The sequence below is a fragment of the Streptomyces sp. SudanB52_2052 genome, assembly GCF_964272415.1.
GTDB lineage: Bacteria > Actinomycetota > Actinomycetes > Streptomycetales > Streptomycetaceae > Streptomyces > Streptomyces olindensis.
The window spans coordinates 393441-505003 of the sequence record NZ_OZ186796.1; the positions used below are offsets into that span (position 1 = coordinate 393441).

General features: G+C 73.0%; 101 protein-coding genes and 5 pseudogenes (2 of these 106 cut by a window edge). 52 read left to right on the top strand and 54 right to left on the bottom strand.

Annotated features, from left to right (window positions below; genetic code table 11):
- On the top strand, positions 1 to 247 hold the end of the coding sequence (locus ACSUPV_RS01850; RefSeq protein ID WP_436946780.1) for a glycosyltransferase family 2 protein. 1697 nt of this gene lie to the left of the window's left edge; only the last 247 of its 1944 coding nucleotides appear in the window; the start codon falls outside the window, past its left edge; it ends in the stop codon at positions 245 to 247.
- Between the two features lie 3 nt (positions 248 to 250).
- A complete protein-coding gene (gene rfbC, locus ACSUPV_RS01855; RefSeq protein ID WP_436946781.1) occupies positions 251 to 856 on the top strand; it encodes a dTDP-4-dehydrorhamnose 3,5-epimerase in 606 nt (201 codons plus the stop codon).
- A 90-nt stretch (positions 857 to 946) separates the two neighbouring features.
- Here rfbC and ACSUPV_RS01860 read toward each other — a convergent pair whose 3' ends face one another.
- The 7 genes from ACSUPV_RS01860 to ACSUPV_RS01890 all read right to left on the bottom strand — a co-directional run bounded on the left by ACSUPV_RS01860 (position 947) and on the right by ACSUPV_RS01890 (position 8103).
- Positions 947 to 1750: a methyltransferase type 11 gene (locus tag ACSUPV_RS01860; protein ID WP_031117826.1), complete on the bottom strand. Its 804-nt coding sequence runs from the start codon at positions 1748 to 1750 to the stop codon at positions 947 to 949.
- Positions 1747 to 2625, bottom strand: coding sequence for a dTDP-4-dehydrorhamnose reductase (rfbD, locus tag ACSUPV_RS01865; RefSeq protein WP_436946782.1), 879 nt, complete (start codon positions 2623 to 2625; stop codon positions 1747 to 1749). The genes ACSUPV_RS01860 and rfbD overlap by 4 nt, the downstream gene beginning before the upstream one ends.
- On the bottom strand, positions 2622 to 3602 hold the full coding sequence (gene rfbB / locus ACSUPV_RS01870) for a dTDP-glucose 4,6-dehydratase (protein WP_031117824.1): 981 nt from the start codon (positions 3600 to 3602) through the stop codon (positions 2622 to 2624). Before rfbB ends, rfbD begins: the two co-directional genes overlap by 4 nt.
- Complete coding sequence (locus ACSUPV_RS01875; protein ID WP_359792412.1) at positions 3599 to 4666, bottom strand: glucose-1-phosphate thymidylyltransferase; 1068 nt, start codon at positions 4664 to 4666, stop codon at positions 3599 to 3601. The genes rfbB and ACSUPV_RS01875 overlap by 4 nt, the downstream gene beginning before the upstream one ends.
- Before the next feature lie 104 nt (positions 4667 to 4770).
- Positions 4771 to 4956, bottom strand: a complete 186-nt coding sequence (locus ACSUPV_RS01880) for a hypothetical protein (protein WP_037764143.1) — start codon at positions 4954 to 4956, stop codon at positions 4771 to 4773.
- A 180-nt stretch (positions 4957 to 5136) separates the two neighbouring features.
- Positions 5137 to 5556: a CBS domain-containing protein gene (locus ACSUPV_RS01885; RefSeq protein WP_031117822.1), complete on the bottom strand. Its 420-nt coding sequence runs from the start codon at positions 5554 to 5556 to the stop codon at positions 5137 to 5139.
- 93 nt (positions 5557 to 5649) lie between these two features.
- Positions 5650 to 8103 (bottom strand): SpoIIE family protein phosphatase, encoded by a 2454-nt coding sequence (locus tag ACSUPV_RS01890; protein ID WP_037764144.1) that lies wholly within the window; start codon positions 8101 to 8103, stop codon positions 5650 to 5652.
- A 186-nt stretch (positions 8104 to 8289) separates the two neighbouring features.
- Here ACSUPV_RS01890 and lanKC point away from each other — a divergent pair, with 186 nt between their 5' ends.
- From lanKC to ACSUPV_RS01910, 4 genes are all read left to right on the top strand, one after another.
- Positions 8290 to 10884 (top strand): class III lanthionine synthetase LanKC, encoded by a 2595-nt coding sequence (lanKC, locus tag ACSUPV_RS01895; RefSeq protein ID WP_436946783.1) that lies wholly within the window; start codon positions 8290 to 8292, stop codon positions 10882 to 10884.
- Between the two features lie 84 nt (positions 10885 to 10968).
- Positions 10969 to 11085, top strand: a complete 117-nt coding sequence (locus ACSUPV_RS01900; protein WP_010040504.1) for a SapB/AmfS family lanthipeptide — start codon at positions 10969 to 10971, stop codon at positions 11083 to 11085.
- Between the two features lie 82 nt (positions 11086 to 11167).
- A complete protein-coding gene (locus tag ACSUPV_RS01905; RefSeq protein WP_037764146.1) occupies positions 11168 to 12919 on the top strand; it encodes an ABC transporter ATP-binding protein in 1752 nt (583 codons plus the stop codon).
- Entirely contained in the window at positions 12916 to 14931 is a 2016-nt protein-coding gene (locus ACSUPV_RS01910; RefSeq protein WP_436946784.1) for an ATP-binding cassette domain-containing protein, read from the top strand. The genes ACSUPV_RS01905 and ACSUPV_RS01910 overlap by 4 nt, the downstream gene beginning before the upstream one ends.
- Here the strand turns inward: ACSUPV_RS01910 and ACSUPV_RS01915 are convergent.
- Positions 14854 to 15540 (bottom strand): annotated as a pseudogene (locus ACSUPV_RS01915) (response regulator transcription factor); the annotation flags it as partial. The gene ACSUPV_RS01910 and the pseudogene ACSUPV_RS01915 sit on opposite strands and share 78 nt — an antisense overlap.
- Before the next feature lie 164 nt (positions 15541 to 15704).
- On the opposite strand from ACSUPV_RS01915, the gene ACSUPV_RS01920 reads away from it, so the two are divergent.
- Positions 15705 to 17852, top strand: coding sequence for a SpoIIE family protein phosphatase (locus ACSUPV_RS01920; protein WP_359790510.1), 2148 nt, complete (start codon positions 15705 to 15707; stop codon positions 17850 to 17852).
- Positions 17853 to 18442: 590 nt separating this feature from the next.
- Here ACSUPV_RS01920 and ACSUPV_RS01925 read toward each other — a convergent pair.
- Positions 18443 to 19789, bottom strand: coding sequence for a S1 family peptidase (locus ACSUPV_RS01925; RefSeq protein ID WP_382608585.1), 1347 nt, complete (start codon positions 19787 to 19789; stop codon positions 18443 to 18445).
- 745 nt (positions 19790 to 20534) lie between these two features.
- Between ACSUPV_RS01925 and ACSUPV_RS01930 the strand changes: the two genes are divergently transcribed.
- The 10 genes from ACSUPV_RS01930 (at position 20535) to ACSUPV_RS01975 (ending at position 30466) form a co-directional block, all read left to right on the top strand.
- Positions 20535 to 20750 (top strand): hypothetical protein, encoded by a 216-nt coding sequence (locus ACSUPV_RS01930; RefSeq protein ID WP_031117810.1) that lies wholly within the window; start codon positions 20535 to 20537, stop codon positions 20748 to 20750.
- Positions 20751 to 20866: 116 nt separating this feature from the next.
- Positions 20867 to 21673, top strand: coding sequence for an HlyD family efflux transporter periplasmic adaptor subunit (locus ACSUPV_RS01935; protein WP_031117809.1), 807 nt, complete (start codon positions 20867 to 20869; stop codon positions 21671 to 21673).
- Positions 21670 to 23895, top strand: coding sequence for an NHLP family bacteriocin export ABC transporter peptidase/permease/ATPase subunit (locus ACSUPV_RS01940; protein ID WP_037764148.1), 2226 nt, complete (start codon positions 21670 to 21672; stop codon positions 23893 to 23895). Before ACSUPV_RS01935 ends, ACSUPV_RS01940 begins: the two co-directional genes overlap by 4 nt.
- Before the next feature lies 1 nt (position 23896).
- Positions 23897 to 26722 carry an NHLP bacteriocin export ABC transporter permease/ATPase subunit gene (locus tag ACSUPV_RS01945; RefSeq protein WP_031117806.1) on the top strand — a complete coding sequence of 942 codons (2826 nt, stop codon included), beginning with the start codon at positions 23897 to 23899 and terminating at the stop codon, positions 26720 to 26722.
- 164 nt (positions 26723 to 26886) lie between these two features.
- Entirely contained in the window at positions 26887 to 27021 is a 135-nt protein-coding gene (locus ACSUPV_RS01950) for a hypothetical protein (protein WP_436946785.1), read from the top strand.
- A 202-nt stretch (positions 27022 to 27223) separates the two neighbouring features.
- On the top strand, positions 27224 to 28231 hold the full coding sequence (locus ACSUPV_RS01955) for a Ppx/GppA phosphatase family protein (RefSeq protein ID WP_031117805.1): 1008 nt from the start codon (positions 27224 to 27226) through the stop codon (positions 28229 to 28231).
- A gap of 32 nt (positions 28232 to 28263) precedes the next feature.
- A complete protein-coding gene (locus ACSUPV_RS01960) occupies positions 28264 to 28452 on the top strand; it encodes a hypothetical protein (RefSeq protein WP_031117804.1) in 189 nt (62 codons plus the stop codon).
- A gap of 135 nt (positions 28453 to 28587) precedes the next feature.
- Entirely contained in the window at positions 28588 to 29601 is a 1014-nt protein-coding gene (locus ACSUPV_RS01965) for an iron-containing redox enzyme family protein (RefSeq protein ID WP_436946786.1), read from the top strand.
- A 21-nt stretch (positions 29602 to 29622) separates the two neighbouring features.
- A complete protein-coding gene (locus tag ACSUPV_RS01970) occupies positions 29623 to 30276 on the top strand; it encodes a HemK2/MTQ2 family protein methyltransferase (protein ID WP_031117802.1) in 654 nt (217 codons plus the stop codon).
- Positions 30257 to 30466, top strand: a complete 210-nt coding sequence (locus ACSUPV_RS01975; RefSeq protein WP_031117801.1) for a CDGSH iron-sulfur domain-containing protein — start codon at positions 30257 to 30259, stop codon at positions 30464 to 30466. The genes ACSUPV_RS01970 and ACSUPV_RS01975 overlap by 20 nt, the downstream gene beginning before the upstream one ends.
- A 154-nt stretch (positions 30467 to 30620) precedes the next feature.
- Here ACSUPV_RS01975 and ACSUPV_RS01980 read toward each other — a convergent pair whose 3' ends face one another.
- Positions 30621 to 31055 (bottom strand): protease inhibitor, encoded by a 435-nt coding sequence (locus tag ACSUPV_RS01980; protein ID WP_031117800.1) that lies wholly within the window; start codon positions 31053 to 31055, stop codon positions 30621 to 30623.
- Between the two features lie 325 nt (positions 31056 to 31380).
- On the opposite strand from ACSUPV_RS01980, the gene ACSUPV_RS01985 reads away from it, so the two are divergent.
- From ACSUPV_RS01985 to ACSUPV_RS02000, 4 genes are all read left to right on the top strand, one after another.
- Complete coding sequence (locus tag ACSUPV_RS01985; protein WP_031117799.1) at positions 31381 to 31938, top strand: hypothetical protein; 558 nt, start codon at positions 31381 to 31383, stop codon at positions 31936 to 31938.
- A 207-nt stretch (positions 31939 to 32145) separates the two neighbouring features.
- Entirely contained in the window at positions 32146 to 33729 is a 1584-nt protein-coding gene (locus ACSUPV_RS01990) for a purine-cytosine permease family protein (protein WP_436946787.1), read from the top strand.
- Positions 33726 to 34421 carry an alpha/beta fold hydrolase gene (locus ACSUPV_RS01995; RefSeq protein ID WP_037764154.1) on the top strand — a complete coding sequence of 232 codons (696 nt, stop codon included), beginning with the start codon at positions 33726 to 33728 and terminating at the stop codon, positions 34419 to 34421. The genes ACSUPV_RS01990 and ACSUPV_RS01995 overlap by 4 nt, the downstream gene beginning before the upstream one ends.
- 88 nt (positions 34422 to 34509) lie before the next feature.
- Entirely contained in the window at positions 34510 to 35706 is a 1197-nt protein-coding gene (locus tag ACSUPV_RS02000) for a lactate 2-monooxygenase (protein ID WP_436946788.1), read from the top strand.
- 34 nt (positions 35707 to 35740) lie between these two features.
- Here the strand turns inward: ACSUPV_RS02000 and ACSUPV_RS02005 are convergent, their stop codons facing one another.
- From ACSUPV_RS02005 to ACSUPV_RS02015, 3 genes are all read right to left on the bottom strand, one after another.
- Positions 35741 to 37378, bottom strand: a complete 1638-nt coding sequence (locus ACSUPV_RS02005; protein ID WP_031117796.1) for an RICIN domain-containing protein — start codon at positions 37376 to 37378, stop codon at positions 35741 to 35743.
- 468 nt (positions 37379 to 37846) lie between these two features.
- Positions 37847 to 38224, bottom strand: a complete 378-nt coding sequence (locus ACSUPV_RS02010) for a hypothetical protein (protein ID WP_031117795.1) — start codon at positions 38222 to 38224, stop codon at positions 37847 to 37849.
- Positions 38225 to 38227: 3 nt separating this feature from the next.
- Positions 38228 to 38473 carry a hypothetical protein gene (locus tag ACSUPV_RS02015; RefSeq protein WP_031117794.1) on the bottom strand — a complete coding sequence of 82 codons (246 nt, stop codon included), beginning with the start codon at positions 38471 to 38473 and terminating at the stop codon, positions 38228 to 38230.
- Between the two features lie 186 nt (positions 38474 to 38659).
- Here ACSUPV_RS02015 and ACSUPV_RS02020 point away from each other — a divergent pair, with 186 nt between their 5' ends.
- Both ACSUPV_RS02020 and qcrB read left to right on the top strand, forming a co-directional pair.
- Positions 38660 to 39592 carry a sigma-70 family RNA polymerase sigma factor gene (locus tag ACSUPV_RS02020; RefSeq protein ID WP_436946789.1) on the top strand — a complete coding sequence of 311 codons (933 nt, stop codon included), beginning with the start codon at positions 38660 to 38662 and terminating at the stop codon, positions 39590 to 39592.
- On the top strand, positions 39589 to 41106 hold the full coding sequence (gene qcrB, locus ACSUPV_RS02025) for a cytochrome bc1 complex cytochrome b subunit (RefSeq protein WP_436946790.1): 1518 nt from the start codon (positions 39589 to 39591) through the stop codon (positions 41104 to 41106). Before ACSUPV_RS02020 ends, qcrB begins: the two co-directional genes overlap by 4 nt.
- Here qcrB and ACSUPV_RS02030 read toward each other — a convergent pair.
- From ACSUPV_RS02030 to ACSUPV_RS02040, 3 genes are all read right to left on the bottom strand, one after another.
- Entirely contained in the window at positions 41066 to 41857 is a 792-nt protein-coding gene (locus ACSUPV_RS02030) for an alpha/beta fold hydrolase (RefSeq protein ID WP_031117790.1), read from the bottom strand. The genes qcrB and ACSUPV_RS02030 overlap by 41 nt on opposite strands.
- Positions 41858 to 41948: 91 nt before the next feature.
- A complete protein-coding gene (locus tag ACSUPV_RS02035; protein ID WP_436946791.1) occupies positions 41949 to 44192 on the bottom strand; it encodes a glycoside hydrolase family 9 protein in 2244 nt (747 codons plus the stop codon).
- A 155-nt stretch (positions 44193 to 44347) separates the two neighbouring features.
- Entirely contained in the window at positions 44348 to 47443 is a 3096-nt protein-coding gene (locus tag ACSUPV_RS02040) for a glycoside hydrolase family 2 TIM barrel-domain containing protein (RefSeq protein ID WP_436946792.1), read from the bottom strand.
- Positions 47444 to 47698: 255 nt separating this feature from the next.
- On the opposite strand from ACSUPV_RS02040, the gene ACSUPV_RS02045 reads away from it, so the two are divergent.
- The 3 genes and pseudogenes from ACSUPV_RS02045 (at position 47699) to ACSUPV_RS02055 (ending at position 52039) form a co-directional block, all read left to right on the top strand.
- On the top strand, positions 47699 to 50083 hold the full coding sequence (locus ACSUPV_RS02045; protein WP_359790532.1) for a SpoIIE family protein phosphatase: 2385 nt from the start codon (positions 47699 to 47701) through the stop codon (positions 50081 to 50083).
- 44 nt (positions 50084 to 50127) lie between these two features.
- Positions 50128 to 50680: pseudogene (locus ACSUPV_RS02050) on the top strand (DUF4232 domain-containing protein).
- 102 nt (positions 50681 to 50782) lie between these two features.
- Entirely contained in the window at positions 50783 to 52039 is a 1257-nt protein-coding gene (locus ACSUPV_RS02055; protein ID WP_382609266.1) for an SLC13 family permease, read from the top strand.
- Between the two features lie 15 nt (positions 52040 to 52054).
- On the opposite strand, the gene ACSUPV_RS02060 is transcribed toward ACSUPV_RS02055, so the two are convergent.
- Together ACSUPV_RS02060 and ACSUPV_RS02065 are read right to left on the bottom strand one after the other, a co-directional pair.
- On the bottom strand, positions 52055 to 54169 hold the full coding sequence (locus tag ACSUPV_RS02060) for a ricin-type beta-trefoil lectin domain protein (RefSeq protein WP_436946793.1): 2115 nt from the start codon (positions 54167 to 54169) through the stop codon (positions 52055 to 52057).
- A gap of 237 nt (positions 54170 to 54406) precedes the next feature.
- The gene (locus ACSUPV_RS02065) at positions 54407 to 55321 is read right to left on the bottom strand and encodes a helix-turn-helix domain-containing protein (protein WP_359790536.1); all 915 of its coding nucleotides are present in this window, start codon (positions 55319 to 55321) and stop codon (positions 54407 to 54409) included.
- Positions 55322 to 55384: 63 nt separating this feature from the next.
- Here ACSUPV_RS02065 and ACSUPV_RS02070 point away from each other — a divergent pair, with 63 nt between their 5' ends.
- Positions 55385 to 56227 (top strand): phytanoyl-CoA dioxygenase family protein, encoded by an 843-nt coding sequence (locus ACSUPV_RS02070; protein ID WP_037764172.1) that lies wholly within the window; start codon positions 55385 to 55387, stop codon positions 56225 to 56227.
- A 33-nt stretch (positions 56228 to 56260) separates the two neighbouring features.
- Here ACSUPV_RS02070 and ACSUPV_RS02075 read toward each other — a convergent pair whose 3' ends face one another.
- Positions 56261 to 57229, bottom strand: a complete 969-nt coding sequence (locus ACSUPV_RS02075; RefSeq protein WP_037764173.1) for an aldo/keto reductase — start codon at positions 57227 to 57229, stop codon at positions 56261 to 56263.
- Positions 57230 to 57444: 215 nt separating this feature from the next.
- Between ACSUPV_RS02075 and ACSUPV_RS02080 the strand changes: the two genes are divergently transcribed.
- Complete coding sequence (locus ACSUPV_RS02080; protein ID WP_436946794.1) at positions 57445 to 57726, top strand: hypothetical protein; 282 nt, start codon at positions 57445 to 57447, stop codon at positions 57724 to 57726.
- A 482-nt stretch (positions 57727 to 58208) separates the two neighbouring features.
- Here ACSUPV_RS02080 and ACSUPV_RS02085 read toward each other — a convergent pair whose 3' ends face one another.
- Together ACSUPV_RS02085 and ACSUPV_RS02090 are read right to left on the bottom strand one after the other, a co-directional pair.
- Entirely contained in the window at positions 58209 to 58748 is a 540-nt protein-coding gene (locus ACSUPV_RS02085; protein ID WP_037764176.1) for a flavoprotein, read from the bottom strand.
- A gap of 28 nt (positions 58749 to 58776) precedes the next feature.
- Positions 58777 to 59235, bottom strand: a complete 459-nt coding sequence (locus ACSUPV_RS02090) for a nuclear transport factor 2 family protein (protein WP_031117779.1) — start codon at positions 59233 to 59235, stop codon at positions 58777 to 58779.
- A gap of 94 nt (positions 59236 to 59329) precedes the next feature.
- Here ACSUPV_RS02090 and ACSUPV_RS02095 point away from each other — a divergent pair.
- Positions 59330 to 59880, top strand: a pseudogene (locus tag ACSUPV_RS02095) (TetR/AcrR family transcriptional regulator).
- Between the two features lie 9 nt (positions 59881 to 59889).
- Here ACSUPV_RS02095 and ACSUPV_RS02100 read toward each other — a convergent pair.
- Entirely contained in the window at positions 59890 to 60090 is a 201-nt protein-coding gene (locus tag ACSUPV_RS02100; RefSeq protein ID WP_037764182.1) for a ferredoxin, read from the bottom strand.
- A gap of 12 nt (positions 60091 to 60102) precedes the next feature.
- On the bottom strand, positions 60103 to 61308 hold the full coding sequence (locus tag ACSUPV_RS02105; protein ID WP_436946795.1) for a cytochrome P450: 1206 nt from the start codon (positions 61306 to 61308) through the stop codon (positions 60103 to 60105).
- Positions 61309 to 61595: 287 nt separating this feature from the next.
- Here ACSUPV_RS02105 and ACSUPV_RS02110 point away from each other — a divergent pair, with 287 nt between their 5' ends.
- The 3 genes and pseudogenes from ACSUPV_RS02110 (at position 61596) to ACSUPV_RS02120 (ending at position 63852) form a co-directional block, all read left to right on the top strand.
- A complete protein-coding gene (locus ACSUPV_RS02110) occupies positions 61596 to 62228 on the top strand; it encodes a LysE family transporter (protein ID WP_037764187.1) in 633 nt (210 codons plus the stop codon).
- Positions 62229 to 62351: 123 nt separating this feature from the next.
- Complete coding sequence (locus tag ACSUPV_RS02115) at positions 62352 to 62801, top strand: nitroreductase family deazaflavin-dependent oxidoreductase (RefSeq protein WP_031117774.1); 450 nt, start codon at positions 62352 to 62354, stop codon at positions 62799 to 62801.
- Positions 62802 to 62950: 149 nt separating this feature from the next.
- A pseudogene (locus ACSUPV_RS02120) lies at positions 62951 to 63852 on the top strand (helix-turn-helix domain-containing protein).
- Between the two features lie 120 nt (positions 63853 to 63972).
- On the opposite strand, the gene ACSUPV_RS02125 reads toward ACSUPV_RS02120, so the two are convergent.
- Positions 63973 to 64893 carry a cation diffusion facilitator family transporter gene (locus ACSUPV_RS02125; protein WP_031117772.1) on the bottom strand — a complete coding sequence of 307 codons (921 nt, stop codon included), beginning with the start codon at positions 64891 to 64893 and terminating at the stop codon, positions 63973 to 63975.
- Positions 64894 to 65052: 159 nt separating this feature from the next.
- On the opposite strand from ACSUPV_RS02125, the gene ACSUPV_RS02130 reads away from it, so the two are divergent.
- A complete protein-coding gene (locus tag ACSUPV_RS02130; RefSeq protein ID WP_037764193.1) occupies positions 65053 to 66078 on the top strand; it encodes a glutathione S-transferase family protein in 1026 nt (341 codons plus the stop codon).
- Positions 66079 to 66117: 39 nt separating this feature from the next.
- Positions 66118 to 66414: a DUF4235 domain-containing protein gene (locus tag ACSUPV_RS02135; protein WP_436946796.1), complete on the top strand. Its 297-nt coding sequence runs from the start codon at positions 66118 to 66120 to the stop codon at positions 66412 to 66414.
- A 50-nt stretch (positions 66415 to 66464) separates the two neighbouring features.
- On the opposite strand, the gene ACSUPV_RS02140 is transcribed toward ACSUPV_RS02135, so the two are convergent.
- Complete coding sequence (locus ACSUPV_RS02140; protein ID WP_359790544.1) at positions 66465 to 66923, bottom strand: Lrp/AsnC family transcriptional regulator; 459 nt, start codon at positions 66921 to 66923, stop codon at positions 66465 to 66467.
- 76 nt (positions 66924 to 66999) lie between these two features.
- Here ACSUPV_RS02140 and ACSUPV_RS02145 point away from each other — a divergent pair, with 76 nt between their 5' ends.
- Entirely contained in the window at positions 67000 to 67125 is a 126-nt protein-coding gene (locus ACSUPV_RS02145) for an AzlD domain-containing protein (protein ID WP_435850548.1), read from the top strand.
- 10 nt (positions 67126 to 67135) lie between these two features.
- Here the strand turns inward: ACSUPV_RS02145 and ACSUPV_RS02150 are convergent, their stop codons facing one another.
- On the bottom strand, positions 67136 to 67528 hold the full coding sequence (locus tag ACSUPV_RS02150; RefSeq protein WP_031117767.1) for a VOC family protein: 393 nt from the start codon (positions 67526 to 67528) through the stop codon (positions 67136 to 67138).
- 79 nt (positions 67529 to 67607) lie between these two features.
- Positions 67608 to 68072: a pyridoxamine 5'-phosphate oxidase family protein gene (locus ACSUPV_RS02155; RefSeq protein WP_436946797.1), complete on the bottom strand. Its 465-nt coding sequence runs from the start codon at positions 68070 to 68072 to the stop codon at positions 67608 to 67610.
- Positions 68073 to 68559: 487 nt separating this feature from the next.
- Between ACSUPV_RS02155 and ACSUPV_RS02160 the strand changes: the two genes are divergently transcribed.
- Entirely contained in the window at positions 68560 to 70290 is a 1731-nt protein-coding gene (locus ACSUPV_RS02160; protein ID WP_436946798.1) for a hypothetical protein, read from the top strand.
- A 70-nt stretch (positions 70291 to 70360) separates the two neighbouring features.
- On the opposite strand, the gene ACSUPV_RS02165 is transcribed toward ACSUPV_RS02160, so the two are convergent.
- The 6 genes from ACSUPV_RS02165 to ACSUPV_RS02190 all read right to left on the bottom strand — a co-directional run bounded on the left by ACSUPV_RS02165 (position 70361) and on the right by ACSUPV_RS02190 (position 75907).
- Positions 70361 to 71611, bottom strand: a complete 1251-nt coding sequence (locus tag ACSUPV_RS02165; protein WP_031117763.1) for a cytochrome P450 — start codon at positions 71609 to 71611, stop codon at positions 70361 to 70363.
- Positions 71608 to 72210 carry a GTP-binding protein gene (locus tag ACSUPV_RS02170; protein ID WP_031117762.1) on the bottom strand — a complete coding sequence of 201 codons (603 nt, stop codon included), beginning with the start codon at positions 72208 to 72210 and terminating at the stop codon, positions 71608 to 71610. The genes ACSUPV_RS02165 and ACSUPV_RS02170 overlap by 4 nt, the downstream gene beginning before the upstream one ends.
- On the bottom strand, positions 72191 to 72562 hold the full coding sequence (locus ACSUPV_RS02175) for a DUF742 domain-containing protein (protein ID WP_078650896.1): 372 nt from the start codon (positions 72560 to 72562) through the stop codon (positions 72191 to 72193). The genes ACSUPV_RS02170 and ACSUPV_RS02175 overlap by 20 nt, the downstream gene beginning before the upstream one ends.
- Positions 72559 to 72969: a roadblock/LC7 domain-containing protein gene (locus tag ACSUPV_RS02180; RefSeq protein WP_003994857.1), complete on the bottom strand. Its 411-nt coding sequence runs from the start codon at positions 72967 to 72969 to the stop codon at positions 72559 to 72561. The genes ACSUPV_RS02175 and ACSUPV_RS02180 overlap by 4 nt, the downstream gene beginning before the upstream one ends.
- Positions 72970 to 72974: 5 nt before the next feature.
- Positions 72975 to 74711 (bottom strand): ATP-binding protein, encoded by a 1737-nt coding sequence (locus ACSUPV_RS02185; RefSeq protein WP_359790547.1) that lies wholly within the window; start codon positions 74709 to 74711, stop codon positions 72975 to 72977.
- A 251-nt stretch (positions 74712 to 74962) separates the two neighbouring features.
- Positions 74963 to 75907, bottom strand: a complete 945-nt coding sequence (locus ACSUPV_RS02190) for a GlxA family transcriptional regulator (RefSeq protein ID WP_359790549.1) — start codon at positions 75905 to 75907, stop codon at positions 74963 to 74965.
- Positions 75908 to 75978: 71 nt separating this feature from the next.
- Here ACSUPV_RS02190 and ACSUPV_RS02195 point away from each other — a divergent pair, with 71 nt between their 5' ends.
- On the top strand, positions 75979 to 76929 hold the full coding sequence (locus ACSUPV_RS02195) for an NADP-dependent oxidoreductase (protein ID WP_436946799.1): 951 nt from the start codon (positions 75979 to 75981) through the stop codon (positions 76927 to 76929).
- 122 nt (positions 76930 to 77051) lie between these two features.
- Here ACSUPV_RS02195 and ACSUPV_RS02200 read toward each other — a convergent pair whose 3' ends face one another.
- Both ACSUPV_RS02200 and ACSUPV_RS02205 read right to left on the bottom strand, forming a co-directional pair.
- Positions 77052 to 78158, bottom strand: a complete 1107-nt coding sequence (locus ACSUPV_RS02200; RefSeq protein WP_436946800.1) for an NAD(P)-dependent alcohol dehydrogenase — start codon at positions 78156 to 78158, stop codon at positions 77052 to 77054.
- A 22-nt stretch (positions 78159 to 78180) separates the two neighbouring features.
- Positions 78181 to 79635: an aldehyde dehydrogenase family protein gene (locus ACSUPV_RS02205; protein ID WP_031117756.1), complete on the bottom strand. Its 1455-nt coding sequence runs from the start codon at positions 79633 to 79635 to the stop codon at positions 78181 to 78183.
- Between the two features lie 103 nt (positions 79636 to 79738).
- On the opposite strand from ACSUPV_RS02205, the gene ACSUPV_RS02210 reads away from it, so the two are divergent.
- Together ACSUPV_RS02210 and ACSUPV_RS02215 are read left to right on the top strand one after the other, a co-directional pair.
- Positions 79739 to 80176 (top strand): MarR family winged helix-turn-helix transcriptional regulator, encoded by a 438-nt coding sequence (locus ACSUPV_RS02210; protein WP_031117755.1) that lies wholly within the window; start codon positions 79739 to 79741, stop codon positions 80174 to 80176.
- Between the two features lie 206 nt (positions 80177 to 80382).
- Positions 80383 to 80760, top strand: coding sequence for an anti-sigma factor antagonist (locus ACSUPV_RS02215; RefSeq protein WP_037764217.1), 378 nt, complete (start codon positions 80383 to 80385; stop codon positions 80758 to 80760).
- A gap of 55 nt (positions 80761 to 80815) precedes the next feature.
- Here ACSUPV_RS02215 and ACSUPV_RS02220 read toward each other — a convergent pair whose 3' ends face one another.
- Positions 80816 to 81943 carry an alpha/beta hydrolase gene (locus ACSUPV_RS02220; RefSeq protein WP_436946801.1) on the bottom strand — a complete coding sequence of 376 codons (1128 nt, stop codon included), beginning with the start codon at positions 81941 to 81943 and terminating at the stop codon, positions 80816 to 80818.
- A 272-nt stretch (positions 81944 to 82215) separates the two neighbouring features.
- Between ACSUPV_RS02220 and ACSUPV_RS02225 the strand changes: the two genes are divergently transcribed.
- Positions 82216 to 82878, top strand: coding sequence for a DUF4230 domain-containing protein (locus ACSUPV_RS02225; RefSeq protein ID WP_037764220.1), 663 nt, complete (start codon positions 82216 to 82218; stop codon positions 82876 to 82878).
- 173 nt (positions 82879 to 83051) lie between these two features.
- Complete coding sequence (locus tag ACSUPV_RS02230; protein ID WP_051648948.1) at positions 83052 to 83591, top strand: VanZ family protein; 540 nt, start codon at positions 83052 to 83054, stop codon at positions 83589 to 83591.
- On the opposite strand, the gene ACSUPV_RS02235 is transcribed toward ACSUPV_RS02230, so the two are convergent.
- The 4 genes from ACSUPV_RS02235 to ACSUPV_RS02250 are packed head-to-tail and all read right to left on the bottom strand — an operon-like array spanning position 83501 to position 85960.
- Positions 83501 to 83812, bottom strand: coding sequence for a hypothetical protein (locus tag ACSUPV_RS02235; RefSeq protein WP_436946802.1), 312 nt, complete (start codon positions 83810 to 83812; stop codon positions 83501 to 83503). The genes ACSUPV_RS02230 and ACSUPV_RS02235 overlap by 91 nt on opposite strands.
- A 31-nt stretch (positions 83813 to 83843) precedes the next feature.
- Positions 83844 to 84080 (bottom strand): hypothetical protein, encoded by a 237-nt coding sequence (locus ACSUPV_RS02240; protein WP_031117749.1) that lies wholly within the window; start codon positions 84078 to 84080, stop codon positions 83844 to 83846.
- 43 nt (positions 84081 to 84123) lie between these two features.
- Entirely contained in the window at positions 84124 to 85140 is a 1017-nt protein-coding gene (locus ACSUPV_RS02245) for a DNA topoisomerase IB (protein WP_436946803.1), read from the bottom strand.
- A gap of 10 nt (positions 85141 to 85150) precedes the next feature.
- A complete protein-coding gene (locus tag ACSUPV_RS02250) occupies positions 85151 to 85960 on the bottom strand; it encodes an SDR family oxidoreductase (protein WP_436946804.1) in 810 nt (269 codons plus the stop codon).
- A 123-nt stretch (positions 85961 to 86083) separates the two neighbouring features.
- On the opposite strand from ACSUPV_RS02250, the gene ACSUPV_RS02255 reads away from it, so the two are divergent.
- From ACSUPV_RS02255 to ACSUPV_RS02270, 4 genes are all read left to right on the top strand, one after another.
- Entirely contained in the window at positions 86084 to 87112 is a 1029-nt protein-coding gene (locus tag ACSUPV_RS02255) for a PHP domain-containing protein (protein WP_037764917.1), read from the top strand.
- A gap of 39 nt (positions 87113 to 87151) precedes the next feature.
- Complete coding sequence (locus ACSUPV_RS02260; protein WP_037764229.1) at positions 87152 to 87817, top strand: HAD family hydrolase; 666 nt, start codon at positions 87152 to 87154, stop codon at positions 87815 to 87817.
- 253 nt (positions 87818 to 88070) lie between these two features.
- Positions 88071 to 89174, top strand: a complete 1104-nt coding sequence (locus ACSUPV_RS02265; RefSeq protein ID WP_436949865.1) for an FUSC family protein — start codon at positions 88071 to 88073, stop codon at positions 89172 to 89174.
- A 299-nt stretch (positions 89175 to 89473) separates the two neighbouring features.
- Positions 89474 to 90502 (top strand): SDR family oxidoreductase, encoded by a 1029-nt coding sequence (locus ACSUPV_RS02270; RefSeq protein ID WP_436946805.1) that lies wholly within the window; start codon positions 89474 to 89476, stop codon positions 90500 to 90502.
- A 136-nt stretch (positions 90503 to 90638) separates the two neighbouring features.
- Here ACSUPV_RS02270 and ACSUPV_RS02275 read toward each other — a convergent pair whose 3' ends face one another.
- Positions 90639 to 90911, bottom strand: a complete 273-nt coding sequence (locus ACSUPV_RS02275; protein WP_037764231.1) for a hypothetical protein — start codon at positions 90909 to 90911, stop codon at positions 90639 to 90641.
- A 169-nt stretch (positions 90912 to 91080) separates the two neighbouring features.
- Between ACSUPV_RS02275 and ACSUPV_RS02280 the strand changes: the two are divergent.
- Positions 91081 to 91338: pseudogene (locus ACSUPV_RS02280) on the top strand (sugar kinase); the annotation flags it as partial.
- Here ACSUPV_RS02280 and ACSUPV_RS02285 read toward each other — a convergent pair.
- Together ACSUPV_RS02285 and ACSUPV_RS02290 are read right to left on the bottom strand one after the other, a co-directional pair.
- Positions 91333 to 92316 carry a phosphotransferase family protein gene (locus ACSUPV_RS02285; RefSeq protein ID WP_037764233.1) on the bottom strand — a complete coding sequence of 328 codons (984 nt, stop codon included), beginning with the start codon at positions 92314 to 92316 and terminating at the stop codon, positions 91333 to 91335. The pseudogene ACSUPV_RS02280 and the gene ACSUPV_RS02285 overlap by 6 nt on opposite strands.
- A gap of 29 nt (positions 92317 to 92345) precedes the next feature.
- On the bottom strand, positions 92346 to 95540 hold the full coding sequence (locus ACSUPV_RS02290; protein WP_436946806.1) for a cytochrome P450: 3195 nt from the start codon (positions 95538 to 95540) through the stop codon (positions 92346 to 92348).
- A gap of 141 nt (positions 95541 to 95681) precedes the next feature.
- Between ACSUPV_RS02290 and ACSUPV_RS02295 the strand changes: the two genes are divergently transcribed.
- Entirely contained in the window at positions 95682 to 96329 is a 648-nt protein-coding gene (locus tag ACSUPV_RS02295) for a PAS domain S-box protein (RefSeq protein ID WP_037764239.1), read from the top strand.
- On the opposite strand, the gene ACSUPV_RS02300 is transcribed toward ACSUPV_RS02295, so the two are convergent.
- Entirely contained in the window at positions 96269 to 97183 is a 915-nt protein-coding gene (locus ACSUPV_RS02300; protein WP_382608682.1) for a DUF3626 domain-containing protein, read from the bottom strand. The genes ACSUPV_RS02295 and ACSUPV_RS02300 overlap by 61 nt on opposite strands.
- Before the next feature lie 90 nt (positions 97184 to 97273).
- On the opposite strand from ACSUPV_RS02300, the gene ACSUPV_RS02305 reads away from it, so the two are divergent.
- From ACSUPV_RS02305 to ACSUPV_RS02315, 3 genes are all read left to right on the top strand, one after another.
- The gene (locus ACSUPV_RS02305) at positions 97274 to 97768 is read left to right on the top strand and encodes an FBP domain-containing protein (protein ID WP_037764244.1); all 495 of its coding nucleotides are present in this window, start codon (positions 97274 to 97276) and stop codon (positions 97766 to 97768) included.
- 102 nt (positions 97769 to 97870) lie between these two features.
- Positions 97871 to 99127 carry an FUSC family protein gene (locus ACSUPV_RS02310; protein WP_382608685.1) on the top strand — a complete coding sequence of 419 codons (1257 nt, stop codon included), beginning with the start codon at positions 97871 to 97873 and terminating at the stop codon, positions 99125 to 99127.
- Between the two features lie 100 nt (positions 99128 to 99227).
- Positions 99228 to 100415 carry a lactonase family protein gene (locus ACSUPV_RS02315; protein ID WP_436946807.1) on the top strand — a complete coding sequence of 396 codons (1188 nt, stop codon included), beginning with the start codon at positions 99228 to 99230 and terminating at the stop codon, positions 100413 to 100415.
- Here the strand turns inward: ACSUPV_RS02315 and ACSUPV_RS02320 are convergent.
- Together ACSUPV_RS02320 and ACSUPV_RS02325 are read right to left on the bottom strand one after the other, a co-directional pair.
- Positions 100383 to 101111, bottom strand: coding sequence for a DUF2470 domain-containing protein (locus tag ACSUPV_RS02320; RefSeq protein WP_037764250.1), 729 nt, complete (start codon positions 101109 to 101111; stop codon positions 100383 to 100385). The genes ACSUPV_RS02315 and ACSUPV_RS02320 overlap by 33 nt on opposite strands.
- Positions 101112 to 101196: 85 nt before the next feature.
- The gene (locus ACSUPV_RS02325) at positions 101197 to 101805 is read right to left on the bottom strand and encodes a TetR/AcrR family transcriptional regulator (RefSeq protein WP_382608692.1); all 609 of its coding nucleotides are present in this window, start codon (positions 101803 to 101805) and stop codon (positions 101197 to 101199) included.
- A 109-nt stretch (positions 101806 to 101914) separates the two neighbouring features.
- Here ACSUPV_RS02325 and ACSUPV_RS02330 point away from each other — a divergent pair, with 109 nt between their 5' ends.
- The gene (locus tag ACSUPV_RS02330; protein ID WP_436946808.1) at positions 101915 to 103411 is read left to right on the top strand and encodes a cytochrome P450; all 1497 of its coding nucleotides are present in this window, start codon (positions 101915 to 101917) and stop codon (positions 103409 to 103411) included.
- Positions 103412 to 103569: 158 nt separating this feature from the next.
- Here the strand turns inward: ACSUPV_RS02330 and ACSUPV_RS02335 are convergent, their stop codons facing one another.
- Positions 103570 to 104412: a pentapeptide repeat-containing protein gene (locus tag ACSUPV_RS02335; RefSeq protein ID WP_382608698.1), complete on the bottom strand. Its 843-nt coding sequence runs from the start codon at positions 104410 to 104412 to the stop codon at positions 103570 to 103572.
- Between the two features lie 128 nt (positions 104413 to 104540).
- Between ACSUPV_RS02335 and ACSUPV_RS02340 the strand changes: the two genes are divergently transcribed.
- Positions 104541 to 104741: a DUF5999 family protein gene (locus ACSUPV_RS02340; protein WP_031117729.1), complete on the top strand. Its 201-nt coding sequence runs from the start codon at positions 104541 to 104543 to the stop codon at positions 104739 to 104741.
- A 1-nt stretch (position 104742) separates the two neighbouring features.
- On the opposite strand, the gene sigJ is transcribed toward ACSUPV_RS02340, so the two are convergent.
- The 7 genes from sigJ to rhaS form a co-directional block, all read right to left on the bottom strand.
- A complete protein-coding gene (gene sigJ / locus ACSUPV_RS02345) occupies positions 104743 to 105645 on the bottom strand; it encodes an RNA polymerase sigma factor SigJ (protein ID WP_436946809.1) in 903 nt (300 codons plus the stop codon).
- 10 nt (positions 105646 to 105655) lie between these two features.
- Positions 105656 to 106399 carry a PIG-L deacetylase family protein gene (locus tag ACSUPV_RS02350; RefSeq protein WP_436946810.1) on the bottom strand — a complete coding sequence of 248 codons (744 nt, stop codon included), beginning with the start codon at positions 106397 to 106399 and terminating at the stop codon, positions 105656 to 105658.
- Between the two features lie 50 nt (positions 106400 to 106449).
- A complete protein-coding gene (locus tag ACSUPV_RS02355; protein WP_359792151.1) occupies positions 106450 to 107751 on the bottom strand; it encodes an alpha/beta fold hydrolase in 1302 nt (433 codons plus the stop codon).
- A gap of 109 nt (positions 107752 to 107860) precedes the next feature.
- Complete coding sequence (locus ACSUPV_RS02360; RefSeq protein ID WP_037764268.1) at positions 107861 to 108886, bottom strand: LacI family DNA-binding transcriptional regulator; 1026 nt, start codon at positions 108884 to 108886, stop codon at positions 107861 to 107863.
- A gap of 86 nt (positions 108887 to 108972) precedes the next feature.
- Complete coding sequence (locus ACSUPV_RS02365) at positions 108973 to 110397, bottom strand: BNR repeat-containing protein (protein WP_031117723.1); 1425 nt, start codon at positions 110395 to 110397, stop codon at positions 108973 to 108975.
- 16 nt (positions 110398 to 110413) lie between these two features.
- Complete coding sequence (locus tag ACSUPV_RS02370; RefSeq protein WP_031117722.1) at positions 110414 to 110734, bottom strand: L-rhamnose mutarotase; 321 nt, start codon at positions 110732 to 110734, stop codon at positions 110414 to 110416.
- A gap of 40 nt (positions 110735 to 110774) precedes the next feature.
- Positions 110775 to 111563: the 3' portion of a rhamnose ABC transporter substrate-binding protein gene (gene rhaS / locus ACSUPV_RS02375; RefSeq protein ID WP_031117721.1), read on the bottom strand. Its footprint extends 297 nt past the window's final position; only the last 789 of its 1086 coding nucleotides appear in the window; its start codon lies off the right edge, out of view — the gene reads right to left on this strand; its stop codon occupies positions 110775 to 110777.

A 111563-nucleotide genomic window follows, 5' to 3' on the forward strand; every position in this document is an offset into this window, starting at 1 on the left:
GGCGGCCGCCCTGCCCGCCGAGGACCTGTCCGGCGGCATCTGGCGGGTGGCGCTGTGCCTGACGCCGGGCGCCGACGGGGCCCGCTTCACCGGACTGCCGTTCGCCCTGCGCGCCGGGGGCGGGAGTGTGCTCGTGGCGCCGGTGCCCGGGCCGGGTGCCGCGCTGCGCCTGGCGCGGCGTGCGCGGCGGGTGCTCGGGGCCGCGCGCCGGAAGGTGGTTTCCCGTATCAGGACCGGAGGGCAGTGACACATGCGACCACTGGGCATCAAGGGCGCCTGGGTTCTGGAGCCCAAGATCTTCCCGGACGACCGGGGCAGCTTCCACGAGTGGTTCCGGGGCGAGGAGTTCCGCGCGGCCACGGGCCGTGACCTGTCCCTGGCGCAGGCCAACTGCTCGGTCTCCCGGCGGGGCGTGCTGCGCGGTGTGCACTTCGCCGACGTGCCGCCCAGCCAGGCCAAGTACGTCACCTGCGTGCGCGGTGCCGTCCTGGACGTGGTGATCGACTTCCGGGTGGGCTCCCCCACGTACGGCACGTGGGAGGCGGCCCGGCTCGACGACGACACCCGGCACGCGGTGTTCCTCTCGGAGGGCCTGGGCCACGCCTTCATGGCCCTGACCGACGACGCGACGGTGGTGTACCTGTGCTCGGAGGGCTACGCCCCGGAGCGCGAGCACGGCATCCACCCGCTCGACCCGGCCCTGGGCATCGAGTGGCCCGAGGGAATCACCCCGCTCCTCTCCCCCAAGGACGAGCAGGCCCCGACCCTGGCGGAGGCGGAACGGCAGGGCCTGCTGCCGTCGTACGAGGCGTGCCTGGCCTACGACGAGCAACTGCGGGGCGGGAAGGGCGCCTGAGTCCCCGCGGGCGGCCGACAAGGCAGCTCGCCGCACACGCCGAAGGCCCGGACGCGCACAGCGTCCGGGCCTTCGGCGTGCCGGGTCGGGTCAGCGGCTGACGCCCACCTGCTCCAGGGCCTTGCGCAAGGGCTCCCAGCCCATCGAGCGGGGCAGGCCCCGGTTGCGGGCCTGGGCGAGGGGACGCCAGAAGCCCGCCTCCAGCAGCGCCTCGGGGCGCACGGCGCCGGCCCGTTCCAGGATCGCCTCGGGGACCTTCTGCGGGTCGGGCACCTTGTACTCGGCCATGATCTCGTCGTACTTCTCGTGCAGGACCCGGTTGTTCGGGTCGGCGCCGAAGACGACCAGCTGGCCGGTGGGGGCGGTGTCCACCTGGATGGTGACCAGGTCGGGGCGGTAGCGGGCCAGCACCTCGGTGATCTTGAAGACGTCACCGGTCCAGGCGTTGGTGTGCCGGTCCCGGGCCGCCTCGTCGACGCTGCGCGGCAGCATGTCGTCGAGGACGATCACGCTGGACCAGTCCGAGTACTTCTCGACGTTCATGAAGTCGCGCAGCGCGAACTCGAACAGGTGCATGCCGTCGATGAAGGACAGGTCGAGCGTGGTGCGGCGCCAGTAGCCGATCGGGCTGCGGCCGCGGCGCAGGTTGCGCAGCGGGTGCCGGCCTCCCTTGAGGTGCTGCAGGGGGTTGTCGCGGGCGAAGAAGTCGTCACTGGTGGCCTTCACCAGGTGGACGTCGCACTTCAGCTCCGAGACCACCTTGAAGGCGGGGTCGATCGCGATGCTGGGGACGCGGGACAGCGTCAGGCTGCGCCCGTCGTTGACGCCGATCTCCAGGTAGTTGCGATTGGCGCTGACCTTGTGCAGTTCCCGGAGGAACTCATGGCGTTTCACGAGGGGAGACCTTCCTTGCGGATCCGGGGCAGGGCTTCGTGCAGGGCGGAGCGCCAGTCGCGCGGCAGCGGCAGGCCGATCTCCTGCCACCGGCGGTGTGCGAGGGCGCTGTACGCCGGGCGGGGCGCGGGCCGGGGGAAGGCCGCGCTGCTGGTGGGGCGCACCCGGTCCGGGTCGGCGCCGAGCAGGGAGAACACCTCTCGGGCCAGTTCGTACCAGGTGGCCTCACCGGAGCTGGTGGCGTGGAAGACGCCGTGCGCGTCGGGACCGAGCCGGGGGCCGAGGTCGGCGATCCGCTCGGCGACGTCCGCGCTCCACGTGGGCTGCCCGCGTTGGTCGTCGACGACGTCGACGGTGTCGCGGCGGGCTTCGAGACCGATCATGGTCCGCACGAAGTTAGCGCCGTGGACCCCGTAGAGCCAAGCCGTGCGCACGACCGCGCTCGCCCCGGGCAGTTCTTCGAGCACGGCCCGCTCGCCGGCCAGCTTGGTGCGGCCGTAGGCGGTGCGCGGGTCCGTCGGGTGGTCCTCCTGGTAGGGGGCGGTGCGGGCCTCGCCGTCGAAGACGTAGTCCGTGGAGACGTGGACCAGGCGGGCGCCGTGTGCGGCGCAGGCCCGCGCGAGGAGGCGCGGCCCGTCGCCGTTGATCTCCAGGGCGCGGGCCTCGTCGGTCTCGGCGTCGTCGACGGCCGTGTACGCGGCGCAGTTGACGACGAGGTCGGGGCGGTGTTCCCGGACGGCCGCGTCGACGGCCTCGGGGCGGGTGATGTCGAGGGCGGCGCGGTCGAGGCCCGTGACGGTCTCGCCCCGCCGGGTGAGTTCGTCGACGACGTCCCGGCCGAGCATCCCGCCGGCGCCGGTGATGAGCCACCTCATGCGCGCTCCTGTGCGACGCGCCGCTTCAGGGGCTCCCACCAGGCGCGGTTGTCGCGGTACCAGGCGACGGTCTCGGCGAGGCCGGTGGTGAAGTCGTGGCGGGGGCGGTAGCCGAGTTCGTCGCGGGCCTTGGACCAGTCGACGGAGTAGCGCAGGTCGTGTCCCTTGCGGTCCTCGACGTACTCGACGCGGTCCCAGTCCGCTCCGCAGGCCTGAAGGAGCAGGCCGGTGAGTTCCTTGTTGGTCAGCTCCGTGCCGCCGCCGATGTTGTAGACCTCGCCGGGCCGTCCCTTGGTGCGGACGAGGTCGACGCCCTGGCAGTGGTCGTCGACGTGCAGCCAGTCGCGGACGTTGCGGCCCTCGCCGTACAGCGGCACCTTGTGCCCGTCGAGGAGGTTGGTCACGAACAGCGGGATGACCTTCTCGGGGAACTGGTGCGGGCCGTAGTTGTTGGAGCAGCGCGTGACGCGCACGTCCAGGCCGTGGGTGCGGTGGTAGGCGAGGGCGAGCAGGTCGGAGGAGGCCTTGGAGGCGGAGTACGGGGAGTTCGGCTGGAGGGGGTGGGTCTCCGGCCAGGAGCCGGTCTCGATGGAGCCGTAGACCTCGTCCGTGGAGACGTGCACGAAGGGGCCCACGCCGTGGCGCAGGGCGGCGTCCAGCAGGGTCTGGGTGCCCAGCACGTTGGTGCGGACGAAGTCGGCCGCGCCGGTGATGGAGCGGTCGACGTGGGACTCGGCGGCGAAGTGCACGACCTGGTCCGCGTCGGCCATGAGCTTGTCGACCAACTCGGCGTCGCAGATGTCGCCCTGCACGAACTCCAGCCGGGGGTGGGTCAGTTCGAGGTTGTCGAGGGTGCCGGCGTAGGTGAGCTTGTCCAGCACGGTGATGCGCGGCGCGTCGGGTCTGTCCGTGGCGAGGGCGGCGCGGACGTAGCGGGAGCCGATGAACCCGGCGGCGCCGGTGACGAGGAGGTTCATGAAGTGATCTGCACCTTGCTGTGGTCTCCGAGGACGAGGCGGTGGGCGCTGGGGACGCTGGGGGCCGGGGTCACCTCGACGTGCCGGCCGATCAGCGAGGACTCGATCCGGCCGACGCCCCGGATCGAGGAGTCCCGCAGCACGATGGAGAACTCCAGTTCACTGTCCGTGATCCGGCAGTTCTCCGCGACGGAGGTGAAGGGACCGACGTAGGAGTTGCTGACGAGGGTTCCCGAGCCGATGACGGCGGGCCCGACGATACGGGAGTTGACGATACGCGCGCCCTCTTCCACGACCACCCGCCCGATGGTCTGCGAGGCGTCGTCCACGTCGCCGTCGATGCGGCGCTCCATGCCTTCGAGGACCGTGCGGTTCACCTCGAGCATGTCGCCGACGTTGCCGGTGTCCTTCCAGTAGCCCTTGATGACCGTGGAGCGCACGTCGGCGCGGGAGTCGATCAGGTGCTGGATGGCGTGCGTGATCTCGAGTTCGCCGCGCCAGGACGGCTCGATGGCGCGGACCGCGTCGTGGATCAGGGGCGTGAACATGTAGACGCCGACCAGCGCGAGGTCGCTCTTCGGCTGGTCGGGTTTCTCCTCCAGGCCGATCACCTGGCCGGTCGGGTCGAGTTCGGCGACACCGAAGGCGCGCGGGTCGGCCACGCGGGTGAGCAGGATCTGGGCGTCGGGCCGGTGTCTGCGGAACTCGTCGACGAGGCCGGTGATGCCGCCGACGATGAAGTTGTCGCCGAGGTACATCACGAAGTCGTCGTCACCGAGGTAGTCCCGGGCGATCAGGACCGCGTGGGCCAGCCCCAGGGGCCGCTCCTGCGGGATGTAGGTGACGTTGAGGCCGAACTTCGACCCGTCGCCCACCGCTTCCTCGATCTCCGCGGCCGTTTCCCCGACGATCATCCCCACGTCGGTGATGCCGGCCTCGGCGATCGACTCCAACCCGTAGAAGAGCACGGCCTTGTTGGCCACTGGCACCAGTTGTTTGGCCGACGTGTGTGTGATCGGCCTCAGACGTGTTCCTGCGCCGCCGGACAGCACGAGAGCCTTCATTCAGCTCACCTTAGTCGCCATCCGGCGGATGTGAACATCACTTCTTCTGGTTGTCGACGCGCGGCGTTCCGCGGGACGTCACCGCGCGTCCTCCTGGAGAGCGGTCAGTCCTCGCCCCGGACGATGTTCCACTCCGGCCCCGAGCGCGCGGCCGTGGGGGCGGCCCGGTCCTCCACGGCGGGGAGGCAGGTCCGCAGCGCGGCCTTTTTTCCGCGCAGGCGGCGTGCCTGCGACCAGCCGGTCTCGGGCCGACGGACGACGGGCTTCTCGGTGGTCTCCATGGACGTCACGACTCATCATCTTCCTTCTGCATCCGCTGCCGTTCGAGTCCCCAGGGACAAAGCGAACAAACTCCGGCCGGGACGCTTGTGCCGCGACGCCGAACTCCCCACCCCCGCAGGGCTGTTCGGTCGAGGTACGACGGTCCCGGGCACGGAGGGTGCGCGGGACCGTCCGGTGGGTCGCCGTCGTCAGGCGTTGGGGCGCGCGGCGCTGATGTCGCCCAGCGCCGACTCCGGGTCGCGCTCCATGGCCAGGTCGCCCAGGGAGACGATGCCCACGGGGCGTCCGTGGTCGACGACCGGGATACGGCGCACGGAGTGCTCGCGCATCAGCTGCACCGCGTGGATCAGGTCCTCGTCGGGTCCGACGGTGACCAGCTCGTCGCTGCACGCGCCGGCCACGGTGGTCCGCTCCGGGTCGCCGCCCTTGCTGATCGACCGGACCACCAGGTCACGGTCGGTGACCACTCCGCGCAGATCGTCGCCGTCCGTCACCAGGACGACTCCGAGGTCCTCGTCGCGCATGATGCGCGCCACCTCGGCGACGGAGGTCTGCGGCTCGACGGTGACCGGGTCGCCGGTCATGATGTCGCGGACATGCTGAGCCATGACGTTCCTCTTTCTTCGGCTCGCTGGCGGTTTCTCCGTCCTACGCGGCGCCGGGTACCCGACGGGACGGCATGGTCACCCGCGGAGAACCGCTCAGTGGCGGCCGAGCACCAGCTCGGCCCACACCTGCTTGCCGCCGCTGACCGGCAGGGTGCCCCAGGTCGCCGCGAGGGCCTCGACGAGGAGGATGCCCCGGCCGCCGGTGGCCTCCCAGCCGATGCTGGTGGGCCGGACCGGGGAGCGCGGCGAGGCGTCGGCGACCGCGATGCGCAGGCGGTCGCTGACGAGGGTGAGGTCCATGCGGACCCGGCCGTCGGTGTGGACGAGGGCGTTGGTGACGAGTTCGGAGACGACGAGGAGGGCCGCGTCGACGTCCTCGGTGACGTCCCAGGCGCGCAGGGTGCGCCGGGCGAAGCGGCGGGCGTGCCCGACCGCCTGCGGCACCCGCCACACCGTCCAGCTCTCCCGCAGCGGCCGCAGGGCCAGGCCGTCGTAGCGCATGAGGAGCAGGGCCACGTCGTCGCTGCGCCGGGCGTTGCCGAGGAGGGCGTCGGCGACCAGGCCCAGGTCGGTGGGGGCGGCGGCGCCCAGCCGGGCGGCGAGGCGGTCCAGGCCCTCGTCGATGTCGGTGTCCGGTGACTCGACGAGCCCGTCGGTGGCCAGGGCGATCAGGGTGCCGGGCGGCAGCCGCAGCGGGCTCATGGGGAAGTCGGCCTGCGCGATCACGCCGAGGGGCGGGCCGCCCTCGGCCTCCGCGATCTCGGTTCCGCCGTCGGGGTAGCGCAGCACCGGGGGCGGATGCCCGGCGCGCACGCACCAGGCGGCGCCCTCCTCCAGGTCGACGTCGACGTAGCAGCAGGTGGCGAAGAGGTCGCTCTCCATGTCCGTGAGCAGCCGGTTGGCGTGCGCGACCACCACGTCCGGCGGGTGCCCCTCGACGGCGTAGGCGCGCAGGGCGGTGCGCATCTGCCCCATGAGGGTGGCGGCCCCGGCGCTGTGGCCCTGGACGTCGCCGATGACGAGGGCGACGTGGTTGTCGGGCAGCGGGATGACGTCGTACCAGTCGCCGCCGAGCTCCAGCCCCGCCGTGCTGGGCAGGTAGCGGGCGACGGCCACCGCGCCCGGCAGCCGGGGCAGGCGGCGGGGCAGCAGCTGGCGCTGGAGCATGCCGACGAGCTCGTGCTCGGCGTCGAAGGCGCGGGCCCGCACCAGGGCCTGTCCGGCGAGGCCGGCGCAGGCGGTGAGCAGAGCGCGTTCGTCGGAGCCGAAGTCGTGCGGGGTGTCCCAGCCGATCAGGCACGCGCCGGCCATGCGGTTCCCGGCGGGCAGCGGCAGGACCGCGAGGCCGCCGGGGCCGACCTCGGCCAGGGCGCGTTCCAGGGGGCTGCCGGCGGGCCAGATCCGGGCGCGGCCCTCGCGCAGCGCGGCGGCGAGGGTGGGCATGGCGCGCACGGGCGCGTCGGGCCACTCGCCCCGCCACTCCGCGCGCCACACCTGGGGCCAGGCCTCGGGCTCGGGCGGGTCGAGGACGGTGACGACGAGCCGTTCGCTCTCCAGCTCGGCGAGCGCGATCCGGTCGGCCCTGAGCGGCCGGCGCAGGGCGGCGACCACGGCCTTGCCGACGTCGCGGACGGTGACGGCGGTGGCCAGCGCGGCGGCCAGGCGCTGCACGCGGGCCACGTCGGTGACGTCGGCGCGCAGGGTGGAGGCGTCGGCGACGGTCCCCACGAGCCGTGCCGGATGGCCTTCGCCGCCGGGCAGGAGGCGCCCGCGCAGCCGGAGCCACTTCGGCGGCCCGGTGGGCTGGAGCACCCGGAACTCCAGCTCGCGGTCGCCGATGGACATGTGGTCGGCCTCCACCACGGACATCAGCGAGGGCAGGTCCTCCGGCACGGTCAGGCTCAGCAGGGTCTCGACGCGGCCGTCGAACTCGACGGGGTCGAGTCCGAACAGGTCGAGCAGATCGTCCCCGACGCGGACGCGGCCGGTGTCCATGGCGAGGCTGAACGCGCCCGGCGGCAGTTCACCGCCCTCGACGGGTGCGGCCGGGGCGGGGAAGGCGACCGCCTCGGAGACGAGTTCCAGGCACTTGCGGTCGTCGGTGTCGAACCCCTCGGGGCGCTCGCTCACGGCGAGGAGGCAGCCGCCGCCGTCCCCGTGCACGGGCAGGGCCGTCACGAAGAAGTCCCGGGAGGGGACGCGCCGCGCCTGCGCGTGCTCGGCGAGTTCCGCCGGGCCCAGGGAGACCGGCCGTCCGCCGCGGTGCGCCTCGGCGACCGGGGAGCGCCCGGCCCGGGGATAGCTGTCACGCAGTCCGTACAGCGTCCTCGGGACCCCGGCCGACTCCATCAGGCACAGCAGCTCACCGTCCTCACTCGGCGTGTACACGGCGACGAAGGACGCCCCGGCGAAGACGAGCGCCTGTTCGAGCACGCGGCGCACCCGTTCGGGCGACTCCTGATCGGCCGCGATCGCTCTGAGGGCACCTTCGGCACGCAGCGTTCGCGTTCCGCGCTCCTGGGCGCCCTGACTGACCACGTTGGCCATTACAGCGCTTATGGGGCACCTGCGCAGCCCCTGTGAGCGTTCAGTGGACCCGCGCGCACAAGGGCGGTCGAAAGGCGTCGAACATCTCTTAACGCATGCGTTCCGCACGGTGACCTCGTGACAGCCGTGACTGTCGGGCCCCGGCGCGTGGCTGGAAAGCTCGGTGCCCGTCACGGAGGGGGACGCATGGACAAGCGGTACGAGGTGTACGCGCTCGCCGACCGGCATTTCTACGAGACGCCGGACCGGCTCGCGCGCAGCGGGCAGGGGACAGCCGCGCACCTCTACGAGACGGCCCGCCGGCCGGTGCCCGAGGGCTGGGAGGCGGCGCGGATCGGCGACTGGCTGACGATGACGCCGCTCGGCCCGGACGGGAAGCCGGTGCCGGGCCCGGCGCAGGGCTGGAAGATCCACGCCTCGGCGACCCGTGCGAACGCGGAGGAGATCGCCGGGATCGTCTGGGACTACTGCGTCGAGCGGCGGATCCCCTTCAAGTTCGTGCCGGGCCCGCACCTGCTGCACCTGCGCAACACGAAGTACGCGCCCCGCGACGGCAGCGGCAAGTTCGTCACCGTCTACCCGGACGGCGAGGAGCGGCTGCACGAGGTGCTGCGCGAGCTGGGCGCGCTGCTGGAGGGGTTCGAAGGGCCGTACATCCTCACCGACCTGCGGTGGGGCGAGGGACCGCTGTACGTCCGCTACGGGGCCTTCGCGCGTTCGTTCGTCGTGGACGACCGGGGCTCGCTGGTGCCCGCGGTGCGGGACGGCGAGGGGCGGCTGGTGCCGGACCGGCGGTCGCCGTCCTTCCAGGTGCCCGAGTGGGTGACGCTGCCGGCGTTCCTCCGGCCGCATCTCGACGCGCGCAACACCACGACGGTCGGGGACCTGCCGTACCGCATCGAGAAGGCGCTGCACTTCTCGAACGGCGGCGGGGTGTACGCCGGCACCGACACCCGTGACGGGCGCAAGGTCGTCCTGAAGGAGGGCCGGCCGCACGCGGGGCTCGCCTCGGACGGCGCCGACGCGATCGCCCGGCTGGAGCGGGAGAAGCGGGCGCTGGAGCAGGTCGCGGGCACGGGCGTGGTCCCGGAGGTGCGTGACTGGTTCGAGCTCGGCGGTCACCGCTTCCTGGTGATGGACTTCCTCGAAGGCCGTCCGCTCAACTCGTTCTTCGCCGAGCGGCACCCGCTGCTCGCGCAGGACCCCGACCCGGAGGCCGTCGCCTCGTACACGGCGTGGGCGCTGCGCATCCACCGCAAGGTCGAGGAGGCGGTGGCGGCGGTGCACGAGCGGGGCATCGTCTTCAACGACCTGCACGTCTTCAACATCATGGTCGCCCCGGACGAGGAGTCGGTCTTCCTGCTCGACTTCGAGGCCGCGGCCCCGGTCGGGGAGAACGGCCGCCAGGTCGTCGCCCACCCCGGCTTCTTCGCCCCGCCGGACCGCCGGGGCACCGACGTGGACCGCTACGCCCTGGCCTGTCTGCGGCTGGCCCTGTTCCTGCCCGTGACCACCCTGTTCGTCGTCGAACGCGGCAAGGCGGCGCATCTGGCCGAGGTGATCGGGGAGCAGTTCCCGGACGTGCCGCGGGAGTTCCTCGACGAGGCGGTCGCGGAGATCACCCGGGAGGTGTCCGGCCGTACGCCGGCCGCTCCCTCCTCGCCGGTGGATCCGGGCGACTGGCCGTACAGCCGCGACTCGATGGTCAAGGCGATCCTCGCCTCGGCCACCCCGGAGCGCGACGACCGGCTCTTCCCCGGCGACGTCGCCCAGTTCTCGGACGGCGGCGGGCTGGGGATCGCCCACGGTGCCGCGGGCGTGCTGTACGCGCTGGACGCGGCCGGCGCGGAGCGGTACGAGGAGGGCGAGCGCTGGCTGCTGGAGCACACCGCCCCGTCCCCGGTCGGCACCCCGCTCGGCCTGTACGACGGGCTCGCGGGCGTCGCGCTGGTCCTGGACCGGCTCGGGCACCGGCAGCGGGCGCTGGACCTCGTCGAGGGGATCCTCGCGGAGCGGTGGCAGAACCTCTCCTCCGACCTGCACGGCGGACTGGCCGGACTGGGCCTCGTCCTCGGCCACCTGGCCCGCACGACCGGCGAGACGGAGCTGCGCGACCGGGCCGACGACGCCGCGCGGATCCTCGTCCACCGGCTCGCCGAGCCGCCCCCGGGCGCGCCCCGGCGGCGCGCCGGACTGCTGCGGGGCGCGACGGGACCGGCCCTGTTCCTGCTGCGGCAGTACGAGTGGACCGGCCAGGACGCGTGGCTGGAGGCGGCGGCCGTGGCACTGCGCCAGGACCTGGGGTCCTGCGTGACCCGCGACAACGGGGCGCTGGAGGTCGACGAGGGCTGGCGGACCCTGCCCTACCTCGGCGACGGCAGCGCCGGAGTGGGCATGGTCCTCGACGACCTCGTGGCCCATGCGCCCGCCCTCGCCGGGGAGTTCGAGGCCGCCCGCTCCGGTGTCCTCACCGCGGCCACCTCGCGCTTCTATGCGCAGCCCGGGCTCTTCCAGGGCCGCGCCGGAATGATCCTGCACCTCAGCCGCACGACCACGCCGGGCGCGACCGCGGACCGGCTGGCCGGGCAGATCGCCGGGCTCGGCTGGTTCGCGATGGCGTACCAGGGCCAACTGGCCTTCCCCGGCCACCAGATGATGCGGCTGTCCATGGACCTCGCCACCGGAACGGCAGGGTGCCTGCTGGCGCTCGGCGCGGCCCTCGACCCGGCCACCGGCGCCCACCTGCCGTTCCTCCCGCCGGCCCACCGGCGGCCCACATGACGCGGTTCCGCGATCCGGCGGAGTCGTGACACCACCCCGTCCCCACGGATGACCACGGACGGACACCCAACGGAAGGACAGATCATGGCACTTCTCGACCTGCAGACCATCGAGTCCGAGGAGCGGACGGACGGCGGTGGCGCCAGCACGGTGAGCCTGCTCTCCTGCATCAGCGCCGCGAGCGTCCTGCTCTGTCTCTGACCTGCGGTCTGCGCGGCCCCGGGCGGTTCTCTCCCTGCGGGGAGGGACCGCCCGGGGTCCACCCGTCCCACGGAAGGCCCGTATGACCCCGCGTGCCGACGACGACCCGGCGGCCGCGCACGCCCGCACGCTGCTGCGCACGGCCACCCGGTACAGCGGGCTCCGCTGCGCGGCCCTGTGCCTGGTGAGCATGGCCGCGACCGGGGCCGGACTGCTGCTGCCGGCCGCGCTGGGCCGGGCCCTGGACCTTCTGCTGGCGCAGGCACCGGCGACCCGCTGGGTGCTGTACTGCGCCGGACTCGTGCTGCTGCTCGCCCTGCTGGACGCGGCCCAGACCGTGCTCACCGGCACCGTCGACGCCCGCAGCGCCGCGTGGCTGCGCCGCCGGCTGACCGGGCACGTCCTGGACGTCGGACCGCGGGCCGCCGACCGCTCCGGCTCCGGTGACCTCGTGGCGCGCCTGGTGGGCAACGCCGCCGAGGCCGGGACCGCCCCCGCGGCTCGGGCGGCCCTGCTCGCCGCCCTCGCCGGTCCGGTCGGCGGTGTGGTGGCGCTGGGCCTGATCGACTGGTGGCTCGCGGCCGTCTTCCTCGCCGGAGCCCCGGTCCTGACCTTCCTCCTGCGCGCCGTCGCCCGTGACACCACCGAGAGCGCGACGCGCTACCAGCGGGCGCAGGGCCGGATCGCGGCCGCGCTGGCCGAGGCCGTCGAGGGGGTCCGCACCGTCCGGGCGGCGGGGACCGAGAACCGGGAGACCGCCCGCGTGCTGCGGCCGCTGGCCGAGCTGTCCCGGGCCGGGCACCGCATGTGGCGGGTGCAGGGGCGGGCCGCCGCGCAGGCGGTCGCCGTGGCACCGCTGCTGCACCTCGGGGTCGTCGCGGTGGCCGGCGTGCTGCTCACCCGGGACCGGCTGTCGGTGGGGGACGTCCTCGCCGCCTCCCGGTACGCGGTGCTCGCGACGGGCGTCGGCGTCCTGGTCGGCCGGCTCGCGGGCCTGGCCCGGGCCCGGGCGGCGGCCCGGCGCCTCGGCGAGATCGAGACGGAGCCCGCCCCCGCGTACGGCGTACGCCGGCTGCCGGACGGCCCCGGGCGGCTGGAACTGCGGGGCGTCACGGCCCGGCGGGGCGGACGCGCCGTGCTCGACGGGGTGGACCTCGTCGTGCCGGGTGGCACGACCCTGGCCGTGGTCGGCCGGTCCGGCACGGGCAAGTCGCTGCTGGCCGCGCTCGCCGGCCGGCTGGCCGACCCGGACGCGGGCGAGGTCCTGCTCGACGGGGTGCCGCTGCGCGACCTGGCCCACGACGACCTGCGCCGCGCCGTCGGCTACGCCTTCGCCCGCCCGGCCCTCCTGGGCGGCACGATCGAACAGGCGATCGGCCTCGGCCTGCCCTCCCCCTCCCCCGGCCGCATCCGGGAGGCGGCCCGTACGGCCCTCGCGGACGACTTCGTGCGCCGCCTCCCCGACGGCTACGACACGCCGGTCGCCGACGCCCCGCGCTCGGGCGGCGAGTCCCAACGCCTCGGGCTGGCCCGGGCGTTCGCGCACGGCGGGCGTCTTCTGGTCCTGGACGACGCCCTGTCCAGCCTCGACACGGTGACGGAGCGCCGCATCACCGACGCCCTCCTCGGCGACGGCCCGGGCGCGACCCGGCTCCTGGTGGCCCACCGCACTGCGACGGCCGCGTGCGCGGACGCGGTGGCCTGGCTGGACGGGGGGCGGGTGCGGGCTGTGGGGCGGCACGAGGAGCTGTGGCGGAGCACGGAGTACCGGGCGGTGTTCGGAGAGGCGGACGGCACCGCGTGCGCGGGGGCCGGGGCGGGAGCGGAGGCATGACCGGCGCGAGGAGTACGACCCTGCCCGCACGGGGCCTGCGCTTCCTGCTGGCCCGCCGGCGGGTGCTGCTGCGGCTCGCCGTCTGGTCGGCGCTGGAGACCGGGCAGACCTTCCTCATCGGGTACGGGCCCGCCCGCGCCCTGGACGCCGGGTTCCTGCGCGGGCGGCCGGACGCCGGTCTCGCCTGGCTCGCGGTGACCGGGCTCGGCGTCCTGCTCGGCGCGTACGGCACCGCGCGGGTCTACGCCGCCGTCGCCGCGCTGGTCGAACCGCTCCGGGACCGACTGGTCGAACGGGTCGTCTCCCGCGGGGTGCGGACCGGTGACGCGGGGTCCCTGTCGGGGCTCACCCAGCAGGTGGAGATCGCCCGGGACACCTTCGCCGGGCTCGTCATGGTCTCCCGCTCCTTCGTGTTCACCGCCGCCGGCGCCCTGGTCGGCCTGTTCGCGCTCGCTCCGCCGCTCCTGCTGGTCGTGGGGCCGCCCCTGGCCGCCGGGGTGGTGCTGTTCGCGGCGACCCTGCGGCCCCTCGCCCGGCGGCAGGAGGCCTTCCTCGTCGCCGACGAGGCCCTGGCCGGCCACCTGGGCACGGTCTGCCCGGGCCTGCGGGACATCACGGCGACCGGCGCGGAGGCGCGAATCGCCGCCGCCACGGGTGAACGGGTCGAGGCGGAACTGCGGGCCGCACGCGCCCTGGCCCGCTGGGGCGTGCTGCGCGTGGCCTCCCTGGCCATCGGCGGCCAACTGCCGATCGTCCTGCTCCTCGCCACCGCCCCGTGGCTCCTGGCCCAGGGCGTCACCACGGGCGCCCTCGTCGGTGCCCTCGCCTACGTCACCCAGTCGCTGCTGCCGGCCCTGCGCAACCTGGTCCACGGCCTGGGCACCAGCGGCTCCCGCCTGACGGTGGTGCTGCGCAGGCTGACCGGTGATTCCGGTGTGGTGGCAGGACGGGAGACACCGACCCACACACGGCCCGACGACGCGACGACCGGACGCCGGACGCGCCTGCCCGGCAAGCCGGATGGCCCGTTCCTCCAGGGCGCTCGCCGGGGCGCGCAGGACCGGCCCACGGCACACGCAGACGCCGACCCGCCCGGTCGAAACGCCGTGCCCGCACGGCCGGGATCACCCTCTGCCCTCTCCCTCACCTCCGTCACCTTCGCCTACGGCCCGGCGAGCACCCCGGTCGTCGACGGCCTCGAGCTCACGCTCGCGCCCGGCACGCACCTGGCCGTCGTCGGCCCCAGCGGTGCCGGGAAGTCCACGCTGACCGCCCTCGTCGCCGGGCTCCTCGCGCCGGACCGGGGCACGATCACGGTGGGCGGACACACCGTGCCCGGGCCGGAGGCCGCCGCCGCGCGCGTGCTCATCCCGCAGGAGGCGTACGTCTTCGACGGCACCCTGGCCGAGAACCTCGCGTACCTGCGTCCGGACCCCGTGCCCGAGGAGGACATGCTCGCCGCCGCCGAGGCGGTCGGCCTCGCCCCGCTGGCCGACCGCCTCGGCGGCCTCGGGGCCCGGGTCGACCCCGCCACCCTGTCGGCCGGCGAACGGCAGCTCGTCGCCCTGACCCGGGCTTTCCTGTCGTACGCCCCGCTCGCCCTGCTCGACGAGGCCACCTGCCATCTCGACCCCGAGACGGAGGAGCGGGCGGAGCGGGCCTTCGCCGCGCGGCCGGGCGGGACCCTGGTGGTCGTCGCCCACCGCATCAGCTCGGCCCGCCGCGCCGACCGCGTGCTGGTCATGGACGGCCGGAGCACGGCGTACGGCGGCCACGAGGAGCTGCTGCGGTCCTCGGCGCCGTACCGGGACCTCGTCGGCAGCTGGACACCCGTGCCGTGCCGGCGGCGGTCAGAGCCAGCCCTGACCCTGGGAGATGCGGATCGCGTCGATGCGGTTGCGGGCCCCGGTCTTGCGGGTGATGGCCGCCATGTAGTTGCGCACGGTCCCGTGGGACAGGTGCAGGCTCCCGGCGATCTCCGCGATGGAGGCTCCCTCGGCCGCGAGGGATAACACGCTCAGTTCTCTTCGGGTCAGCGGCATCTCGGCCGCCTTGAGGAATCCGAAGCCCAGCGAGTCGTTGACGAAACGTTCCCCCTCGGCGACCCGGCGGATCCCGCGCAGCAGGTTCTGCGGCGAGCCCTCCTTGTCGACGTAACCGAGCGCCCCCGCCTCGACCGCCCGCTTCAGCAACCCCGGCCGGTTCGCCGTGGCGAGGACGAGCAGCCGCGGGCGCGTGCGGTCCGGGCCGGGCCGGCACAGCTCCCTCAGCGGCGGAATGCCGTAGGAGTCCGCGCACTCCAGGTCCGCCGCGCACACATCCGGCCGCATCGACCGCACCATGCCCGGCGCACCGCGCCACGAGGTGTCGTGCACCGCCAGATCGGACTCCCCCCGCAGCCACTCAGCCAGCACCGATCGCACCAGACACTCGTCGTGCACCAGAAGCACCCGGATCAACTGCCACCCCCTCGGCTCGCCTGCGCCCTCTCGTCCTGGTGAGCGCGTGCCCCATTGTTCGCGACCGTGACCCTGCGTGGGCGCGGAGAACCGGCCATCAGGGTGCGCGGGGGCGCACGCGCGGCGCCTGTACGCCCAGCCGCGCTTCGACTTCGTGGGCATGGGTCGCGGCGGTCGGGGTACGCACGCGCCTTCTCCGAAGCCACACTCCTGTGACCGACGGTAACCGGGATCGGCCCCCGAGCCTCTCGTCGTGCGCGACGGGCCGCCAGGGGGGAGATTTGTTCCTGGGCCCGGTCGCGCGGCCGTGCGAGGAGGTGGTCGGCGTGTCCGACGGGCAGTCGTCCGCGCAGGCGCCGGCAGCCGCCAGGTCGCCGGTGGGCCGTCCGCTGCTGTCCCTGGCGCTGGCCTCGATGATGGACGAGGTGCACGCCCACTCCGGCGCGGTCTACCTGCTGTCGCCGGACCAGCCGGTGCTGGAGATGGCGGTGATGGCGGGGCTGCCCCGGGCGTTCGCGGCGCCCTGGGAGCGGGTCGGGCTGAGCGCGCCGATCCCGGTCGCCGACGCGGCGCGCGAGCGGCGGCTGGTCTGGGTCGGCGGCGAGGAGGAGATGGCCCGCCACTATCCGCGGATCGCCGTGGTGCTGCCCTATCCGTTCGCCCTCGCCGCGGTGCCGGTGGCCACCGAGTCCACCGTGTACGGCGCGGTCTTCGTCACCTGGCCGGGCGCGCATCCACCGGAGCTGTCCGAGCACGAGCGCGAGCATCTGACCGCGGCCTGCGGGCGGCTCGCGGTCCGGCTGCAGCGGGCCGCCGAGCACAGCATCCCGCCGTACTCCGAGTCCGATCTGGTCGCCTCTCCCCTGGTGGGCGGCATGGCGGGCACGCTCGGCACGGTCGAGGCGGCCCGGATGGTGAGCCGGCTGCCCTACGGGCTGGTCTCGCTGGATCTGCACGGGCGGATCGGCTTCGTCAACGCGGCGGCGGCCGAGCTGCTGAACGTCCCGGTCAGCCGACTGCTCGGCACGCAGCTGTGGGCGTCGGTGCCGTGGCTCAACGACCCCGTCTACGAGGACCGCTACCGGGCGGCGCTGATGAGCCAGCACACCACCTCGTTCGTGGCGCTGCGCCCGCCCGGCGAGTGGCTGTCGTTCCGGCTGTATCCGAGCACGACGGGCCTGAGCGTGCGCATCACCAGGTCGCGGGCCGTGTCGGAGATGAACCGGGCCGCGCCGCCGTCCGACGGGAAGCCGTCCCGGCTGGTCACCATGTCGCAGGTGCTGGACCTGGCCAGCGCGCTCACCGAGGCGGTGGGCGTGCAGGACGTGGTGCAGCTGGTCGCGGACGAGATCGCCCCCGCCGTGGGCAGCCAGGCCCTCGTCGTGCTGGGCTCCCGGGGGAACCGGCTGCGCGTGCTGGGGCACCGCGGCTACCGGGACGCGCACGTGGTGGAGCGGTTCGACGGGATGCCGCTGACCGAGCCGACGCCCGGCACGCAGGTGCTGCGGACCGGTGTGCCCGCGTTCTTCGAGTCGCAGGAACAGCTGGAGCGCCTGTACCCGGCGCGGGTCATGACGCCCGACGGGTTCGCGGCCTGGGCGTACCTGCCGCTGATCGCCCAGGGGCGGCCGGTCGGGACGTGCGTGCTCTCCTACGCCGAGCCGCACCCGTTCCCCACGGAGGAGCGGGCGGTGATGACCAGTCTGGCCGGGCTCATCGCCCAGGCGCTGGAGCGGGCCCTGCTCTACGACGCCAAGCACCGGCTGGCGCACGGCCTCCAGGAGGCCCTGCTGCCGCACTCCCTGCCATCGCTGCCCGGCATCGAGGCGGCGGGCCGCTACGTGCCGGCCACACAGGGCATGGACATCGGCGGCGACTTCTACGACCTGGTGCGCACCCAGGGCATGGCGGCCGCGGTGATCGGGGACGTGCAGGGGCACAACGTCACGGCGGCCGGGCTGATGGGCCAGGTCCGCACCGCGGTCCGGGCGTACACGGCCGTGGGCCAGGCACCCGAGGAGGTCATGCGCAGCACCAACCGGCTGCTGCTCGACCTGGGCTCCGACCTGTTCGCCAGCTGCCTGTACCTGCGGCTCGACCCGGCGCACGGCCGGGCCGTGATGTCCCGGGCCGGTCATCCGCCGCCGCTGCTGAGACGGCCGGACGGGCGGGTCCGTGTCCTCGACCTCGCCGGAGGCCCGCTGCTGGGCATCGACGCCTCGGCGGTGTACCCGACGACGGAGGTCGCCCTGCCTCCCGGCTCCCTGCTCGTCCTGTACACCGACGGGCTGGTGGAGTCTCCCGGCACGGACTTCGAGGAGGCCCTGGCGGATCTGGGCCGACGCCTGACGGACGCCGGGGACGGGCCGCTGGACGAGCTGGCCGACAGCCTGGTGCATCACCAGCGGCTCCACACGGACGGCGAGGAACGCCTCGACGACATCGCCCTGTTGCTCCTCCGGGCCCTCGGGTAGGGCCGTCCCGCGGCTGCCGAGCGGCCTGGCGCCGCCCCGGCCGCCGCATCGGCCACGCCGAGTCGGCCAACGTAGGCGGCGGCGTCGGGCGGGACGGCCGGAGGCGGCTCGTGGCCTACGGTGACTCCGGCGACTCCAGCCATCCGCCCCGCGTCTCGCCGACCAGCGGCCGGGGCGGGTTCCCCGGCGGCGCTCGGACGAGCCGGTCCTCCCGCCGGAGGCCCGGCCCGGTCTACCGCCGGCGGGAACCGCGTCCGTGGCCGCACGGTACCCAAGGACGCACCGCGTCCTGGACCGCACGGTGGCGAAGGCCCACCGTGGCAAAGGCCGCACCGTGGCCGGGAAGACCGGTGGCCCGGAACGCCAGCGGGCTGGCCCGGTCCACCGCCGGCCGGAACCGCGTCCAGGGCCGCACAGTGGCCAAGGCCGCACGGCGGCCGGGAAGGCCGTGGCCCGGAGCGCCGGTGGGCCCGGGAACGTCGGTGGCCGCGAACGTCGGTGGCCGGGAACACCGGTGAGCCGGCCCGGTCCCGCCTGGAAGGGGGCGGGACCGGGCCGGCGGCGTCGGACCGGCTGCCGACGGTCTCAGGTCAGCGGGACTCGGTCAGGCTCGAGTCGCCCTCGACACCCTGGCCCGCGTCCTGGTCGGCACCCGCTTCCTCGCCTCCGGCCTGCTCGCCGGCACCGGCCTCCTCACCGGCGCCCGCTTCCTGACCGGCGCCCGCTTGCTCACCGGCACCAGCCCCGGCGTCCTGACCGGCGCCCGCCTCTTCACCGGCACCCGCTTCCTCGCCCGCACCGGCGCCGCCGCCCGCGGCGCCGCCGCCGAGGGTCGCGCCGACCGCCTCCAGGGCGGTGGTGACCGGCTGGAAGAACGTCTCGCCGCCGACCGTGCAGTCACCGCTGCCGCCGGAGGTCAGGCCGATCGCGAGACCGTCCTGGGTGAACAGCGAGCCGCCGCTGTCGCCGGGCTCGGCGCAGACGTTGGTCTGGATGAGGCCCGTGACCGTGCCCTCGGGGTAGTTCACCGTGGCGTCGAGGCCGAGGACCTGGCCGTCGGCGAGCCCGGTGGTGCTGCCCATCCGGAAGACCTCCTGGCCGACGGTCGCCTCCGCGGCCTCGGTGATCTGGACGGTCTGGTTGCCGGTGTTGACCTCGCTGGGCGCCTCGGTCGCCGGGTCGTCGTACTTCACGAGCGCGAAGTCGCCGTCGCCGGGGAAGGTCGACTGGTCGACGGTGGCGATCGGCTGGCCGCCCTGCGTGTCGGACCACTCGTTGCCGCCGAGGGTGCAGTGACCGGCCGTCAGGAACGCCGGGGATCCGTCGCCCGCGGTGACGTTGAAGCCGAGGGAGCAGCGCGAGCCGCCCGCGAAGATGGCGTCACCGCCCGAGACGAACGGCTTGAAGGTGCCCGACGACTTCTTGATGGTGGCCATGCCGGAGCCGAGGCTCCGCACGGTGCTCTCCAGTCTGTCCCACTTGGCACCGGTCACGGTGCTGTCGGCGGTCACCAGGAGCTTGTTGGTGCGCGGGTCGATCGACCACGAGGTGCCCGCGATGGTCGCCTCCGACTTCAGCGTCGACGCCCCGTCCTGGAGCTCCGACCAGCTGTTCTCGACCTCGCGCACCTTCGCGCCGGCCGCCTTCGCCTGCACGATCACGTTGTTGTTGTCGCCCGGTACGACGTTGACGACGAGCTGCTGGCTGTCGCCGTCGTAGTAGGAGCCGCCGAACGCCTCACCGAGGAGCCCGGAGAGCTGCGAGGCGAGATCCGAGGCGTCGCCCGCCTTCAGGGTCTTCGGCGCGGCCGCCGCGTCGTCGGACGAACCGTCCTGTGACGCGTTGGCGTTGGGGAGCAGGATCGCGGCCGCGCCGAGCGCCACCACGCTGCCCGCCGCTATCGCGGCCTTGCGCTTCGGAATTCGCTTGTGACTCAAACTTCTCTCCTCCTGAGGGACGGAGTATGTGCCGCCGTCCGGCAGCTTCGGGGGGCGCCTGGATGGCTGTTGGTACGCACGGGCCGAGTGGGGCGTTCAATTCCGTTTGCAAGTGATCCCTTCGCATCACGGAACCGGCCAACTCCCGCCGCCCGCGCGCCGACCGCGCGATCCGCGACTCCCCTGGTCACAGCGGGCCGCTCCGGAGGGGGGAAGGGGGTTGCCCACGGCGGTGCGATGGCCGGATGACGGCGTTTCAGCGGCGGGCGTCAGTCCGACCCGCCGAACAGACACGGTCCGTATGCGCGCGGAAACGATCTGTTGCGATGGTCGAGTTGAATCCCGACTTCAGCGAATCTGCACATCGAATGCTCAACCCGGTCACCAAGTCGAAGGTTGTCCACAGGCCGGCCGACGGTGTCACGCCTTTGGGGCGGGAGTGCCGGATTCGCCGCCCCGGGAGGCAAGGGATCGGATGAGCCGATGCCGTGCCGCATGTGAAGAACTCGCCACCAAGGCGTGCACACACCTGCACGGAACGGGGCTCCTGCGACGCAAGTTCCCTGGTGAGGCTGGTGGTTGATTGGAAGCGCGCGCCCGCAGCGTGCTTTGATCCATCGCACCGCGGGGGCCGCGAAGGGCACTCGGAAACGGATGTCCGGCGCTCGCGGTCGCGGCCGTCATCTGTCCCCCAGAGGGGGCCGCTCCCCCCTTGTGAGATATCCATACGAAGGGAAGTTCCACCATGAACTCCACCCCCCAGGTTGAGACCGTCGAGATCGCCGACGCCGAGCTCGACGCCGTTTCCGGTGGCCTGTCCGTGAACGCCGTGAACACCGTCACCGACACGGTCGACAGCATCGCCCCGGTCTCCGGCCTGGTGAACACCGCTGTCGGCACCGTCGAGGGCGTCACCGGCCTGAACACGGCTCCGGTCACCAACCTGGTCGCCGGTCTCTGATCGAGCCCTTGTGCCGTTGAGGCCCGGAACCGCAGCCGGCGGTTCCGGGTTCTTCGGGTGCCGTGGCGACCTCTGCCACGGCCGTCAGAACCTCTTCTACGGGTGAGGGAAGTTCCTTGCAGTTCCGCCAACAGGCCCTCGCCAAGCTTCAGTCACCGGAGGAACTCGACCTCCCGGTGCGTTTCGCCCGCCCGCAGGGCTGGCTCGTGCTCTCGGTGACGGTGGTCGCGATGGCCGCCGCCTCGGTGTGGGCGGTGACCGGCTCGGTGACCTCCACCGTCAGCGCGCCCGCCATCCTCACGCACGGGCAGGGCAGTTACGTCCTCCAGAGCCCCGTCGCGGGCCAGGTCACCGCGGTGCTCGCCAAGCAGGGCCAGCAGGTGCCCGCCGACGCCCCCGTGCTGAAGGTCCGTACGGCCAGGGGCGAGACGGTCGTCCGCACGCTCGACGCGGGCCGCGTCTCCGCACTCGCCGCCACCGTCGGGCAGATCATCCAGACGGGCGCGAACGTCGCCGCCGTCGAGAAGGTCGCCCGCGCCCAGGACCCGCTGTACGCGACCGTGTACGTGCCCGCCGAGAACGCCGCCTCGATCCCCGACGACGCCGCCGTCGACCTGACCGTGCAGTCGGTGCCGACCCAGGAGTACGGCGTGCTGCGCGGCCATGTGAAGTCGGTGGACCGCTCGGCGCAGTCCCCGCAGCAGATCTCCGCGTTCCTCGGGGACAGCCAGCTGGGCGAGCAGTTCACGAAGAAGGGCAGGCCGGTGGCCGTCACGGTCCGGCTGGACAAGTCGTCCGCCACGAAGAGCGGTTACCGGTGGTCGTCCGCGGACGGGCCGCCGTACAAGCTGACCTCCATGACGCTGGCCACGGGGTCGATCCGGCTGGCCGACCAGCGTCCCGTCGACTGGCTGCTGCCATGAGCGCGACCGCGCAGGAGACCCGGGGCAGGCGCCGCGCCGCCCCGCCGAAGCGCAAGGTGCCCAAGGGCAAGGCCAAGACGGTCCGCACGCCCACCGTGCTCCAGATGGAGGCCGTGGAGTGCGGCGCCGCCTCCCTGGCGATGGTGCTCGGCCACTACGGCAAGCACGTCCCGCTGGAGGAGCTGCGCATCGCCTGCGGTGTCTCCCGTGACGGCTCGCGCGCCAGCAACCTGCTGAAGGCGGCCCGCAGTTACGGCCTGACGGCCAAGGGCATGCAGATGGACCTGGCCGCCCTCGCCGAGGTGAAGTCGCCGGCCATCCTGTTCTGGGAGTTCAACCACTACGTCGTCTACGACGGCATGGGCCGCCGCTTCGGCCGCCGGGGCGTCTACATCAACGACCCCGGCAAGGGCCGCCGCTTCGTCCCGATGGAGGACTTCGACGGCAGCTTCACCGGTGTCGTGCTGGTCATGGAGCCCGGCGAGGACTTCACCCGGGGCGGGCGCAAGCCCGGCGTCCTCGGCGCGATGCCCGCCCGGCTGCGCGGCACCGCGGGCACCATGCCCGCCGCCGTCCTGGCGAGCCTGCTGCTGGTGGCGGTCGGTGCGGCGGTGCCCGCGCTCAGCCGCACCTACATCGACGAGTTCCTGATCGGGAACAAGACCTCGCTGCTCGGCGTGCTGTTCGCGTCGATGGCGGCGTGCGTGCTGCTCACGGTCGTGCTGACCTGGCTCCAGCAGGCGAACCTGCTGCACGGCCGCATCATCTCCTCCACCCTGTCCAGCGCCCGGTTCCTGCGGCACCTGCTGCGGCTGCCGGTGACGTTCTTCTCCCAGCGCAGCCCGGCCGACCTGGTGCAGCGGCTCCAGTCCAACGACGCGGTCGCCGAGACCCTGTCCCGTGACCTCGCGGCGGCGGGCGTGGACGCGATCGTGGTCGTGCTGTACGCGGTGCTGCTCTACACCTACGACCCGCAGCTGACGTTCGTCGGCATCGGCGTGGCCCTGCTGAACATCGTGGCCATGCGGGTCGTCGTCCGGCTGCGCGCCACCCGCACGGCGAAGCTGCGCGCCGACACGGCCCGGCTCACCAACACCGCCTACACCGGCCTGCAGCTCATCGAGACGATGAAGGCGACGGGCGGTGAGGACGGCTACTTCCGCAAGTGGGCCGGGCAGCACGCCACCACCCTGGAGGAGCAGCAGCGGCTCGGCGTGCCGAGCGCCTGGCTGGGCGTGGTCGCGCCGACGCTCGCCACCCTGAACAGCGCGCTGATCCTGTGGATCGGCGGTATGCGCGCGGTCGAGGGGCACATCTCGGTCGGCCTGCTGGTCGCCTTCCAGGCCCTGGTCACCCGGTTCACCGCCCCGCTGACCCGGCTGAACGGCGTCGCGGGCCGCATCCAGGACTTCGCCGCCGACGTGGCCCGGCTGAAGGACGTGGAGAACTTCAAGGCCGACCCGCTCTACGGCCGCCCCGGCGCCGGCGAGTCCACGCGCCGCCTCCAGGGCCACGTGGAGCTGGAGAACATCACCTTCGGCTACAGCCCGCTCGACAAGCCGCTGCTCACCGGCTTCGACCTGACGGTCGGGCCCGGGCAGCAGGTGGCGCTGGTCGGCGGCTCGGGCAGCGGCAAGTCCACGGTGTCCCGGCTGATCTCCGGCCTGTACGCGCCGTGGGAGGGCGTGATCCGCATCGACGGGCAGCGCATCGAGGACATCCCGCGCGGGGCGCTCGCCGCCTCCGTCTCCTTCGTCGACCAGGACGTGTTCCTCTTCGAGGGCACGGTCCGCGACAACGTGGCGCTGTGGGACCCGTCGATCCCGGACGACGCGGTCGAGGACGCGCTGCGGGACGCGGCGCTGTACGACGTGATCACGCGCCGCCCGGGCGGCATCCACAGCAAGGTCGAGCAGGACGGGCGCAACTTCTCCGGCGGGCAGCGCCAGCGTCTGGAGATCGCGCGGGCGCTGGTGCGCCGGCCGAGCATCCTGGTGCTCGACGAGGTGACGAGCGCGCTGGACGCGGAGACCGAGCTGGTCGTGATGGACAATCTGCGCCGGCGCGGCTGCGCCTGTGTGGTGATCGCGCACCGGCTCAGCACCGTGCGCGACAGCGACGAGATCGTCGTCCTGCAGCACGGCACGGTCGTGGAGCGCGGGCGGCACGAGGAACTGGTGGCGCACGGCGGCGCCTATGCGGCACTGGTCAGGGAACGGTGACATGACGACCGTCCACGAAGGACACGACGGGGACCTCGTGCTGGGCGCCTTCGGGCAGATGGGCTCGCGCATCGACTGCGCCGGGTTCAACCGCCTGGACCTGGAGGGCCCGCAGGTGCTGTGGCTGGTCGCGTCCGGCGCCGTCGACCTGTTCGCGGTCGACGCCGGGCAGCAGGGCCACTGGCACCACCTGGGCCGGCTGGAGGCGGGGTCGCTGGTGCTCGGCCCGGTGGCGGGACCGCAGCACACCCTCGTGGCCCGCCCCCTGCGGGACTGCGTGGTGCACCGCATCGGGCTGCGCGAGCTGTACCAGCCCGCCAACACCGCGACCTGGTCGTACGACGAGTACGGCAACCCGCAGTACGTGCCGCCGACGACGAGCCCGCTGGAGTACGCGCTCGCGCTCGGGGTCGGCCGCAGCCTGTCCATCCTCTTCCAGGCGCCGATGGCCACCGAGCGGGCGGCCGCGCCCACCGACGACGACGTGTTCTGGATGCAGGTGCCGCCGGGCAGCGTCCAGTACGGCTCGCTGTACGGCGCGGAGGCGGCGGCCGACCTGCTGATGGATCCGGCGCTGTGGCAGTCCATGGTCGACCAGCAGTACCGGCTGCTGACCACGCTGGACCGCTGGATCGAGCAGCTGGAGCGCACCCACGAGGACCGCACCGCCGAGGGCATCAAGGCCGGTGAGGCGGTCCGTGCCCAGGCCGATCAGACGCTGCTCGCCTCCATCGGCAAGCGGTCGTCGAAGCGGACCACCGCGGCCGACGCCGACGCCACGTACGCGGCGTGCAAGCTGGTCGGGCAGGCCGCCGGGATCAGCATCGCCGAGCCCACGCAGAAGGGCACCGGCGGCGACCGCCTCGACCCGGTCGAGCAGGTCGCGCTGGCCTCCCGGGTCCGCACCCGGGCCGTACGGCTGGACGGGCGCTGGTGGCGGGACAACGTCGGGCCGCTGGTCGGCCACCGGGCCCTGTCGGGCGCACCGGTGGCGCTGCTGTGGCGGCGCGGCGGCTACGTCGCCGTCCATCCGTCGACCGGGCGCGAGACGCCGATCGAGAAGGCCAACGCCGACGAGTTCGAGCCGCGCGCGGTGATGTTCTACCGCCCGCTGCCCGAACGGGGGCTCAGTCCGTTGCGGCTGCTGCGGTTCTGCATGCGGGGCATGCGCGGCGACCTGACGGCTCTGCTGCTCAGCGGTCTGGTCACGGTGGCGATCGGCGCGCTGGTGCCCATCGCCACGGGCAAGGTGCTCGGCGAGTTCGTGCCGAAGGCGCAGACGGACCTGATCGTGCAGGTGTGTCTGGCGGTGATGTTGAGCAGCGTGGTGGCGGCGGCCTTCATGCTGTTGCAGAACCTGACCATCCTGCGGCTGGAGGGCCGGGTCGAGGCCACGCTCCAGCCGGCCGTGTGGGACCGGCTGCTCAGGCTGCCGACGAAGTTCTTCACCGAGCGTTCCACGGGTGAACTGGCCAGCGCCGCCATGGGCATCAGCTCGATCCGCCGGCTGCTGGCGGGGGTCGGGCCGACCGTCGCCCAGTCGGTGACGGTGGGGGCGATGAACCTGGGGCTGCTGTTCTGGTTCAGCGTGCCGATGGCGATGGCCGCGATCGGCATGCTCGTCGTCATCGCGGCGGTGTTCCTGGGGCTCGGGCTGTGGCAGGTGCGCTGGCAGCGGCGGCTGGTGGTGCTCTCCAACAAGCTGAACAACCAGGCGTTCCAGACGCTGCGGGGCCTGCCGAAGCTGCGGGTGGCGGCCGCGGAGAACTACGCGTACGCCGCGTGGGCGTCGGAGTTCGCCCGCAGCCGGGAGCTCCAGCAGAAGGTCGGCCGCATCAAGAACCTCACGTCGGTGCTGGGCGCGGTGTACCTGCCGCTGTGCACGCTGCTGATGTTCATGCTGCTGGCGGGCCCGGCCCGGGGCTCGATGTCGGCGGCGGCGTTCCTGACGTTCAACACCTCGGTGACGATGGTGCTGACCTCCGTGACCCAGCTGACGGGCTCGTTCGTCTCGGCGGTGGCCGCGCTGCCGCTGTTCGAGGAGATCAAGCCGGTGCTGGACGCCACGCCCGAGGTGCGTACGGCGAGCACCCGGCCGGGTCCGCTGACCGGGGCGATCGAGGCGCGGCGGGTGTCCTTCCGCTACGCCGACGACGGTCCGCTGGTCCTGGACGACGTGTCGTTCGAGGTGCGCCCGGGCGAGTTCGTCGCGATCGTCGGGCCGAGCGGCTGCGGCAAGTCGACGCTCCTGCGCCTGCTGATCGGGTTCGACCGTCCGGTGTCGGGGAGTGTGCTGTACGACGGTCAGGACCTGGCGGCCCTCGACCAGTCGGCGGTGCGCCGCCAGTGCGGTGTGGTGCTCCAGCACGCGCAGCCGTTCACCGGCTCCATCCTGGACGTCATCTGCGGCACCGAGCCGTACACGCCGGAGGAGGCGATGGCGGCGGCCGAGATGGCCGGGCTCGCGGAGGACATCAAGCGGATGCCGATGGGGCTGCACACCATCGTCTCCGGCAGCGGGGCGGTCTCCGGCGGCCAGCGGCAGCGGCTGATGATCGCCCAGGCGCTGATCCGGCGGCCGCGGATCCTCTTCTTCGACGAGGCGACCAGCGCGCTCGACAACGAGACGCAGCGCACGGTCATCGAGAGCACCAAGGCCCTCAACGCGACCCGGATCGTGATCGCCCACCGGCTGTCGACGGTGATGGACGCCGACCGGGTCGTCGTGATGGAGGACGGCAAGGTCATCCAGCAGGGTCCGCCCGCCCAGTTGCTCGCCGACACGAACGGCCGGCTGCACGAGCTGGTGCGCCGCCAGATGGCGTGACGTAGCGCACTCCCCCACAGTCCCAGCGAAACGTTGCCGTTTCGCTGGGAGCCCGAGGACACCGCCGCCCAGGCGCCGCCGACCTGCACTTCTCCGACGGCAACCGGCTGGGGCCCCCCACGCCTTTAAGGCAGTGGGGGAGGATCGTCACCGCGTACGCCCTGGTGTTCGCCTCCCTGCTGCTGCTCGTCGTCGCCCGCGCCCTCCAGGGCGTCTTCGGCGCCCTGCTCGTCCCGGCCGCGCTCTCTGCTCGGGTCCCGGCCGGCCAGGTAGTCGGTCGCCGCGCCACGGCGCGCTGATCGCGCTGGCGCTGCACCGGCGCGGAGTGCCGCGGCAGGACTCCGAGGCGGCCCCGGTCGTGCACATGTGACCGTCCGCGGGACGCCGGGGGCCGCCGTGCGCAGGGACGTGGCGGGCCCGGCGTCCGCGCGGGTGGCGCGTCTTCGCCCTCCGCGGCGGACCGACCCGTTGGTCTGCCGCGGAAATGGGTACCCACCGCGCATGCGAATCAGCGTGGTGGACGTGGGATCGAACACGGTCAGACTTGTGGTCGCGGACGCGGAGGGCGGGGTGCCGCTTCCGGTGCACACCTCCAAGTGGCGGCTCAGGCTGTCCGAGCAGGTCACACCGGGGGGACCCATCCCGGAGCAGGCGGTCGGGCAACTGGTCGACGCCGTCACCGAGGCGAGCAGGACCGCCACCCGGTGGGGCGCCGCGGGCCCGCTCGCCTTCGCGACCGCCGTGGTACGGAACGCGCCGAACCGGCACGAGGTGCTGCACGCCGTCCGGGCCCGTACGGGCGTCGACCTGTGCACCCTGCCGGGTGAGGTCGAGGCCGAACTGACTTTCCTCGGGGCCCGGCGCTGGATGGGCTGGCGGTCCGGGCCGCTCGCCCTGCTCGACATCGGCGGCGGCTCCCTCGAAGTGGCCTTCGGGCGCGGCCGGTTGCCGGACTTCGTGGCGTCGCTGCCGCTGGGCGCGGGGCGGCTCACCCACGAGTTCTTCGAGGGCGAGGACCCGCCGTCGCCCGAGCGGGTGCGGGCGCTGCGCCGCAGGGTGCGGCATCAACTGCGGGACGTCGCCGCCCGGATCCGCTGGGAGGGCCCGCGCACCGCGGTCGCCACCTCCCGCACGTTCCAGCAGCTGGGACGGCTGTGCGGGGCCGCGCCCGGACGCCACGGCCCGTTCGTGGACCGGCAGCTGCACCGCACGGACCTGGGGCAGGCGATCGTGCGGCTGGCCGCGCTGCCCGCCGCCGAACGCGCGCGGCTGCCCGGGATCTCCGCGCCGCGGGCCGCGCAGAGCCTGGCCGGCGCGGTGGTCGGGCACACGGCGATGAAGCTGACCGGCATCACGTCCGTCACCGTCTGCCCCTGGGCGATCCGCGAGGGGGTGCTGCTGCGCCACATCGAGGACGGCCCGTCCTGGTGGGCGGAGGTGACCCGCCGCAACGAGGAGGCGGCCCCTCCCGAACCGGTCCCGCTGCGCATCGCCACCGCCACGAACTGAGTGATCCGCACCGAACGCAGGAAGGAGACCCCGTGTCCCACCACAAGGACCACAACAGCTCCGGCAAGCAGCCCGAGACGGCGCTCGAGGAGGTCCTGCGCGAGATCGAGGACGCCGAGAAGCGCACCGAGGACTCCGCCGAGCAACGACGCCACCGGGGCGAGGCCGGGGAGGCCATCACCCCCAACACCCGCGCCCAGGAGGAGTCCGAGGGGGACTGAGCACCGCGGGGAGACCGACCGGGCACGGGCCCCGGGCGCGCCGACCGGCCGCCGGGGCCCGCGCCCTGCCCGAGGCCCTCGCGCGCCGGTACCACCCGGGCGGGTGACCAGGCGCCGCGCGGGTACCCGGGGCGCATGGAGCACGACCGTGACGAACCACGCCTGCCCACCCCGCGCGGCCCGCTTAGCCAGGGTGTCGAGACATACCTGCGGGGCGCGGGCCGACTGCCCCGCCTGGAGGAGGTCGCCCGTGCCGAGGTGTACGGCGATGACCTCCAGCTCGCCCTGTACCTCTGCTACGAGCTGCACTACCGCGGCTTCGCGGGCGTGTCCCCGGACCGCGAGTGGGACCCCGACCTGCTGCGCCTCCGGGCGGCCCTGGAGCAGCGCTTCCTGTCCGCCCTGCGTGCCGACGTCCGGGTCCACGACAGCGTCGACGAGGCGCTGGCGGACCTCCTGGTCGAACCCGTCGACGGCACGGGCGTCAGCCACTTCCTGCGCGACGAGGGCGAGCTGTGGCACCTGCGCGAGTACGCGGCCCAGCGTTCCCTGTACCACCTCAAGGAGGCCGACCCGCACGCCTGGGTGCTGCCGCGGCTGTGGGGCCGGGCGAAGGCGGCGATGGCGGCGGTGGAGTTCGACGAATGGGGCGGCGGCCGGGCCGACCGCGTGCACGCCCGGCTGTTCGCCGACCTGATGACGGACCTCGGCCTGGACACCACGTACGGCCGCTACCTCGACGCCACGTCCGCCGAGGCCCTGGTCACGGTGAACATGATGTCCCTCTTCGGCCTGCACCGGGCCCTCAGGGGCGCCCTGGTGGGCCACTTCGCGGCGGTCGAGATCACCTCCTCCCCCGGGTCGCGACGGCTCGCCGAGGCGATGCGCCGCACCGGCGCCGGCCCCGCGGCCGAGCACTTCTACGACGAGCACGTGGAGGCCGACGCGGTCCACGAGCAGGTCGTGCGCCACGACGTCATCGGCGGTCTGCTGGAGCGGGAGCCGCACCTCGCCCCGGACGTCGCCTTCGGCCTCGACGCCACGGAGTTCGTCGAGGAGCGCTTCGGCACACGACTGCTCACCGACTGGCGGGCATCCCGTTCATCACTGCATGCACCCCTCGCCCGTGAAACCACCTATATCTCCTGAGTGGCGGGGTACTCGACGTCCGTGAATCCACTGGTACTCCCGGGCGTGTACGCCCCACAGGAAGACACCGAGCTGCTGGCCGGTGCCCTGTCCGACGAACCGCTGCCCCCGGGCGCCGAGGTGCTCGACGTGGGCACCGGGACCGGCGCCCTGGCCCTGGAGGCGGCGCGCCGCGGCTTCCGCGTGACCGCCGTCGACGTGTCCTGGGGCGCCGTATGGGCGGCGCGACTGAACGCCCGGCTGGCCGGACTCCCGGTCCGCATCAGGCACGGGAACCTGTTCGAGCCCGTCCGCGGGGAGTCGTACGACCTCGTCCTGGCCAATCCGCCGTATGTGCCGGCGCCGGACGGCCGGCGTGCGCCGCGGGGCGCCGCGCGCGCCTGGGACGCGGGTGACGACGGGCGCCTGGTCGTGGACCGGATCTGCCGGGAGGCGCCCGGCCTGCTGCGTCCGGGCGGGGTGCTGCTGCTGGTGCAGTCGGCGCTGAGCGCCCCGGACCTCACCGTCGGGCAGCTGCGCGCCGCCGGCCTGAAGGCCGCGGTGACCCGGCGGCAACGGATCGCGTTCGGTCCCGTGCTGCGGGGCCGGGAACGCTGGCTGCGGGAGCGGGGGCTGCTGTCCGACACCGAGGACAAGGAAGAGCTGGTGGTCGTCCGTGCCGAACTCCCCGTCTGACCGGTCGTCCGAGGCCCCACGCCGCGTCTCCGTCCAGCGCAAAGGTCCGCTGTTGATGGAGGGCCCGGTGGAGGTGGAGCTGGAGGACGGCTCCGTCGTCACCTCCGACCGCTTCCGCGTGGCCCTGTGCACCTGCCGTCGCAGTCGCCGCTACCCGTGGTGCGACACGAGCCACCGCGACCGGGCCTGAGCCGAAAGTCCAGGGGCCGGCGGGCGGCCCCACTCCGCCCGCCGGCCCCCTTGTACGAGATCGCGGCCTCCCCGTGACAGCGGCCCGGCTCCCCAGCAACGAGCCGCCGTGCTTCACGGGAACTGCGCGATCCCGGTCCTCGGGAGGGTGGTCCCTAGAAGGAGAAGACGCCCGTGCCGTAGGCGTTCTTCATGCACTCGTTGGAGAAGACGCGCTCGTAGCTGACCCGCTGCCCCTGCCAGACGCCGTCGACGGTGACGACCACGGGGTCGTACTGCTTGGTGCACATCACGCCCTCCGTGGCGGTCAGGGCGTCGAAGTCGCCGCCAGCGCCACGCAGTTCGGCGCAGGCCTCGACGGCGGCCGGGTGGGTGCCCGCGGGCCTGGGGGCACAGGTCAGGGTGACCGCGCGTTCCGGAGTCGCGGCGATCGCGCTCTCTCCGTGGCCCACCGTGAGGACGAGGGCCGACGGGGCGTAGAGCGCGGCGGGGGCCGGACCCGGGGTGGCGAGCGCGGCCCCGGAGAGGGGTCCGCAGACGGCGGTGGCCGTCAGGCCGAGGGTCATGGCCCAGCGCGCGGTGTTCCGCATTGTGTGCATCCTTCCGCTCGATTACAGGGGGTGCCGGCCCGTGCTCGGTTGGTGCCCGGAACGGCGAGCGCGAGTCTGCCGAGTCCGTCGCCGAAACACACATCGACCCCACCGGTTTCAGTAACGTTACGTATTGAATCAGTGGCGCGAAGTTACGGAACGGATGCGCGTGAAGCCCGTAACTGCGCGGGCCGCGGGGGCATGAAGCGGCCAGATGGCCGATTTCCGGGTGTTCGTTAATAGGCCTGAAACATTCCGATTCCGCTGTGGGCCGACCACTTTGCAACCGCTTGCGTTCATGCTCCCGTCGAGTAATCGTCATTACATGATTACGAGCGAGCAGCGAGAGCAACTGCGCGGCTGGTTCGCCGGCCGCCTTCCCGACGACCTCTTCGAGGAACTGACCGAGATCACGGTCGACCGCGAGGAGATCACGGTGATCGGCCGCATCCCCGAACCCCGGCTGGCCGAGGACGCCCCGGCCGCCGAACGGGAGGCGGCCCTGGAGAGCCGGGTGCAGGAGTTCCGGGAGCGCACGCGCGAGGACCGGATGGCCGTGGCCCGGGAGGCCGAGCACCGGTTCCGCCGGAAGGTGTCCTGGGGTGTGGAGTGCGGCGGGCGGCGCGCCCTCTTCACGCACGTGGCCGCGCCCGTCATGACGCGGCTGCGCCAGCCGGAGCGCCAGGTCCTCGACACCCTGATCGCCGGCGGTGTCGCCCGCAGCCGCAGCGACGCGCTGGCGTGGTGCGTGCGCCTCGTGCAGCGTCACACCGACGACTGGCTCACGGAGTTGCGGGACTCCCTGGAGCACGTGCAGCGGGTCCGGGCGCAGGGGCCGGACGCCGGACCGGACCGCCCGCCGCACACGGACGACGAGGAGTGATCGCGGACTGGAGGATTCGTCCACTGACGGCTCCAGGAATGGATGAACCGTCCTCTGGCGTGGCCCGTCCGCGCCGCCCTACGGTCGGCACACCCCCAGAGGACGGCTTCCGCACGCCGCCGCACACCCCGGCGCCGGCGTAGCGGCCGTCCGCCCCGCCGCCGCGTCACCCCGCGCTCCACCGACCCCGTCCCCGCTGGAGCCCCCTTGTCCTCGCCGGCCGCCCACCCCTCCCCCGCCGCGTCCGCCCCGTCCCTGACGGAGGTCGAGTCCCACGGCGTGGACCGCATCCCCGACGCCGAGCGCACCGCGACCCCCTTCGATCTGTTCCGGCTGGCCTTCGGCGGCGCCAACACCTTCTCCACCTGCGTCCTCGGCGCCTTCCCGATCCTGTTCGGGCTCTCCTACTGGCAGGGCCTCGCGGCCACGCTCCTGGGAGTCGTCGCGGGCGCGCTGATCCTGTGCCCCATGGCGGTGTTCGGCCCGGTCAACGGCACCAACAACGCGGTGTCGTCGTCCGCGCACCTGGGCGTGCACGGCCGCGTGGTCGGTTCGTTCCTGTCCCTGCTGACGGCGGTGGCGTTCTTCTCCCTCTCCGTGTGGAGCTCCGGGGACGCCCTGGTCGGCGGTGCCCACCGGCTCTTCGGCCTGGGCCGCGGCGACCTGTCGTACGCCGTCGCGTACGCGCTGTTCGCGGTGCTGGTCCTCGCCGTGTGCGTGTACGGCTTCCGGTTCATGCTGTTCGTCAACAAGATCGCGGTGACCTCGGCGAGCGCGCTGTTCCTGCTCGGCGCCCTGGCCTTCGCGGACGACTTCGACCCGTCGTACGCGGGTGTCTTCACCGACGCGGCGGACCCGGCCACGGCGGCCCTGTTCTGGCCGTCGTTCATCGGAGCGGCACTGATCGTGCTGTCGAACCCGGTGTCGTTCGGGGCGTTCCTCGGCGACTGGTCGCGCTACATCCCGGCGAGCACCCCGCGCCGGAAGGTGGTCGGGGCCGCGTTCCTGTCCCAGCTCGCGACGCTGCTGCCGTTCCTGTTCGGTCTGACGACGGCGAGCATCATCGCGGACGAGGCCCCGGAGTACGTCGATCCGGCGGCCCCCGACTTCGTGGGCGGCCTGCTCGCGATCTCGCCGGGCTGGTTCTTCCTACCGGTGTGCCTGCTCGCGCTGATCGGCGGCATGGCGACGGGCACGACCGCGCTCTACGGGACCGGGCTCGACTTCTCCTCGGTGTTCCCGCGTCTGTCCCGCGTCCAGGCCACGCTGCTGATCGGGGCGTTGTCGATCGCGTTCATCTTCGCCGGCCGGTTCGGGCTCGACCTGGTGCGGTCCATCTCGACCTTCGCCACCGTGATCATCACGTGCACCACGCCCTGGATGGTCGTGATGATGCTGGGCTACTGGACGCGGCGCGGCTGGTACGACCCCGAGGCGCTGCAGGTCTTCAACCGCCGTCAGCGCGGCGGCCGTTACTGGTTCGCGCACGGCTGGAACTGGCGCGGCATGACCGCCTGGTGGGTCGCGGCGCTGCTCGGCGTGCTCTTCACCAACATCCCCGGCCAGTTCGTCGGCCCGCTCGGCGACCTCGCGCACGGCGTCGACATCGGTCTGCCGGTGTCACTGACCGCGGCGGCGGCGCTGTTCCTGACGCTGCTGCGGCTGTTCCCCGAACCCCGGGCCGTGTACGGGCCCGAGGGGCCGCGACTGGCGCGCACCGTGGAGGTGCCGGTGCCGCCGATCACCGGGCCGGGGGCGTTGTCGGTGCCGTCGGCTACCTTGCGGGCATGACCGACTTCGTACTGGTGGCAGGTGCCTGGCTCGGGGCGTGGGCGTGGGACGAGGTGGCCGCCGAGCTGCGCGGCGCCGGGCACGACGTGCATGCGCTGACGCTGTCGGGCCTCGCCGAGAAGCGGGCCGCGCAGCCGTCCGGGCCGCAGGCGCACGTCCGGGACATCGTCGAGGAGGTGGAGCGCCTCGGCCTGCGCGATGTCGTCCTGGTCGGGCACAGCTACGCGGGCATCCCGGTCGGGCAGGCCGCCGAGCGCATCCGTGACCGGCTGCGGCGCGTGGTGTTCGTCGACGCGAACGTGCCGGTGGACGGGGAGTCTTTCCTCTCTGGCTGGCCGAGCGCGGGGGTACGGCGGTCGATCGCCGAGCACAACGGGTTCTGGCCGCCGCTCACCCCGGAGGAGTACGCGGGCCAGGGGCTGACGGACGGGCAGATCGCCCGGATCGTCGGCTCGACCCCGCACCCGGGTGCCACGCTCACCGAACCGGCCGTGCTGGAGCGCCCTTTGGACGACCTCCCGGTGACGTACGTGAAGTGCCTCCTCGACGGGGACGAGCCGATGCCGGCGGTGGCCGCACTCCTCAAGAGCGACCGGTGGGAGCTGGTGGAGATGGCCACGGGCCACTGGCCGATGTTCTCCCAGCCGCGTGAACTGGCCCGTGTCCTGCAGGCGTCGGTCGCGGGCCTCTGACCCGCGGTCCGTGCCGACGGCCGGTCACCGGCCCGCTCGCCGTATCGTCGGGTCGACGCAGGCTCGACGACGAGAGGCGGACAGGCCGATGGCACAGCAACACTGGGCCGACTACCAGTACGAGATCTACCTCAACGGCATGGCGGGGGTCGTCCCACGGCTGCCCACGGATCTGACCCGCCTGGAGGAACTCACCGAGCGGCGGCTCGGCGCCGGTCCGGTCGGCTATGTGGCGGGCAGCGCGGGGAACGGCAGCACGGCCCGCGCCAACCGGGCGGCGCTGGAGCGCCGCCGGATCGTGCCGCGCATGCTGAGAGACGTGCACGAGCGGGATCTGTCCGTGGAGGTCCTCGGCCGTCCGTTGCCCGCCCCGCTGGCCCTGGCCCCCGTCGGCGTGCTGTCGATCATGCATCCGGACGCGGAGCCCGCGGCGGCCCGGGCCGCGGCGGCGCAGGGAGTGCCGTTCACCCTGTCCTCCGTGTCGAGCACGCCGATGGAGCGGATCGCCGAGGTGATGGGCGAGGCCGAACGCTGGTTCCAGCTGTACTGGCCCAAGGACCCGGAGGTGGCCCGCAGCTTTCTGAACCGGGCCCGGGCCGCCGGATTCAGCGTGCTCGTGGTCACGCTGGACACGCCCCTGCTCGCGTGGCGGCCACGTGACCTCGACCAGGCGTACCTGCCGTTCCTGAACGGGGTGGGCATGGCCAACTACTTCACGGACCCGGCCTTCAAGGCGGGCCTGTCGAAGCCGGTGGAGGAGGACCTGACCGCGGCGGTGCGGCACTTCATCGGGCTTCAGGGCGATCCCGGCAAGACCTGGCCGGACCTGGCGTTCCTGCGGGAGAACTGGGACGGCCCGGTCGTCCTCAAGGGCGTGCTGCACCCGGACGACGCCCGGTTGGCCGCGGAGGCGGGCATGGACGGCGTGGTCGTCTCCAACCACGGCGGACGGCAGGTGGCCGGCTCCGTGGCGGCGGCCGACGCGCTCCCCCGCGTGGCGGAGGCCGTCGGGGACCGGCTCACCGTGCTCTTCGACAGCGGCGTCCGCACCGGCGACGACATCTTCAAGGCGCTCGCCCTGGGCGCCCGGGCCGTCCTCGTCGGCCGCCCGTACGTCTACGGACTCGGCCTCGACGGGCAGTCGGGGGTCGAGCACGTCATCCGCTGCCTGCTCGCCGAACTCGACCTCACCCTCGCCCTGTCCGGCCATGCCGTCCCGGGCACGGTCGGTCCGGCCGACCTCGTCGAGGACCCGGTCCTATCCGGGGGGCTGCGCGGCGCGTGACCGCGCAGCCCCGCTCAGGCCGCAGGGACCGTGCTCACGCCGTCCGGCCGTGGGGCAGGGTCACCTGCCGGGCCTTCTGGTCCTCCTGCTCCTCGATCGACAGGGAGCCCGCCGTCGTCGGCACGGGCTCCGGCTGCCAGCGCTGCGCGTCGGAGCGGTCGCGGACCTTGACGACGATGTCGGCGTCCGGGTCGTCGTGCGTGGCGGCGAGGGCGAGCCGCTCGTCCCAGCGGGGCAGCAACTCGCCCTGCACGGTGAGGTCGTAGCGCACGTCGTCGCCCCGCTCGGCATCCTCGTCGGCGCAGGTGCCGAGGACCACGACGCCCGCGTCCTTGTGCGAGTCCAGGCACAGCCCGGGATCGGCGACACTGCGCAGCAGCCCGTCGTCCTCGTACGTCCACTGCTGGGTCCACACCGTCGAGCACTCCGCCAGCTTCGTCGCCGAGCCCTCCTTCGGCAGATCGCGGATGTCCAGGCACAGGTCGGCGCCGGCGTTGCGCAGCCGCGTCACGCCCGGTGCCGTGGGCAGCCCCGCCGTGCCGGGCGGGGACACGGACCCGGTGCCGTCGGAACCGGCGGCGCTGTTGGAGCCGGCCGGGTCGGCCTGGCCGCCGTCGTACGACGAGGCGCTGATGATGAGCACGGTGGCCAGCACCCCGGCCGACACCGCACCGACGCCGGAGAGCAGCGCCCGCGGGGACCGCAGCGCGTCCGGGACCCGGCGCGGGGGCATGGGGATCCTGGACAGCAGGCGGTGCCGCCCGTCCCCCCGGGTTCCGCCGCCGCGCCGCCCGCCGCCGCGTCGGCCTGCGCGACCGCCCCGCGTGCCGTGCGAGGACCGGCCCGGACGCGAGTCGAGGTACCGGCGGGCGCCCCAGCCGAGCACCGCCTCGGCGATCAACGGGCCCAGCGGCCCCTCGAAATGGCTCAGCTGTTCGGCAGCGTTACGGCAGTAGCGGCACTCCGCCAGGTGCTCCTGGACGTCCGGCAGCAGGGTGCCGCCCCGGCGGATCGGGACGTCGAGCAGGCGGTTGTAGAAGCGGCAATCCTGGGTCGGCGCGAGTTCCCTATGGGCATGTACACAACCCTCGCGAAATGTGTCCCGTGCCTGTTCCAGGGCGGCCGACGCGATGTCGGTGTCCATGCCCAGCAGACCGGCCGGGACGCTTAAAGGATCGGCCTCGACCTCGACATGCCACAGCAAACAGCGCGCGGCCGCGGGAAGTGCCTGGAATGCCCGCTCCGCGAGGGCGCGATTTTCCGGCGTGATGGACGTCGCCGCGCGCAGCCCTCGCCCTCCGGCCGGTTTCTGCAAGGCGGGCAGGACGGCCGATATGCGATCGTCGCCGGACCACTCCCGGATCGTGTCGCGCACGGTCACCAGAAGGGCCGGGCGCAGCGCGACGGCCGACTCGCCGAAGGCGAGGCGGTTGAGGGTCCGGTGGAAGGCGGTCCCGGTCACCATCGCGGCGACCTTGGCCGACGAGGCGAGACAGATGACCGCGTAGTCATGCACCGGCTGCCAGTGCCGCGCCATCAGCAGCGCGACGGAATGGGCGGCGACCTCGCCCTCCGGGCTGCCTCTGAGCGGGGCGGCGAGGCTTTCGTCGGATTCCCCTGGATCCCCGCCGGGCGGGGGATACGGGGGACGAGGGGGGTGGGGGGTGGGCACTGAGATGGTTCCTTCCCACGCGCATGTGACACACAGAAGTCCTGACGCCGAAAAAGGAGCCCGGTTGGTGCGTACCTTTTTGGCGCGGCGCGGGAGGGGCGAATTCGCCTGCGGCGAATCGGACCCGGTCAACAAATCACGTGCGACACTCGGCCATTCCCCCCGCACGCGTGTTTCACTCTTGCACAACCCCCACACGACCAACAAGGCGCGCGGGCAACATCCCCGCCCTTGACAGAAAGTCAGAAACGGGAACGCGCGCACGCCGCTCGCACCGGTTTTCGACATTTCCATGCGCCCCGTGTGAATCGGGCACCCGCAACGGGTGCGCCGCACACGCTCCCGGCGCACGCTCCGGCGCAGTCCACTGGGTATCGGCCCTTCTCGGAGGCCCGCGCGGGACGGCGGCTCTCCCGCGCCCCAGGGCCGCCGGCCCCGTCCCTCCGCCCTCGGCCGGCGGCCCTCCGTTCAGATCTGCCAGGAGCGCAGCCGGTCCGCCGCGCCGTAGACGTCTGTCGTACCGGACATCAGATCGCGGGCGAGGTCGACCAGGGCGCCGTAGGGCGGGTCGATGCCGACGCCGCTGACGAACATGTACGCCACGGCGGTCGAGCAGGCGAAGCGGGCGTTGGCCGAGGGCAGCGGCCGGAGCACGGCGAGGGTGTGCAGCAGCGCGGCCGCCCGCCAGGCCGGGTCGGAGTTCACCCCGAGGCGCGGCGGGTCGACCCGGTGCCGGGCCACAGCGGCGACCAGCGCGGAGAAGTCGTTGATCGTCGGCTGGTCCGGCAGGACCTCTTCGTGGCGCTGGAGCAGCCAGGGCACGTCGATATGGAGGACGGGTGCCATCGGTCAGGCGACCCGCCCCTCACTCTTGGCGGACGGTTCGTCGTCGGGGAAGGCGGCGGCGAACTCGTCGGCGTGGGTCGCGAAGAACCGGCGGAAGGCCTCCGCGCCCTCCTGCAGGGCCCGGTGGCGGGCTATGTCGGCCGCGGCCGCCTCGCGCACGAGCGCCTTCATGGACGTACCGCGCTCCTTGGCGATCTGCCGCAGGTCCTCAAGTTCGCGATCGCTGAACTCGACGTTGAGAGCTGGCATGCGTTCACGGTACCGCTCGGGTACTGACTCGTAAATACCCCCAGGTCACCGCAGGGATCGGACGGTACCTACAGGCCGTCCGGCACGGCCTGTCGCTGAGATGTGGGTCACATCCGGCGGTGCGATGTCACATTCCGGGTCCCTCAGGGCCTCGCAGTGGTGAGCGCGTCTCTGGGAGGACCCCGCATGACCGAGATCCCCGTACCCGGCACCGACGCCCCGCTCGACGAGGCGACCGGGGTGTTCGTCGACCATCGCGAGCTGCTGTTCGGCGTCGTCTACACCATGCTCGGCAGTGTCGCCGACACCGAGGACGTCCTGCAGGAGACGTGGCTGTCCTGGACGGCCCGCGGCGGCGGCGCCCCGCTGGCCGGGATCGACAACCCGCGCGCCTATCTCGTCCGGGTGGCGGTCAACCACGCGCTGCGGCGCCGCGCGGTGATCAGCCGCCGGCAGGAGACGTACGTGGGGGCGTGGCTGCCCGAGCCGCTGGTCGCCGAGGAGGACGCCGACACCGCCGACGGGCCGGCCCTGCGGAGCGAATCGGTGTCGCTGGCGATGCTGGTGGTCCTGGAGTCGCTGACTCCCCTGGAGCGGGCCGTGTTCGTGCTGGGCGAGGTGTTCGGTTACCCGCACGCCGAGATCGCCGACATCATCGACCGCTCCCCCGCCGCCGTACGGCAGTTGGCGCGCCGGGCCCGGGAGCACGTGCACGCGCGGCGGCCGCGGTACGAGGCGCATCCGCGGGTGCGGCGGGAGGCCACCGAGCGGTTCGTGCGGGCCGCGATGGGCGGCGACATCACCGCGCTGATGGAGATCCTCGCGCCGGACGTCACGGCGTGGACGGACGCCGGCGGCAAGCGCCGGCCGGCGAACCTGCGCCCGGTGCACGGCCGGGACAAGGTGACGCGCCTGCTCACGTCCGGCCGGGGCGGTCCGGACCACCCCGTCTGGCGCTACCGGCGCGTCAACGGCGACGACGCGGCGGTGCTGTTCGACGGCGACGCGCCCTTCGCCGTCCTGGTCCTGGACCTGACGCCGGAGGGCGACCGGGTGCGCGGCATCTACGTCGTGGCCAACCCGGACAAGCTCGCCCACGTGCCCAAGGAGGCGGTGTGAGCGCCGGACGCGGCGAGCGCCTGGCCGACTGGTTCGACGACCGGCTCGGCACCCACACGCTCGGCCGGAAGTACCTGCGCAAGGTGTTCCCGGACCACTGGTCCTTCCTGCTCGGCGAGATCTGCCTGTACAGCTTCGTGGTGCTGGTGCTCACCGGCGTGTACCTGACGCTGTTCTTCCACCCGTCGATGAACGAGGTGGTGTACGACGGGAGTTACCCGCCGCTGAACGGCGTGCGCATGTCCGAGGCGTACGCGTCCACGCTGGACATCAGCTTCGACGTGCGCGGCGGGCTGCTGATCCGGCAGCTGCACCACTGGGCGGCGCTGGTCTTCGTCGCCGCCATGCTGACGCACATGATGCGGCACTTCTTCACGGGCTCGTTCCGCAAGCCCCGGGAGGTCAACTGGCTGTTCGGCTGGCTGCTGCTGTTCCTCGGCCTGTTCGAGGGGCTGTTCGGCTACTCGCTCCCCGACGACCTGCTGTCGGGCACGGGCCTGAGGTTCGTGCACGGGGCGCTGCTGTCGGTGCCGATCGTGGGGACGTACCTGGCGATGTTCGTGTTCGGCGGGGAGTTCCCCGGCGACGACATCGTGGCCCGCTTCTACGCGCTGCACGTGCTGCTGGTCCCCGGGATCATGGCGGCGCTGATCGTGGTCCACGTGCTGCTCGTCGTGTACCACAAGCACACCCAGTTCGCGGGGCCCGGGCGCACCGAAAACAACGTCGTGGGGGCGCCCTTCATGCCGGTGTACCTGGCGAAGGCGGGCGGCTTCTTCTTCCTGGTGTTCGGGGTGCTGGCACTGATGGCGGCGGTGGCGACGATCAACCCGGTCTGGTCGTACGGCCCCTACCGCGCCGACCAGGTGTCGACGGGCGCCCAGCCCGACTGGTACCTGGGCTTCGCCGAGGGACTGGTGCGGATCATGCCCGGCTGGGAGATCACGCTGTGGGGGCACACGCTGGTGCTGGGGGTGCTGATACCGGTGGTGGTCTTCCCGCTGCTGCTGGTCTTCATCGGCGTGTACCCGTTCCTGGAGGCCCGGTTCACGCGGGACCGGCAGGAGCACCATCTGCTGGACCGGCCGCGCGACCGCCCGGTCCGCACGGCGATCGGGGCGGCCTGGATCAGCCTCTACCTGGTGCTGCTGGCGGGCGGCGGCAACGACATCGTGGCGACCCGCCTCCATCTGTCGATCAACACGGTGACGTGGGCGGTGCGGATCGGGATGTTCGTCGTCCCGGCGGCCGTCTTCGTCGTCACCCGGCGCGTCTGCCTGGGGTTGCGGGAGCGCGACCGGGAGCTGGTGGCGCACGGCCGCCCCACCGGCGTGATCCGGCGGCTGCCGCACGGCGAGTACGTGGAGGTGCACGAGCCGCTGGACCCGGCCCGGCTGCACACCCTGACCGCCCATGAGCGGCCGGGCGAACCCGTCGGGCACGGGCCGTCGCGGCGGGCCGTGGCCGGGCCGGTCAGGACCGGGCGCGACAGAACTCACGGACCGTCCGGTTGAAGGCGTCCGGGGCCTCCACGTTGCTGAGGTGCCCGATGCCGGGGAGCACGACCAGCGTGGCCTCCGGGATCGCTTCGAGGAACCGGCGGGCGACGGGCTCCACCGGGGAACGCGCGTCCAGCTCTCCCCAAAGCAGGAGGGTGGGCACCTCGATCGCGGGCAGCAGGTCACGCTGGTCGGTCCCGGCCATGATGGTGAGTTCGGTCCGGATGGTCCGGGCGCGGGCGTCGGCCGACATCACGGACAGCAGCCGCACGGCGTCGGCGGGCGGCTCGGCGGCGAACAGGCCCGGCAGGGTCGGCGCGAACTCCTCGGCCGGGACCGCGAGCATCCGCTCCGCCCCCTCGACCCGCTGCCGCACCTCCGCCGGGGGCAGTGAGCCCTTCCAGCCGGCGTAGGTGTCGACGAGGAGGAGCGTGCGGACGAGCTCGGGGTGGTTGCGGTAGAGCTCCAGGACGACGGTCCCGCCCCAGGACAGGCCCAGGACGTGGGCCGGGCCGAGGCCGACGTCCTCGATGACCGACGCGAGGCAGCGGGCGTAGTCGGCCAGGGTGAAGGAGGGCGGGACGTCGGAGGAGCGGCCGGCGCCCGGTTCGTCCCAGGCGATCACGGTGAACTCGTCGGCCAGCTCCGCGAGCTGCGGACGGAACAGGCGGGCGTCCGTCGTCGCGGCGTGCGCGAGCACGAGGGGCGGGCCCCGGCCCGCCCGGTCGTACGCGACCTCGATGCCGTCGACCCGCACCGCTGGCATGACACCAGGCTACGCGCGGGTGCCGGGGGCGTCCTGTCGGCGGACTCCCCCGGCACGCGGCGGGGCCGTACCGGCCCCTGGTGGGTCGCCCCTAGCCCTGGTCCGCCACGAAGGAGGCCATGCGGGTCAGGGCGGCGTTCCAGTTGATCGTGTGCTCGTTGGTCGACCAGGACTGGATGTCGTCGATGTAGCAGAACTGGCCGACGCAGCCCTGGAGTTTGCTCTGTGCGTAGGGGTCCTGGATGCTCGAGTTCGGCCCGCCGGCGAGGGTGCCCTTCGGCGGGTTCGGCTGGTTCGGGTCGAGCTGGCGGGCGTACCAGCGGCTGTGCTGGTTCTGCGCGCTGACCTCGCCGTAGCCGGTGACGTAGGAGATGTTCAGCGCGTTGCGGCCCAGGATGTAGTCCATGCTCTGCAGCGCGCCGTCCCGGTACTTGGCGGCGCCGGTGATGTCGTAGGCGGTGGCGAGGACGACGGCGTTGTTGAGGATCTGGTGGCTGGAGCCCCAGTCGTACGTGTGGGCGTCGGGGGCGTACGGCATGCCGTAGGGGTGTGCCTTCAGGGTGGCCAGGTAGCGGTCGGCGCCCTGGACGACGGACCGGCGCACCTTGTCCCGGCCGGGCAGCTTGTTCGGCACCGTGGCGAGGTCGAGGCGGCCCGCCGCACCGGTGCGGGCCCAGTCGAAGCCGATGGGCTTGAAGAGGTCGGCCGTGTGGACCGGTGACTTCAGGACGTGGTCCTCGTACCGCTTCTCGCCCGTGGAGAGGTACAGCTCGGCCGCCGCCCAGTAGAAGTCGTCGCTGACGTCGGTGTCGGCGTAGGCGCCGCCGCCGATGCCGTCGCTCTCGGAGGCGTGGCGGTCGGGGTGGGCGAGCGCCGCCGAGAAGGCCTTGCGCGCGGCGGCCAGTGCCTTGGCGGCGAACGCCTTGTCGTAGGGACGGTACAGGCGGGCCGCCTGCGCGGCCGAGGCGGCCAGGTTCAGGGTCGCGGCCGTGGACGGCGGGTGCAGCTCACGCTTCTGCGGGTCGTCGTGGGGCATCAACGGCAGCCCGGTCCACTGTTCGTCGTGCATCTTGTGGTGGGCCATCCCGGCCAGCGGCTTGCCGTCGGGCACCTGCATCTTCAGCAGGAACTCCAGCTCCCAGCGGGCCTCGTCGAGGAGGTCCGGCACCTTGTTGCCGCTCTCGGGGATGGCGAGGGTGCCGTCGCCGAGCTTGCCGGCGTCGCCGGTGCGGGCGTGCAGGGCGCGTTCGTAGGTGCTCAGCACCTCCCAGACGGAGATGCCTCCGTTGACGACGTACTTGCCGTGGTCGCCGGCGTCGTACCAGCCGCCGCTGACGTCGAGCGAGTAGTCGCAGACGCCGGGCTGGCAGGGCACGTTCGTGTCGCCCTGGTTGGGTGCCACGCCGACGTGACCGGCCGGGCGGCCGTAGCCGGGCCGCAGGTCGTCGCGTATCGCGATGCCGCTGCGCTGGGTGTAGTAGTACTTCGCCGAGTCCAGCCGGAGCCGCTCGTAGACGCTCGCGTCGATGTCGAAGGGGCGGCTGGTCTCGCCGTCGGCGGTGAGCGTGAAGCCGGTGCCCTTCGTGCGGTACGCGCCGAAGTCGATCGAGTGGACGTTCTGGCCGGAGGAGGCGTCGACACCGCGCGGCACGGTCGTGCCCCGGGCGACGACCGTCCCGCCGGAGTTCTTCAGCTGCCAGGGCAGCTTCGCCGTGGCGTCGGTGACCAGGGTGGCGTTCTTCGGCCCGGCGGGCAGGTAGGCGACCTGGTTGACCCGGACCCGGGGCCCGGTGTCCGGCTCGTACGGCTCCGGGGTCACCCCGCCCAGCAGCGACACGTCGTCCAGGCAGAAGCGCCAGGGGTCCGCGCTGCCGCCGAGCTGGAAGCCGACCTGGCCCTGGGCGGTGTCGACGGGCGAGGTGAAGGTGTAGGAGTAGGTGTCGCCGGAGACGCTGAGCTGCGGTGTCACCTCGTGGTAGGTGTCGTACGGCGACACCGACAGGCCGACGATCGCGCGCACCACGTGCCCGGCGGGGGTCCCGGCCGCGCTGAAGGAGAAGCGGTACGACTCCCCCTTCACGAGGGTGATGTCGTTCTGGCCGACGGCGGCGTCCCAGCGGTTGGTGGTGCCGCCGGGCACGTCGGCGCAGAGCCGGCCGTCGGACAGGCCGGCGGTGACGTTGCTGGTCGTCCACCAGGGGTCGGTGGTGGAGTCGAAGGTGCCGTTCCTGACCTGCTCGACCTCCTCGGCCCCGGCCGGTGCGGAGGGCAGCGCGGTGAGCGCGGTCGCCAGCAGGGCTGTCAGGGACAACAGGGCGGTTCTGCGTCGTTTCACGCCTGGGCTCCTCTGGGGAGGTGCGGGTGGCGCTCGCGATGGGAGCGCTCCCAGATGCGGACGCAGGCCATCGTTGTGGCAGATGTGACACCCCGTCAACGGTCCGGACCGGACTGGTTGTTCACCGCCCGTCCGGACCGTTGCGTCCCGGGTGGTCAGGCGGCCGGGGTCTCCAGCCGGCTGATGCGGATCGCGCCCCGGGCCTCGTCGGGGTGGCGGCTCGTCAGGGTGAGCCGGATGCGGGAGCCGCGCAGGGGGGCGAAGGTGACCACGGTCGGGGCGCCGGAGGCGGTGGCCCAGTCGATCGCGGTGTCCCGGGCGGCCCGCCACGCACGGCCGTCCCACACGGCCACCTCGATCGAGGCGGGCAGGCTGTGCGTGGCGTCCACGGTGAAGGAGACGTCCACCCGGTCGAAGCCGCGGGTACGCCCGTGGTCGACCGAGACCCAGTCCTCGGCGCGGGCCCCGTCGAAGGCGGGCAGCAGGGCCGTGGCCTGTTTGAAGAAGCCGTTGGACCAGCCGGTGGCCGGGTCGCCGTCGAGCATGGCGGCGGGCAGGGTGTCCGGACGGCCCGAGTAACTGGCGTCGGCGTGCGGATGATTCACGGGTGCCGGGTGCTCGGGCCTGAACACCGGCGGCTCGGTCTCGGCCCGGTCGCGGGCCGGTGTGGCGCGTACGGACGCCGTGCCGGCGCGCAGGCCGTCGGCCCGGGCCGTCACCGTCAGGCGGCCCGTCCGGGTGCCGGAGCGGACGATGGCGAGGGCCTTGCCGTGGAAGGCGGTGCGGGTGCTCGCCTGGTAGCGCTCGGCGCTCTCCTGGCGGCCGTTGTCGAGTCCGGCGAGGGAGCCGTTCGCCACGTCGAAGGAGATCAAGTGCTCGGCGTCGGGCACCACGGTGCCCCGCCGGTCGACGACCTCGGCGGTCACGAAGACCAGGGAGCGGCCGTCGGCGGCGAGCGACGTGCGGTCCGGGGTCAGGCGTATCGCGTGCGGGGCGCCGGCGGTCCGCAGCACGTCGGTGGCGACCACCCGGCCGTCCTGCCGCGCGACGGCCTTCAGTTCGCCCGGCTCGTAGGGCACCCTCCAGGTCAGGTGGAGCTTGCCGGCGCTGCCGTTGGGGCTGGTGTAGCTGCCCGGGTAGGGGCCGTCGGTGAAGGTCTTGTCGTCCCCGGTCGCCTCGGTGGTCTCCAGGTAGGCGCGGCCGTCGACGGTCTTCTTGGTGTCGAACCGCCGGACGCCCAGGGACTTTCCGTTCAGGTACAGCTCGACGGTGTCCACGTTGGCGTAGGCCCACACCTCGACGGTGTCGCCCTCGGCGTGGTTCCAGGTCATCGGCAGCAGATGGACCATCGGCTCCTCGGTCCACTGGCTCCGGAACAGGTGGTACATGTCCTTCGGGAAGCCCGCGGTGTCGACCGCGCCGAAGAAGGACGCCTTGACCGGGAAGACGTCGTACGGGGTGGGCTCGCCGAGGTAGTCGATGCCCGACCAGAGGAACTGCCCGGCGAACCACTTGCGGTCCCGGTCCTTCTTGTGGCCGTACTCGCCGCTCATGGTCCAGGAGGCGAGGTTGTTGTCGTAGGAGGAGGTCGAGCGCCTGCCGGGCGTGTGGTTCTCGCCGGTGTTGAGGTGCTCGGGCTCCTGGTAGGCGCCACGGGTGGAGGTCTCGGAGGAGGACTCGGACTCGAAGAGGAACAGGTGCGGGTAGGCCGCGTGCAGCTGGTCCACCGACTTGGCGGTGTTGTAGTTCAGCCCGAGGCCGTCCAGCTTGGCGAGCATCAGGTCGGCGGCGGAGCCCTTGGCGGGCATGCGGCGGTACTTGTCGGAGCCGATGACCAGCGGTCGGGTGTCGTCGGCCGCCCTGATCGCGGCGATGATCCGGTCGGCCATGGCGAGACCCGCGGTGGAAGTGGAGTCGGGGACCTCGTTGCCGATGGACCACATCAGCACGGCGGGCGAGTTGCGGGCCGCGAGCACCATCTCGGTGGCGTCCTTCTCGCCCCACTCGTCGAAGAACCGGCCGTAGTCGTAGCGGTTCTTGCCGGTGCGCCAGCAGTCGAACGCCTCCACCAGCATGATGACGCCCAGCTCCTCGCAGACCTGGATCACCTCGGGGGCGGGCGGGTTGTGGGCGGTGCGCAGGGCGTTGACGCCCATGGACCGCATGATCTCCAGCTGGCGGCGGACCGCGTCGATGTGCACGGCGGCGCCGAGCGCGCCCAGGTCGTGGTGGAGGTCGACGCCCTTGATCTTGTGGTGGCCGCCGTTGAGGAAGAAGCCCTCGTCGGGGTCGAAGCGGAAGGTGCGGATCCCGAAGACCGTGCGGTAGGTGTCGGTGGTCCGGCCGCCGGCGCGCAGTTCGGTGTGCAGGGTGTAGCGGTGCGGGGCGTCGATGTCCCACAGCAGCGGGCGCGGGACGGTGAGCTCGTGCGTCTCGGTGTGCTCGCCGGTGACGGCGGCCGTGGAGGAGGCGCGGGCGACCGTGCGGCCCTTGGGGTCGACGATCCGGGAGACGACCTCGACGTCCGCGCCGGTGCCCGAGGCGTCGACGACCGAGGTGGCGACGCGTACGACGGCCCGCTCGCGGGAGACCTCGGGCGTGGTGACGCGGGTGCCCCAGCGGGCCACGTGCACCGGCTCGGTGATCACCAGGCGGGCCTCGCGGTAGATGCCGCTGCCCGAGTACCAGCGGCTGCTGGGGAGCCGGTTCTGGACCTTGACCGCGAGCACGTTCTCGGTGGTGCCGTCGGTGTGCACCAGGCCCGTGAGGTCGAGGGCGAAGCCGGTGTAGCCGTAGGGGTGGCGGCCGACCTCCTCGCCGTTGCAGTGGACGACGCAGTCCATGTAGACGCCGTCGAACTCCACCGAGATCCGCCGGCCGGCGAGGGCGGGCGGCAGGGTGAAGGCGAGGCGGTACCAGCCGAGGCCGCCGGGGAGGAAGCCGGTGCCGCTGGTGGTGCCGTGCTCGGTGGTGGGGGCCTGCTCGATGCTCCAGTCGTGCGGGACGGCGACCTCGCGCCACCCGGAGTCGTCGTACCCGGGCAGGGCGGCGTCGGCGTACGCGCCGGTCGGGTCGGTGATGCCACCCGGGTCGACCAGCGCGAAGCGCCAGCCGTCGCGCAGGGCGACGGTGCGGCGGCCGGACGCGCCGCGCGCCTGCTCGGCGGCCCACGCCTCCGGCGGGCCCAGCAGCGCTCCGGCCGCGGGGGCGGCGGCGGAGGCCAGCAGGACCGATCTGCGCGTGACCGACATGGCGGTTCTCCCTCATGAGGACTCAGAAGCAATCACAACCGACCGCGAACAAACAGATTCTGTCGATGTGTCACACGGGGCCGTCAAGAGTGCGGAAGCCGTCTTCTGCCCCGGAGGTCACATCGGCCGGATGTCCCCCTCGACCTCGCGCGCCGGGCGGCCGGGGGTTACCCGTCCACGCCGGGCGACCACGGACTAGGCTGGAACTCAAGTGACCTCCCTGTTTACTGTGAGTGTCCGTATGGAGTGGCGACGATGAGCCCGGACGAGCCGTTCGACGACACCGTGGCCGCCCGTGCCGTCATCGCCGCGGACGGCACGCTCACCGAGTGGAGCGAGGGCGCCCGCCGCCTGCTGGGTCACACGGCCCCCGAGGTCGTGGGCCGCCCGGCCGCCGAGCTGCTGGCCGACGGCGCGGACGCCCCGCCCGTGCCCCGGGACTCCCGCTGGAGCGGCACCCTCGCGCTGCGGCACCGCGACGGCCACACGGTGCCCGTGTGGGTGCTCGCCCACCGCCGACCGCCGGACGGCCCGGAGACGACCGACTGGCTCGCCGTGTCCCCGCCGCGGGCGCCCGACCGGGAGCTGCCGGAGGACCCCCTGGTGCGGGCGGCCCTCACGCAGTCGCCCTGCGCCACGATGATCTTCGACGACCGGCTCCGGCTGCGCGGCGTCAACGACGCCATGGCGGACCTCGTCGGGCTGCCGGCCGACCGCCTGCGGGGCCTGCGGCCCACCGACATCGGCAGTCGGCCGCAGAACGCGGAGCTGGAGGAGTATCTGCGCCGGGTGCTGAGCACGGGCCGGCGGCAGGAGATGCAGACGTACATGAAGGCCAGCGGCGAGAGCCGGGGCGCGCACGCCTGGCTGGCCCGGATCGCCCCGCTCACCGACGACGCGGGGCGGGTGCGGGGCGTGTGCGTGACCGCCCACGACTTCAGCGACCAGTACCGGTCCCGGGAGCGGCTGCAACTGGTCAACGAGGCGAGCGTGCGCATCGGCACCACCCTCGACGTCACCCGCACGGCGCAGGAGCTGGCGGATGTGTGCGTCCCGGCGCTCGCCGACTTCGTCAGCGTGGACCTGCTCGACCCGCGGGAGCACGGCGGCGAGTCCGCGGGCCCGCCCACGCCGCCCGTGAGCCTGCGCCGGGCAGCCCACCGGTCGGTCAACCCCGGCAGCCCCGAGGCCGTCGCCAAGCCGGGCCAGGTGGACGTCTACCCGGAGCCCTCCCCGCAGGCCGCCTCGCTGGTCGCGGGCCACACGGTGGTGGCCTCGGGCTCGTCCGCCGAGCTGGAGCGGTGGCTCGCCTGGGACCCGGTCCGCTTCCGGCGGGTCCAGGAGTACGGCGTCCACTCGACGATGTCCGTCCCGCTCCAGGCCAGGGGCACGACCCTCGGGGTCGCCGTCTTCACCCGCTTCCGGCGCCCGGAGCCCTTCACGGACGACGACGTGCTGCTGGCCGAGGAGGTCACGGCACGGGCCGCCGTCTGCATCGACAACGCGCGCCGCTACTCCCGCGAGCGCGAGACGACCCTCACGCTGCAGCGCAGCCTGCTGCCGCGGGTGCTGCCGCGCACCGCGGCCGTGGAGGCGGCCTCCCGCTATCTGCCCGCGACCCGCTCCGGCGTGGGCGGCGACTGGTTCGACGTGATCCCGCTGTCCGGGATGCGGGTCGCCATGGTCGTCGGGGACGTCGTCGGACACGGCATCCAGGCCTCGGCCACCATGGGCCGGCTGCGCACCGCCGTCCGCACCCTCGCCGACATCGACCTCGCCCCCGACGAGCTGCTCACCCACCTCGACGACCTGGTCGTGCGGCTGTCCCAGGAGTCCGGCAGCGACGCCGGCACCGGAGAGGTGGGCGCGACCTGCCTGTACGCGGTGTACGACCCGGTGTCGCGGCGCTGCACCCTGGCCCGCGCCGGGCACCCGCCGCCCCTGGTGGTCCCGCCCGGCGGCCCGGCCCGGCAGCTCGACCTGCCCTCGGGACCCCCGCTGGGGGTCGGGGGGCTGCCGTTCGAGTCCGCCGATGTGGAGCTGCGGGAGGGCAGTGTCCTGTCGTTCCACACGGACGGGCTGCTCGCCCACCGTGAGCGGGACGTCGAGGCGAGCCACCGCATGCTCCGCGAGGCCCTGTCGGTTCCCGCCGACTCCCTGGACGAGACCTGCGACCGCGTGCTGCACGCCCTGCTCCCGCCGGGCGGCTCCGCCGACGACGTCGCCCTGCTGCTGGCCCGCACCCGGGGCCTGCCGTCCTCCCAGGTGGCGACCTGGGACATCCCCGCCGACCCGGCGCTGGTGGCCCCCATCCGCAAGCAGGTCGTCGACCAGCTCGAACGCTGGGAGCTGCTGGAGGCCACCTTCACGGCCGAGCTGGTGGTGAGCGAGCTGGTCACCAACGCCATCCGCTACGGCGCCCCGCCCATCCGGCTCCGGCTGATCCACGACGCGTCCACGCTCATCTGCGAGGTGTCCGACACCAACCACACGGCGCCGCACCTGCGCCGGGCCAAGACCTGGGACGAGGGCGGCCGGGGCCTGCTCCTGGTCGCCCAGCTGACCCAGCGCTGGGGCAGCAGGCACACGGCCGAGGGCAAGACGATCTGGGCCGAGCTGGCGCTGCTCGACGAGGTGTGAGACCGGGTCGTTCCCGCGCGGACGCGGCGGACACCCGGGACGGCATGGCGAAGACGTCCCAGTCCCTGCGCCGGGCGGCCCTGCTCGCGAGCGCGGTCGCGGTCCTCGGCTCGCTGACCGCGTGCGGCACCGCGCACCTCACCGAGACCGCGTCGCGGCAGTTGTCCGCCACCGGCGGCGCCACCCGCTGCCACACCTCCGAACTGCGCGCCTCGGTCGGCCGGATGGATCCAGGAGCCGGGCAGCGGAACCTCCCGGTCGTGCTGACCAACGTCTCCTCCCGCAGCTGCACCCTGCACGGCCATCCGGGCGCCGCGTTCGTCGACGCGTCCGGCAGGCGGCTGTCCCGACCCCGAGCGCACCCCCGACGCGCCGGCGACCGTGACGCTCGCGCCCGGCGAGACCGCCTGGGCGGGGCTGCGGTACGCGAGCCCGGAGGTCAGCGGGGCCCGTGCCGCCACTCCGGCGGCGCTGCTCGTGACGCCGCCGGACGAGCGGGAGTCGCTGCGGGTGCGGTGGACGGCCGACGAGGTGCCGGCCGGCGGGAACGCGGCCTCGGTGTACCTCACGGCGCTGGCGGCGGGCAGCGGACCGTGACGCGGCGGGCTCCGACGCGGACCGGGAGGCCCTCACGGGTCTCTTACCCGCAGCTGGTTTCATGGGCGGGCACGGCCTGATCACGTCCCGGAGGACCCCGCCCTGAACACCCCGCTCGCCGAAGTCCTCTCCGTGACGCTGCTGGTCGCCGTGCTGGTCTGGGCCGTCTCTCGCCCCAAGGGGTTGCCCGAGGCCGTGCTGGCCGTTCCCGCCGCCGGATTCGCGGTCGCCGTCGGAGTGATCTCGCCGGAGCACGCCTGGCAGGAGGTCCAGCGGCTGGCTCCGGTGGTCGGCTTCCTCGCGGCCGTCCTGGTGCTCGCCCACTTCTGCGATGTCGAGGGGTTGTTCTCGGCGTGCGGGGCGTGGATGGCCCGCTGGGCGGCGGGCCGCCCGGGGCGGCTGCTGACCGCGGTGTTCGCGCTGGCCTCCGTCATCACGGCGGTGCTGAGCCTGGACGCCACGGTCGTCCTCCTGACCCCGGTGGTGGTCGCCACCGCGGCCCGGATGGGCGTCGAGGCCCGGCCCCACCTCTACGCCTGCGCCCATCTGTCCAACACCGCCTCGCTGCTGCTGCCCGTCTCCAACCTGACGAACCTGCTGGCGTTCACGGCCAGCGGGCTGAGCTTCACCAGGTTCGCGGCACTGATGGCGCTGCCCTGGCTGGTGGCCATCGGCGCCGAGTACCTGGTGTTCCGGCGGTTCTTCGACCGGGAACTGGCGGCCCCGCTCCCCTCCCCCGACGCGGCGCGGCCGCCCGAGCTGCCGCTGTTCGCCCTGGTCACCGTGGGGTGCACGCTCGCCGGGTTCGTCGTGGCCTCCGCCCTCGGGATCGCCCCGGCGTGGGCCGCCCTGGCCGGTGCGGTGGTGCTGGCCGGGCGGGCGCTGCTGCGGCGGCGCGCCACCCCGCTCACGGTGGTGCGGTCGGCGGCCCCGGCCTTCCTGGCGTTCGTGCTCGCGCTCGGCGTCGTGGTGCGCGCGGTCGTCGACCACGGGCTCGCCGACGCGCTCCACCGCGTGCTGCCCGACGGGTCGGGCCTCGCCGCGCTCCTGGGCGTGGCCGCGGTGGCCGCCGTCCTGGCCAACCTCATCAACAACCTGCCCGCGGTGCTGGTACTGCTGCCGCTGACCGCCGGGGCCGGTCCGGGTGCCGTGCTGGCGGTGCTGCTCGGCGTGAACATCGGCCCCAACCTGACCTACGCCGGATCGCTGGCGACCCTGCTGTGGCGCCGGATCGCGCAGCGGCACGGGCACCGCGTCGGCCTCGGGGAGTTCACCCGGCTCGGGCTGCTCGCGGTGCCGGCCGCGCTGGTGCCGGCCGTGGTGGCGCTGTGGCTGTCCCTGCGCGTCGTCGGCGGCTGAACGCGCGGCGCCGGGTCAGCGGCGGCCGTCACCGCCGTAACCGTAGCCCTCGTATCCGTAGTCCCCGTATCCGTAGCCGCCGTAGCCATGACCGGGGTAGCCGTACCCCGGATAGCCGTAGCCGGGGTAGCCGTCCCGGCCGTCCGAGTCGCAGGGGTAGCCGTAGGGGTGGCACTCCGGGGCGTCGGGGGCCTGGCCGGTCGGTGTCGGCCGAGGCGTCGACGGGGTGGCGGACGGGGTCGGTGTGGGCTCGGGTGTCCTGGACGGTGTGGGGGTCGGTGTGGGTGCCGGGCGCGGCGGCGGGGCGGGGGCGTCCCAGTTGACGGCCTCCATCTGGAGGTCGGCCTTGGAGGTGTCGACGGCCCAGCGCTGGGCCTCGTCGTCCGTCCGGGCCTTCAGGACCAGGGCTCCCGAGCCGTCGGTCGCGGCCGGTGCCAGGGCGAGGTCCTGGTTCCAGCGCGGCACCAGGGCGCCCTGGAGGGTGAAGTCGTAGCGGACGTTCCTGGTGTCCGGCTGGGACGCGCCCGTGCAGGGGGCCAGCCGGACGGAGTAGCCGAGGCGGGAGTCCAGGCACAGGTCGGGGGCGGCGCCGTTGCGCAGCAGCCCGTCGGTCTCGTACGTCCACTGCTGGGCGGTGCCGGAGGAGCAGGGGGTGAGCACCGCCTCCGCGTCCTCGACGGCCTTCTCGCCCTCGATGCCGACGCACAGGCCCGAGGCGGCATTGTGCAGCCGCCCGCGCAGGGCGCCCTTCTCGGCCTCGCCCGCCCCGGCCCAGGACGGGTCACCGGCCCGCTCACCCGCGTCGGAGCCGGGTGTGTCGGAGGGCCGGCCCGCGCCCGCCGACGGGGCGCCGTCACCGGAGTTGCCGGTGGACCACAGCACCAGCGGGAGCACGACCAGGCCGCTGACGGTGAGGACGCCGACGGTGAGGTTGCGGCGCCGGGCCGCACGGCGTGCCGCCTTGTGGGCGGATCTGCTGCGGTCGGCGCGGGGGCCTTCGGCCCGGCGGCCCGGGGGCGCGGCGACGGGCGGGGCGGAGGGGCTCTCGGAGGCCGGGACCGGGACCTGGGTCCGGGGCTGGGTCTGATGGGCCCCCGTCCCGGCCCCGGCCGCGTGCGTGCCGTGGGTGACCGGGTCGGCCGACGGGGTGGTCGGGGCGGGCGGAGTGCTGTCGGGGGCGGTGAACGATTCGCCGATGGTACCGGCGAGGGCGACGGGGTCCGGGAAGGCCTGTGCGGCACCGGCCGGTGCGGTGGGGGCCTCACCGACCGGGTCCCCGGGCACGGCGGTCTCGGCGGCCTCGCCCGGCCTGTTCTCCGCGTAGTCCCGGCCGCCCCAGCCCAGCACCGCCTCCGCGAGGGCGACGCCGAGCCCGTGGTTGAACCGGCCGAGCTGGTCGGCGGCGGCGCTGCAGTGCCCGCAGCCTTCGATATGCGCGCGTAGATCCGGGTCGGTGCCGACGCCCCCACGCCGGTACGTCACGTCGAGCAGCCGCAGGTAGCGCCGGCACTCCTCGTCGGGGGCGAGTTCGCGGTGCAGCTGGAGGCACTCCTCGCGCAGCCGGTCGCGGGCCCGGCCCAGTTCGACGCGCGCGCCCTCCTCGTCCAGGCCGAGCAGCCCGGCCGGGGCGGTGAGCGGCTCGGCCTCGACCTCGATGTGCCAGAGCAGGCAGCGAGCGGACTGCGGCAGCCGCTGGAAGGCCCCGGCGAGCAGGCGCCGGTTCGCCGGCGGCAGCAGCCGGGCGGCCGGCCGCTCCCCGTCGTCGACCCCGGCCAGCAGGCCCGGGTGGAGCATCTCGCGTCTGTGGTCGCCGGCCCACTCGGCCGCGATACGCCGGACGGTGACCAGCAGATGGGGCCGCCACGCGGAGGTCGGGCCGTTCTGGCGCAGGGTCTCGCCGAAGAGGCGGGTGAATGCGGCGGTAGTGAGAATTCCCGCGGAACGCGAGCCGTCGGTGCACAACCGGGCGTAGGCGAAGCCCGCCTCCCAGTGCCGGTCCAGCAGTTCGCCGACGGGGTGGAGCGCGGGGGTCGCTCCCGTCCACTTCCTCAGCTCGGCGCTCAGTTGCTCGTCCGTCGCACCGGGCCCGCGGGCCGGGACCGGGGAATTCGACGCACCTGCGTCATTCACGCTGCATTCCTCTCAAGGACATGCGGGAAAAGTCCATACCAAGGGGTATGCCGGCTGATGGCCTCGCGCATACGGAAGAAAGGTGTGTTGTACGCACACCGACAAGGCACACCTTTGCACAGGTCAACGACAGGGAACAAGAGATCTCACGGTTTCGTGCATTGTGTACGCGACAACTGCCTTTTGACAAACCGTCAATCAGCGGAGCGAAAGGGATTTCCGTGCTGTCCCCGGGTTTTAGCGCTGTGCCCGGTATGCGCCGGGCGGTATCCCGTAGCGCTCGCGGAAGACGCGGTTGAAGTGGAACGGGCTGGCGAAACCCGACGCCGCGGCGACGCGTTCCACGGGCAGGTCGGTGCCCTCCAGCAGCCGGGCGGCGTGGCGGAGCCGGGCCTCGCGCAGGGCGCGCATGGGCGACTGCCCGAGCTGCCGGCTGAACAGGTGGGCGAACCGGGACGGCGACAGGGCGACGCCCTCCGCGAGCGAGCGGACGGTGTGCGGTGCGCCGGGGTCGGCGTCGATCAGCTCCCGCGCCCGGCGGATCCGGGGGTCGAGGCCGGGCCGGGGTGCCGCCGGCCGGGACCCGGCGGTGGTGAGGAGGACGATCTCCTCCAGGGCGGACAGGGCCAGTTCGCGGGCCGCGCTGCCGTGCGCGACGGCGACCTGGTCGTCCGGGCCCGCGGGCGCGGGAGGTGCCCCGGTTCCCGTCCAGCGGGCGTCGGCGTGCATCCGCCGGAACGCCGCCTCGACGCGCTCGTGCACTCCGGCCGGGGTGGAGGTGACCGCGTACACCCCGTCGCCCCTGTCGTACGGCCGCAGCCAGGTGGCCCAGGACGCGCGGGCCTGGCAGTGGGCCCACCAGAAGCGCCAGTGCCGGGCGCCGGGCTCGACCGTGTAGCCGTGCGGGACGCCGGGGGCGAGCACCACGAGATCACCCGCGCCGGCCGCGGTCCGGGCATCGCCCTGCCACAGCCGTCCGCGCCCTGCCGTGGTCCAGGTGAAGAGCCAGCTCGCCGAACCGTGCGGCCGGCTGACGCCGTAGCCGGGCGGCTGGTCGAAGTGGCCGAGCACGACCAGGCCGGGCGGCGGCGCGGGGTCCCCGCCGGTCCCGCTGTCAGCAGAGCCGGGCAATCCCACAGCACGCACGGGCATCCTCCTCGACGGCTGGGCAGCCTAGCGTTCCTGACCGAGGACACCTGACCGAGGAGTGCGTTCATGACAGTCACGGGCAACGGCGCCGCCGACGCTCCCATCCTGGACCCGGCCGGTCTGCGGCGATACCGGGAGGACTTCGAGGAGGACGGTTTCACGGTCGTGCGCGGGCTCTTCGGGGCCGACGAGATCGACCGGCTGTGCGACGAGTTCTCGGCGCTGCAGGCGGCAGGCCCGGTGCCCGGGCACTTCCAGCCGCGTGCCTCCGCCGGGCCCGGCGCCGATCCGCTGCAGGTCTGGCCGCGGGTGATGCATCCGCACGAGATCAACGACCTCGCGCGCGAGGTCCTGCTGGACGCCCGGCTCCGGACGGTGCTGGAGGTGCTGCTCGGCGAGGAGGTGCTGGCCGCGCAGAGCATGTTCTACTTCAAGCCGCCGGGTGCCCGGGGGCAGGCGCTGCACCAGGACAACTTCTATCTGCGGGTGGAGCCGGGCACGTGTGTCGCGGCATGGGTGGCCTGCGATGTGATCGACCGGGAGAACGGCGGGCTGGAGGTCGTGCCGGGCACCCACCGGATGGACCTGTTCTGCCCGGAACTCGCCGACTCGGACGTGTCCTTCGCCCGCGAGTACGTTCCGCCGCCGCCCGGGCTGGAGCCCGTGCCCGTGGACATGCGGCCCGGGGACGTGCTGTTCTTCAACGGCAGCGTGGTGCACGGGTCGGAGCCGAACCGCTCGGAGGACCGCTTCCGGCGGTCGTTCATCGGGCATTACGTGGGGCGGTCGGCCGAGCGGATCGGGGAGTTCTACCGCACGCTCACGATGAGCGGGGCGCGGGTCGTCCTGCCGGAGAGCGAGGGGGCGGGCCCCTGCGGAACGGAGTTCGCGCCCCAGGGACCCCACTGATCCGGATCGCCGCGGCCCTCGCCGCGGGGCGGTTCAGTGCCCGGCGATGGGATGCGCCGTGTAGGGGCGCTCCAGTTCCTCCAGTTCCTTGTCGGTCAGCCGGAGTTCCACGGCGGCCACGGCGTCCTCCAGGTGTCGTGGCTTGGACGCGCCGACGATCGGGGACGTCACCGTGGACTGGTGCAGGAGCCAGGCCAGGGCGACCTGGGCGCGCGGTACCGCGCGCGCCTCGGCGATGCGGGTGACCGCCTCGACGATGGTGCGGTCGCCCTCCTGGTACAGGTTGCTGCCGAAGGTGTCGGTGGCGCTGCGCTCGGTCGTGGCGTCCCAGTCGCGGGTGAGGCGGCCGCGGGCGAGCGGGCTCCAGGGCAGCACGCCCACGCCCTGGTCCGCGCAGAGGGGCAGCATCTCGCGCTCCTCCTCGCGGTAGATCAGGTTGTAGTGGTTCTGCATGGAGACGAAGCGGGTCCAGCCGTTCAGCCGGGCGGTGTACTGCATCTTGGAGAACTGCCAGGCGTACATCGAACTCGCCCCGATGTAGCGGACCTTGCCGGCCTTGACGACGTCGTGGAGGGCCTCCATCGTCTCCTCGACGGGGGTGTGCGGGTCGAAGCGGTGGATCTGGTAGAGGTCGACGTAGTCGGTGCCGAGGCGGGCGAGGCTCCGGTCGAGCTCGGTCATGATCGCCTTGCGGGACAGTCCGCCGCCGTTCGGCCCGGGGCGCATCGGGTAGTGCACCTTCGTCGCAAGCACGATCTCGTCGCGCCGGGCGAAGTCGCGCAGGGCCCGGCCGACGATCTCCTCGCTGGTGCCGTCGGAGTAGACGTTGGCCGTGTCGAAGAAGGTGATCCCCGCCTCGACCGCCTGCCGGATGAGCGGGCGGGAGGCCTCCTCGTCCAGGGTCCACTCGTGCCGGCCGCGGTCGGGCAGCCCGTAGGTCATGCACCCCAGACAGATCCGCGAGACGTCCAGGCCCGTCGAACCGAGCTTCACGTACTGCATCGTTGCTGCTCCTGCCTTCGGGAGGGTTACCAGGGGAGCGTACGTGCTCGTGTGCACTCGAAGGCCCGGCGGACCCCGGCGGGCTGACGGGACGTCAGCGTTGCTGCCCGCAGGTGACCGCCCCCGGCGTGGGAGCGGCGGGGCCGCGCGCCCGCTGCCGCATCCTCGGCGCAGGGGGCCGGTGCCGGGCCGGCCGGTGGCGTACGGGAGGACGCGTGGCGGCACGACGGAGGACTCTCAGGATCCTGACCGGGGCGGCCGCGGTGTCCCTCGCCCTCGCCTCGGTCGGCTGGAGCCGGCCGGTCCCACCGCCGCCCGAGGTCCGGTCCCAGGCACCGGCCGCGGAGGCGCCGGCGACGCTCTGCGTGCCCGCGGGCGTCCTGCGCGGCGAGCGGGCGGACGTCAGCCTGTGCGCGGGCAGCGGCACCCCGATGACGGCGTTCTCGGCCCCGCGACCTGCCGCCGCCCCGGGGCGTCCGTGCGGTACGCCTGCCTGACCTCCGGCAGCTGGACCGCCGGGCGCGGCGGCACGACCGTCGCCTCCGGGACGCTGCCCGGTTCGCAGCCGTACCCCGGCCCGGGACCTACGACGTCACCGCCGCCGTGCGCGTCCGCTGCGCTCCGGCCGGTGTGGACCTGCGCGGCACCGTCCGGGCCAGACTCACCCTGACCGCGCCGAAGCAGCGGCCCACCCACCGCGTCGAGGTCGACCGGCGGACCCTGCGCCCCGGGGCCACGACCACGCTGACGTACACCGTGCACCGCGACAGCGGGCAGGGCGACGGCAGCGCGCGCTTCGATCTGATCGGTGAGGAGAGCACGGGGGTGCGGATCAGCATGCGTCGGCGTGCTCGACGGTCGTCTCGAAGCTGGGCTACTGGACGCCGCGCGGGCAGGCGCTGTACACCGGCGGCATGGTGGAGGGGCCGACGGTCGGTTGCGACTGAGCGTGCCGGAAGCCCCGCTCGCAGGCCCCCGGTCAGCCGCGCTCGATGAGGTCCAGTGCCCGCTCCCACCCGAACTCGGGCCGCCCGCCGTCCGGTTCCGGCTCTCCGGTGTACGGCTCGCCGAACCTCACGCCCATCCCCCGCAGCCGTTCGACGCTGCCGCGGTAGGCGGGGTGCGCGGCCAGCGCGTCGGCCACGCACGGCAGGACGGCGATCGGCACACCGAGACCCGCCGCCTCGCAGAGGGTGCCCAGGGCGAGGGTGTCGGCGATGCCGGCGGCCCATTTGTTGACGGTGTTGAAGGTGGCGGGCGCGACGGCCACGGCGTCGGGCGCCGGGAACGGGCGCGGCTCGCCCGGGGTGCGCCAGGCCGACCGGATCGGGCGGCCCGACCGGGCCGCGACGGCGGCGGTGTCGAAGAAGCCGTTCGCGGCGACCGGCGTCGCGATGACACCGACCTCCCAGTCCCGCTCCTGCGCGGCGGTGATCAGCCGGCTCACGTCCGCGGCGATGCCGGCGGCGCAGACGACGACGTAGAGGAAGGGCTTGTGGGCGGCGGCCTGTTCGGTCATCCGGGAAACCCTAGCGACTCCCCCGGGCTCACCGGAGGGGGAAGGTCTCTCCGCGTTCGGACTCCGGCCGGGGGCCGTGGATGCGGCGCTCCCGTTCCTCGATCGGCACGTCGTCGATGCTCGCCTCGCGGCGGTTCATCAGGCCGTGCTCGTCGAACTCCCACAGTTCGTTGCCGTAGGAGCGCCACCACTGCCCGTCGGCGTCGCGGCACTCGTACTGGAAGCGGACGGCGATGCGGTCGCCGTCGAAGGCCCACAGGTCCTTGCGCAGCGCGTACTCCCGCTCGCGCTCCCACTTGCGGGTCAGGAACTCGACGATCGCGGCCCGGCCCGTGAGAAAGGTGTCGCGGTTGCGCCAGACGGAGTCCTCCGCGTAGGCGAGGGCGACCCGGTGCGGGTCGCGGGTGTTCCAGGCGTCCTCGGCGGCCTGGACCTTGCGCGCGGCACTCGCGCGGGTGAACGGCGGCAGCGGCGGGCGGTCGGTCATGGATCCTCCCCGGTCAGCGAGGGAGAACGAGCGTTCTCCCTTGGGGCTGCTACGGTAGGAGAACGCTCGTTCTCGCGTCAAGGAGGGGTCGTACATGGACCGTGCGGTGGCCCGGGAGCGGGCCCTGGACGCCGCCGAGGAGCTGTTCTACGGGCGGGGCGTGCAGTCCGTCGGCATGGACGACGTCCGCGGCGCGTCCGGGGTCTCGCTCAAGCGGCTCTACCAGCTGTTCCCGGCGAAGGAGCAGTTGGTGGAGGCGTATCTGGAGCGGCGGGACGCGCGCTGGCGCGGGCGGCTGGCCGAGTACGTGGAGCGGCACGGGGAGCCCGAGGAGCGGATCCTGGCCGTGTTCGACTGGCTGGGCGAGTGGTTCGGCGAGCCGGACTTCCGCGGCTGCGCGTGGATCAACGCTACGGCGAGCTGGGCGCCACGTCCGCGCGGGTGGCCGCCCAGGTGCGGGCGCACAAGCGGGCCTTCCGGGAGTACCTCGACTCCCTCGTCGGCGCGGCGGGGCTGCCCGCCGCGCTGGGCGGGCAGCTGTTCCTGCTGGCCGAGGGTGCGATGGTCACGGCGGGCGTCACCAGGAGCGCCGGGTCCGCCGCCGAGGCACGCGAGGCGGCCCGGCTGCTCCTGCGCGCCGGATGAGATACGGCGTCAGCCCACGGCCTCGGAGACGGTGATGGCGCTCACCGGGCAGGCGCGGGCCGCCTCCCGCAGCAGCGGGCTGCCGCCGCCGTCCTCCCGGCCGGGCAGCACGGTGCTGTAGCCGTCGTCGTCCTGGGTGAACACGTCCGGGGCGGTGAGGGCGCACTGGCCCGCGCCGATGCAGAGGTCCTTGTCGATGTCGATGCGCATGTGCGAAGCCTCTTACCAGGTCACGGGGAGTTCCAGCATCCCCTGGATCGTGTCGCCCGGTTTGAAGGGGATCTCCTCGGCCGGGGCGGCCAGGCGCAGGCCGGGCAGCCGGTCGAGGAGGGTGCGCAGGGCGATCTCCAGTTCGGCGCGGGCGAGGTTCTGGCCGAGGCACTGGTGGACGCCGAAACCGAACGCGACGTGGTGACGGGCCGAGCGGTGCCAGTCGAGCGTGTCCGGCTCGGGGTAGACGGTCTCGTCGCGGTTGATGACGGAGGTCGCGAAGACCACGCCGTCCCCCTGGCGGATCGTCGCGCCGGCCACCTCGATGTCCTCGACGGCGATGCGCAGCAGGCCGTCCGCGATGGACAGCATCCGCATCAGCTCCTCGACCGCGGCCGGCACCAGCTCCGGGTCGGCGCGCAGTTCGGCGAGCCGCTCGGGGTGCTGGAGCAGGGTGAAGGTGCCGAGCGAGATCATGTTGGCGGTCGTCTCGTGGCCCGCGACCAGCAGGATGAGGGCCAGGGCGATCAGGTCCTCGCGGTCGGGCTCGCCGTCGCGCGGCTGCCGCCGCACCAGGTCGTCCAGCAGGCCGGTGCCGGGATGGAGCCGCTTGCGGTCGATCAGCTCGCCGAGGTACGCCTCCAGCCGGTCCCGGGCGTCCATCACGTCGGCGGTCTCCGGGCCGCGCAGCAGCCGTCGCGACTGGGTCTCGAAGAAGTCGTGGTCGGCGTACGGGACGCCGAGCAGGGCGCAGATCACCATGGACGGCACGGGCAGCGCGAAGGTGCTCACCAGGTCGGCGGGCGGCCCCTGGGCGATCAACGCGTCGAGTCGTTCGTCCACGATCTGCTGGATGCGTGGCCGGAGCTCGACGGCCCGCTTGAGGGTGAAGTCCCCGACGACCATGCGCCGCTGGGTGCGGTGCTCGGGGTCGTCGACGCCCAGCAGGGCGGTGCGGCGGTTGCGGAACCCGGCGAAGCGCTTGGTGGGGGTGGGGAAGCCGGGGTGGTCGCGGTTGGACGACAGGCGCGGGTCGGCCAGCAGCGCGCGGGCGGTGGCGTGCCCGGTCACGAGCCAGGCCTCGCGGCCGTCGAAGAGGGTGATCCGGGTCAGGGGGCGCTCGGCGCGCAGGGGCTCGTAGCCGGCGGGTGGGTGGAAGGGGCAGGTCCGGCTCTGGGGGAAGGCGACGGGGGCGGCGGGTGCGGTCGTGTCCGTCATGAAGACCTCGCAGACGAAGAGTGCGTCGTGCAGATCTTCATTAGATGCCCCAGGCATCTATGGGGCGACGTGTAGTTCGGTCAGATCGGTGGTGACCTGCAACTTGGCCGAGGAATGCCGTCTTCCTGTTCGAGCGGGAGGGAAATCCGGTTGTGCGTGGGGCGGGGCAGGGGTCAGGATCCGGCCATGCCTGCCTTCGATGTCTGTCTGCCGCCGTCCGCCGCCGCTCACGCCGCGCGGCGACAGCAGACGTCCGGCCGCCGTGGAGGGCCGATCGCGCCGCGGTCATGACCGCGGCGCTCGTCGCCGGGCTGCTCGCCGGGTACGGCATCGCCGTCCCCGTGGGCGCCGTCGGGACCTATCTCGTCTCCCTCACCGCCCGCACGTCCCTGCGCACCGGTGTCTGCGCCGCACTCGGCGTCGCCACCGCCGACGGGTTGTACGCCCTCGCGGCGACGCTCGGCGGGACGGCCCTGGCCACCACGCTGCGTCCGGTGCTCGGACCGCTGCGGTGGGCCTGTGTCCTGGTGCTGCTCGCGCTGGCGGTGTGGGGCGCCGTCGGCGCGCTGCGCGCGTACCGCGGCCACCGGCTCGCCACGCGGACGGCTCCCGCTCCCCCGCGTCCGGCCCGGGCGTTCTGGGGGCTGCTCGGCATCACCCTGCTGAACCCCACCACCGTGATCTACTTCGCGGCACTCGTGCTCGGCTCCGGGGCCACGGGCCCGGCCGGACCGGTGGAGCAGGGCGTGTTCGTGCTGGCCGCCTTCGCGGCCTCCGCGAGCTGGCAGGTGCTGCTCGCCGGGGGCGGTGCGCTGCTGGGCCGGGCGCTGACGGGGCGCCGGGGCCGGCTGGTGACGGCGCTCGTCGCGAGCGGGGTGATGACGGCGCTGGCCGTGCGGATGGCGGTGACGCCGGGATGAGGTGCGGGCGTGGCCGGATCCGTCGTGATGCGGATGATTCCCGGGCCCACGGGTGTTGTAGGCGGCAGTCGGTGCAGTCAGTCAGTCTCAGTCAGTCGTGGATACGGCGAGAGGACGGATGCCATGCCTCTTGAGGGCGAGTACGAACCCAGCCCGACGCAGTGGGTGCGCAAGCAGGTGGAGCTGTACGAGAGCTCCGGGGGCACGCGGGGGACGACCCTGCAGGGCTCCGACATGCCGGTGGTGGTGCTGACCTCACGGGGTGCCAGGAGCGGGAAGCTGCGCAAGAACCCCGTGATGCGGGTGGAGCACGAGGGGCGGTACGCCGCAGTGGCCTCCCTCGGCGGGGCGCCGAAGCACCCGGTCTGGTACTTCAACCTCAAGTCCGACCCCCACGTGGAACTCCAGGACGGTCCGGTCAAGCGGGACATGACGGCCCGTGAGGTCACGGGCGCGGAGAAGGCCGAGTGGTGGGAGCGCGCGGTCGCGGCGTATCCGGCGTACGCCGAGTACCAGAAGAAGACGGACCGCGAGATCCCGGTGTTCGTCCTGGAGCCGGCCGAGGACGACTGAGGTCCGGGACGAGCGGTCCGTGAGTCGGCCCCGTGCCAGGGGACGGCGACAGGCCCGTGACGTGGTCGGCGTGGGAGATGGAGGGTCGGGTCCATGGGGGGTACAAGCTCGACCTCCCTGGTGGCGAGACGGTGGCTACCGTGGACGGCATGGACCCGCACCCCGCCGACCGCACCGAGATCCGAGGTTTCCTCGCCGGCCGCCGCGCGAAGATCACCCCGGAGCGGGCAGGGCTGCCGACCAGCGGCCGGCGCCGGGTGCCCGGGCTGCGGCGCGAGGAGGTCGCCGTGCTGGCCGGGGTGAGCACCGAGTGGTACACCCGCCTGGAGAAAGGCCACATCAGCGGCGTCTCCGAGGAGGTGCTCGCCGCGGTCGCCCAAGCCCTCCACCTGGACGAGGACGAACGCACCTACCTGTTCGACCTGGCCCGAGCCGCCCGCGCCCGGCCCGCACGCCGCGCGCCCTCCCGCCGCGGGGAGGCCGCCGTCCCACCCCGCGTCCAGTGGCTGCTCGACTCGATGACGCTGTCCTCCGCGTTCGTGCGCAACGGCCGCCAGGACGTCATCGCCCACAACGCGCTGGCCCGGGCCCTGCACACGCCGGTGTTCGACAGCCCCACGACCGACCGGCACGGCCGCCCCAACATCGCCCGCTACATCTTCCTCGACCCCGGCGCGCGGGACTTCTTCGTCGACTGGGACGCCGCCACCCCACCGCGCTGTTGCGCGCCGAAGCCGGACGGGAGCCGCATGACCGGGTCCTGCGCGAGCTGATCGGCGAACTGTCCACGCTCAGCCACGAGTTCCGCGGTCAGTGGGCCGTCCACGACGTCCGTATCCGTCACGACGGCGTCAAACGGTTGCGGCACCCCGAGGTCGGTGAGCTGGAGCTGCCGTACCAGTCCCTCGATCTGCCCCTGTCCCGTCGGGCCGTGCACAACCTGACCCTCTACACCGCCGAACCGGGCAGCACCTCGGAAGAGCGCCTCAAGCTGCTCTCCGGCCTGGCGGCCACCCGGTCCGGGGCGACAGGGCCCGGCCGGCTCCGCTAGGGGGTGTCCGTCAGCACCCGTTCCCCTCAGCGCCGAGGGCCGCCGACCGGGTGATCCCGCCCGGCGGGGGAAATTTCTCGGCCGGGGTGCATGAACCGTCGCCGACGGGGCACGCGTGGGTCAGGCCCCGCCGCGTTCCCCCGTCGCGGCGGGGCTTTCCGCTGCCTCGCGCGCGGGGCGATCGGTGACGTCGAGGAAGATCTGGTCGGCCTCGGGCACCGTCCTCGCGATGGAGCGCTTGATGCGCACGGCGACCTCCTCGACCCGCTCGCTGTCCAGGCCCGGCACCAGGTCGACCCGGGCCGCCACCAGGGCCGAGTCCAGGCCGGTCTTCATCGTGAACAGTGCCTCCACGCTGTCGATCTCGGGCTGCGCCCGCAACAGGGCCTGGATCCGCCCGCTCGCCTCGGGGTCGGCCGCCTCGCCGATCAGCTGGTCGCGGGCGTCGCGGCCCAGCCGGTAGGCGACGTAGACCAGCAGCGAACCGATCGCGAGCGAGGCGGCCGCCTCCCACACCACCTGGCCGGTGACCATGTGCAGCGCCATGCCCGCGATGGCCAGCGTGACGCCGAGCACCGCCGTGCCGTCCTCGGCGACGACCGTCCGCAGGGCGGGGTCCCGCAGCCCGTCGCGCCCACCGCCCTGCCGGCGGACCTGGTAGAGGGCCCGCAGCAGGGAACCGCCCTCCGCGAGGAGGGCGATACCGAGCACGACCAGACCGGCGACGTAGCCGCCGAGCCCCTCCTGCGCTCCGCCCGTGAGGGCTTCGAAGCCCTGGAAGAAGGAGAAGCAGCCCCCCATCACGAAGATCCCGACGGCCGCGAGGAGCGACCAGAAGAACCGCTCCTTGCCGTAGCCGAAGGGGTGACGCCGGTCGGCGGGGCGACGGCTGCGGCGCAGGGCCGCCAGTAAGAACACCTCGTTCAGGCTGTCGGCCACCGAATGGGCCGCCTCCGACAGCAGGGCGGGCGATCCGGCGGCCAGACCGCCGACGGCCTTGGCGGCCGCTATCACCAGGTTGGCCGCGAGCGCCACCAGCACGGTGACGCGTGTCCTCCGATCAGATCCTTCTTCAGTCACCCACGCCGATTGCCCCGGTCGGCGGTGCTCACACCGTGCCGTCCGCGGAAAACGGGGAACGCGTTCACCAGGGCACACGCACGACAAGCAGGCCACACGTACGGCAAGGAGGTCTTCCCCATGAGCCGCGACGACGGCGACGACGGCAACAGCGCCTACGGAAAGAGGACGTTCAAGCGGTCCAAGGCGCACTTCACGGACCGGATCACGGCGGACGGCCGGGACGGCTGGCCGGTGGAGGCCGACCGCTACCGTCTGGTCGTCAGCCGCGCCTGCCCGTGGGCCAGCCGGTCGCTGGTCTCCCGGCGGCTGCTCGGCCTGGAGGACGCGCTGTCGCTGGCCGTCGCCGACCCGATCCAGGACGACCGCAGCTGGCGCTTCACGCTGGACGAGGACGGCCGCGACCCGGTCCTCGACATCCGCTACCTGAGTGAGGCGTACGACCGCCGGGAGACGGACCATCCGGGCGGGGTCAGCGTGCCGGCCGTCGTGGACGTGCCCAGCGGGAAGCTGGTCACCAACGACTACCAGCAGCTCACGCTCGACCTCGCGACCGAATGGACGGCCCTGCACCGGGAGGGGGCGCCCGACCTGTACCCGGAGCGGCTGCGCGACGAGATCGACGAGGTGATGGCGGACGTCTACGAGGACGTCAACAACGGCGTCTACCGGGCGGGGTTCGCCACCGGGCAGGAGGAGTACGAGGCCGCCTGCGCGGGCGTGTTCCGGCGGCTGGAGCTGCTCGCGGCCCGGCTGGAGCGGCAGCGGTACCTGGTCGGCGACACGATCACCGAGGCCGACATCCGGCTGTTCACCACGCTGGTCCGCTTCGACGCGGTCTACCACGGCCACTTCAAGTGCAACCGCTGGAAGCTGACGGAGAACCAGGTGCTGTGGGGGTACGCCCGCGACCTCTACCAGACGCCCGGGTTCGGCGACACCGTCGACTTCGACCACATCAAGCGGCACTACTACCAGGTGCACACGGGCATCAACCCGACCCGTGTCGTGCCCCTGGGGCCGGACCTGTCCGGCTGGCTGACCCCGCACCACCGCGAGGAGCTGGGCGGCCGGCCGTTCGGCGACGGCACCCCGCCCGGGCCCGTGCGCGCCGGGGAGCGGGTCCCGGCCGCGCACACACCCTGACCACTTCCGACCACCCCTTCAGCTACCAAGGAGATCCCCGTGGCCAAGAAGAAGAAGATGTCCCTCGCCTACCAGCCCCTGGGTTTCGTGCTCGGCTGGTCGGGCGGCTGGCTGGCCGGGCTCGCCTTCCGCAAGACGTGGATGGCGATCCGGCACGAGGAGGACGCGCCCGACGCGCTGGACAAGGACCGCGGCTGGGGCGAGATCCTGCTGGCCGCTGCGATCCAGGGCGCCATCTTCGCCACGGTGCGCAGCGCCGTGGACCGTGCGGGCGCCAAGGCCATCGAGCGTTCGACCGGCACCTGGCCGGTCGGCGAGAAGGGCGGCCGGGACTGACACGACGCGGCCCCGCCCGGCCCCGTGCCGGGCGGGGCCTCCCTGTGCGGTCAGCGGTCCGCCTTGATCGTCTTCATGGTGAGGTGCGACTCCAGGCGCAGGACGGCGGGCAGGCCGCTGAGCCGTCCCATGAGGAAAGCCTCATAGGCGGTGTGGTCGGCGACGGCGACGCGCAGGAAGTAGTCCGGGCGGCCATACATCCGCCGGAACTCGATGACCTCCTCGTAGGAGGCCACGGTCGTCTCGAACTCCTCGACGGTCCGGCGGTCCTGGGCGTAGATCTCGACGTCGATGAGCACTTCGAGCGCGCGGCCGAGCGCCCCGGGGTCGATGACGGCCCGGTATCCGGTGATGACGCCGGCCTCCTCCAGGCGCCTGACCCGGCGCAGACAGGGAGGAGGCGTCAGACCCACGCGTTTGGCCAGCTCGACGTTCGACAGCCGACCGTCCTGACGCAGGTGGAACAAAATTTCTCGATCGAGCGCGTCCAGGCCACTTTCATTGCTCATACGAAGATCATAGGCACACGATCGGCAACCAATCGTCTACTGCCTGCGCGACCTGCCGGTCACCGAGGCCCGCGCGGTGGCGCCATTGGCCGCCCTGGCCGTCACCGTCGGCCTGCACTTGTGGCGCCGCGAGGCCCTGCTGAGCATCCTCGCCGGCACGGCCGTCCATGGGGCACTGGCCAGCACGGTCCTCGCCCACTAGGCCGGTCGGGTCAGCCCTGCTTGGGTGCGGTCGGCGCGGTCCGGCGCAGGGTGAAGGAGTGGCCCGCCGGGTCGGCGTAGCCGCGCTCCTCCAGGGGGCCCGAGGCCTCCTTGGCCTCCAGCGGACGGCCACCGAGGCTGATGACCCGGCGCTCCACGGCGTCGAGGTCGTCCACCACGAACTCCAGGTGCGCCTGAAGGGAGTTCTCGGGGCGTGGCCAGCTCGGCGGGGTCGCGTTGACGTCCCGGCGCAGGGCGATCCGGAAGCCGTCGGCGCTCTTGATCTCCACGCGGTTGGCCGTCGCGTCCGACTCCTCGCCCTCCAGCAGCTCCTTGTAGAACACGGCGAGCTTCTCGGGCTCGGCACAGTCGAGCACGAGGACCCCCGCTTTCACCAGTGCCATGTCTCCTCCGCAGGATTCCGGCCGCGCGGCGTTCGTGCCCCGCGGCCCCGTACCTTGCGGATATCCCCGTCCGGCCGATTCAGTCGGCCGTCAACCACCGCCCGTCCCGCATGAGTTCGCGGCCGTCCAGCTCGTCGGCCTCCCGCCAGGCCTGCACCCGCCGCGGGACGACGCGGAAGTAGAGGTACGGCGTGGCGAGGCGGCGGGGGTCGAACCCGGTCTTGGCGGCGAAGAGTTCGGCGTCCTCCTCGGTCAGTTCGCCGGGCTGGACGGTCTCCACCGTGCCTTCCACCATGACGACGTCACGGGTCGGCCCGATCCCCACCCGGGCCAGGCCGGTCGCGGCGAGGTTCCGTCCGGTGGGGCTCGACGCGGGTGTGGCGAACAGCAGGTACGAGCCGCTCCAGAGGAAGGACAGCGGGACGAGGTACGGCGTCCCCGAGGCGCCGTCGGCCGTGGCGACCCAGGCGTCCACGTCGTGTTCGAGACGGTGCAGGGTGTCCTTCGTACGCTGCTCAGCGCTGCGTGCGGGTGCGGACGTCATCGTCGGTGCGCCTCCTGGAGAGTCGTCGAACGGACTCCGGCCAGTGTGACGTTCCGAGGCGTCCGAGGCTCGGCGGACAAGCCGTCACCGGGTGAGGGACGAGGGAGTATACGCAGCTCATGCGCTTCGGACAGTAACGGAGATCACGGCACGGTCACGGAATGGCTTATTCACGCCGTGGGCAGCCTCGTACCGCTTCTCGGTTCAACTTTCGGACTGCGAAGCCCAGTTCGAGTGTGCGGACGTTCACGCAACCGTCCGCTCGCAGGGGTGGGGGGACTCTGCGGTCCGTCTGCCGAAAGGAAGCGCATGCCTCAGGACGTCCGGTTCGACCTGCCCTTCGACACCCCTGTCGGCCACCCACACGCCTCGGGTGAAGCAGCGCGTCGCAGCAGCCGTGCCCCTCACGGTCGTTCGTAACTCGGCCGGTCAACGACCACAGTCGATCGATTCCGTTGCCAGGACCACAGCTTATGGGGAGACCGGTGTGAAATCTCGAGTCGCAGGTGCTGTTCCGAAGGCGTCCGCCGACAGCTCGATCCCGGCGCAGCCAAGCGCCCAGCTCCAGCCCACGGAGGCGGGGAACACCCTGGCCCGCCTCTTGGTGAAACACATCAAGGGGAGCACGGAGCAGTACCGAAGCTCCCAGAACGCCGCTCAGCAGCGGCTGAACGCCTTCGGCTCCCCCCACTCCAGCACCACGCTGCATGTGGAGGGAGCCCTCCATCTGGCGCGCCCCGCGTTCCTCCCGCCCGACGAGGAGGGCTACGCCAGGTTGCGGCACCTCGACACCGGCCTGCGCCTGATCGAAGCAGCCTTCCCCCAGGTCAGCACCGACGTCGAGGTGTGCAGACTGGCCTGCACGATGCTGGAGGGCGCCTGGAGGAGCCGGGCACTCACCCCGCCGCGCGAGGAGGAGCAGACCACCGTCTGCGCCTGCCCTCTGTGCCGTCGGCTGCCCACGCCCCCCGCACGCACGCTGGACGACTACCGTTGGCGGCAGAGCGCCGGTCGTCCCCTCGCCGTCAAGACCTGGCCGCACCGCCGGGAACTCGACAGTGTCCTGACCGGTGGATGGTCCTGGACCCGGCAGATGAACGACCTCGAACGCGACCTCGGCCACCGCCACCGCTTCGAGGACGACATCCTCGTCTTCCACGAATACAAACGCGTGGTCGACACCATCGACACCGCGCGCCTCACCCGACACGTAGAAGGCCGCCTGGCCGAGAATTTCAGCACCAACAGCGCACGGGCCCTGGTCTCCGGACTCTTCGCGGCCCACAAGCGATCCGTCGACGAGCACTGGCTCCAGCAGCACGACGCGGGCAGCGTCACGCTCCCCCAGACCAACCCGCTCGACCAGGGCACCTACTCAGCCCTGCAGATGCTGGACTGTCTGTTCTGGCACGTCGCCCCCGACACCGAACTCTGGCAGGAGGAAAACCTCGCCTCCCTGCTGCTGTGCCGCGTCATCGACGACATGGCCGACGTACGAGCCGACGCCCTCACGGGCGAGATCAGCAACTTCTGGCTCGCCGACATGCCCACCCACACCAAGGCGCTCTACGCCGCCTGCGCGATAGCCCTCGTCAAGTACGGCTGCATGCCCGAGGCCCACAGCCCGATGTGGAACACCTGGCTGATGACCACGACCATCGTCTGGATGGGGCTCACGGGCCGCCACGCCCTGTGGTTCGACGGCATCACCCAGGGCCTCCCCCCGGCGGAGGACTGCCCGCTGTGCGACCTGCAGCCCAATCCGTGCACCGGCATCCTCACCCACGGCACCACCCTCGCCATCGCCCCGCGGCCCACCGCGCCGGCACTGAGCACCCGGGCCGCCGAGCTGTCCGCACGCTGTCGAGCCGAACACCCCACGGCATGGCCCCTGTTCGACGCCGAGCTCCATGCCTTCGAAGCACTGCACGGCCCTTGGTACGGCGACACGGACAACGCATGGGAGATCTTGCGCCGCACCTACATCGCCGCCGTCGAGGCATCCAGCGCCGCACCGTCGCCGGACCGCGCCCGTCATGTCCAACAGGACGCCGGCGTGGTCGGGTCCGAGAGGTTCCACACCCTGCACGACCCTCGGACCGGCAGGGAGGACACCGCACTGCTCGCCTACATGTTCGGCTGCGCCCACCCGCATTTCCTCTGGAACGCCACGGGCTACCGTCCCACGGACGTCGCGGGCGACTGGCTCGACGGCTGAGCCACCGCCTGCACCCACGCACGGCGTTGCCCGGCCGGAAGCCGGCCGGGCAACGGTCTGCCGGCGTGGCCTAGACGGCGAACTCGACCGGCAGGCTGTCCAGGCGGGACTCCCACGTGGACGCGGTCGAGCTGAGCTCCTCCGGCGGTACGGCCAGGCGCAGGTCCGGCAGCCGGTGCAGCAGGACGTCCACGCCGATCTCGATGATGGACTGGCCGATGTTCTGTCCCGGGCACTCGTGCGGTCCCGAGCTGAACGCCAGGTGCGACTGGTTGCCCTGCACGGCGACGGCCGAGTCGGGCCGTACCTCCGGGTCGAGGTTGCCGGCGGCCAGGCCCAGGATGAGCAGTTCTCCCTCCTGGACATGGTGGCCTCCGAGCTCCAGGTCGGCGGTTGCGAACCGGCCCGGCAGCACGGACAGCGGCGGGGTGTCCCACATGACCTCTTCCACCACCGAGGAGACGTTCAGCTCCCCGCTGACCAGACCGGAGAGCCGGGCGGCGTCGGTGAGGACCCGTTGCAGGACCCGGGCCAGCAGGTTGCTGGTGGTGGTGTGCGCGGCGATCAGCACCAGGCGCAGATGGCTGACGACCTCGTCGTGGTCGAGGCCGGCCGGGTGCTCCAGCAGGGCCGTGGCGAAGTCGGAGCCCGGTTCGGCCCGCTTGCGCTCGGCGAGTTCCGCGAGGATCTCCATGATCCGCTCGTTGTGCTCGAGGGCGCCCTCGCCGCCCTTGAAGACCTGGGCGCACGACTCGATCAGGCGTTGCCCGTCCGCCGCGGGAAGGCCCAGCATCCTGGTGAGCACGAGCATCGGCAGTTGCTCGGCGTAGTCGGCCACGAGGTCGGCGCGCCCGGCGTCGGCGAACGCGTCGATCTGCTTGTTCGCGAAGTACGTGACGTGCCGCCGGATGCCCCGGGCGGTCGCCGCCTGCAGCCCGTCGGTGACGGCGCCGCGCAGCCTGCGGTGCGGTTCGCCGTCCTGGGACACACAGTCGGGGCGCCAGCCGACCATCGGCATGATCGGCGAGGTCTCCTCGATCCGGCCCTCGCGCCAGTCCCGCCAGATCCGGGCGTCCCGGCTGAACTGGCGGGGGTTGTCGAGGACCCGCCGGTTGTCGCGGTAGCCGAGCACCAGCCAGGCGGGCACATCGCCCTCCAGCAGGACCGGCGCGACCGAGCCGTGCTCCTTGCGCAGCCGCTCGTAGATGCTCGCCGGGTCGGTCGCGGCCTCCGGGCCGTACAGCCGGGTCAGGTCGGCCCCGTGGTGGGCGACGGGGCACCCCCGCACGGCCTGGAGGGTGGGGTCGGTCGAATCGTTCATCGGGGCTCCAGGGCCACGGCCGAGCGTTCCTTCAGGTGGTGGATCAGGGCGACGAGGACGTCGCGGCTGGAGGCCCGGTCGCGGGCGTCGAAGGCCACGACCGGTGTGTGCGCCGGGATGTCCAGGGCGTCCCTGATCTCCTCGACCGGGTAGTTCTGCGAGTCGGGGAAGACGTTCAGCGCGACGACGAACGGGACCTCCTGCCGCTCCATCTCCTCGATCGCCCGGAAGCTGGACTCCAGGCGGCGCGTGTCCACCAGGACGATCGCGCCGAGCGCCCCCTTGAACAGCCCGTTCCACAGGAACCAGAACCGCTCCTGGCCGGGCGTGCCGAACAGGTACAGCACCAGGCTCTCGTTGATGCCGATCTTGCCGAAGTCCAGACTGACGGTGGTCTGCGTCTTGTCGGCGACGCCGATGAGGTGGTCGACGTCGGCGCTGGCCTGGGTGAGGGTCTCCTCGGTGGTGAGCGGCTTGATGTCGCTGACCGACCGGACCATGGTGGTCTTCCCGGTGCCGAACCCGCCGGCGATCATCACCTTGACCGAGCGGGTGTCCCCGGCCGAGCCTCCGGGTTGGTCAAAGCCTTTCAAGTCCACTGAGTACCTCCTCAAGGAGCGCGAGGTCGGGCCCGCGACCGGCGTCGTGTGCCGGGATGGGGTTACGGGCTTCGACGCGACCTGCGTCCAGCAGGTCCGACAGCAGCACCGCGAGAATGTTGAAGGGCAGCCCGAGATGAGCGCCGAGTTCGGCGACCGACAGCGGGTCGCGGCAGCGGCGCAGGATCTCCTCGTGCTCGTGCTGCATGCCCGGTAACGGGGCGGCACGGGCGACGACCAGGGTCGCCACGTCGAGGCTCGACGCCGAACCGCCCGGTCCGCTGCGCCCTCCGGTGAGGACGTAGTAGCGCTCGAGACCGGACGGGTCCGACGGCCTGCGGGGAGCACTCATCCAGAGTGCTCCTCCAGGCGCGGAGTGGTGCCGAGGAGTTCACCCATCCTGCGGGCCAGGTCCCTCATCTGGTGCCCCAGCAGGCCCTGGTCGAGGCCTTCCCTGGCGAGCACGCCGAGGTACGTCTCCACACCGGCGCGGACGACGAAGAGGTGTCCGCCGTCGACCTCGATCATCGCGAGGCGCAGCTGACCGGCGTACTTGGGGAACTGCTCGGCGACCGGCTGGGCCAGGGCCTGCAGGCCGGCGACCACGGCGGCGAAGCGGTCGACGTCGTCGGGGTCTTCGGCGCCGTAGGAGGTGATGGCCTTGCCGTCGCTGGAGGCCACGAGGGCGAAACGGATCTCCTGGATGCTCTCGACAAGATCGCGGAGCGCCCAGCTCACATCTGTTCCTTGTTGCGTCATGAGGACTAGTCGCTCTCTTCGGTGCGGTGCTCGGTGGACTCGCGTCCGGCGGGGGTGGCGCGATCGTCGTCCGGCCGGGAGGCCTCCGCGGCGTCGCGTCCGGCGGTGGCGAAGGCGGCGAGGCCGGAGAAGGAGGCGTCCGGCGGGACGGCGGCGACGGTGCTCCGGTCGGTCCGCTCGGCCTGCCTGGGTCCCTCCGTCTCGTTCCGCTTGCTGCGGCGCCGGGGCAGACCGCCGGGCGTGGTCTCCACGGGCTCGGCCCGCGCGGCCGGTGCGGGTGCGGTGGCCGTCTCGTGGGCCGGGGAGGCCGCGGCGGTGCGGACCTCGGCGGTCGCGGCCGGGGTGGCGGGGGCCTGGGCGGTCGCGGCCGTGGGCAGCGGGCTGAAGTACTTGTGCGGGACGACGACCACCACGGAGGTGCCGAGCCACGGCGAGTCCGCGAAGGTGACGCGGATGCCGTAGCGCCGGGCGAGGGCGCCGACGACGCGCAGGCCGATGCTGGCGTCCTCGGTGATGCCGCCGAGGCCCGCGCCGGGCGCGGTGCCCGCGAGGGCGTGCTCGGCCTCGCGCTTCTTCTCCTCGCTCAGGCCCTTGCCGGAGTCCTGGATCTCGATGCCGACGCCGTTGGGGACCTCCTTGCCGGAGATGAGCACCGGTTCGGTGGGCGGCGAGTAGCGGGCCGCGTTGTCCAGGAGGTGGGCGAAGATCAGCGTGAGGTGGTCCACGAGGCCGCCGTCGACGCCGAGTTCGGGCAGGTGGCGCACCTGGACGCGGTGGAAGTCCTTGATCCGGCCGATGCCGCCGCGCACCACGCTCAGCAGCCGCTGCGGCTCCTGCCACTGCCGGCCGGGCCGGTCCGAGCCGCCGAGCACGCCGATGCTGGCGGCGAGCGAGTCGGCGGGGCCGAGTTCCTGGTCGAGCTCCATCAGGCCGCGGGCGACGGCCGGCAGTCTGCCGTGCTCGCCCTGCATCTCGTGCAGACGGCCGCGCAGCTTGCTGGTCAGCACGTGGATGCGGTTGCCGATGCTGATCACGGCCTGTTCGGCGGAGGTGGAGCGGTCGAACTCCGCCTCCAGGCCGATCAGGGCGGTGCGCAGCAGCTTGCGCAGCTCGGCCTGGAGGTCGGCGCTGACCTTCGCGCACTGGTTGACGGTCGGCAGGACGTCGTCGATGGCCTCGCCGGAGCGGAGTCTCTCCATCGCGTCGGGCAGCTGCTCGTCGGCGAGCCGGGCGACCGCGGCGAGCTGGTGGGAGAGCTGTTCCTGCCAGACCTCGGCCTGGTCGGCGAGCTGTGCCTCGTACGACGTGGCCTGCTCGGTCAGCCGTTCCTCGTAGGCCCTCGACTGGTCGGCGAGCTGCGTCTCGTACGTGGCGCTCTGGTCGGCCAGGCGCCGCTCGTACGTGGCGTTCTGCTCGGTCAGCTGGGACTCCAGGGCGGCGCGCTCGGCGGAGAACTTCCGCTCCAGGCCCGCCACATGCTGCTGCCACTGCTGGTTGTGCTCGGCCTGCGTGGTGCGGAAGGAGCCCTCCGCCCGGTGCAGTTGTGCCCGGGTGCGCAGCAGCAGGCGTACGCACACGGCGCTGGCCGCTGTCGCCGCGACACCGGCGACGGCCGCAGTTATTCGCTCCGAGCTCATGAACGTGGCGGCAAGCGTCCCGCCTCCCAAGCCCAGCGGCATCAACCACCAGCTGTACCAGGCGACAGGGGCCCGCGCCGCCGGTGGCGGAGTGGCGAGTTCCATCTGCATCCTTCGAAGCAACACGATCGAACGGGGGGTGTGTGGACCGCACTCATGAGTACGCACCGCGAGTCGACGGACGCGATCGCGTCAACTCGCAGCGCCGGTTGGAACCTTATCGGGTTTGAACCCGAAAGGATCAACTTCCACTTCCGCCGGACGTGAGGGTTCCGTCACGCTCCGACAGAAAGCCACACGTCGACAAATGGCTTTGCTGCCTGATCAGTTGGGCGTGGTCCGGGCCGGGGGCGAGGTCAGCGGGCGGTCTGGAAGGTGCGGCGGTAGGCCTGCGGGGAGACGCCGATGGCCGCGTGCAGGTGCTGGCGCAGGGAGGCGCCGGTCGCGAAGCCGACCTGGCCGGCGATCTGGTCCACGGTGAGGTCGCTGGACTCCAGCAGGTGCCGGGCGCGGGACACGCGCTGCTGGATGAGCCAGCGGCCGGGGCTGAGGCCCACCTCGTCGTGGAAGCGGCGGGCGAAGGTGCGCCGGCTCATCCGGGCGTGGGCGGCGAGGTCGGCCAGGGTGAGCGGTTCGCCGAGGCGTTCCAGGGCCCAGGCGCGGGTGGCGGCGGTGGTGGCCGCGCCCTGTTCGGGGACGGGCTGCTCGATGTACTGGGCCTGGCCGCCGTCCCGGAACGGCGGGACCACGCAGCGGCGGGCGACGGAGTTGGCCAGCCTGCTGCCGTGGTCCTTGCGGACGAGGTGGAGGCAGACGTCCACACCGGAGGCGGCTCCGGCCGAGGTGAGGAACGGGTGGTCGTCGACGAACAGCACGTCCGGGTCGAGGTCGACACGCGGGAACCTGCGCCGGAAGTGATCGGCGACCTGCCAGTGGGTGGTCGCCCGGCGCCCGTCGAGCAGCCCTGCGGCGGCCAGGACGAAGGCGCCGGTGCAGATGGAGACGATGCGGGTGCCGGGGCGGATGAGCGCGAGCGCGGACAGGACCTCGGCGGACACCTCGTCGGTCAGGTGGGACGGCGCGACGGGCGCGATCACCACCGTGCCGGCCGTGGCCAGGGCCTCGGGGCCGTGCTCCACGGTGACGCCGAAGTCGGCCTCGGTGCGCACCGGGCCGCCGTCGACCGAGCAGGTCAGGACCTCGTAGCGGCCGTCGGCGGCGCCGAGGATCCGGCTGGGGATGCCCAGCTCGAAGGGGTACACGCCGTCCAGGGCCAGGACCACCACTCGCTCACGCCGCATGGCACGATCCTATCGAATGATGGCAATCATGCCATGGCGGAGGGGATCACCGACCGGCACGCTGGATGACCATGAGCACACAGAAGACGATGCGAGCCATCAGCCAGGACGTCCTCGGCGGTCCCGAGGTCCTGAAGGAAGTGGAGGTCGAGCGCCCGGTACCGCGGCCCAACGAGGTGCTGGTCCGGATGCGGGCCGCCGGGGTCAATCCGACCGACTGGAAGCACCGTGCCACCGGCGGCTTCCTGGGCGAGCCGCCCTTCGTCCTCGGCTGGGACGTCTCCGGGGTGGTGGAGGCGATCGGCATCGGTGTCGCGGCGTTCGCGCCCGGTGACGAGGTCTTCGGCATGCTGCCGTACCCGTTCGGGCACGGCTCGCACGCCGAGTACGTCATCGCGCCCGTCCGCGCCCTGACGCGCAAGCCGGCCGGACTCGACCACGTCCAGGCGGGCGCGCTGCCGCTGGTCTCGCTCACCGCGTGGCAGGCGCTGACCGAGCACGCCGACCTGCGGCCCGGGCAGCGCGTGCTGATCCACGCCGCCGCGGGCGGCGTCGGGCACGTGGCGGCGCAGATCGCCAAGGAGCACGGCGCGTACGTGATCGGCACCGCGAGCGCGGGCAAGCACGAGTTCCTGCGCGGGATCGGCGTGGACGAGGCGGTGGACTACCGCGAGACGGACTTCACCGAGGCCGTGAAGGACGTCGACGTCGTCCTGGACACGATCGGCGGCGACAACGCCCTGCGTTCACTGCGGGTGCTGCGCCCGGGCGGGGTCGTGGTGTCGATCCTGCCGGCGGGCTCGGACGACTTCTACGAGGAGGCCGGGCGGCTCGGTGTCCGGGCGGTCCGGATGCTGGTCGACGCCGACCGCGCCGGCATGGAGACGATCGCGGGGATCGCCGAGGCGGGCAGGCTCCGCGCCACCATCGCGGGGACCTTCCCGCTGTCCGCCGCCGCCGAGGCACACGCCCAGGGCGACACCGGCCGGACGACGGGCAAGCTGGTCCTGGTGAACGACTGACCGTACGGCAGTGCCCCGAAGGGGCGCGGGGGAACTGCGCGACAAGCCACGGCATGGCGGCACACGCAGATCCCCCGCACCCCCCGAGCTCTCAGGCGAACCGGCCATGACGGCCGGCCGCGTCAGAACGTCAGCACCGGCTTGATCGTCTTGCCCGACCTCATGTCCTGCACCGCCCGGTCGATGTCCCCGAAGGGATACGTGCCGATCAGGCGGTGCAGCGGCAGCCGGCCGTCCTTCACCAGACGGACCAGGGCCGGGATCATGGTCTGGGTCTCGCTGTCGCCGAGGGTGAGGCCGACGATCCGCTTGCCGCCGAGCAGGCCGTTGACGTCCAGGGAGACCTCGGTGCCGAAGGGCGGGGCGCCGACGACGACCAGGGTGCCGCGGGCGGCGAGCGCGTCGACGCCCTGGCGCAGGACGCCGACGTTGCCCGTGGTCTCCACGACGCCGTCCGCGCCCTGGCCGTCCGTGATGCCGGCGAGGGCCTCGCCCAGTTCCGTGGTGCTGGTGTCGACGGTGTGCGTGGCGCCCAGCTCGCGGGCGAGCGACAGGCGTTCGGCGACGCGGTCGACGGCAACGATCCGGACGGCCGGGGTGAGGGCCGCCGCCATCACGGCCGACAGGCCGACCGCTCCGGCGCCCAGGACGACGACCGTGCTGCCGGTGTCCGGCTTCAGCACGTTCCAGACGGCACCCACACCGGTCTGCACACCGCAGCCCAGCGGGGCGATGGACTCCAGCGGCACGTCCGGGTCGACCTTGACGAGGCTCCGCTCGTCGGCCAGCGCCCGCTCGGCGAAGGAGGACTGGCCGAAGAAGTGGCCGCCCAGGGCCTCGCCGCCCCGGGTGATGGTGCTCGACCCGTCGGCGCGGCTGCCGCCCAGCAGGTTCAGCGGCAGCCAGATCGCGCAGTACGCGGGGTGGCCGCCGCGGCAGTTGCGGCAGTCGCCGCAGGAGGTGAAGGAGAGCAGGACGTGGTCGCCGGGCGCGACGCCGGTGACGGCGGGGCCGACGGCCTCGACGACGCCCGCGCCCTCGTGGCCCAGGACCCCGGGCAGCGGGAAGGGCAGCCCGCCGCTCGCCACGCCGAGGTCGGTGTGGCACAGGCCGGTGGCGACCATGCGGACCAGCGCCTCGTGGGGGCCGGGCTCGTCGAGGACGACGTCGGAGAGGGTGAAGGGCGCGCCGCCGGACTCGACGACCGCGGCACGGGTGGTGGTGGGCATCGCGATGACTCCTTGACGGTGCTCAGTCGAGCGAGACGACGACGGACTTGACCTTGGTGTATCCGGCGAGGGCCTCGGGGCCGTACTCGCGGCCGTAGCCGGAGTCCTTGACGCCGCCGAAGGGCACCGCGGGGTCGAGCATCGCCCAGTCGTTGACCCAGACGATGCCGGCCTGGAGCCGGTCGGCGACGCGGTGGGCGCGGGCGAGGTTGCTGGTCTGCACGCCCGAGGCCAGTCCGTACGGCGTGGAGTTGGCGAGGGCGACGGCCTCGTCCTCGTCGTCGAAGGGCTGCACGGTGAGGACGGGGCCGAAGATCTCCTCCTGGATCACCCGGGAGTCGTTGGCCAGGTCGGCGATGACGGTGGGCCGGTAGTAGTAGCCGCCGTCCAGGTCGAGCCGCTCGCCGCCGCAGACGATCCGGGCGCCCTCCTTGCGGGCCAGGGCGACGTACTCCTCGACCTTCTTCAGGTGCTTCTCCGCTGCCATCGGGCCGATGACCGTGTTCGGGTCGCGCGGGTCGCCGACCGGCACGCCGGGCACGGCCTCGGCGAGGATGCCGAGCAGCGTGGGGTAGACCGAGCGGGCCACCAACAGGCGCGGGCCGCCCATGCAGAACTGGCCGGTGTTGAAGACGAAGCCCTTGATGACGGCGCCGACCGCCTTCTCCAGGTCGGCGTCCTCGAAGACGAGGTGGGCGGCGTTCCCGCCGAGCTCCATGGTGACGGGCTTGAGCGCCTCGCCGGCGACGCTCGCCACGTGCCGGCCGATCGCCGTGGAGCCGGTGAAGGCCACCTTGTCGACGCCCCGGTGGCGCAGCAGCGCCTCGCCGGCCACCGGGCCGGTGCCCGTCACGACGTTGACCACGCCGTCGGGGACGCCGGCCTCCTGGAACAGCCGGGCCATGTAGAGGGCGCTGAGCGGGGTCTCGTCGGCGGGCTTGTGGACGACCGTGTTGCCGGCCGCGAGCGCCGGGCCGATCTTGGAACCGGCGAGGATCAGCGGGAAGTTGAACGGGGTGATCGCGGCGACCACGCCGAGCGGCTCGCGCTTGGTGTAGGCCAGGGCGTTCATGGGGGTGTCGCGCAGGGCGCCGTCCTGGCCCTGGGCGAGGTTCGCGTAGTACTCGTAGTCGTTGGCCGCGTTCGTCACGTCGACCGCGCCGCACAGGGTGATCGGCTTGCCGACGTCGAGGCTCTCCAGTGCGGCGATCTCGTCCGCGTTCTCGCGGATCAGCCGGGCGACGCGGTGCAGCACCCGGCCGCGCTCGCGGCCACTCAGTCCGGACCAGGCGCCGTCGTCGTAGGCCGCGCGGGCGGCGCCCACGGCCGCGTCGACGTCGGCCGGGCCCGCCTCCGCGACGGTGGTGACGACCGTGCCCCGGGACGGGTCGACCACCTCGGTACGCGCCCCGTCCGCGGCCTCGCGCCACCGGCCCCCGATGAACAGCTGCCCGGGTTCCTTCTCGAAGGTGGTCATCGCCACTCCTCAGCGTCGTCGCCAAGATTTCAACAAACAGGATTCCTGTTGGTTCGCAGTCTCTTTACAGACAGGTTTCCTGTCAATGCTCTAGCCTGCATCCATGCTCGACACACAGGTGACCAAGGCACCCCCTTCCCTGCTCTACATGGTCAAGCAGGTGGAGCTCGTCGTGCGCTCCCACCTGGACGAGCTGGTGAGGCCGTCCGGGATCACCGCTCTCCAGTACACCGCGCTGACCGTGCTGGAGCGACACGACGGACTGTCGGCGGCCCAGCTGGCGCGCGACTCCTTCGTCACCGCGCAGTCGATCGCCGACCTCGTGCGCTCCCTGGAGGGCCGCGGCCTGGTGCGCCGGGAGCGCAACCCCCGCAACCGCCGGGAGCTGCTGATCCTGCTCACCGACGCCGGCCGCGAGCTGCTCGCGCGGCACGCCGGGCCCGTCCGGGAGCTGGAGGAGCGGATGGTGCGCGACCTCACGGCGCACCAGACCGAGCAGTTCCGCCAGGCGCTCAGCAAGGCCTGGCACGCCCTGTCGTAGCCGGAGCCGCACACCCGGCACCACGCCCGCGCTCACGCCCGCGCACGCCCCCGCGCGAACCTCGGCCAACTGGCCTGTAATTCAGAGACATATGTCAATCGAACATGCTCAAATTCACTCGATGGAGGGTAACTTGCAGGGCGGGGAACGGTTGTGAGGACCGCGCCCCCTCCCCACGCACGGAGCAGGCTGGAGGCGATCTCGTCGTGCGGCAGGAACCTGCACCGCTCACCCGGCATCTGCGCGTCCGCCAGGAACGGGGGCACACGGTGCTGGAGTTCCGCGGCGAGATCGACCTCGCCGCGGCCACGGAGATCGCCCCGCACCTGGACCGGGAGACGAACCGCCCCGCCGCCCGGCTCGTGATCGACCTCAGCCGGATCGAGTTCTTCGACTGCTCGGGCCTGCGGCTGCTGTACCGGGCCAGGAGCCGGGTGCTCGACCGGGACGGGTACGTGCTCCTCGTCTGCTCCCACCCGCTGACGCTGCGCGTCCTGCGGATCACCGGCCTGTCCCGGCTGCTGCCGCCGCAGCCGACGCTCGACGCGGCCCTGCAGCAGCCGGAGGCCCCTTCCCGTCCCTGAGGCGGCTCGCTCCGCGGGGTGAGCGCCCCGGCCGTTGCCGAGAGGCCGCTCGGGGTCAGGCGAGGTTCTCGGCGAAGAAATCGTCGAGCCGGTCGAAGGGGATGAGGTCCTTGCGGTCGTACAGGTCGACGTGGTCCGCGCCAGGGACGACCACGAGGTCGACGGTGCCCGGAGCCATCTTGCGGACGTCCTCGGAGTAGTAGAGGGAGTGCGCCTCGGCGCCGGCCACCAGGAGGGCCTTGCGGGGCGCCAGCATGTCGATGTTCGTCATCTGCCGGAAGCCGAAGAACGACATCGGCGTGGTCGCGGTCCACGCGGTGGTGGAGTTGATCGAGCGCGGGTGGTAGCCGCGCTCGGTGCGGTAGTAGTCGAAGAAGATCTTCGTGATGGGGTCGGCGTCCGCCGGGAGGGTCTTGGGCAGGACGCGGTTCGAGGGGGCGACGTTGCCGTCCTCGTCGAAGGGCACCTCGTGGGAACCCCGCGCGAAGGTGCCCTTCTCGGCGTCGGTCCAGCGCTGCCGGCTGAGGTGGTCGATGACCTTCTGGCGCTGCTCGCGCGTGTAGAAGTCCTCGTGGCCGCGGGACATGCTGCGCGACATGTCGTACATCGAGGCCGTGGCGACCGCCTTGATACGGCTGTCCGCGGCCGCCGCGGTGAGCGCCATGCCGCTCAGGCCGCAGATGGCCTGCACGCCGATCCGCTCGCGGTCGACGATCTTCTGCAGGCCGAGGAAGTCGACGGCGGCGCTGAAGTCCTCGGTGTAGACGTCGGGCGAGCCCACGTCGCGCACCGTGCCGCCGCTCTCCCCGGTGAAGGAGGGGTCGAAGGCGAGGGTGACGTAGCCGCGGCGGGCGAACTCGTTGGCGTAGAGCCCCGAGGACTGTTCCTTGACCGCGCCGAACGGGCCGCTGAGCACCAGGGCGGGCAGCCTGCCCCTGGCGTTCCTCGGCACGTAGAGGTCCGCGGCGACCTCGATGCCGTAGCGGTTCTTGAACCGCACCGAGGTCCGCCTGACGTTCCTGTCCAGCGCGAAGGTGTAGCCGCCCTTGCCCTTGGCCCTGCCCTGTCCGGTGGCGCCCGCGGCGCGGCCGGTCTCCTCACCGAAGGCGGGCAGAGCCGTGAAGGAGGCGGCGGTGGCGGCGCCGGTGGCGGCGATCAGTCCGAGCGCTTTGCGACGTTCCATGGAGTGGACCTCATATTCGTTCGGTGCAGGAAAAGGCGCGCCGGCCGGTGGTGTCGCGACCGCGGCGCGATTCCAGGGAACCGCTTCTGCGCCAGGTGTGGCAGGTCGGGTTTGTGGGGGTACAAACTCCACCCCCCAACCCCGCGGGGTGTGCGGACGAGAGGCCCGCCGCGTGCGCCCCGCATGCTTCCGCCGGGTTCGTCGAATCCTCAACTCCGCGGTCTGGCAGGGGGCGTGGCGGGCATCCGGACAGTAGGAAGGAGGGCCGTCGCATGACGACTCCCGTCAAGCGCCTCCCCAGGCGCATGCCCGGCTGGGCCAAGGTGGTGGCCGCGCTCGTGCTGGTGCTCGTCGTGTTCTTCGCCGGGCTCCGGCTGAGCGTGCTCCCGGGCCTGAAGGACCTGTTCGGCACCGACACCCACGACCGGTCCGGCCCCGCGCTGCTGAAGTCCATCCAGGACATCAGCCGCTACGACGCCGCCTCCGGCAACTTCCAGGTCGTCGTGGACCTGGAGAAGGACGCCAGGTTCCTGCCCGACGCGATCCGCGGCACCCGCACCCTGTACGTCGGCGCGGGCACCGTGGACGCCTACGTCGACCTGGGCAAGGTCGGCGAGAACGACGTGAAGGTCAACGGCGACCGCACGTCCGCCACGCTCCGGCTGCCCCACGCGCAACTGGGCAAGCCGTCCCTCGACCCCGACCGCTCCTACGCCGTCTCCAAGCAGCGCGGTCTCTTCGACCGCCTCGGCGACCTCTTCTCGGACAACCCCAACGGCGAACAGGCCGTGCAGAAACTCGCGGTGCGGCACATCGGCGACGCGGCGAAGGAGAGCGAACTGATCGCCCGCGCCGAGTCGAACACCACCGGCATGCTCGAAGGCCTGCTGCGCTCCCTGGGCTTCAAGGAGGTGAACGTCTCGTACGGGGGCTGATCGGCTCCCGAGGAATGCGGGCCGTGGGACGTGGCGGCGCGCGGCGGCTCCCGGTCGGGAGTGCCCCGGTGGGAGGCGGGGAAACAGTGGCCGGGAACGGCCGGTGGCGGCATCGTCGGTCCGCCTGTGGGTAACCGCCCTACCACGCAGGGAAGTTGAAGACTGGAGGACCAATGGCCGGTGCAGCCTCACGTCCCCGGACCGCCCGGTCCGGGAGCGAGCGTCGCCCGCTTCCACTGCCCGTCCGGGTGCTGGCGACGCTGTGCGCCTTCACGTTCATGGTCGCCTTCGCCGTGGTGCTGGCACGGCTGACCCTGCAGCCCTCCCCCGCCTCGGAGGCGCTGACCCACAGCAATCTGCGGCCGGGCAGCTCCCTGAAGGCCTATCTGGACCAGCCGGAGCTGCGGGACGCCGTCCGGCAGATCGGCGGCAACATCCTGCTGGGCGTCCCGTTCGGGGTCCTCGTCCCCGTCGTCGCGCCCCGCACCCGCGGCATCCTGCGCGTGCTGTTCCTGACGGCCGTGGTGATGCTCCTGGTGGAGTTCGCGCAGGGCGCCCTGGTCACCGGCCGCGCCTTCGACATCGACGACGTCATCCTCAACACGGCGGGCGCGCTGATCGGTTACCTCCTCCTCGGCCGCCGCCTGAGCCGCGCGATCCACGCCCGCAGGCCCCGCCGCGACCGCCGGACGAAACCTACGCCGACCGGCTGACCTGCGGGCTGCAACGGGCCGTCCATGCGGACGATCCCCTCGATGGAGTCCAGACGGGCCGGCAGCTCCGCGTCCTCGACCGAGGTGGTGGTGAGCAGCAGAAGCCAGTCCGCCGGGAAGTGGCTGTCGCGCTCGCTGAAGACCAGCCCGAGGCGGTCGCCGAGGAGCGAGACCAGCTCGTCGGCCGAGTACGCGTCGGTGCCGTGTACGTGTTCGGGCATGATCGGGTGATCGTATGCCGCGGCCGTGGGGCTAGTGCACGGTCCAGGTGAACTTGTCCCCGCCCACCCAGCGGACCACGTCCGGGTCGTCCAGGTCGTGGACCGTGATGCCGAACGCGGCCGCGGCCGCCAGGACGTCGGTGACGGCCCTGGCCTCCCCGACCACCTGGCCGTCGATCTCCACGATCCGGAACGGCGGTGTGCCCGGCTGGACCCCGAGCACCATGATCCGGGGGTGCGCTATGTGCGGGCTCGAGATTTCGGTCATGCATCGAGCGTAGAGCGGAACCGGCTCCGGCGCGGGGTCCGGGTCAGCGGTCGAGGAGGTCGAGGACGGCCGCCTCGATGGCCCCCTGGGTGGCGGGGCGCCCGAAGTCGCCGTGCTCGCCCAGCCGGGTGAGCACGGGGGCGACGGTCTCCCCCTGCTCGAACAGTTCGAAGACACGCGGGTCGATGTAGGAGGCCCGGCACACGGCCGGGGTGTTGCCGAGGTAGTGGCTGACCTCGCGGACGGCCCGGGCGGCCTGCCGGCGCCGGGCCGCCGCTGTGGCGCGGGCGTCCCGGGCGGTGACGGCGAGCGCGACGGCGGCGAGGACCGTCGCGTGCCAGGTACGGAAGTCCTTGGCCGTGATGTCGACCCCGGACAGCCGGCGCAGCGCCTCGTTCAGGTCGTCGCTGTGCAGGTCGTGCCAGGCTCTCCCCTCCCAGAAGACGAGCAACCGTTCCCCGCCCCGCCGACGGCGCAGCAACGCCCGTACGACCGCGTGCGCCTGGTCGTCCACGAGGGCCCGCACGATCTCGGTCCCGCCCTTGGCGGGGTAGCTGAACGCGATCTCGCCACGGCCGCAGGTGACGTGCTCGCGCAGCATCGTCGTCAGGCCGTAGGTCCCGTTGTCGCGGGTGTGCCGGTCGCTGCCGACGCGGAAGAAGCCGAGGTCCAGCAGGCGTACGGCACAGGCGGTGACCCGGGCCCGGCTCAGGCCGCCGCCGGCGAGGTCGGAGGCGACCCGGGCCCGCAGGTCGGGCAGGGCCCGCGCGACCTGGCGCACGTGCTCGTGCTTGGCCTGCTCCTGCCGGGCCCGGAACTCCTCGTGGTACAGGTACTGGCGGCGCCCGGCGTCGTCGGTGCCGACCGCCTGGAGGTGGCCGTTCTCGTGCCGGCAGATCCACACGTCGCGCCAGGCGGGCGGGATGACCAGGGCCTTGATCCGGGCGAGCTGCCCCGGGTCGGTGAGGGCCCGACCGTCGGAGTCCAGGTAGCGGAAGCCGCGGCCGTGGCGGACGCGGCGGATGCCGGGCTCGTCGCAGGAGCTGGTGCGCAGTCTCACCGCGGCCCCCTCAGGGGCGCCGCCAGTCGTCACCGGTGAGGTGCGAACCGGCCTGCGGCCCCATCCGCAGCATGCCGCCGTCGACGCTCCAGGAGGCGCCGGTGACGTAGGAGGCGTCCGGCCCGGCGAGGAAGGCGATGACGGCGGCGACCTCCCGGGCGTCGCCGGGCCGTCCGAGCGGGATGCCGGGGCGGCTCTCGGTGTGCGGGTCGGTGTCCTCCTGCCCGGTCATGGGCGTGGAGATCTCGCCGGGCGCGACGGCGTTGACGGTGATGCCGTGCTCGGCGAGTTCCAGCGCCATGACCTGGGTGAGCAGCCCGAGCCCGCCCTTGGCGGCGCAGTACGGGGCGGCGCCCACGCGCGGCTGGTGCTCGTGGACGGAGGTGACGTTGACGATCCGGCCGCCGTCCCCCTGCCGGATCATGTGCCGGGCCGCCTTCTGACCGCACAGGAACGGCCCGACGAGGTCGACGTCGAGGACCTCACGGACCTTCGGCAGCTCCAGGTCGAGGAACGGCGTCATGGTGCCCGTGCCGGCGTTGTTGACCAGCACGTCCAGGCGGCCGAGGCGCTCGCACAGCTCGTCGACGGTGTCGGTGGCCTCGGGCAGCCGGGTGAGGTCCATCCGGGCGACCTCGGCCCGCCGCCCGTGCGCCCGGACCTCCTCCGCGGTCTCCTCCGCTCCCTTGTGGTCGCTGTGCCAGGTGATGCCGACGTCCAGGCCCGCCTCGGCGAGGCGCACGGCGGTGGCCCGGCCGATGCCGGAATCGGCGCCGGTGATCACAGCGACCTTGCCGGTGGGCGCGGTGGGGGCGGACATGACAGGCCTCCTCGTCGACGCGGGCGGGACGAGGCATCGCAGTACCCGGGTGGGTACCGGGCAAACCGTCGGCCCGTCGTGCGGCCCGCCGGGCGCTGGGGAACCCTTGAGGTGGAGGTGGCGATGGACCCCGTCGAGGCACTGGACCGGATCGCCTTCCTGCTGGAGCGGTCCCTGGCGCCGACGTACCGCGTGCGCGCCTTCCGCACGGCGGCCCGGGTGCTGAAGGAGCTGGGCGAGGACGAGGTGCGCCGACGGGCGGGCGACGGTTCGCTGGAGAAGCTCAAGGGCGTCGGCCCGAAGACCGCGCAGGTGGTGCGGGAGGCGCTGGCCGGGCAGGTGCCCGGCTATCTGTCGAAGCTGGAGGGCGAGGCGGACGAGCGGCCGACCGTACGGGGCGGGGAGAAGCTGCGGGCGCTGCTGCGCGGGGACTGCCATCTGCACTCCGACTGGTCCGACGGCGGCAGCCCGATCGAGGAGATGGGGCGGGCCGCGGCGGCGCTGGGCCACGAGTGGGCGGCGCTGACCGATCACTCGCCGCGGCTGACGGTGGCGCGCGGGCTGTCGGCCGAGCGGCTGCGCGAGCAGTTGGACGTGGTGGCGGAGCTCAACGCGACCTGGGCGCCGTTCCGGCTGCTGACCGGCATCGAGTGCGACATCCTGGAGGACGGCTCGCTCGACCAGGAGCCGGAGCTGCTGGACCGGCTCGACGTCGTGGTGGTGTCGGTCCACTCCAAGCTGCGCATGGACGCCCGGTCGATGACCCGGCGGATGGTGGCCGCCGTCCGTGACCCGCACTCGGACGTGCTCGGGCACTGCACGGGGCGGCTGCTGACCGGGCGGGGACGGCCGGAGTCGGAGTTCGACGCGGACGAGGTGTTCGCGGCGCTCGCCGAGACGGGCACCGCCCTGGAGATCAACAGCAGGCCGGAGCGGCTCGACCCGCCGCGGCGGCTGCTGCGCCGGGCCGTGGACGCGGGGGTGCTGTTCTCCGTCGACACCGACGCGCACGCGCCGGGGCAGCTGGACTGGCAGATCAACGGGTGCGCGCGGGCGGAGGAGTGCGGGGTGCCGCCCGAGCGGGTGGTGACCACCTGGTCCCTCGACACCCTGCTGGCGTGGACCCGTGAGCGGCGCGTGCCATACGGCTGACGTGGTACCCGCGCGGCCCGAGAGAAAGGGACTGCACGTATGGCACACGCGGAACGGGCCGCCGTGTTCGATGTCGACGGCACGCTCGTCGACACCAACCACCTGCACGTCGTGACCTGGTGGGAGGCCCTGCGACAGGCGGGCCACCAGGTGCCGATGCACGCCGTCCACCGGGCCGTGGGCCTGCCCTCCACCGACCTCGTCGCCCATCTGCTGGGCGACGACCGCGACCCGGAGCAGGACGCCGCGATCAGCGCCGCCCACAAGGCGCTGTACGGGCAGTACTTCGACCGGCTGCCCGCGCTGCCGGATGCCGGGCCCCTGCTGCGGCGCCTGCACCGGGAGGGCTGGACGGTGGTGCTGGCCACCTCGGCGGGCGGCGCGGAGCTGAGCGCGCTGCGCCGGGCGATCGACGCCGACGACGCGATCGCCGCGACGGCCAGTGCCGACGACGTCGACCGGGGCAAGCCGGCCCCCGAGCCGGTGGAGCACGCCCTGGAACTGGCCGGGGTGCCGGCGGAGCGGGCGGTGTTCGTCGGCGACACGGTGTGGGACATGCGCGCGGGCAGCCGGGCCGGGGTGCGCTGCGTGGGCGTGCTGTGCGGCGGCATCCCGCGTACGGACCTGGAGGAGGCGGGCGCGGACGCGGTCTACGCCGACCCCGCGCACCTCCTGGCCTCGCTCCGGGACGGCCCGCTCGCGTGAGGCGGCGTGCAACCCCCGGTCACGCGGATACCCGCAGCGCATGACGCGTGTGACGAGTGGGGTACGGCGGACGGCGGACGCCCTTCGCCGGCGGAGGGACCGAGGCACCACGGCGGACGGCGGCCCGGCCCCGGGTCCGCGGCCCGGGGGTGCGGCAGCGGCCCAGCGGCGCCTGCGGAACCTGGAGCACGGGATCCGTGCCGTGCAGCCGGTGGACGCCGTACGACGGGAGACCCGGGCCGCCTGGGGTGCGATGCGAGCGGCCTGGCACGGGCCCGGGCGGGAGCGGGATCTGGTCGTCCAGTCGCTGAAGGCGGCCGCGGCGGCCGTGATCGCCTGGCTGGTGGGCGGTGTCTGGATGGGGGACCCGCTGGCCCTGATGGCGCCGTGGGTGGCGCTGGTGCTGGTGCAGGCCACGGTCTACAGCTCGCTGGTGCAGGGCGCCCGGCAGTTCGGGGCGATCTGCGTCGGCGCCCTGCTGGCCTCGGCGGCGCAGGCGATCACCGGTGACACGACCGGCGCGCTCGCCCTGTCCGTGCCGGTGCTGATGCTGCTGGCGAACTGGCCCCGCTTCGGCGACCAGGGCATCTACGCGGCGACCACGGCCCTGTTCACCCTGGCCGCGGGCACGGTGAGCCTGTCCGGCGTGGGGCACCGGGTGGGACAGGCCGCGCTCGGCGCCGTGATCGGCGTCGCCGTCAACGCGCTCGTGCTGCCGCCGATCCATCTGCGGGACGTGCGGGAGAACCTGGCGTCGCTCGCCCGGGAGGTGGGGGACGTCCTGCACACGGTCGGCGCCGACCTGCGCGAGGGCGAGTGGGACGCGCAGACCGCCGCCGACTGGCTGAACGCCTCGGCGGGGCTGGAGCACCGCCTGGACGCGCTGCACTCGGCACGCCGGTGGAGCCAGGAGAGCCTGCGCCTGACCTACGGCCCGCTGCGCGCCCTGCACCGCGTACCGCACGGGGCGGCCGCCCTGCCGCCGGTGGAGGAGGACGAGCGGTTCGGCCGGGTCACCGGGCACGTCACCGCCCTGACCCGGGCCCTGGCCGTGTCCGTGGACGACAGCCGGACGCCCGCCCCGCCCGAGGGTGAGTCCCTGCGTGCGTACGCGCGTCTGCTGGAGCTGATCGGCGACGCCTGCCACGCGGACGCGGACAGTCTGCTGCACGGCAGCATGGCCGGCCGCCCGGACGCCGAGACCGAGAAGGCGATGCGGGAGCTGCACGAGGAGCTCCAGGCCAAGCTGCGCCGGCACGCCGAGGACGGCGCCGCGCACACGGCGGTCCTGGGCACGCTGCTGTTCCAGGCGGAGAACCTGTGGGCGGAGACCGTGCCCGACGACCAAGGGCAGTGACGCACCTCACGGGGCGGAGGGCGCGAACCCGGAACACCCAGAGGTAGTTCCCCGTTGAACGACACGTGGGTGCGGATGGGACAGTGTCCCCGGGCCTCACCATTCGCCCACAGGGACGATCGTTCGGCTGAAGCCCTGTGGAGCCCCTCGCCGAGAGGCGACCGCCATCCGCGCCCACCTCAGAGCCGCCCCGGCCGTGATTCCCCCGTCCGGCCGGGGCTTCCTTCTGCCCACGTGCAATCCGCCCCACCCGGGTACTCGGTCATCGCTCGCGGAACCACGGCCGAGAGGAGCCAGAGGTGAGCAGCGCAACGGGCATGAGGGTCGTCGTCACGGGCGCCACGGGCAACGTGGGCACGAGCGTGGTGCGTCTCCTCTCCGAGGATCCCGAGATCGGCTCCGTCCTGGGCCTGGCCCGGCGGCTCCCGGACTGGTCGCCGCCGAAGACGGACTGGGACGCGGTCGACCTGGCCGCCGAGCGGTCCGACCTGGTGGAGCGGTTCACGGGCGCCGACGCGGTCGTCCATCTGGCCTGGGCGTTCCAGCCGACGCACGATCCGGCGGCGACCTGGCGCACCAACGTGCTGGGCAGCATGCGGGTGTTCGAGGCGGTGGCCGAGGCCGGGGTGCCGGCGCTGGTGCACGCCTCGTCGGTCGGCGCCTACTCCCCCGGACCCAAGGACGAGGCGGTGGACGAGTCGTGGCCGACGCACGGCTGGCCGGACGCCGCGTACTGCCGGGAGAAGGCCTATCTGGAGCGCGCGCTGGACACGTTCGAGCGCGACCACCCCGGCACGCGGGTGGTGCGGATGCGCCCCGCCTTCCTCTTCAAGCGGGAGTCCGCGAGCGAGCAGCGCCGCATCTTCGGCGGCAAGTTCCTGCCGGGCCCGCTGGCCCGCCCGGAGCTGCTGCCCTTCCTGCCGGACATCCCGGGGCTGCGGGTGCAGGCGCTGCACACGGACGACGCGGCGCACGCGTATCGGCTGGCGGTGCACTCCGACGCCCGGGGCGCCTTCAACCTGGCGGCCGAGCCGGCGGTCGACGCGCACGTGCTGGGCGAGATGCTCGGGGCCCGGCCGGTGCGGCTGCCGCGCACGGCGGCCCGTTCGGCGATCGCGGCCGCCTGGGGCCTGCACCTGCTGCCCGCCTCCCCGCACCTGTTCGACGCGGTGCTGCGGCTGCCCCTGATGGACTCCGGGCGTGCCCGCAGGGAACTCGGCTGGCAGCCGGAGCGTACGGCGACGCAGGTGCTGGCGGAGTTCCTGCAGGGCCTCCAGCAGGGCGCGGGGGCGGGGACGGAGCCGCTGCGGGGCCGCAAGGTGGGCTGATCCCGCGGAGGAGCCGAGAACGAGGCCGAGGGCCGCGGCCGACCCCCACAGTCGGCCGCGGCCCTCGGTGTTCTTTCCGGGGCGGCCTCGGAGTTTTCCGGGGCTCTCCCCGCTCAGCCGGAGGACTCGTCCGGGCTCAGCCGGAGGACTCGTCCGGCACCGGATGCTCGGTCTGCGCCGTTCCCGAGCGCGGCGCGCCTTGCCGGCCCGTCCCGGCTTCGTCCGTGTCGGGGACGTCGTCGGCCGGCTCGTCGGCCTCGTCCGCCTGGTCGTTCTCGTTCTCGCCGGTGCCCGTGAAGCGCGGTGCGACCTCCCACGGGTCCTCGCCGGCGTCGGCCTGCTGGTCCGGCATGTCCCGCGGGACGGGCTCACCGTTCTCGCCGGGTGCTTCGAGGCGGTGGTCGGTCACGGCGTACTCCCTTCGCTCGTTCGGGCGCCACGCGAGTACCTCCGCCGTGACCTGAGAAACCTCAGCGCGGTGCACGCTCCTGGAGCGCCGTGCGCCAGGCGGGGAGCGGACCGTCCGGTGCGGGGTCGGGGCGCCGTCCGCCGCGGGCGGAGGAACGTCGCGCTCGCTCGTCCTGGCCGTCCTGGAGGAGACCGCCGGGTACCCGGGCGCCGGCCTGTCCGGCCTGATCAACCTCTTCCAGCCCGAGCGCATCCTCATCGGCGGCTGGGCGGGCCTGGCGCTCGGCTCACGCTTCCTGCCCGCCGTACGCCGCCACGCCCTGGCGTACGCCCTGCGCCACCCGGCCGGGAAGGTCACCATCGGCCTCGGCCGGCTCGGGCCCGACGCCGTCACGGTCGGCGCGGCGAGCCGGCCGCTCGCCTCATGGGGTGAGCCGACCGGTGGCCACGAGGTCCTCGATCTCGTCCAGGGCCGCGACGAGTTCCGGGGCGACGGCCTCCTGGACCCAGCGCTCCTGCTCCGCGCCGACCTCGCGCGGGACCGTCTCGGTGAGCATGATCAGGTAGAGGTAGGACCGGTACAGGGCGAGGCGGAGCCGGGCCGGGGCGTCGAACTCCGCCCGGCCCCCGGCCTCCCGGTACCCCGCAAGGAACGCCTCGTCCTTCCTGATGTCCCCCAGCAGCGCCAGGGAGACGAAGTCGGCCAGGGGGTCGCCCCAGAACATGCGCTCGCCGTCGATGAGACCGCCGATGCGGGCCCCGCCGTCCGAGCGGTCGACCATGATGTTGCCGGGCCACAGGTCGAAGTGGACGAGGCGGGGGACGGTGACCTCGTCGAGGGCACCGTACGCGGACCCGGCGGTACGGGCCACCGCGTCGGCGGACCGGGGCAGCCGGGCCTCGTAGCGCCGGGCGTCGTCGAGCACGGCGTCGAACATCGTCGTGAACGCGGTCCGCCAGTCGGGCGCGAGCGGTCCGAGGGCGCCGGAGGGGTAACCGTGGCCGGGGCCCGTCACGCCGTGGAGCCGGGCCACGTGGCCGCCCAGCTCGGTGCGCAGCGCGGTCCGTTCCCGGTCCGTGAGCGAGTCGCCCCAGGTTTCGCCCGGGCAGGCCGTCATCAGCAGGAAGTCGTCGCCCAGGGACACCAGCCGCGGCGCCGGGACGCCGACGCGGGCGGCCGAGCGGTAGAACTCCGCCTCCGACACGAGCAGCCGGCGCTCGTGCCGCATGCCGGGGACGGCCGCGGGGGGCGGGACCTTCAGCACGTAGCGGCCGCCGTCGGTGAGGCGGAGTTCCTCGACGGTGTTGTACGTGCCCCCGGTCAGCGGGGCGAGGTGGGCGAGGCCGCCGGGGTCCAGGCCCGCCTCCCCGAGAATGCGCCGGGCCCGTTCCCAGGAGTCCACCACCGTGCGCCCACCCCTCCCCTTCGCCGCGGTCAGCCGGCCGCGTACACGTCCTCGACGTAACGCCCGTCCGCGATCAGCCCGTCGAGCCACTGCTCGGCGGCCCGCTCGTCGGCGTCCGGCGTGTGCTTGCGGTACAGGGTAAGGAACGCCTCCCGCACCCCGGGCGCCATCCGCGAACCGTCGCCGCACACGTACACCCGCGCACCGGCGTCCAGCAGCGCCCAGACCTCCTCGGCCTCGGCGGCGATGCGGTGCTGCACGAACCGCACCTCGCCCTCGGGGGCCGCGCTGAAGGCGGGGCGCAGGGAGACCGCCCCGGCGGTCTCGGCGGCGCGCAGTTCCTCCGCGTGCAGGAAGTCCGCGTCCGGCGCGTCGCAGCCGAAGTAGCAGACGGCGGGGGCGAGTTCGGCGCCCCGTGCGAGGGCCGCCGCACGGTCGGCGATCGCGCCGCGGAACGGGGCGAGACCGGTGCCCGCCGCGATCATGACGACCGGTGCGGAGCCGCCGTCGGCGGCCATGCGGAAGGCCTCCCGGCAGGGCTGCACGCGCGCGTACACCGTGTCGCCGGGCCCGACGGTGGCGAGGTGGCCGGAACCGGTGCCCCGGTAGACGCCCCTGCCCGAGCGGGCGGGCGCCTGGAGCAGGGAGACCATCAGGTCCACGCGGCCGGGGTCGACGGCGGGCGAGGAGGAGATGGAGTAGTGGCGCGGGCGCAGCGGGGTGAGGAGGTCGAGGAGGCGCGACCAGTCCAGGGCGCCGCGCAGGGCCGGGTGGTCCTCCAGGATCTCCACGAGGGTGCGCGGGTCGTCGGTGAGGGCGGCCAGGGCCGCGCGCTCGGGCGGGCAGGGGTTGGCGGCGGCGAGCGCGGCCAGTTGACCGGCGGTCGGGCGCTCCTGCAACTCCACGTGGTGGGTGAGGAGATGGCGTACCGTCACGGGGCGGTCCACGGCGATGCCGTCGCGGCGGGGGCGGGTGGCGCGGATGTCCAGGACGGTGTCGGGGTCGGCGCCGAGCGCGGCGGCGGCGCGGGCGACGAGGTCCGGGGCGTTGGCGGGGAGCACGGTGAGGTGGTCGGCCGTGCGGTAGGTGACGCCGTCCGGCAGCGCCACGCGGACGAACCGCTTGCGGCGCGGGTGGCCGGGCGCGGTGAGGTCGTGGGCCTCGGTGACCCGCATGGGGACGAGGCCGTGCCGTTCGGCGAGGGCGTCCAGGGGGCCGCCGGTCAGGGCGCGGACCTCGTAGGCGGCCGTGGGCTCGCCGGTGTCCGGGGCGGTGGCGTCCGGGTCGCCGTACCGCTCCAGGAGGGCGATGCGCAGGGCGGCGGTGAACGCGCGGACGGTGCCGGTGAGGTCGCCGGAGGCGTCGGCGGCGGCGCGCTCCAGCAGGCGGGTCGCGCCGGACTCGGCGAGCCGCTCGTCGATCCGGGTGGGGACGTGCTGGTAGGTGGCGGCCCAGTTGCGGTCGCCGACGCCGAGGACGGCGTAGGTCACGCCGGTCAGGTCGTGGGTCTCCTCCAGCCGGGCGGCGAAGGCGGTGGCGTCGTCGGTGGGGTGGCCGTTGTAGGAGGCGGCCGTGATGACCACGGGCCGGTCGGTGGGCAGGCCGTCGGCGTACGCGTCCAGGGGCGCCACCCGCGTCTCGCAGCCGAGTGCGGCGGCCTCGTCGGCGAGTTGGGCGGCGAAGTCGCGGCAGGTGCCGTAGTTGCTGCCGTGCAGGAAGAGGGCGGCGGTGCCGGGGCGGACGCGGGCGGGCAGGCCCTGCGGTTCGGCCGACCGGGCCTGCTGGGCCGGGGCGGCGCCGGGCAGCGGCGGGTGGACGCGGTCGGCGGAGGTGCGCGGGGCGAGCGTGAGGGTGAAGCCCTCGGGCTTGAGGGTGAGGGTCTCCTTGACCGTGAGCCGGTAGTCGGCGTGGTCGCGCAGCCGGTAGCGGTGGACGAGCATGGCCAGCAGCATGGTCGCCTCGTGCAGCGCGAACTGCCGCCCGATGCAGGCGCGTTCGCCGGTGCCGAACGGCTTGAAGGCGTGCACCGGGCGCTCGGCCTCGGCTTCGGGCGTGAAGCGGGAGGGGTCGAACAGCTCGGGGTTGTCGCCCCAGACGGGCTGCCGGTGCAGCATCGGCGTGAGCACCAGGGCGGACTGGCCGGCGCGCAGCGGGATGCGGCCGCCGAGCAGGGTGTCCTCGCGGGCCTGCCGGGCGAACACGGCGGCCGTGGGCCAGAGCCGGAGCGCCTCGTTGAGGACCTGGCGGGTGTAGGTCAGCCTGCCGACCTCGTCGTAGGTCGGCTCGGGGTCGGCCTGGTCGCCCCACAGCTCGTCGGCCTCGCGCCGCACCAGGTCGAGCGCGGTGGGGTGCTTGGCGAGGTAGTACAGGGCGAAGGACATGGCGCCGGACGTGGTCTCGTGGCCGGCGATCAGGAAGGTGATGACCTGGTTGCGGATGTTGGCGGCGTCGAGGGTGGTGCCGTCGGCCGGGTGCTCGGCGGTGAGCATCAGGCCGAGGAGGTCGTCGGCCTGGCTCTGGTCGGTGCCGGTGCGGGCGGCGATGACGTCGTCGACGACCCGGGCGAGGTGGGCGGCGTCGTCCCGGAAGGCCGCGTCCGCCGCGGAGTGGTCCCGGCCCGGGACGCGGGCGAGGCGGGTCATGCTCCACTCCAGGCAGCGGACCATCGACTCGACGAAGGGGTGCGGCTCGGGCCGCTCGAAGGAGCCGAAGTCGTAACCGAACCCGGCCAGTCCGATGGTGTCGAGCGTCATGCGGGTCATGTCGTCGGGGACGTTCACCGGCCGTCCGGCGCGGGCGTCGCGGTCCCAGGACGCGATGAGCCGGCGGGCCACCTTCAGCATCACGGGGTGGTAGGTCCGCATCGAGCCGAGCGCGAAGGCGGGCATGAGGATGTCGTGCGCCTTGGCCCAGTTGGGCTCGTCGTTGTACGCGGTGAACAGGCCGTCGGCGGCGAACTCGCGGACGTTCTCCAGGCCGGGCCCGATGTGCTTGGCGAACCGCTGCTCGTCCGCGAGGTCGGCCACGAGGTCCAGGTCGCCCACGAACAGGGTGTCCCGCCCGTACAGCCGCCGCACGAAGACGGGCCCGTGCTCGCGCATCAGGTCCATGGCCTGCTGGACCGGCGCACCGCCGGGTCCGGTGGCGGAGATGTCGGCGACGGGGACGCCGGGGAGGGAGTCTGCGGTGGGGGGAGTCTGTCCGGTGGGGGCATGACGCGGCAACTGCCTTTCGCGGTACGGAAGTACTGCTTCCAGCGTGGTCCACGGGCCCCGGCGGGCGAGGTCACCGCCCTACATGATTGTGTAGTACAAGCAGACGCGTCGCTCTTGCGCGGCAGCGACCCGGCGTGGCAGGAGAGAACCGTGGACCTGGCCCGGCTGGAGGCCGTGGTGTGGCGCAACCGCGCGCTGCTCCTCTTCGACCGGATCGCGATGCCGGTGGCGGTGTGCGACGTGTACGGGGCGGTGCTGCTGGCCAATCCGGCGATGGCCGCGGAGTGCGGTACGACGCCGGGGCGGCTGCGCGGCCGGGACGTGCTGGACCTGTTCAGCCCGCGGGAGGCGACGCAGGTGGAGCGGATCGCCGAGGCGCTGCGGATGCGGCGCCGCTCGCGCTACCAGGTGTCGGTGCGCTGGCGGGCGCCCGGCGGCGCGGAGCGGTACGGGGAGCTGACGGCGGACCCGGTGAGCGACACGGTGGAGGACACGCCGGCGCTGCTGGTGATGCTGCGGGTGGAGGGTGAACGCGAGCGGCCCCCTGCGGACGCCCCCGCCGGGCAGTCCCGGGTCACCCCGGTGGAGGCCCGCATCCTCGCCCTCCTGGCCGGCGGCGCCACCACGGCCCGGGCGGCACGCGAGACCGGCCTCACCTCCGACGGCGTGACCTACCACCTGCGCCGCCTGTCCTCCCGCTGGAACGCCGCCAACCGCACGGAACTGGTGGCCCGGGCCTACGCGCTGGGGGTGCTCACGCCGGGTGTGTGGCCACCGGAGGCCTCCGCCCCGGAGTAGGCCGTGCCCGCGCCCTCCGGGGCGCCGAAGCGGGCCAGGGTGTGCCAGACCATCTTGAGGTCCTGCGGGTCGTAGCGACCGGTCCGGGCGGCGTCGCCGATGGCCCGTGGGTCGACGAGGCCGTCCCGGGCGATCCGGGCCCCCAGCTCGGCGTACTCCGGTCCGCGGTAGTCGCCGTGGCGCCGCAGCGCGGCCACCGTGAGCCGGTAGCCGGGGTGCCACTCGACCGGGCAGGGCAGCCGTCGGGCCGCGGCCTCGACGGGCGTGCCGCGGTAGCAGGCGTCCAGCACGAGCGCCTCCACGTCGCGGGCGAGGTCGACACCGCCGTGCACCTGGGCCTCGATGTAGTCGTCGAGGGCGTCCCGGTCGTCCGCCTCGGCCAGCGCGATCAGCGACATCCCGGCCGCGACGCCGAAGTCGGCCGGTTCGGCGGCGCTGTCGGGGTAGCAGAACGTGGCGCGGTCGAGGGCCGCGGCGCGCAGCCGGAAGTGCGAGGAGCCGAACCGGGGTGCCGCGCCGACCACCTGCCGGCGGAAGTCCAGGGCGCCGTACACGGGCCGCTCGTGCCCGGCCGCGGTGTCGTACGCGCCGCCGAAGATCCTGCTCTCCCAGCGCCACCGGTCGCCCCCGGGGTGGGCGGTGAGACCGCCGTTGCCGGTACCGGTGACGAACTGCGAGTGGTACCTGCCGTCCCGCGCCATCGTGGCGAGGACGGGCCGGCCGCCCGCGGTCCGGTCCGGGTGGAAGTTCAGTGTGATGCGCAGGCGCGCGTCGACGGCGGGTCCCGCCGAGCGGGCCGCCACATGACGCAGCGCCGCACGGGCACACGGACTGTCGACCCCGTGGAAATCCATTGGCTCCCCCTCGCCGCCGATGTTTAACCTGACCCGGAAACAGAAACCTAGGACCCCTAGGTTTCGGCGACGACGACCAGGAGCCCTCCCATGAGATCACTCACCGAGCAGGACATCCGCAACTCATTTGTCAACTGCTCCAAGGGAGAGGCCAAGCGCCTGGCCGTGCCCCGGGATCTCGCCGAGCGTCCCTGGGACGATCTCGACTTCCTCGGGTGGCGGGATCCGGGGGCGCCCGACCGGAGCTATCTGGTGACCGAGCGCCAGGGGCGGCTCGTCGGCGTGGCGATGCGCTTCCAGACCGCGCAGCGCGGGTTCCTGCACCGCAGCATGTGCTCGCTGTGCCTGACGACGCACCCGCGCGGCGGTGTCTCGCTGATGACCGCCCGGAAGGCGGGGGCCGCCGGACGCGAGGGGAACTCCGTCGGCGTGTACATGTGCACCGACCTCGCCTGTTCGCTGTACGTACGCGGGAAGAAGCTGCCGGAGACCGGCGCCCGTTTCGAGGAGAGCCTCACGCTGGAGGAGCAGATCGACCGGACCACGGGCCATCTGGCCGCCTTCCTCGACAAGCTCTACGCCTGACCGCCCTCCCCCGCCCCTTTCCCCCAGGGCATTGGCGTCCTTCGTGGATACGTTCGATCATGGATACGTTCGATGCGCCAGGGGAAGGGGAACAGCCCGAGGATGCGAGAGGTACGTGAGTGGACGGCGCACGCGACGCGGGTCCTGAACAAACGCCGTGACCCCGTGGTCGTCCAGACGCTGCGGTCCGCGACCGCGGCGACGATCGCCTACGTCATCGCGCTGCGGCTGAGCCCCGAGAAGGCACCCCTCACCGCTCCCCTGACGGCCCTGCTGGTGGTCCAGGTGACGCTGTACGCCACGCTCACCAACGGCTTCCGGCGGGTGAACGCCGTGGTCGCCGGGGTCCTCGTCGCCATCGCGTTCAGCCTGCTGGTGGGTCTGACGTGGTGGAGCCTGGCCCTGCTGATCGTGGCCGCGCTGGCCGTGGGACGGCTGGTCCGGGTGGAGGAGTACGTCCCCGAGGTCGCGATCAGCGCGATGCTCGTCCTCGGGGTCACCACCGTCGGGGACACCGCCTGGGCCCGGGTCCTGGAGACGCTGATCGGTGCCGTCGTCGGGCTCGGCTGCAATCTGCTGCTGGCTCCGCCGGTGTGGGTGGAGGAGGCCGGCGAGTCCATCGAGGGCCTGGCCCGCCGGCTGCGGCAGCTGATGCTGCGCCTGGGCGAGGAGGCCGCCGCCCGCGGCACGCCCGTCGACCGTGCGGCGGAGCAGCTCCACGAGGCGCGCCGCCTGGACCACGACATCGTCGAGGTGGACGCCGCCCTCCGGCAGGCCGAGGACAGCCTGCGGCTCAACCCGCGCGTCCGCGAGGGCCTGCTGCACCGGGTGGTGCTGCGCACCGGCCTGGACACGCTGGAAATCTGCACGGTCGTCCTGCGGGTGCTCGCCCGTTCCCTCACCGACCTGGCGAAGGAACGCGAGCCGGAGCCGCTGTTCGAGGCCGAGACGGGCGCCACGCTGGAGCAGCTGCTGTCCGAGATCGCCGACGCCGTGGTGAGTTTCGCGGTGCTGGTCACCACCCATCTCAGCGCCAGCGCCGAGTCGGCGGAGGAACGTCTCGCCGCGGAACTGCGCACCGCGGCGGGCACCCGCGACAAGCTGGCCCTGCTGCTGCGCGAGGAGGCGGAGCGCGACCCGCGGCACTGGCAGCTTCCGGGCGCCGTCCTGACGGAGGTCAACCGGATCCTCGACGAACTCGACACCGAGCACCGCACCCGTCGCCTGCTGGAGGAACTGGACCGGGTGTCGCGGGAGCAGCGCGTGCGGATGCCGCGCCTGACGCGGATGCGGGAGCGCCTGGGCGTTCAGGAGCAGCTGTGGCAGAACCGGACCGGGGTCGGCAGGCGTTCACGCTGAGGGAGTGCGGGACGACCACGAGCCCTGGCGTTGCACCCGACGGGTGATCCACGCCAAGGTGGCTGTCGCGACGGGGACGAGTGACGACCTGAGGGGTGACATGGACAGCACTGGCTGGAGCAGGCGCCGGTTCGTCGGCGCGCTGGCGGGAGGGGCCGCCGCGGCGGCACTGCCGGCCTGCGACACGGCGCCCGAGCCCGCCGCGTCCCCCGCGCCCGAGGCGAGCACCAGCCCGTCCCGCGAGGCCCGGCGCCCCTCCGGTCCGCGGCCCCTGTACCTCGGCACCTACACGTCGGCCGAGGGCGGCGGCGAGGGCATCGGCCTGGCCACGTACGACCCGGCGACGGGCCGGATCACCGGCACGGGCACGGTCCCCGGCGTCGGCGACCCGTCGTACCTCGCGGTCCACCCGGACCGCCGCACGCTGTACGCGGTGGACGAGCGCGAGGACGGCGCCGTGACCGCCGTCCGGCTCTCCGACCGGAAGATCCTGGGCAGCCGGAGCACCGGCGGCGCGGCCCCCTGCCATCTGTCGGTGCATCCCGGCGGGCGCTGGCTGTTCAGCGCGAACTACGGCTCGGGCAGCGTGGCCGTGCATCCGATCGACGCCTCGGGGGCCCTCGGCGAGCGCAGCGACCTCGTCACGCACTCCAGTCCACCGCCCGGCCCGGGCCAGGAGGGCCCGCACGCCCACCAGATCATCACGAGCCCCGACGGGGGCCATGTGCTGGCCGTCGACCTGGGGACCGACACCGTCTACACGTACCGGCTCGACGAGAAGGCCGGCAGGCTCACCGAGGTCGCGCGGGCGCAGACCCGGCCGGGCGCCGGTCCGCGCCACCTCACGTTCCACCCGGGCGGCCGGTACGCCTACGTCGCCGACGAGGTCGACAACACGGTGGCGGTCTGCTCGTACGACCCGGCCTCCGGCCGCGTGCGCGTCGGCAAGGCGCAGTCCACGGGTACGGGTTCGGGCACCAGCTACCCGGCGCAGATCCTCGTCACCCCGAACGGCCGGTACGCCTATCTCGCCAACCGCGGCCACAACAGCCTCACGCGCTATGCGATCGAGGCGGACGGCGCCCGGCTCAGGCTGCTGGACACGGTGCCGGTGGACGGGGACTTCCCGCGTCAGATCGCCCTCTCGCCGGAGGGCACGCTGCTGTTCGCGGCGAACCAGAAGTCCTCGACCGTCACCGTCTTCCACGTGGACGAGGCGAGCGGCACCCTGCGACGGGCCGGCGAACCGTATCCCTCACCGGTCGCCGTCTGTGCGCTGCCGCTGTAGCGCCCGGGGGCAGGACGCGGCGCTGGCCTGGCCGAGCAGGACGTGCATGCGCTCGGTGAGCTGCGCGACGTCGTCGGCGGGCCGGTGGAACGCCAGGCGTACGTCGCCGTGCGCGCGGGCGCGTTCGATGCGCAGGGTGAGGCCGTGCCGGTCGACGGCGAGCGGCTGGACGCGGACCGCGCCGTGCAGGCTGTCGGAGTCGACCAGGCGGGTGAGCCGCTCGACCGCGTCGGCGTGGCAGTCGGCGAGGTGCGTCAGCAGCCTGGCCTCGGCGGTGGTGAGCGGGTCGGGCACGGCGGCGGCGAAGTCCTCCAGGTCCACGACGACGGCACCGGACGGCTGCCGTAGCACCACACGCGTGGGCGTGAAGGCGAGCCGGCCCTCCTCGACGGCGAACCAGCCCGCGAGCCAGAGCCGGGCGCGGATCCGGCTGCGGAGCGGGACGGGCGCGACGTCGGCGAACTCCAGCACCGCGGACGGCTCGCCCCGGGGCGCGCAGATCGCGGCCGCGAGCAGGGCGCTGTCCTCGGGCACATCCACGAGCACCCGGCCGTCCTCGGCCACCGTGTGCGCGCCGACCAGCTCCTCCCGCATGCCCTCCGCGGTCACCGAGCAGGACCACGCGGCGGCGAGCACCGAGCGCGCCCGTTCCGCCGCGGCGGGGGCCGCCGTCCAGCTGTGGCTGTCGTCACCCATCCCAGACCTCCTTAGGTAAGCCTCACCTAACCTATCGAAGATCAGGGTGTGGGCCAACCTCGTCACGTGATCTTTGCGAGACCTTTCAGGACGTGAGGACCCCCAGCAGGGCGCGCGCGCACAGTTCGCGCACCTGCTCCCGGGTCAACTCGGTGTCGCGCAGCCACTCCAGGCACACGGCCGTGGTGAACGCCAGCCAGCCGCGCACGGCGAGCCGCACCTCCGGCCGGTCCTCGACGGCGGGACCGAACTCGGGGTCCGCGGCGAGCGCCGCGAGGATCTGCCGCTCCTGCGCGGCCAGGGCCCGCTGGTACACCCTGCGCACCGCCTGGTCCCCGGCGGCGTCGGCGCGGTGGAAGGCCCGGTAGCCGTGCGCGTGCTCCCGGACGTACTCCAGGAACGTGTCGAGACCGTCCGCGAGCTGCTCGCGCACCGGGACGCCGGGCACCGCCGCCGTCATGCGCAGCATCCGCTCGCTCTCGCGCTCCACGACCGCCGCGAAGAAGTCCCGCTTGGTCGGGAAGTAGTGGTACAGCAGCCCGCGCGACACCCCGGCGATCTCGGCGACCTGCTCGATCCACACGTCGTCGTACGGGCTCTCGGAGAACAGCCGCGCTCCGACCGACAGCAGCTGCTCGCGGCGCTCCTGGGTACTGAGCCGGCGGCGCGTGCGCCCGGCCTGGTTCGCGGCCATGCCCGCACTTTACTTGACGCCGGTTCAACAACGGGACCAGACTGAAGCGCGCTATTGAACCCGCGTACAACACGTGCGAACCCGCCGCCGCATCAAGGGAGATCGCGTCATGACCCAGGCGCCGACACGGGACGGGGTGCCCAAGGGGTTCCGGAGTGCCGAGCTGGGCTGGCCGGAGCTGGACCGCATTCCGCATCCGCCGCACCGGATTCCGCTGCTCGGTGACGTGGTGGGCGTCAACCGGCGCACCCCGCTGCAGGACTCGCTGCGGTACGCCCGCCAACTCGGTCCGGTCTTCCGGCGGAAGGCCTTCGGCAAGGAGTTCGTGTTCGTCTGGGGCGCCCGGCACGCGGCCGACCTCGCGGACGAGTCGCGGTTCGCCAAGCACGTGGGGCTCGGCATAGCCAATCTGCGGCCGGTCGCCGGGGACGGCCTGTTCACGGCGTACAACCACGAGCCGAACTGGCAGTTGGCGCACGACGTGCTCGCGCCGGGGTTCAGCCGCGAGGCCATGGCGGGGTACCACCCGATGATGCTGGCCGTCGCGCGGCAGCTGACGGAGCACTGGGACCGGGCTGCCGCGGCGGGCCGGGCGGTGGACGTGCCGGGCGACATGACCAAGCTGACGCTGGAGACGATCGCGCGCACCGGCTTCGGGCACGACTTCGAGTCGTTCGAACGCTCCCGGCCGCACCCCTTCGTGACCGCGATGGTCGGCACGCTGACCTACGCGCAGCGGCTCAACACCGTGCCCTTCCCGCTGGCCCCGCTGCTGCTGCGGAGCGCGAGCCGGCGCAACGCGGCCGACATCACCTACCTCAACCGCACGGTCGACGAGCTGGTCCGGGCGCGGCGGGCCGGCGGCCGCGGGGACGGGGACCTGCTCGACCGGATGCTGGAGACGGCCCACCCCGAGACCGGGGAGCGGCTGGAGCCGCGGAACGTGCGCCGCCAGGTGATCACCTTCCTGGTCGCCGGCCACGAGACGACGTCGGGCGCGCTCTCCTTCGCCCTGCACTACCTCTCCCGCCACCCGGAGGTCGCGGCCCGGGCCCGCGCCGAGGTGGACCGCGTGTGGGCGGGCGCGGCGGAACCGGCCTACGAACAGGTGGCCCGACTGCGCTACGTCCGCCGGGTGCTGGACGAGTCGCTGCGGCTGTGGCCCACGGCGCCCGCCTTCGCCCGGGAGGCCCGCGAGGACACCGTGCTGGCCGGCGAGCACCCGATGCGGCGCGGAGCGTGGGCGCTGGTGCTGACGCCGATGCTGCACCGGGACCCCGAGGTGTGGGGCGCGGACGCCGAGCGCTTCGATCCGGACCGTTTCGAGGCGCAGGCCGTACGGACCCGGGCGCCGCACACCTTCAAGCCGTTCGGGACGGGGGCGCGGGCGTGCATCGGGCGCCAGTTCGCGCTGCACGAGGCGACGCTGGTGCTCGGCCTGCTGCTGCGCCGCTACGAGCTGCGTCCCGAGCCGGAGTACCGGCTGCGCGTGACGGAGCGGCTCACACTGATGCCGGAAGGGCTGCGACTCCACCCGGAGCGCCGGACCGCGCCACGGGAACCGGCCCCGGAGCTGCACTGCCCGGTGCCGGGTACGGGCGACTGACTCCCACGACCGGGAGCCGGCTCAGCCCGCACTGCCCAGGGCCGGGGGGCAGGTGACTCACCACCCCCGCGAACCGGAGGCGGCTCAGCCCGCACTGCCCAAGGGCCTGGGGCACCGAGAACCGGGGCGAACGCCCCACCCCACCACCGAGAACCGGCTCAGCCCCGCTCTGTCCAGTGCCCGGGCCGGGTGACCGACTCCGGCAGTCGGGTGCCGGCGCTCCCCCGCGCCGCGTTGAGCTGCGGCTGGGTGAGGAAGAACGCCCCGGTCAGGTCGGCGTCGGTGAGGTCCGCGTCGCGCAGGTCGGCGCCGATCAGGTCGGCGCCCCTGAGGTCCGCGCCGGTGAGGTCGGCGGCGATGAGGTAGGCGCCGCGGAGGCTGGCGCCGCGCAGGTCGGCGCCCTTGAGGCGGGCTCCGATGAGGTCCGCGCCCCGGCGGTCCTTCCTGCGGCCCTTGCTGCCGGCCCGGGCCAGCTCGCTCGCCCTCAGCAGCAGGACGTTGACCTCCTGGCGGTGGGCCGCCACGTCCAGCGCGGCGAGTTCCCCGGGGGTCCCGCCGGTCAGTTCCTCCGTCTTCGCCAGGGCCTCGCGCAGCTCGGGGCGGACGGGGCCGGCCGCGGGCAGGGCGAGCGCCTCGGTGAGGTACCACAGCAGCTCGTGCAGCTGCCGGACGACCGGGAACACGTCGAACATGCGGCGGGCGTGCTCCGGCGGCCCGGTCCGCCAGTCCCGCCCGCCGAAGGTGATCTGCGAGACCCGCTGCCCGGCGCCGAAGCAGTCGTAGACCGTGCAGCCGGTGAATCCTTTCTGCCGCAGCCTGGCGTGGATGCCGCAGCGGTGGTCGTCCCGGAGGTTGCGGCAGGGCGTGCCGGCGGCCTTGTCGACCGCGAAGTCGGCCGAGGCCGCGAACGGCAGGGCGACGCAGCACAGGCCGAAACACCGCTCGCAGTCGCCGCGCAGTTCCGCTCGCGCGGCGTGGTGATCTCGCATGGCGTTCAGCATACGAAACGAGAACTCACCGATGAGTTCCCGGTCCTGTGGGGGTCTCCTCATACAACGGAAAACAAGCTCGGCTACCACTGAGACAGCAGCCGAACAGGCGGGAGCCGTACGGACAGAGGAGAGACGTCATGCTCACGCACCAGCCTTCGTGCCCCACCCCGGACAGCGTCGACCGCCAGGACGCCGTGATCGTCTCGGCCCACCCCGAACAGGGCTGGAGCCTGCTGTCCGACGGCACCATCGTCTTCGACGACACCGGCGAACTCCTGCCGGACGGGCGGGTCGTGGACCCGCACCGCGGCCTCGGACCGCTGGCCGTCGCGGCCTGAGTCACCCCGCGAGGCCGGGCGCCGCCAGGCGCTCCAGACGCTCGGGGTCGGCCAGGATGTACATGCCGGTGATCCGGCCGTCGGTGATCGTGACACCCATGACGGACTGCACGCGTCCACCGGGCGCGTTGACGACCCCGACCGCGCCGTTGACCAGCACCAGCTCCGCGGCCTGCGCGAACCGGGCGAACATGAGCGCATGCTCCGCCACCGCCTTCGCCCCCTGGACCACCTTGGACACGGCCGCGCCGCGCACCAGCTCGCCCGAGTCGGCCCGCAGCACCACGTCCGGGTGGAGGAGCGCGAGCAGCGCCTCGAAGTCCCCGCCGCGCGAGGCGGCCAGGAAGGCGTCGAGCACCTCCTTCTGCCGGCCGAGGTCCGGTTCCGCCGCCGGGGTGGCGCCGCGCACCCGGCGCCGGGCCCGGCTCGCCAGCTGCCGGGTCGCGGCCGGTTCGCGCTCCACGATCGGCGCGATGTCGTCGAACGGCACGGCGAACATGTCGTGCAGCACGAACGCGAGCCGCTCGTCGGGCGTCAGGTTCTCCAGCACGACGAGCAGCGCGAGGCCCACGGAGTCGGCCTGGAGCACTTCCTCGGCCGGGTCGATGTGGGACAGCGGGCGCAGCACGGGGTCCGGGACGAACGTGCCGAGCGTGTCGTCCATCGGTTCCTCGCGGCGGGCGGCGCGTGAGCGCAGCAGGTCGAGGCAGACCCGGCCGATCACGGTGGTCAGCCAGCCGCCGAGGTTCCGGATGTCCTCCGGGTCGGTGCGGCCGAGCTTCAGCCAGGTCTCCTGAACGGCGTCCTCCGCCTCCGCCAGCGACCCGAGCATGCGGTACGCGACCGCCTTCAGCCGCCCCCGGTGCTCCTCGAACCGGTCGGCCAGTTCCTCGCTGCCCGTCATGGTCTCCCCCTCATCTGCCGAACAGTTCGAACGCCACGGCGGGCCTGCCCCCGAACCGCTCCCCCGTCGTCTCGGCGTGCTGCGTCAGGAAGCCGCGGACATACGTCTCCGGATCCTCGTCCGTCAACGCCTCGATGTAGGTGCGGTGTTCGAGCAGGGAGCGCACCGCGCGCTCCAGGCCGGGCGTCGCGTCCACGGCGTGCGTCGGCGTGCTGGAGCCGGCGACGGCGACCCAGCGCACGCCGTCCCAGGGTTCGAGGCCCTGCTCGACGAGTTCCGGGAAGATCCAGCGGTTGCCGGCGTCGCCGGCCGCGTCGAGGGTGGCCCGGCCGACGGCGACGTGGTCCGGGGTGTTCCAGGCGACGCCGCCCCAGGTGTCCCGGTGGTTGAGCGTGATGACCAGCTCGGGCCGGTGTCGGCGGATCGCGGCGGCGATGTCGCGGCGCAGGGCGGTGCCGTACTCGATGACACCGTCCTTGTGGTCGAGGAACTCCACCTCGGACACCCCGACCACCGCCGCGCTCGCCCGCTGCTCCCGCTCCCGCAGGGGTCCGCACCGCGCGGGCTCCAGGGTGTCGATGCCCGCCTCGCCCCGGGTGGCGAGGACGTAGGCGATCTCGCGGCCTTCGTCGGTCCAGGCCGCGATCGCCGCGGAGCAGCCGTACTCGAGGTCGTCGGGGTGGGCCACGACCGCGAGGGCGCGCCGCCAGTCGCCCGGCAGGGGCTGGAGTTGAGTGCTCGTCGGCTCCGTCATGTCGGCAGACTAGTCCGCGCCACCGACATCACCCCGTGTGCGGCGCGGCATCACGCCTCGTCCCGCACCAGCGCCAACAGCCGGTCGAGGACCCGGGGGCCGCCGGTGCGGATGCCGTCGTGCTCGAACTCGTCCGTGATCCAGGTGCGCAGCCCGCGGACGGTGCGGGCGGTGCGCAGGGAGTGGGCCGTGTCGACGTACATGTCGTCGTGGTAGACGGCCGCCACGACCGGCACCTCGTTGGCGGCGAGCCGGGCCGGGTCGTACAGGGGCGTCCAGTCGGTGCGGGCGGCGAGCAGGTCGGCGGTCTCGCGCAGGGGGCGCAGCGCCGGGTCGCACTCGAACATCCAGGGGTGGATCGACTCGCCGGTGAACAGCAGCGGTTCGTCGCCCGCGAGGGCCTTGGCGGCGTCGAACCGCGGGAACTCGGCGCGGACCCGCTCGGCCGACCAGGCGGTGGGCCGGCCGTCCTGGCCGTAGATCGACTCGTGGATCAGGGCGTACAGCGGGTGGCGGGCGTAGGACAGCATGCCCTGCACCTGCTCCTGGAAGGCGTCGGAGAGCGTGTGGCCCTGCGGGGTGCGGACGAAGGCCTCCTCCAGGAGGTAGTGGAGGCGGTGGGTGCCGTCGCCGGTGCCGAGGACGATGCCGAGGGACTGGAAGGCCTCGACGGTGAGACGGTAGCCGTTCGGCAGGACCACGTCGTGCGTCAGCAGGTGGTCGGCGATCCGGCGGGCGCGCTCGACGTCCTGCGGGTAGCGGGCGTAGTGGGCGGCGACCTTGCGTTCGACGCGCGGGAAGGCCGCCCGGTAGACGTCGTCCGCGTGGGCGTCCAGGGAGGGCAGCCCGCCGGTGATGACGGCGGTGGCCAGGCCCTCGGGGGCGAGGGAGAGGTAGCTGGTGGCGCAGAAACCGCCGAAGCTCTGGCCGAGGACGGTCCAGGGCGCGCCGCCGGTGACCTCGGCGCGGATGGCCTCGCAGTCGCGGACGATCGAGTCGGCGCGGAAGTGCGTGAGGTAGTCGGCCTGGTCGGCGGGTCCGCCGCGCAGCGGGAGCGTCTGGCGGCCGGCGGGCGTGGAGTGGCCGGTGCCGCGCTGGTCGAGGAGGAGCACCCGGTACTCCTTCAGGGCCCTGCCGAGCCAGCCGGGCCGGCCCACGGAGCGGTCCGCGCCGAAGCCGGGCCCGCCCTGGAGGTAGAGCAGCCACGGCAGGTCCTGGTCCGCCTTGTCGGTCGCGACGACCTCACGGGCGTACAGCTCGATCGTCTCGCCCTCGGGGCGGTCGTGGTCGAGGGGGACGGTGAAGCGGCGGTCGGTGAGGACGACTCCGGGCTGGCGGTAGCTGAGCGTCAACAGGGCTCCCGGGACGGACGGATGTTCGGACCGCGTCCCAGTCCATCACAGGGAACGTCCGGGCGGAGGCCCTTCGGATCATGAAGTCCTGCTGAACGGTGATTCAGGGTCAGCGGGCGGCCAGGCTGGAGCGGCGGACCACCAGTTCCGGCTGGAGGACGACCCGCCGGTGCTCGTGCGGGCGCGCCGTGCCCTCCTCCTCCGTCTCCTCCAGGAGCAGGTCGGCGGCCATGGCGCCCATGGTGACGGCGGGCTGCCGTACCGAGGTGAGCGGGACGGCCGCGGCGGCCGCGAACTCGATGTCGTCGTAGCCGACGATGGCGAGGTCGTCGGGGACGCGCACACCGGCCGCGTACATGGCCTGGAGCACGCCGAGGGCGAGCAGGTCGTTGGCGCAGAACACGGCGGTGGGCCGGTCGGCGAGGCCGAGGAGGCGGGCCCCGGCGTCGCGGCCGGCGGCGACGTCCAGCCGTTCGGTGGGCAGCTCGCGCAGGGCGTCGGGGCCGAGCCCGGCCTCGGCGAGGGCTTCCAGGGCGCCGGTGCGGCGGTCGCGGACCTGGTTGAGGCCGGGCGGGCCGCTGACGTAGGCGAGGGAGCGGTGCCCGGCATCGACGAGGTGGCGTACGGCGAGGGCGCCGCCCGCGACGTCGTCGACGGAGACGGAGCACTCGGTGGTGCCCTCGGCGACCCGGTCGACCAGGACGAACGGGATGCCGTGCCGGCGGAACGCCTCGATGTTGCGGCCGGTCGCGTCGGCCGGGGTGAGCAGCACGCCGCGTACGCGCTGCTCGGCGAAGAGCGACAGGTACTCGGCCTCCTCGCCCGGGTTCTGGGCGCTGTTGCAGACCATCACGCCGAGCCCGGCCTGCCGGGCGGCGCGTTCGGCGCCGCGCGCCACGTCGACGAAGAAGGGGTTGCCCATGTCGAGGACGAGCAGCCCCATGATGCGGCTGCGGCCGGCGCGCAGCTGGCGCGCGGACTCGCTGCGGACGTAGCCGAGCCGGTCTATCGCGGACAGCACGCGGGCCCGGGTCTCGGTGGCGACCGTGTCCGGGCGGTTGATCACGTTCGACACCGTGCCGACGGAGACTCCGGCGGCACGGGCGACGTCCTTGATACCCACCGACTGGGCCATCGGGCAGGGACCTCCAGGAGGACGAGGGGGGCGGCGGCCGGGGCGGCTTCACATTACCGGCACGCCGCCCCGGTAACCGGTCGCGGTCAGGCGGGCAGGCGGAAGTCGACGACGTGCAGCGCCGAGGGCGTCGTACCGCTGGACTTCTCCTGGTACATGAAGGAGAGCACCCCGTCCTGCGCGACACGCGTCTCGTCGATGACGACCTCGCCGAAGGCGTTGAGGCCGCTGCCGTCGAACAGGACCCTCCAGTCGGTGTACCCGGAGGCCGCCGAGGCGCCGGCGATCCGGCCGAAGGGGAAGATCGCGTAGGCGTTGTCGTACGTGTCCAGGATCAGCTTGGTGCGCTGGCTGGAGTTGAGCGGGACCGGTATCTCGGTCTTCTGCCAGGTGCCGGAGGCGTTGCGGCGGACGTGGAAGGCGCGGCCGTTCCTGGTCCGGTCGGAGACGTAGTTGGTGGTGCACTGCCCGAAGCGGCCGGGCACGTAGGAGATGATCGCGTGCGGCCGGCCCGCGGAGTCGGTGAACTGGCTCTCCTGGTTCATCAGGGAGTGGTCCGGGTTGAGCGGGTCGACGACCAGGCCGGCGTCGTTCACGGACACCTTGTCGGAGCCGCCGGTGGTGCCGACGACGGTGCCCGCGTTGTTGCGCCAGGTGCGGCCGCGGTCGTCGGAGTAGACGTAACCGGTGTCGTGGTTGGTGATGCCGCCGCTGCTGCACATCACGGCGCCGTTCTGCTCGCGCCAGGTGAAGAAGGAGTGCAGCCGGCCGCCCCGGTCGTAGTCGATGCCGTGCAGGTACATGTTGCGGGCGGTGGAGGAGCCGTGCTCGCTGGTGTAGGTGCCGGTGGAGCTGGACCACTCCCCCAGGTTGGTCCACCGGGTGCCGTCGTACTCGGCGAGGGCGTTGCGGCCGTTGCCGGAGACGGCGACGCGGTAGCTGAGCTGAAGCCTGCCCTCCGGCGTGGAGATGAACTGGGGGTAGGTGAACTGCGAGGTCAGCGCGAGGCCGTCCAGCGTGGACTGGGGGGCGCCGAAGCGGCTCGCGGTCCAGCTGAGCCCGGCGGGGTTGTCCATCAGCCCGGCGACCGACTTGACGTAGGTGAAGCCGTCGCTGTGGGAGTCCATGTTGAGGTGCAGTCGGCCGTCGACCTTGGAGACGCCCATGGAGATGACGTTGTGGGAGTCGTTGTAGCGCAGGGTGTGGCCGACCTTCACGGTCGACCAGGTGCTCCCGCCGAGGACACGGCGGCCGACGACGGCGTTGCGGTCGGCGGTGTACCAGACGGCGTACTGGTAGCCCTTGTAGGTCAGCAGGCCGTTCTTCTGGAACGAGTTGTTGTTGACCAGACCGTCGTAGGACACGAAGAACAGGGCCTGGCTGTCGAGAGTGGTGGTGCCGGTCCGGGTGACGGAGGGGCCGGGGTCGGCGGCCCGCGCCGTGCCGGAGGCCAGGGCGGGGCTCACCACCGCTCCCGCGAGGGCGGCGGCCAGCAACGTACGTCTGTGCATCTCGTGGACTCCATCGTCATGCGAGGTGGAACACTTCGGTGAGGGGTTTCATGGCCTCGTCGGGCCGGGCGCCGTCCAGCGACTCGAAGAACGGCGCCATCTCCGCCTGCCAGCGGGCGTTGACATCGGTGGCTTCCATGCCGGCCTGGGCCGCGGCGAAGTCCTCGGTCTCCAGGTAGCCGACGAGCAGTCCGTCCTCGCGCAGGAAGAGCGAGTAGTTGTGCCAGCCGGTCTCCTTCAGCGCCTGGAGCATCTCGGGCCACACGGCGGCGTGCCGCTCGCGGTACTCGTCGAGGCGATCCGCCCGGACCTTCAGCAGGAAGCACACGCGCTGCATCAACAGCCCTTTCTTTGATCAGAAATCGATCAGCAGTCGATCAGAAGTTGAACTGGTCGATGTTCTTGGCGTCGAACACGGTCGGCTTGCCGAGGCTGATCACGCCGTCCTTGCCGATGGTGTACTCGCCCATGGAGCCGGCCTTGAAGGTCTCGCCCTCCTTGCCGGTGATCTGGCCGGAGGCCAGCGCGACGGCGGTACGGGCGGCCAGCTCGCCGAGCTTCGCCGGGTCCCACAGCTCGAACGCCTCGACGGTGCCGTTCTTGACGTACTTGCGCATGTCGTTGGGGGTGCCGAGGCCGGTCAGCTTGACCTTGCCCTTGTACTTGGAGCCCGACAGGTACTGGGCGGCGGCCTTGATGCCGACCGTGGTCGGGGAGATGATCCCCTTCAGGTTCGGGTACTCCTGGAGCAGGCCCTGGGTCTGCTGGAAGGACTGCTGGGCGTCGTCGTTGCCGTACGCGACCTTCACCAGCTTCATGTTCTTGTACTCGGGCTTCTTCAGCTCGTCCTTCATGAAGTCGATCCAGGTGTTCTGGTTCGTCGCGGTCTGCGCGGCGGACAGGATCGCGATCTCGCCCTTGTAGTCGATCTGCTTGGCGAGCAGCTGCACCTCGGTGCGGCCCAGGTCCTCGGCGGAGGCCTGCGAGACGAAGGCGTTGCGGCAGTCGGCGGTGGTGTCGGAGTCGTAGGTGACGACCTTGATGCCGTTCTTCATGGCCTGCTTGAGCGCGGTGCACAGGGCGCCCGGGTCCTGCGCGGACACGGCCATCGCGTCGACCTGCTGCTGGGTGAGCGTGTTGACGTAGGAGACCTGCCCGGCGGTGTC

Bases quoted from the DNA above. Each gene is read 5' to 3' on its own strand.
- ACSUPV_RS02105 (WP_436946795.1), bottom strand. From the start codon at position 61,308: ATGACGGACACGACCGCACCCGCCGCCCCCGTCGCCTTCCCCCAGAGC.
- ACSUPV_RS02235 (WP_436946802.1), bottom strand. From the start codon at position 83,812: ATGCCCGAACACGTACACGGCACCGACGCGTACTCGGCCGACGAGCTG.
- ACSUPV_RS02090 (WP_031117779.1), bottom strand. From the start codon at position 59,235: ATGACCGACCGCCCGCCGCTGCCGCCGTTCACCCGCGCGAGTGCCGCG.
- ACSUPV_RS02210 (WP_031117755.1), top strand. From the start codon at position 79,739: ATGCTCGACACACAGGTGACCAAGGCACCCCCTTCCCTGCTCTACATG.
- ACSUPV_RS02085 (WP_037764176.1), bottom strand. From the start codon at position 58,748: ATGACCGAACAGGCCGCCGCCCACAAGCCCTTCCTCTACGTCGTCGTC.
- ACSUPV_RS02240 (WP_031117749.1), bottom strand. From the start codon at position 84,080: ATGACCGAAATCTCGAGCCCGCACATAGCGCACCCCCGGATCATGGTG.
- ACSUPV_RS02165 (WP_031117763.1), bottom strand. From the start codon at position 71,611: ATGAACGATTCGACCGACCCCACCCTCCAGGCCGTGCGGGGGTGCCCC.
- ACSUPV_RS02320 (WP_037764250.1), bottom strand. From the start codon at position 101,111: ATGGGTGACGACAGCCACAGCTGGACGGCGGCCCCCGCCGCGGCGGAA.
- ACSUPV_RS02015 (WP_031117794.1), bottom strand. From the start codon at position 38,473: ATGCCAGCTCTCAACGTCGAGTTCAGCGATCGCGAACTTGAGGACCTG.
- ACSUPV_RS02140 (WP_359790544.1), bottom strand. From the start codon at position 66,923: ATGAGCAATGAAAGTGGCCTGGACGCGCTCGATCGAGAAATTTTGTTC.
- ACSUPV_RS02130 (WP_037764193.1), top strand. From the start codon at position 65,053: ATGAGCCGCGACGACGGCGACGACGGCAACAGCGCCTACGGAAAGAGG.
- ACSUPV_RS02065 (WP_359790536.1), bottom strand. From the start codon at position 55,321: ATGCCCGTGCGTGCTGTGGGATTGCCCGGCTCTGCTGACAGCGGGACC.
- rfbB (WP_031117824.1), bottom strand. From the start codon at position 3,602: ATGAACCTCCTCGTCACCGGCGCCGCCGGGTTCATCGGCTCCCGCTAC.
- ACSUPV_RS02175 (WP_078650896.1), bottom strand. From the start codon at position 72,562: ATGAGTGCTCCCCGCAGGCCGTCGGACCCGTCCGGTCTCGAGCGCTAC.
- ACSUPV_RS02225 (WP_037764220.1), top strand. From the start codon at position 82,216: ATGACGACTCCCGTCAAGCGCCTCCCCAGGCGCATGCCCGGCTGGGCC.
- ACSUPV_RS02350 (WP_436946810.1), bottom strand. From the start codon at position 106,399: ATGACGGAGCCGACGAGCACTCAACTCCAGCCCCTGCCGGGCGACTGG.
- ACSUPV_RS02045 (WP_359790532.1), top strand. From the start codon at position 47,699: ATGAGCCCGGACGAGCCGTTCGACGACACCGTGGCCGCCCGTGCCGTC.
- ACSUPV_RS02260 (WP_037764229.1), top strand. From the start codon at position 87,152: ATGGCACACGCGGAACGGGCCGCCGTGTTCGATGTCGACGGCACGCTC.
- ACSUPV_RS02155 (WP_436946797.1), bottom strand. From the start codon at position 68,072: ATGACGTCCGCACCCGCACGCAGCGCTGAGCAGCGTACGAAGGACACC.
- ACSUPV_RS01965 (WP_436946786.1), top strand. From the start codon at position 28,588: ATGGAGCACGACCGTGACGAACCACGCCTGCCCACCCCGCGCGGCCCG.
- ACSUPV_RS01900 (WP_010040504.1), top strand. From the start codon at position 10,969: ATGGCACTTCTCGACCTGCAGACCATCGAGTCCGAGGAGCGGACGGAC.
- ACSUPV_RS02185 (WP_359790547.1), bottom strand. From the start codon at position 74,711: ATGGAACTCGCCACTCCGCCACCGGCGGCGCGGGCCCCTGTCGCCTGG.
- ACSUPV_RS02200 (WP_436946800.1), bottom strand. From the start codon at position 78,158: ATGCCCACCACCACCCGTGCCGCGGTCGTCGAGTCCGGCGGCGCGCCC.
- ACSUPV_RS02075 (WP_037764173.1), bottom strand. From the start codon at position 57,229: ATGCAGTACGTGAAGCTCGGTTCGACGGGCCTGGACGTCTCGCGGATC.
- ACSUPV_RS02325 (WP_382608692.1), bottom strand. From the start codon at position 101,805: ATGGCCGCGAACCAGGCCGGGCGCACGCGCCGCCGGCTCAGTACCCAG.
- ACSUPV_RS02220 (WP_436946801.1), bottom strand. From the start codon at position 81,943: ATGGAACGTCGCAAAGCGCTCGGACTGATCGCCGCCACCGGCGCCGCC.
- ACSUPV_RS01980 (WP_031117800.1), bottom strand. From the start codon at position 31,055: ATGCGGAACACCGCGCGCTGGGCCATGACCCTCGGCCTGACGGCCACC.
- ACSUPV_RS01930 (WP_031117810.1), top strand. From the start codon at position 20,535: ATGAACTCCACCCCCCAGGTTGAGACCGTCGAGATCGCCGACGCCGAG.
- ACSUPV_RS01940 (WP_037764148.1), top strand. From the start codon at position 21,670: ATGAGCGCGACCGCGCAGGAGACCCGGGGCAGGCGCCGCGCCGCCCCG.
- ACSUPV_RS02070 (WP_037764172.1), top strand. From the start codon at position 55,385: ATGACAGTCACGGGCAACGGCGCCGCCGACGCTCCCATCCTGGACCCG.
- ACSUPV_RS02330 (WP_436946808.1), top strand. From the start codon at position 101,915: ATGACCCAGGCGCCGACACGGGACGGGGTGCCCAAGGGGTTCCGGAGT.
- ACSUPV_RS02370 (WP_031117722.1), bottom strand. From the start codon at position 110,734: ATGCAGCGCGTGTGCTTCCTGCTGAAGGTCCGGGCGGATCGCCTCGAC.
- ACSUPV_RS02360 (WP_037764268.1), bottom strand. From the start codon at position 108,886: ATGGCCCAGTCGGTGGGTATCAAGGACGTCGCCCGTGCCGCCGGAGTC.
- ACSUPV_RS02020 (WP_436946789.1), top strand. From the start codon at position 38,660: ATGACCGAGATCCCCGTACCCGGCACCGACGCCCCGCTCGACGAGGCG.
- ACSUPV_RS02300 (WP_382608682.1), bottom strand. From the start codon at position 97,183: ATGGATTTCCACGGGGTCGACAGTCCGTGTGCCCGTGCGGCGCTGCGT.
- lanKC (WP_436946783.1), top strand. From the start codon at position 8,290: ATGGACAAGCGGTACGAGGTGTACGCGCTCGCCGACCGGCATTTCTAC.
- ACSUPV_RS02250 (WP_436946804.1), bottom strand. From the start codon at position 85,960: ATGTCCGCCCCCACCGCGCCCACCGGCAAGGTCGCTGTGATCACCGGC.
- ACSUPV_RS01875 (WP_359792412.1), bottom strand. From the start codon at position 4,666: ATGAAGGCTCTCGTGCTGTCCGGCGGCGCAGGAACACGTCTGAGGCCG.
- ACSUPV_RS02335 (WP_382608698.1), bottom strand. From the start codon at position 104,412: ATGCTGAACGCCATGCGAGATCACCACGCCGCGCGAGCGGAACTGCGC.
- ACSUPV_RS02030 (WP_031117790.1), bottom strand. From the start codon at position 41,857: ATGCCAGCGGTGCGGGTCGACGGCATCGAGGTCGCGTACGACCGGGCG.
- ACSUPV_RS02180 (WP_003994857.1), bottom strand. From the start codon at position 72,969: ATGACGCAACAAGGAACAGATGTGAGCTGGGCGCTCCGCGATCTTGTC.
- ACSUPV_RS01890 (WP_037764144.1), bottom strand. From the start codon at position 8,103: ATGGCCAACGTGGTCAGTCAGGGCGCCCAGGAGCGCGGAACGCGAACG.
- ACSUPV_RS01995 (WP_037764154.1), top strand. From the start codon at position 33,726: ATGACCGACTTCGTACTGGTGGCAGGTGCCTGGCTCGGGGCGTGGGCG.
- ACSUPV_RS02195 (WP_436946799.1), top strand. From the start codon at position 75,979: ATGAGCACACAGAAGACGATGCGAGCCATCAGCCAGGACGTCCTCGGC.
- ACSUPV_RS02190 (WP_359790549.1), bottom strand. From the start codon at position 75,907: ATGCGGCGTGAGCGAGTGGTGGTCCTGGCCCTGGACGGCGTGTACCCC.
- ACSUPV_RS02110 (WP_037764187.1), top strand. From the start codon at position 61,596: ATGACCGCGGCGCTCGTCGCCGGGCTGCTCGCCGGGTACGGCATCGCC.
- ACSUPV_RS02100 (WP_037764182.1), bottom strand. From the start codon at position 60,090: ATGCGCATCGACATCGACAAGGACCTCTGCATCGGCGCGGGCCAGTGC.
- ACSUPV_RS01945 (WP_031117806.1), top strand. From the start codon at position 23,897: ATGACGACCGTCCACGAAGGACACGACGGGGACCTCGTGCTGGGCGCC.
- sigJ (WP_436946809.1), bottom strand. From the start codon at position 105,645: ATGACGGGCAGCGAGGAACTGGCCGACCGGTTCGAGGAGCACCGGGGG.
- ACSUPV_RS02115 (WP_031117774.1), top strand. From the start codon at position 62,352: ATGCCTCTTGAGGGCGAGTACGAACCCAGCCCGACGCAGTGGGTGCGC.
- ACSUPV_RS01885 (WP_031117822.1), bottom strand. From the start codon at position 5,556: ATGGCTCAGCATGTCCGCGACATCATGACCGGCGACCCGGTCACCGTC.
- ACSUPV_RS02205 (WP_031117756.1), bottom strand. From the start codon at position 79,635: ATGACCACCTTCGAGAAGGAACCCGGGCAGCTGTTCATCGGGGGCCGG.
- ACSUPV_RS02310 (WP_382608685.1), top strand. From the start codon at position 97,871: ATGCGAGAGGTACGTGAGTGGACGGCGCACGCGACGCGGGTCCTGAAC.
- ACSUPV_RS02340 (WP_031117729.1), top strand. From the start codon at position 104,541: ATGCTCACGCACCAGCCTTCGTGCCCCACCCCGGACAGCGTCGACCGC.
- ACSUPV_RS01955 (WP_031117805.1), top strand. From the start codon at position 27,224: ATGCGAATCAGCGTGGTGGACGTGGGATCGAACACGGTCAGACTTGTG.
- ACSUPV_RS02000 (WP_436946788.1), top strand. From the start codon at position 34,510: ATGGCACAGCAACACTGGGCCGACTACCAGTACGAGATCTACCTCAAC.
- ACSUPV_RS01910 (WP_436946784.1), top strand. From the start codon at position 12,916: ATGACCGGCGCGAGGAGTACGACCCTGCCCGCACGGGGCCTGCGCTTC.
- ACSUPV_RS02150 (WP_031117767.1), bottom strand. From the start codon at position 67,528: ATGGCACTGGTGAAAGCGGGGGTCCTCGTGCTCGACTGTGCCGAGCCC.
- rfbD (WP_436946782.1), bottom strand. From the start codon at position 2,625: ATGAGGTGGCTCATCACCGGCGCCGGCGGGATGCTCGGCCGGGACGTC.
- ACSUPV_RS02010 (WP_031117795.1), bottom strand. From the start codon at position 38,224: ATGGCACCCGTCCTCCATATCGACGTGCCCTGGCTGCTCCAGCGCCAC.
- ACSUPV_RS01905 (WP_037764146.1), top strand. From the start codon at position 11,168: ATGACCCCGCGTGCCGACGACGACCCGGCGGCCGCGCACGCCCGCACG.
- ACSUPV_RS02230 (WP_051648948.1), top strand. From the start codon at position 83,052: ATGGCCGGTGCAGCCTCACGTCCCCGGACCGCCCGGTCCGGGAGCGAG.
- ACSUPV_RS02365 (WP_031117723.1), bottom strand. From the start codon at position 110,397: ATGCACAGACGTACGTTGCTGGCCGCCGCCCTCGCGGGAGCGGTGGTG.
- ACSUPV_RS02040 (WP_436946792.1), bottom strand. From the start codon at position 47,443: ATGTCGGTCACGCGCAGATCGGTCCTGCTGGCCTCCGCCGCCGCCCCC.
- ACSUPV_RS01985 (WP_031117799.1), top strand. From the start codon at position 31,381: ATGATTACGAGCGAGCAGCGAGAGCAACTGCGCGGCTGGTTCGCCGGC.
- ACSUPV_RS02305 (WP_037764244.1), top strand. From the start codon at position 97,274: ATGAGATCACTCACCGAGCAGGACATCCGCAACTCATTTGTCAACTGC.
- ACSUPV_RS02255 (WP_037764917.1), top strand. From the start codon at position 86,084: ATGGACCCCGTCGAGGCACTGGACCGGATCGCCTTCCTGCTGGAGCGG.
- ACSUPV_RS02265 (WP_436949865.1), top strand. From the start codon at position 88,071: ATGCGAGCGGCCTGGCACGGGCCCGGGCGGGAGCGGGATCTGGTCGTC.
- rfbC (WP_436946781.1), top strand. From the start codon at position 251: ATGCGACCACTGGGCATCAAGGGCGCCTGGGTTCTGGAGCCCAAGATC.
- ACSUPV_RS02315 (WP_436946807.1), top strand. From the start codon at position 99,228: ATGGACAGCACTGGCTGGAGCAGGCGCCGGTTCGTCGGCGCGCTGGCG.